Annotated in this window: 115 protein-coding genes and 1 tRNA gene (1 of these 116 running past the window's edge); 64 read left to right on the top strand and 52 right to left on the bottom strand. The window is 73.4% G+C overall.

Features of this window, described 5'->3' with window-relative positions:
* Nucleotides 1–83 precede the first annotated feature (83 nt).
* Nucleotides 84–431, top strand: coding sequence for a YrdB family protein (locus GGQ55_RS07285; protein WP_179715784.1), 348 nt, complete (start codon nt 84–86; stop codon nt 429–431).
* On the opposite strand, the gene GGQ55_RS07280 is transcribed toward GGQ55_RS07285, so the two are convergent.
* The gene (locus GGQ55_RS07280; protein ID WP_179715783.1) at nt 409–975 is read right to left on the bottom strand and encodes a hypothetical protein; all 567 of its coding nucleotides are present in this window, start codon (nt 973–975) and stop codon (nt 409–411) included. The genes GGQ55_RS07285 and GGQ55_RS07280 overlap by 23 nt on opposite strands.
* A 6-nt stretch (nt 976–981) precedes the next feature.
* Between GGQ55_RS07280 and GGQ55_RS07275 the strand changes: the two genes are divergently transcribed.
* Nucleotides 982–1,557 (top strand): ASCH domain-containing protein, encoded by a 576-nt coding sequence (locus tag GGQ55_RS07275; protein WP_179715782.1) that lies wholly within the window; start codon nt 982–984, stop codon nt 1,555–1,557.
* Between the two features lie 24 nt (nt 1,558–1,581).
* Nucleotides 1,582–2,904 (top strand): serine hydrolase domain-containing protein, encoded by a 1,323-nt coding sequence (locus tag GGQ55_RS07270; RefSeq protein WP_179715781.1) that lies wholly within the window; start codon nt 1,582–1,584, stop codon nt 2,902–2,904.
* Nucleotides 2,905–2,982: 78 nt separating this feature from the next.
* On the opposite strand, the gene GGQ55_RS07265 is transcribed toward GGQ55_RS07270, so the two are convergent.
* A complete protein-coding gene (locus tag GGQ55_RS07265; protein WP_179715780.1) occupies nt 2,983–3,603 on the bottom strand; it encodes a pyridoxamine 5'-phosphate oxidase family protein in 621 nt (206 codons plus the stop codon).
* Between the two features lie 13 nt (nt 3,604–3,616).
* Nucleotides 3,617–4,084, bottom strand: a complete 468-nt coding sequence (locus tag GGQ55_RS07260; protein ID WP_179715779.1) for a hypothetical protein — start codon at nt 4,082–4,084, stop codon at nt 3,617–3,619.
* 102 nt (nt 4,085–4,186) lie between these two features.
* On the opposite strand from GGQ55_RS07260, the gene GGQ55_RS26800 reads away from it, so the two are divergent.
* Nucleotides 4,187–4,393: a DUF3253 domain-containing protein gene (locus tag GGQ55_RS26800; protein ID WP_366488919.1), complete on the top strand. Its 207-nt coding sequence runs from the start codon at nt 4,187–4,189 to the stop codon at nt 4,391–4,393.
* Here GGQ55_RS26800 and GGQ55_RS07250 read toward each other — a convergent pair.
* Nucleotides 4,390–4,878: an Lrp/AsnC family transcriptional regulator gene (locus GGQ55_RS07250; protein ID WP_366488917.1), complete on the bottom strand. Its 489-nt coding sequence runs from the start codon at nt 4,876–4,878 to the stop codon at nt 4,390–4,392. The genes GGQ55_RS26800 and GGQ55_RS07250 overlap by 4 nt on opposite strands.
* 216 nt (nt 4,879–5,094) lie before the next feature.
* Between GGQ55_RS07250 and pdhA the strand changes: the two genes are divergently transcribed.
* From pdhA to GGQ55_RS07230, 4 genes are all read left to right on the top strand, one after another.
* Nucleotides 5,095–6,279 carry a pyruvate dehydrogenase (acetyl-transferring) E1 component subunit alpha gene (gene pdhA / locus GGQ55_RS07245; protein ID WP_366488915.1) on the top strand — a complete coding sequence of 395 codons (1,185 nt, stop codon included), beginning with the start codon at nt 5,095–5,097 and terminating at the stop codon, nt 6,277–6,279.
* Nucleotides 6,279–7,259 (top strand): alpha-ketoacid dehydrogenase subunit beta, encoded by a 981-nt coding sequence (locus GGQ55_RS07240; RefSeq protein WP_179715776.1) that lies wholly within the window; start codon nt 6,279–6,281, stop codon nt 7,257–7,259. The genes pdhA and GGQ55_RS07240 overlap by 1 nt, the downstream gene beginning before the upstream one ends.
* 2 nt (nt 7,260–7,261) lie before the next feature.
* On the top strand, nt 7,262–8,794 hold the full coding sequence (locus GGQ55_RS07235) for a dihydrolipoamide acetyltransferase family protein (protein ID WP_179715775.1): 1,533 nt from the start codon (nt 7,262–7,264) through the stop codon (nt 8,792–8,794).
* A 77-nt stretch (nt 8,795–8,871) separates the two neighbouring features.
* Entirely contained in the window at nt 8,872–10,056 is a 1,185-nt protein-coding gene (locus GGQ55_RS07230) for an AGE family epimerase/isomerase (protein WP_179715774.1), read from the top strand.
* Here the strand turns inward: GGQ55_RS07230 and GGQ55_RS07225 are convergent.
* Nucleotides 10,046–10,762, bottom strand: coding sequence for a hypothetical protein (locus GGQ55_RS07225; RefSeq protein ID WP_179715773.1), 717 nt, complete (start codon nt 10,760–10,762; stop codon nt 10,046–10,048). The genes GGQ55_RS07230 and GGQ55_RS07225 overlap by 11 nt on opposite strands.
* A 119-nt stretch (nt 10,763–10,881) precedes the next feature.
* On the opposite strand from GGQ55_RS07225, the gene GGQ55_RS07220 reads away from it, so the two are divergent.
* Genes GGQ55_RS07220 through GGQ55_RS07210 form a run of 3 tightly spaced genes read left to right on the top strand, consistent with a single transcriptional unit; the run spans nt 10,882 to nt 13,288 of the window.
* Entirely contained in the window at nt 10,882–11,544 is a 663-nt protein-coding gene (locus GGQ55_RS07220) for a response regulator transcription factor (RefSeq protein WP_179715772.1), read from the top strand.
* Nucleotides 11,541–12,782, top strand: a complete 1,242-nt coding sequence (locus GGQ55_RS07215; protein WP_179715771.1) for a sensor histidine kinase — start codon at nt 11,541–11,543, stop codon at nt 12,780–12,782. Before GGQ55_RS07220 ends, GGQ55_RS07215 begins: the two co-directional genes overlap by 4 nt.
* A gap of 44 nt (nt 12,783–12,826) precedes the next feature.
* A complete protein-coding gene (locus GGQ55_RS07210; RefSeq protein ID WP_179715770.1) occupies nt 12,827–13,288 on the top strand; it encodes an SRPBCC family protein in 462 nt (153 codons plus the stop codon).
* A gap of 63 nt (nt 13,289–13,351) precedes the next feature.
* On the opposite strand, the gene GGQ55_RS07205 is transcribed toward GGQ55_RS07210, so the two are convergent.
* The 4 genes from GGQ55_RS07205 to GGQ55_RS07190 all read right to left on the bottom strand — a co-directional run bounded on the left by GGQ55_RS07205 (nt 13,352) and on the right by GGQ55_RS07190 (nt 17,582).
* Nucleotides 13,352–13,612 carry an HPr family phosphocarrier protein gene (locus GGQ55_RS07205; RefSeq protein WP_179715769.1) on the bottom strand — a complete coding sequence of 87 codons (261 nt, stop codon included), beginning with the start codon at nt 13,610–13,612 and terminating at the stop codon, nt 13,352–13,354.
* Between the two features lie 62 nt (nt 13,613–13,674).
* Nucleotides 13,675–15,792 (bottom strand): PTS fructose transporter subunit IIABC, encoded by a 2,118-nt coding sequence (locus tag GGQ55_RS07200; RefSeq protein ID WP_179715768.1) that lies wholly within the window; start codon nt 15,790–15,792, stop codon nt 13,675–13,677.
* Between the two features lie 18 nt (nt 15,793–15,810).
* Nucleotides 15,811–16,818, bottom strand: coding sequence for a 1-phosphofructokinase family hexose kinase (locus GGQ55_RS07195; RefSeq protein WP_179715767.1), 1,008 nt, complete (start codon nt 16,816–16,818; stop codon nt 15,811–15,813).
* Nucleotides 16,815–17,582, bottom strand: a complete 768-nt coding sequence (locus tag GGQ55_RS07190) for a DeoR/GlpR family DNA-binding transcription regulator (protein WP_179715766.1) — start codon at nt 17,580–17,582, stop codon at nt 16,815–16,817. Before GGQ55_RS07190 ends, GGQ55_RS07195 begins: the two co-directional genes overlap by 4 nt.
* A 181-nt stretch (nt 17,583–17,763) precedes the next feature.
* Between GGQ55_RS07190 and ptsP the strand changes: the two genes are divergently transcribed.
* The 4 genes from ptsP (at nt 17,764) to GGQ55_RS07170 (ending at nt 22,284) form a co-directional block, all read left to right on the top strand.
* Complete coding sequence (gene ptsP / locus GGQ55_RS07185; protein ID WP_179715765.1) at nt 17,764–19,452, top strand: phosphoenolpyruvate--protein phosphotransferase; 1,689 nt, start codon at nt 17,764–17,766, stop codon at nt 19,450–19,452.
* A gap of 130 nt (nt 19,453–19,582) precedes the next feature.
* Nucleotides 19,583–20,344, top strand: a complete 762-nt coding sequence (locus GGQ55_RS07180; RefSeq protein WP_179715764.1) for a hypothetical protein — start codon at nt 19,583–19,585, stop codon at nt 20,342–20,344.
* A gap of 761 nt (nt 20,345–21,105) precedes the next feature.
* Nucleotides 21,106–21,861 (top strand): SDH family Clp fold serine proteinase, encoded by a 756-nt coding sequence (locus GGQ55_RS07175; protein WP_179715763.1) that lies wholly within the window; start codon nt 21,106–21,108, stop codon nt 21,859–21,861.
* Between the two features lie 267 nt (nt 21,862–22,128).
* Nucleotides 22,129–22,284 carry a hypothetical protein gene (locus GGQ55_RS07170; protein ID WP_179715762.1) on the top strand — a complete coding sequence of 52 codons (156 nt, stop codon included), beginning with the start codon at nt 22,129–22,131 and terminating at the stop codon, nt 22,282–22,284.
* A 79-nt stretch (nt 22,285–22,363) separates the two neighbouring features.
* Here GGQ55_RS07170 and GGQ55_RS07165 read toward each other — a convergent pair whose 3' ends face one another.
* Nucleotides 22,364–22,831 (bottom strand): DUF4396 domain-containing protein, encoded by a 468-nt coding sequence (locus tag GGQ55_RS07165; protein WP_179715761.1) that lies wholly within the window; start codon nt 22,829–22,831, stop codon nt 22,364–22,366.
* Nucleotides 22,832–22,981: 150 nt separating this feature from the next.
* On the opposite strand from GGQ55_RS07165, the gene GGQ55_RS07160 reads away from it, so the two are divergent.
* Nucleotides 22,982–25,039, top strand: coding sequence for a diguanylate cyclase domain-containing protein (locus GGQ55_RS07160; RefSeq protein ID WP_366488913.1), 2,058 nt, complete (start codon nt 22,982–22,984; stop codon nt 25,037–25,039).
* Here GGQ55_RS07160 and GGQ55_RS07155 read toward each other — a convergent pair.
* From GGQ55_RS07155 to GGQ55_RS07095, 13 genes are all read right to left on the bottom strand, one after another.
* Nucleotides 25,036–25,866 carry a tyrosine-protein phosphatase gene (locus GGQ55_RS07155; protein WP_179715760.1) on the bottom strand — a complete coding sequence of 277 codons (831 nt, stop codon included), beginning with the start codon at nt 25,864–25,866 and terminating at the stop codon, nt 25,036–25,038. The genes GGQ55_RS07160 and GGQ55_RS07155 overlap by 4 nt on opposite strands.
* On the bottom strand, nt 25,863–26,765 hold the full coding sequence (locus GGQ55_RS07150; RefSeq protein WP_179715759.1) for a 3-methyladenine DNA glycosylase: 903 nt from the start codon (nt 26,763–26,765) through the stop codon (nt 25,863–25,865). The genes GGQ55_RS07155 and GGQ55_RS07150 overlap by 4 nt, the downstream gene beginning before the upstream one ends.
* 7 nt (nt 26,766–26,772) lie before the next feature.
* Entirely contained in the window at nt 26,773–27,525 is a 753-nt protein-coding gene (locus GGQ55_RS07145; protein ID WP_179715758.1) for a 3-hydroxybutyrate dehydrogenase, read from the bottom strand.
* Nucleotides 27,525–27,713: a hypothetical protein gene (locus GGQ55_RS07140; RefSeq protein ID WP_179715757.1), complete on the bottom strand. Its 189-nt coding sequence runs from the start codon at nt 27,711–27,713 to the stop codon at nt 27,525–27,527. The genes GGQ55_RS07145 and GGQ55_RS07140 overlap by 1 nt, the downstream gene beginning before the upstream one ends.
* 41 nt (nt 27,714–27,754) lie before the next feature.
* Nucleotides 27,755–29,599, bottom strand: coding sequence for an acyl-CoA dehydrogenase (locus GGQ55_RS07135; protein WP_179715756.1), 1,845 nt, complete (start codon nt 29,597–29,599; stop codon nt 27,755–27,757).
* Between the two features lie 170 nt (nt 29,600–29,769).
* Nucleotides 29,770–30,108, bottom strand: coding sequence for a lipopolysaccharide assembly protein LapA domain-containing protein (locus tag GGQ55_RS28245; RefSeq protein WP_366488910.1), 339 nt, complete (start codon nt 30,106–30,108; stop codon nt 29,770–29,772).
* Between the two features lie 190 nt (nt 30,109–30,298).
* Complete coding sequence (locus GGQ55_RS07125) at nt 30,299–30,724, bottom strand: hypothetical protein (RefSeq protein ID WP_179715755.1); 426 nt, start codon at nt 30,722–30,724, stop codon at nt 30,299–30,301.
* A gap of 25 nt (nt 30,725–30,749) precedes the next feature.
* Nucleotides 30,750–31,400, bottom strand: a complete 651-nt coding sequence (locus GGQ55_RS07120) for a TetR/AcrR family transcriptional regulator (RefSeq protein ID WP_246323778.1) — start codon at nt 31,398–31,400, stop codon at nt 30,750–30,752.
* A gap of 155 nt (nt 31,401–31,555) precedes the next feature.
* A complete protein-coding gene (locus GGQ55_RS07115; RefSeq protein ID WP_179715753.1) occupies nt 31,556–31,693 on the bottom strand; it encodes a hypothetical protein in 138 nt (45 codons plus the stop codon).
* Between the two features lie 79 nt (nt 31,694–31,772).
* Nucleotides 31,773–32,681 (bottom strand): metal ABC transporter permease, encoded by a 909-nt coding sequence (locus GGQ55_RS07110; RefSeq protein ID WP_179715752.1) that lies wholly within the window; start codon nt 32,679–32,681, stop codon nt 31,773–31,775.
* Entirely contained in the window at nt 32,678–33,469 is a 792-nt protein-coding gene (locus GGQ55_RS07105) for a metal ABC transporter ATP-binding protein (RefSeq protein WP_179715751.1), read from the bottom strand. The genes GGQ55_RS07110 and GGQ55_RS07105 overlap by 4 nt, the downstream gene beginning before the upstream one ends.
* Nucleotides 33,466–34,401: a metal ABC transporter solute-binding protein, Zn/Mn family gene (locus GGQ55_RS07100; RefSeq protein WP_218859195.1), complete on the bottom strand. Its 936-nt coding sequence runs from the start codon at nt 34,399–34,401 to the stop codon at nt 33,466–33,468. Before GGQ55_RS07100 ends, GGQ55_RS07105 begins: the two co-directional genes overlap by 4 nt.
* Before the next feature lie 70 nt (nt 34,402–34,471).
* Nucleotides 34,472–35,488 (bottom strand): TIGR03617 family F420-dependent LLM class oxidoreductase, encoded by a 1,017-nt coding sequence (locus GGQ55_RS07095; protein ID WP_218859194.1) that lies wholly within the window; start codon nt 35,486–35,488, stop codon nt 34,472–34,474.
* A 107-nt stretch (nt 35,489–35,595) separates the two neighbouring features.
* Between GGQ55_RS07095 and GGQ55_RS07090 the strand changes: the two genes are divergently transcribed.
* Complete coding sequence (locus tag GGQ55_RS07090) at nt 35,596–36,753, top strand: acyl-CoA dehydrogenase family protein (protein ID WP_366488907.1); 1,158 nt, start codon at nt 35,596–35,598, stop codon at nt 36,751–36,753.
* A 65-nt stretch (nt 36,754–36,818) separates the two neighbouring features.
* Nucleotides 36,819–38,402, top strand: a complete 1,584-nt coding sequence (locus GGQ55_RS07085; RefSeq protein WP_179715750.1) for a 4-coumarate--CoA ligase family protein — start codon at nt 36,819–36,821, stop codon at nt 38,400–38,402.
* A 1-nt stretch (nt 38,403) separates the two neighbouring features.
* Here GGQ55_RS07085 and GGQ55_RS07080 read toward each other — a convergent pair whose 3' ends face one another.
* From GGQ55_RS07080 to GGQ55_RS07070, 3 genes are all read right to left on the bottom strand, one after another.
* Nucleotides 38,404–38,553: a hypothetical protein gene (locus GGQ55_RS07080; protein WP_179715749.1), complete on the bottom strand. Its 150-nt coding sequence runs from the start codon at nt 38,551–38,553 to the stop codon at nt 38,404–38,406.
* A 44-nt stretch (nt 38,554–38,597) separates the two neighbouring features.
* Nucleotides 38,598–39,524: a ribokinase gene (locus GGQ55_RS07075; RefSeq protein ID WP_179715748.1), complete on the bottom strand. Its 927-nt coding sequence runs from the start codon at nt 39,522–39,524 to the stop codon at nt 38,598–38,600.
* Nucleotides 39,525–39,600: 76 nt separating this feature from the next.
* Nucleotides 39,601–40,206, bottom strand: a complete 606-nt coding sequence (locus GGQ55_RS07070; RefSeq protein WP_366488904.1) for a DUF6328 family protein — start codon at nt 40,204–40,206, stop codon at nt 39,601–39,603.
* Between the two features lie 12 nt (nt 40,207–40,218).
* Between GGQ55_RS07070 and GGQ55_RS07065 the strand changes: the two genes are divergently transcribed.
* From GGQ55_RS07065 to GGQ55_RS07050, 4 genes are all read left to right on the top strand, one after another.
* The gene (locus tag GGQ55_RS07065) at nt 40,219–40,410 is read left to right on the top strand and encodes a DUF3140 domain-containing protein (RefSeq protein WP_246323777.1); all 192 of its coding nucleotides are present in this window, start codon (nt 40,219–40,221) and stop codon (nt 40,408–40,410) included.
* Nucleotides 40,407–41,165 carry a methyltransferase domain-containing protein gene (locus GGQ55_RS07060; RefSeq protein WP_179715747.1) on the top strand — a complete coding sequence of 253 codons (759 nt, stop codon included), beginning with the start codon at nt 40,407–40,409 and terminating at the stop codon, nt 41,163–41,165. Before GGQ55_RS07065 ends, GGQ55_RS07060 begins: the two co-directional genes overlap by 4 nt.
* Nucleotides 41,162–42,190: a type III polyketide synthase gene (locus GGQ55_RS07055; protein ID WP_179715746.1), complete on the top strand. Its 1,029-nt coding sequence runs from the start codon at nt 41,162–41,164 to the stop codon at nt 42,188–42,190. The genes GGQ55_RS07060 and GGQ55_RS07055 overlap by 4 nt, the downstream gene beginning before the upstream one ends.
* Nucleotides 42,191–42,276: 86 nt before the next feature.
* Complete coding sequence (locus tag GGQ55_RS07050; RefSeq protein WP_179715745.1) at nt 42,277–42,933, top strand: response regulator; 657 nt, start codon at nt 42,277–42,279, stop codon at nt 42,931–42,933.
* Nucleotides 42,934–42,942: 9 nt separating this feature from the next.
* Here the strand turns inward: GGQ55_RS07050 and GGQ55_RS07045 are convergent, their stop codons facing one another.
* Nucleotides 42,943–44,592: a GAF domain-containing protein gene (locus GGQ55_RS07045; protein ID WP_366488901.1), complete on the bottom strand. Its 1,650-nt coding sequence runs from the start codon at nt 44,590–44,592 to the stop codon at nt 42,943–42,945.
* A 40-nt stretch (nt 44,593–44,632) separates the two neighbouring features.
* Nucleotides 44,633–45,148 carry a universal stress protein gene (locus GGQ55_RS07040; protein WP_179715744.1) on the bottom strand — a complete coding sequence of 172 codons (516 nt, stop codon included), beginning with the start codon at nt 45,146–45,148 and terminating at the stop codon, nt 44,633–44,635.
* Nucleotides 45,149–45,360: 212 nt separating this feature from the next.
* Between GGQ55_RS07040 and GGQ55_RS07035 the strand changes: the two genes are divergently transcribed.
* From GGQ55_RS07035 to GGQ55_RS07015, 5 genes are all read left to right on the top strand, one after another.
* Complete coding sequence (locus GGQ55_RS07035) at nt 45,361–47,409, top strand: putative bifunctional diguanylate cyclase/phosphodiesterase (protein ID WP_179715743.1); 2,049 nt, start codon at nt 45,361–45,363, stop codon at nt 47,407–47,409.
* A gap of 97 nt (nt 47,410–47,506) precedes the next feature.
* The gene (locus GGQ55_RS07030; protein WP_179715742.1) at nt 47,507–47,758 is read left to right on the top strand and encodes an acyl carrier protein; all 252 of its coding nucleotides are present in this window, start codon (nt 47,507–47,509) and stop codon (nt 47,756–47,758) included.
* On the top strand, nt 47,755–49,587 hold the full coding sequence (locus GGQ55_RS07025) for a class I SAM-dependent methyltransferase (protein WP_179715741.1): 1,833 nt from the start codon (nt 47,755–47,757) through the stop codon (nt 49,585–49,587). Before GGQ55_RS07030 ends, GGQ55_RS07025 begins: the two co-directional genes overlap by 4 nt.
* Before the next feature lie 47 nt (nt 49,588–49,634).
* The gene (locus GGQ55_RS07020) at nt 49,635–50,327 is read left to right on the top strand and encodes a hypothetical protein (protein WP_179715740.1); all 693 of its coding nucleotides are present in this window, start codon (nt 49,635–49,637) and stop codon (nt 50,325–50,327) included.
* A 6-nt stretch (nt 50,328–50,333) separates the two neighbouring features.
* Nucleotides 50,334–51,563: a beta-ketoacyl-[acyl-carrier-protein] synthase family protein gene (locus GGQ55_RS07015; RefSeq protein ID WP_179715739.1), complete on the top strand. Its 1,230-nt coding sequence runs from the start codon at nt 50,334–50,336 to the stop codon at nt 51,561–51,563.
* Here the strand turns inward: GGQ55_RS07015 and GGQ55_RS07010 are convergent.
* The 3 genes from GGQ55_RS07010 to GGQ55_RS27610 form a co-directional block, all read right to left on the bottom strand.
* The gene (locus GGQ55_RS07010; RefSeq protein ID WP_179715738.1) at nt 51,494–52,192 is read right to left on the bottom strand and encodes a hypothetical protein; all 699 of its coding nucleotides are present in this window, start codon (nt 52,190–52,192) and stop codon (nt 51,494–51,496) included. The genes GGQ55_RS07015 and GGQ55_RS07010 overlap by 70 nt on opposite strands.
* Before the next feature lie 18 nt (nt 52,193–52,210).
* Nucleotides 52,211–52,284, bottom strand: a tRNA-Gly gene (locus GGQ55_RS07005).
* Nucleotides 52,285–52,343: 59 nt separating this feature from the next.
* A complete protein-coding gene (locus GGQ55_RS27610; protein ID WP_179715737.1) occupies nt 52,344–55,085 on the bottom strand; it encodes a S8 family serine peptidase in 2,742 nt (913 codons plus the stop codon).
* 150 nt (nt 55,086–55,235) lie between these two features.
* On the opposite strand from GGQ55_RS27610, the gene dcd reads away from it, so the two are divergent.
* Nucleotides 55,236–55,826 carry a dCTP deaminase gene (gene dcd, locus GGQ55_RS06995; protein WP_179715736.1) on the top strand — a complete coding sequence of 197 codons (591 nt, stop codon included), beginning with the start codon at nt 55,236–55,238 and terminating at the stop codon, nt 55,824–55,826.
* Here dcd and GGQ55_RS06990 read toward each other — a convergent pair.
* From GGQ55_RS06990 to GGQ55_RS06970, 5 genes are all read right to left on the bottom strand, one after another.
* The gene (locus GGQ55_RS06990; protein ID WP_179715735.1) at nt 55,792–57,111 is read right to left on the bottom strand and encodes a CynX/NimT family MFS transporter; all 1,320 of its coding nucleotides are present in this window, start codon (nt 57,109–57,111) and stop codon (nt 55,792–55,794) included. The two genes, dcd and GGQ55_RS06990, sit on opposite strands and share 35 nt — an antisense overlap.
* 22 nt (nt 57,112–57,133) lie before the next feature.
* Nucleotides 57,134–58,099 carry a DUF389 domain-containing protein gene (locus GGQ55_RS06985; protein WP_179715734.1) on the bottom strand — a complete coding sequence of 322 codons (966 nt, stop codon included), beginning with the start codon at nt 58,097–58,099 and terminating at the stop codon, nt 57,134–57,136.
* A gap of 9 nt (nt 58,100–58,108) precedes the next feature.
* Nucleotides 58,109–58,675, bottom strand: a complete 567-nt coding sequence (locus GGQ55_RS06980) for a hypothetical protein (protein ID WP_179715733.1) — start codon at nt 58,673–58,675, stop codon at nt 58,109–58,111.
* A 46-nt stretch (nt 58,676–58,721) separates the two neighbouring features.
* Entirely contained in the window at nt 58,722–61,025 is a 2,304-nt protein-coding gene (locus GGQ55_RS06975; protein WP_179715732.1) for a (Fe-S)-binding protein, read from the bottom strand.
* Nucleotides 61,026–61,234: 209 nt separating this feature from the next.
* A complete protein-coding gene (locus tag GGQ55_RS06970; protein ID WP_179715731.1) occupies nt 61,235–62,233 on the bottom strand; it encodes a type IV toxin-antitoxin system AbiEi family antitoxin domain-containing protein in 999 nt (332 codons plus the stop codon).
* Nucleotides 62,234–62,544: 311 nt separating this feature from the next.
* Between GGQ55_RS06970 and dnaK the strand changes: the two genes are divergently transcribed.
* The 7 genes from dnaK to GGQ55_RS06935 all read left to right on the top strand — a co-directional run bounded on the left by dnaK (nt 62,545) and on the right by GGQ55_RS06935 (nt 69,554).
* Nucleotides 62,545–64,416 (top strand): molecular chaperone DnaK, encoded by a 1,872-nt coding sequence (gene dnaK, locus GGQ55_RS06965; RefSeq protein ID WP_179715730.1) that lies wholly within the window; start codon nt 62,545–62,547, stop codon nt 64,414–64,416.
* The gene (grpE, locus tag GGQ55_RS06960) at nt 64,413–65,063 is read left to right on the top strand and encodes a nucleotide exchange factor GrpE (RefSeq protein WP_179715729.1); all 651 of its coding nucleotides are present in this window, start codon (nt 64,413–64,415) and stop codon (nt 65,061–65,063) included. Before dnaK ends, grpE begins: the two co-directional genes overlap by 4 nt.
* 18 nt (nt 65,064–65,081) lie before the next feature.
* Nucleotides 65,082–66,302, top strand: a complete 1,221-nt coding sequence (dnaJ, locus tag GGQ55_RS06955; protein WP_179715728.1) for a molecular chaperone DnaJ — start codon at nt 65,082–65,084, stop codon at nt 66,300–66,302.
* Nucleotides 66,299–66,751, top strand: a complete 453-nt coding sequence (locus tag GGQ55_RS06950) for a heat shock protein transcriptional repressor HspR (RefSeq protein WP_179715727.1) — start codon at nt 66,299–66,301, stop codon at nt 66,749–66,751. The genes dnaJ and GGQ55_RS06950 overlap by 4 nt, the downstream gene beginning before the upstream one ends.
* Nucleotides 66,748–67,236, top strand: coding sequence for a MarR family winged helix-turn-helix transcriptional regulator (locus GGQ55_RS06945; RefSeq protein WP_179715726.1), 489 nt, complete (start codon nt 66,748–66,750; stop codon nt 67,234–67,236). Before GGQ55_RS06950 ends, GGQ55_RS06945 begins: the two co-directional genes overlap by 4 nt.
* A gap of 163 nt (nt 67,237–67,399) precedes the next feature.
* Nucleotides 67,400–67,861: a MarR family winged helix-turn-helix transcriptional regulator gene (locus GGQ55_RS06940; protein WP_179715725.1), complete on the top strand. Its 462-nt coding sequence runs from the start codon at nt 67,400–67,402 to the stop codon at nt 67,859–67,861.
* Nucleotides 67,862–67,907: 46 nt separating this feature from the next.
* Nucleotides 67,908–69,554 (top strand): MDR family MFS transporter, encoded by a 1,647-nt coding sequence (locus GGQ55_RS06935; protein ID WP_246323776.1) that lies wholly within the window; start codon nt 67,908–67,910, stop codon nt 69,552–69,554.
* Nucleotides 69,555–69,608: 54 nt separating this feature from the next.
* Here GGQ55_RS06935 and GGQ55_RS06930 read toward each other — a convergent pair whose 3' ends face one another.
* Both GGQ55_RS06930 and GGQ55_RS06925 read right to left on the bottom strand, forming a co-directional pair.
* Nucleotides 69,609–70,046: an OsmC family peroxiredoxin gene (locus GGQ55_RS06930; RefSeq protein WP_179715724.1), complete on the bottom strand. Its 438-nt coding sequence runs from the start codon at nt 70,044–70,046 to the stop codon at nt 69,609–69,611.
* Between the two features lie 23 nt (nt 70,047–70,069).
* The gene (locus tag GGQ55_RS06925; RefSeq protein WP_179715723.1) at nt 70,070–70,525 is read right to left on the bottom strand and encodes a MarR family winged helix-turn-helix transcriptional regulator; all 456 of its coding nucleotides are present in this window, start codon (nt 70,523–70,525) and stop codon (nt 70,070–70,072) included.
* 141 nt (nt 70,526–70,666) lie between these two features.
* Between GGQ55_RS06925 and clpB the strand changes: the two genes are divergently transcribed.
* From clpB to pyrE, 5 genes are all read left to right on the top strand, one after another.
* Nucleotides 70,667–73,255: an ATP-dependent chaperone ClpB gene (gene clpB / locus GGQ55_RS06920; RefSeq protein WP_179715722.1), complete on the top strand. Its 2,589-nt coding sequence runs from the start codon at nt 70,667–70,669 to the stop codon at nt 73,253–73,255.
* Between the two features lie 142 nt (nt 73,256–73,397).
* On the top strand, nt 73,398–74,096 hold the full coding sequence (locus GGQ55_RS06915) for a DUF6264 family protein (RefSeq protein ID WP_179715721.1): 699 nt from the start codon (nt 73,398–73,400) through the stop codon (nt 74,094–74,096).
* 34 nt (nt 74,097–74,130) lie between these two features.
* Nucleotides 74,131–75,789 (top strand): molybdopterin-dependent oxidoreductase, encoded by a 1,659-nt coding sequence (locus GGQ55_RS26780; protein ID WP_218859193.1) that lies wholly within the window; start codon nt 74,131–74,133, stop codon nt 75,787–75,789.
* Nucleotides 75,790–75,821: 32 nt separating this feature from the next.
* Complete coding sequence (locus tag GGQ55_RS06905; RefSeq protein WP_179715720.1) at nt 75,822–76,454, top strand: fasciclin domain-containing protein; 633 nt, start codon at nt 75,822–75,824, stop codon at nt 76,452–76,454.
* 24 nt (nt 76,455–76,478) lie between these two features.
* Nucleotides 76,479–77,027, top strand: coding sequence for an orotate phosphoribosyltransferase (pyrE, locus tag GGQ55_RS06900; protein WP_179715719.1), 549 nt, complete (start codon nt 76,479–76,481; stop codon nt 77,025–77,027).
* Here the strand turns inward: pyrE and GGQ55_RS06895 are convergent.
* Nucleotides 77,024–77,665, bottom strand: coding sequence for a DedA family protein (locus tag GGQ55_RS06895; RefSeq protein ID WP_179715718.1), 642 nt, complete (start codon nt 77,663–77,665; stop codon nt 77,024–77,026). The genes pyrE and GGQ55_RS06895 overlap by 4 nt on opposite strands.
* Before the next feature lie 74 nt (nt 77,666–77,739).
* On the opposite strand from GGQ55_RS06895, the gene GGQ55_RS06890 reads away from it, so the two are divergent.
* From GGQ55_RS06890 to GGQ55_RS06870, 5 genes are all read left to right on the top strand, one after another.
* Entirely contained in the window at nt 77,740–79,176 is a 1,437-nt protein-coding gene (locus GGQ55_RS06890) for an FAD-binding oxidoreductase (RefSeq protein ID WP_366488895.1), read from the top strand.
* Nucleotides 79,173–79,754: a pentapeptide repeat-containing protein gene (locus tag GGQ55_RS06885; RefSeq protein ID WP_179715716.1), complete on the top strand. Its 582-nt coding sequence runs from the start codon at nt 79,173–79,175 to the stop codon at nt 79,752–79,754. Before GGQ55_RS06890 ends, GGQ55_RS06885 begins: the two co-directional genes overlap by 4 nt.
* Nucleotides 79,755–79,835: 81 nt before the next feature.
* Nucleotides 79,836–80,870: a class II fructose-bisphosphate aldolase gene (fbaA, locus tag GGQ55_RS06880; protein ID WP_179715715.1), complete on the top strand. Its 1,035-nt coding sequence runs from the start codon at nt 79,836–79,838 to the stop codon at nt 80,868–80,870.
* Nucleotides 80,870–81,292, top strand: a complete 423-nt coding sequence (locus GGQ55_RS06875) for a DUF3151 domain-containing protein (protein ID WP_179715714.1) — start codon at nt 80,870–80,872, stop codon at nt 81,290–81,292. The genes fbaA and GGQ55_RS06875 overlap by 1 nt, the downstream gene beginning before the upstream one ends.
* Nucleotides 81,293–81,384: 92 nt before the next feature.
* The gene (locus tag GGQ55_RS06870) at nt 81,385–81,528 is read left to right on the top strand and encodes a GPGG-motif small membrane protein (RefSeq protein WP_179715713.1); all 144 of its coding nucleotides are present in this window, start codon (nt 81,385–81,387) and stop codon (nt 81,526–81,528) included.
* Here the strand turns inward: GGQ55_RS06870 and GGQ55_RS06865 are convergent, their stop codons facing one another.
* The 3 genes from GGQ55_RS06865 to GGQ55_RS06855 all read right to left on the bottom strand — a co-directional run bounded on the left by GGQ55_RS06865 (nt 81,529) and on the right by GGQ55_RS06855 (nt 84,108).
* Nucleotides 81,529–82,329 (bottom strand): ATP-binding cassette domain-containing protein, encoded by an 801-nt coding sequence (locus GGQ55_RS06865; RefSeq protein ID WP_366488892.1) that lies wholly within the window; start codon nt 82,327–82,329, stop codon nt 81,529–81,531.
* On the bottom strand, nt 82,326–83,384 hold the full coding sequence (locus GGQ55_RS06860; protein WP_366488891.1) for an ABC transporter permease: 1,059 nt from the start codon (nt 83,382–83,384) through the stop codon (nt 82,326–82,328). The genes GGQ55_RS06865 and GGQ55_RS06860 overlap by 4 nt, the downstream gene beginning before the upstream one ends.
* Nucleotides 83,385–83,490: 106 nt before the next feature.
* A complete protein-coding gene (locus GGQ55_RS06855) occupies nt 83,491–84,108 on the bottom strand; it encodes a hypothetical protein (protein ID WP_179715712.1) in 618 nt (205 codons plus the stop codon).
* 67 nt (nt 84,109–84,175) lie between these two features.
* Here GGQ55_RS06855 and GGQ55_RS06850 point away from each other — a divergent pair, with 67 nt between their 5' ends.
* Complete coding sequence (locus GGQ55_RS06850; RefSeq protein WP_179715711.1) at nt 84,176–85,465, top strand: adenylosuccinate synthase; 1,290 nt, start codon at nt 84,176–84,178, stop codon at nt 85,463–85,465.
* Between the two features lie 45 nt (nt 85,466–85,510).
* Here the strand turns inward: GGQ55_RS06850 and GGQ55_RS06845 are convergent, their stop codons facing one another.
* Entirely contained in the window at nt 85,511–86,530 is a 1,020-nt protein-coding gene (locus GGQ55_RS06845; protein WP_179715710.1) for a glycerophosphodiester phosphodiesterase family protein, read from the bottom strand.
* A 107-nt stretch (nt 86,531–86,637) separates the two neighbouring features.
* On the opposite strand from GGQ55_RS06845, the gene rsgA reads away from it, so the two are divergent.
* Nucleotides 86,638–87,672 (top strand): ribosome small subunit-dependent GTPase A, encoded by a 1,035-nt coding sequence (rsgA, locus tag GGQ55_RS06840; RefSeq protein ID WP_179715709.1) that lies wholly within the window; start codon nt 86,638–86,640, stop codon nt 87,670–87,672.
* 49 nt (nt 87,673–87,721) lie between these two features.
* The gene (gene purD, locus GGQ55_RS06835; RefSeq protein ID WP_179715708.1) at nt 87,722–88,990 is read left to right on the top strand and encodes a phosphoribosylamine--glycine ligase; all 1,269 of its coding nucleotides are present in this window, start codon (nt 87,722–87,724) and stop codon (nt 88,988–88,990) included.
* On the opposite strand, the gene GGQ55_RS06830 is transcribed toward purD, so the two are convergent.
* Nucleotides 88,977–90,422, bottom strand: coding sequence for an AI-2E family transporter (locus tag GGQ55_RS06830; RefSeq protein ID WP_179715707.1), 1,446 nt, complete (start codon nt 90,420–90,422; stop codon nt 88,977–88,979). The genes purD and GGQ55_RS06830 overlap by 14 nt on opposite strands.
* Nucleotides 90,423–90,525: 103 nt before the next feature.
* Between GGQ55_RS06830 and purB the strand changes: the two genes are divergently transcribed.
* From purB to GGQ55_RS06795, 7 genes are all read left to right on the top strand, one after another.
* Nucleotides 90,526–91,833 (top strand): adenylosuccinate lyase, encoded by a 1,308-nt coding sequence (gene purB, locus GGQ55_RS06825; protein ID WP_179715706.1) that lies wholly within the window; start codon nt 90,526–90,528, stop codon nt 91,831–91,833.
* On the top strand, nt 91,830–92,705 hold the full coding sequence (locus GGQ55_RS06820; protein ID WP_179715705.1) for a phosphoribosylaminoimidazolesuccinocarboxamide synthase: 876 nt from the start codon (nt 91,830–91,832) through the stop codon (nt 92,703–92,705). The genes purB and GGQ55_RS06820 overlap by 4 nt, the downstream gene beginning before the upstream one ends.
* A gap of 68 nt (nt 92,706–92,773) precedes the next feature.
* Nucleotides 92,774–93,196 (top strand): hypothetical protein, encoded by a 423-nt coding sequence (locus tag GGQ55_RS06815; protein ID WP_179715704.1) that lies wholly within the window; start codon nt 92,774–92,776, stop codon nt 93,194–93,196.
* Between the two features lie 49 nt (nt 93,197–93,245).
* Nucleotides 93,246–93,485 (top strand): phosphoribosylformylglycinamidine synthase subunit PurS, encoded by a 240-nt coding sequence (gene purS / locus GGQ55_RS06810; protein WP_179715703.1) that lies wholly within the window; start codon nt 93,246–93,248, stop codon nt 93,483–93,485.
* An 11-nt stretch (nt 93,486–93,496) separates the two neighbouring features.
* Complete coding sequence (gene purQ / locus GGQ55_RS06805) at nt 93,497–94,168, top strand: phosphoribosylformylglycinamidine synthase subunit PurQ (RefSeq protein ID WP_366488887.1); 672 nt, start codon at nt 93,497–93,499, stop codon at nt 94,166–94,168.
* On the top strand, nt 94,165–96,423 hold the full coding sequence (purL, locus tag GGQ55_RS06800; protein ID WP_179715702.1) for a phosphoribosylformylglycinamidine synthase subunit PurL: 2,259 nt from the start codon (nt 94,165–94,167) through the stop codon (nt 96,421–96,423). Before purQ ends, purL begins: the two co-directional genes overlap by 4 nt.
* Nucleotides 96,423–96,806 carry a sterol carrier family protein gene (locus GGQ55_RS06795; protein WP_179715701.1) on the top strand — a complete coding sequence of 128 codons (384 nt, stop codon included), beginning with the start codon at nt 96,423–96,425 and terminating at the stop codon, nt 96,804–96,806. Before purL ends, GGQ55_RS06795 begins: the two co-directional genes overlap by 1 nt.
* Here the strand turns inward: GGQ55_RS06795 and GGQ55_RS27605 are convergent.
* Together GGQ55_RS27605 and GGQ55_RS06790 are read right to left on the bottom strand one after the other, a co-directional pair.
* On the bottom strand, nt 96,796–96,930 hold the full coding sequence (locus GGQ55_RS27605) for an MFS transporter small subunit (RefSeq protein ID WP_281371291.1): 135 nt from the start codon (nt 96,928–96,930) through the stop codon (nt 96,796–96,798). The two genes, GGQ55_RS06795 and GGQ55_RS27605, sit on opposite strands and share 11 nt — an antisense overlap.
* A complete protein-coding gene (locus GGQ55_RS06790) occupies nt 96,927–98,336 on the bottom strand; it encodes an L-lactate MFS transporter (protein ID WP_179715700.1) in 1,410 nt (469 codons plus the stop codon). The genes GGQ55_RS27605 and GGQ55_RS06790 overlap by 4 nt, the downstream gene beginning before the upstream one ends.
* 149 nt (nt 98,337–98,485) lie before the next feature.
* Between GGQ55_RS06790 and GGQ55_RS06785 the strand changes: the two genes are divergently transcribed.
* Both GGQ55_RS06785 and GGQ55_RS06780 read left to right on the top strand, forming a co-directional pair.
* Nucleotides 98,486–99,571, top strand: a complete 1,086-nt coding sequence (locus tag GGQ55_RS06785) for an S-(hydroxymethyl)mycothiol dehydrogenase (protein ID WP_179715699.1) — start codon at nt 98,486–98,488, stop codon at nt 99,569–99,571.
* The gene (locus tag GGQ55_RS06780; protein WP_179715698.1) at nt 99,571–100,179 is read left to right on the top strand and encodes an MBL fold metallo-hydrolase; all 609 of its coding nucleotides are present in this window, start codon (nt 99,571–99,573) and stop codon (nt 100,177–100,179) included. Before GGQ55_RS06785 ends, GGQ55_RS06780 begins: the two co-directional genes overlap by 1 nt.
* 6 nt (nt 100,180–100,185) lie before the next feature.
* Here GGQ55_RS06780 and GGQ55_RS06775 read toward each other — a convergent pair whose 3' ends face one another.
* From GGQ55_RS06775 to GGQ55_RS06765, 3 genes are all read right to left on the bottom strand, one after another.
* Nucleotides 100,186–101,391 carry an HNH endonuclease gene (locus GGQ55_RS06775; RefSeq protein WP_179715697.1) on the bottom strand — a complete coding sequence of 402 codons (1,206 nt, stop codon included), beginning with the start codon at nt 101,389–101,391 and terminating at the stop codon, nt 100,186–100,188.
* Between the two features lie 94 nt (nt 101,392–101,485).
* The gene (locus GGQ55_RS06770) at nt 101,486–102,052 is read right to left on the bottom strand and encodes a GNAT family N-acetyltransferase (protein WP_179715696.1); all 567 of its coding nucleotides are present in this window, start codon (nt 102,050–102,052) and stop codon (nt 101,486–101,488) included.
* An 18-nt stretch (nt 102,053–102,070) separates the two neighbouring features.
* On the bottom strand, nt 102,071–102,388 hold the full coding sequence (locus tag GGQ55_RS06765) for a hypothetical protein (protein ID WP_179715695.1): 318 nt from the start codon (nt 102,386–102,388) through the stop codon (nt 102,071–102,073).
* Nucleotides 102,389–102,509: 121 nt separating this feature from the next.
* Between GGQ55_RS06765 and purF the strand changes: the two genes are divergently transcribed.
* Nucleotides 102,510–104,051, top strand: coding sequence for an amidophosphoribosyltransferase (gene purF, locus GGQ55_RS06760; protein ID WP_179715694.1), 1,542 nt, complete (start codon nt 102,510–102,512; stop codon nt 104,049–104,051).
* Nucleotides 104,048–105,094 carry a phosphoribosylformylglycinamidine cyclo-ligase gene (gene purM, locus GGQ55_RS06755; RefSeq protein ID WP_179715693.1) on the top strand — a complete coding sequence of 349 codons (1,047 nt, stop codon included), beginning with the start codon at nt 104,048–104,050 and terminating at the stop codon, nt 105,092–105,094. The genes purF and purM overlap by 4 nt, the downstream gene beginning before the upstream one ends.
* A 75-nt stretch (nt 105,095–105,169) precedes the next feature.
* Here the strand turns inward: purM and GGQ55_RS06750 are convergent, their stop codons facing one another.
* The gene (locus GGQ55_RS06750; RefSeq protein WP_179715692.1) at nt 105,170–105,391 is read right to left on the bottom strand and encodes a DUF3073 domain-containing protein; all 222 of its coding nucleotides are present in this window, start codon (nt 105,389–105,391) and stop codon (nt 105,170–105,172) included.
* Nucleotides 105,392–105,552: 161 nt separating this feature from the next.
* Nucleotides 105,553–106,617: a Glu/Leu/Phe/Val family dehydrogenase gene (locus GGQ55_RS06745; protein WP_179715691.1), complete on the bottom strand. Its 1,065-nt coding sequence runs from the start codon at nt 106,615–106,617 to the stop codon at nt 105,553–105,555.
* A gap of 152 nt (nt 106,618–106,769) precedes the next feature.
* On the opposite strand from GGQ55_RS06745, the gene GGQ55_RS06740 reads away from it, so the two are divergent.
* The 4 genes from GGQ55_RS06740 to GGQ55_RS06725 all read left to right on the top strand — a co-directional run bounded on the left by GGQ55_RS06740 (nt 106,770) and on the right by GGQ55_RS06725 (nt 110,971).
* Entirely contained in the window at nt 106,770–107,735 is a 966-nt protein-coding gene (locus tag GGQ55_RS06740) for a sugar ABC transporter substrate-binding protein (protein WP_179715690.1), read from the top strand.
* Nucleotides 107,736–107,839: 104 nt separating this feature from the next.
* Complete coding sequence (locus tag GGQ55_RS06735; protein WP_366488881.1) at nt 107,840–108,781, top strand: ABC transporter permease; 942 nt, start codon at nt 107,840–107,842, stop codon at nt 108,779–108,781.
* Nucleotides 108,778–109,560, top strand: coding sequence for an ATP-binding cassette domain-containing protein (locus GGQ55_RS06730; protein ID WP_179715689.1), 783 nt, complete (start codon nt 108,778–108,780; stop codon nt 109,558–109,560). The genes GGQ55_RS06735 and GGQ55_RS06730 overlap by 4 nt, the downstream gene beginning before the upstream one ends.
* Before the next feature lie 109 nt (nt 109,561–109,669).
* Nucleotides 109,670–110,971: a M23 family metallopeptidase gene (locus GGQ55_RS06725; RefSeq protein ID WP_366488879.1), complete on the top strand. Its 1,302-nt coding sequence runs from the start codon at nt 109,670–109,672 to the stop codon at nt 110,969–110,971.
* A 59-nt stretch (nt 110,972–111,030) separates the two neighbouring features.
* Here GGQ55_RS06725 and GGQ55_RS06720 read toward each other — a convergent pair whose 3' ends face one another.
* A complete protein-coding gene (locus GGQ55_RS06720; RefSeq protein WP_179715688.1) occupies nt 111,031–111,540 on the bottom strand; it encodes a hypothetical protein in 510 nt (169 codons plus the stop codon).
* A gap of 70 nt (nt 111,541–111,610) precedes the next feature.
* Here GGQ55_RS06720 and GGQ55_RS06715 point away from each other — a divergent pair, with 70 nt between their 5' ends.
* Nucleotides 111,611–111,722, top strand: partial view of an MBL fold metallo-hydrolase gene (locus GGQ55_RS06715; RefSeq protein ID WP_179715687.1) — the beginning only. 755 nt of this gene lie beyond the right edge of the window; the window shows 112 of its 867 coding nt (coding positions 1–112); it begins with the start codon at nt 111,611–111,613; its stop codon lies beyond the right edge, outside the window.

The following is a 111,722-nucleotide window of genomic DNA, read 5'->3' as shown; positions in this document are numbered from 1 at the left end:
GTTGTCGGGGGCTTGACGGCGAGGTTCTTTGCGTGAACACTGCTCTCGAAACAGATCAGCGCTCACGAAGGGCGATCGACACGATGCAGATCCGGTCCTGGCTGTGGGCGACCGTCGCGTTCGCCGCCGAGCTCGCGTCCCTGGCCGCGCTGGCCGTCGCCGGGTGGGCGCTGCCCGCCCCGACGGCGCTGCGCGTGCTCGCCGCGATCGGGTTCCCGCTGGTCGCCGCCGTCCTCTGGGGCCTGTTCGCCGCCCCGCGGTCGGTCGTCCACGTCCCGGCGCTCGCCGTCGTCACCAAGGTCGTGGTGCACGGCGCGGCCGTGCTGGCGCTCGTCCTGCTCGGGCACCCGGTGCTCGCCGTCGTCCTGGCCGTCGCCGCCCTGCTGGGGGCGACGCTGTCCCGGCCGGTCATCGTCCCGGCGGCAGGCTGACGCGCTGCAGCAGTCCCCAGACGAACTCCGTGCGCGTGCCGTCGGCGAGGTGCACCTCCCAGCGCGTGGCGACGCCGGGGTCGACGCTGACCGCGCCGGGCAGGTCGACGACGTCGTCCAGCACGTGCTCCCAGACCCGCAGCCGGCGGCCCGCCGCCGGCGGCACGATCGACCACGGTGCGCGCACCAGGTGCTCCTGGAGCACCTCGCCGCCCGGGGCGGTGAGCACCTCCCAGTAGAGCTGCGGCCACAGCGGCAGCGGCCAGCGGTGCACCTCGAGGTCGAGATCGCCGAAGCGGCGGTCCTCGATCTCGTCGGGCGGCCCGAGGACGGCGGTCCGCAGCGCCAGCCCGCGCGGGGCGCGCCGTGAGTGCTGCAGCGCCTGCCAGCGGGTGTGCGCCGCGTTCGCCTGGCCCTTCGTCGCGCGCAGCCGCGGCAGCGCCTCGGCGACCAGATCCGGGCGCAGATCGGCCATCCGACGCAGCAGCACGAGGCAGAACTCGCGGCGGGCCAGCCCCTTCACGGGAGCCGACCCTGCCAGCATGCTCCGGTGCTCATCGACCGGGCCACCGCGCAGGGCATCGCCGACGGCACGGTCACGCTCGCCTTCCGCCGCTGGGACCGGCCGCGGATGCGACCCGGGAGCCGGCAGCGCACCGGGGCCGGGGTGGTCGAGATCGTCTCCGTCGCGGAGGTCGATCCAGGCTCGCTGACCGAGGACGACGCCCGCGCGGCCGGCGTGGCATCCCTCGCGCGGCTGCACCGCCTGCTCGACCGCCGTCCCGGGCCCGCGCTGTACCGGATGCAGGTCCGGTGGGCCGGTCCCGATCCGCGGGTGGCCCTGCGCGCCGAGGCAGCGCTCTCCGCCGCCGACCGCGCGGAGATCGACCACCGCCTGGGCCGGCTGGACACCGCCCGGGACGTGCCCTGGACGCGCGAGGTGCTGCGGCTGATCGCCGAGCGTCCCGGCGTGCGGGCGCCCGACCTCGCCGCCGGGCTGGGGCGGGACACCCTGGCGTTCAAGCGGGACGTCCGCAAGCTCAAGGAGCTCGGCCTCACGCACAGCCTCGAGGTCGGCTACGAGCTCTCGCCGCGCGGGACGGCGTACCTGGACGGCGGCGGCTGAGGCCGCTCAGTACGGTCCCCTGTCATGGCCGAACCCGTGCTGCCGACCACCGCCCGCCGGCTCCTCGCCCGCCTCGCGCGCGCCCAGCGCGACGGGCGGGCGCCGAGCCTGGTCGCCGGCGTGGTCCGCGACGGGGGGCTGGCCTGGTCCGCGGGGCGTGGTGCGGTGCCCGAGCCGCACACCGACGTTCAGTACCGCCTGGGTTCGATCAGCAAGACCGTGACCGCGATCGTCGTGATGCGGCTGCGCGACGAGGGCCGCCTCCGGCTCGACGACCCGCTGGAGAAGCACCTGCCCGGCACCCCGCTGGGCGACCGCACCCTGGGCCAGCTGCTCGCGCACCTGGCCGGCGCGTCGGCCGAGTCCCCGGGCGACTGGTGGGAGCGCACGCCCGGCGGCACGCTCGCCGATCTGCAGCTCGAGGAGGACGACGTCGTCCTGGGCGCCGCCCGCCGGTTCCACTACTCCAACCTCGGCTTCGGCCTGCTCGGCGAGCTCGTCGCGCGGGTGCGCGGGGCGTCGTGGGACGACGTCGTCGACCGCGAGGTGCTGGCCCCGCTCGGCATGGCCCGGACGACGCCGCGCCCGGTGCCGCCCGCGGCCGCCGGCATCGCGGTGCACCCGTGGGCCGACGTCGTCCTGCCCGAGCCCGAGCACCACGCCGGGATCATGGCCGCGGCCGGCCAGCTCTGGGCGCCCCTGACCGATCTCGCCCGGTTCGCGGTGTTCCTGCTCGGCGACACCGGTGACGTCCTGTCCGCGGCGACGCTGGCGGAGATGGCCGAGCCGGCCGGCGTGGACTCCTCGGCACCAGGCTGGTCGGCGTACGGGCTGGGCCTGCAGGTGCTGCGGGTCGACGACCGGACGCTGATCGGCCACGGCGGCTCGATGCCCGGGTTCCTGGCCGGGGTCTTCGTCGACCGCGACGAGCAGACCGGCGGTGTCTCGCTGGCCAACACGACGGCCGGTCTCGACACGGTGATCCCGGGGATGCTGGCCGATCTGCGGGCCTCGGAGCCGCGGATCGTGGAGGCCTGGGTGCCGTCGCCGCCGCCGGTCGACCTGGACGTGCTCGGCGTCTGGTTCTGGGGGCCGGCGCCGCACCTGCTGCGCGCGGTGCCGGGTGGGCTGCTGCACCTCGGCCCGCTGCCCGGCCGCGGCGGCCGGGCCAGCCGGTTCACCCGTCGTCCGGACGGCACCTGGCTGGGCCTCGACGGCTACTACGCGGGCGAGACCCTGCGGATCGCCGACGACCACCTCGACCTGGGCACGTTCATCTTCACGCGGTCGCCGTACGACCCGGCCGCGCCCGTGCCCGGCGGCGTCGACGAGTCCGGCTGGCGCTAGGCCTGCGGACCCCCAGGCATGGGAAGCCATACATGCGTTCTGGCGCCCGAAACGCACGTATCGCTTCCCATGCCTGGGTCAGGACGACGGGTAGAGGCCGGCGGTGTAGGCCTCGCCGTAGTAGCGCTCGAGGTCGGGCAGCGACTCGCCGGCGCGCTCCTGCCGCTGGGCGATGCGCGCCCGTGACGGGACCGCGTCGGGCGCCCAGGTCTCCGGCTCCCACAGCCGCGAGCGCAGGAACGCCTTCGCGCAGTGGAAGAAGACCTCCTCCACGTCCACGACGAGCGCGAGGATCGGGCGGTGACCCTGCTCCACCATGCGGTCGAGCAGCGCCTCGTCGCGCACCAGCCGGGCGCGGCCGTTGATGCGCAGCGTGTCGCCCCGGCCGGGGAGCAGGTACACCAGGCCGACGTGCGGGTTGGTCAGGATGTTCCGGTAGCCGTCGGCCCGGCGGTTGCCGGCCCGCTCGGGCAGCGCGATCGTCCGCTCGTCCAGGACGACGGTGAAGCCCGGCGGGTCCCCCTTCGGCGAGACGTCGCAGCGCCCGTCCGCGTCGCTGGTGGCGACCAGGCAGATGGGTGCGGCGGCGAGGAACTGCCGGTCGAACTCGTCGAGCGCCGGGCGCTCCTTGGTGGCCACGCGGGGCAGCGGATGACCGAGCAGCTCGCGCAGCTCCGCCTCGCTGGTGATCTCCTGCACCGCGCCAGTCTGCTCAGCGGCGCGGGAAGGCGTCCATCGTCGTCGTCAGGACCAGCCCGTAGACCAGGTGCGGGACGACGTCGCTGAGCCAGTCCGTCGCCGACCAGGTCCGCGGATCGGTGATGCCGAGCACCGTCATCGGCCCGTTCGCCGCGACCAGCACGCCGGCCGTCGTCAGCAGCGTGCCCGACCGGAAGCCCGCCGCCCGCGCCAGCCCCGCCACCACACCGACGCCGACCCCGGCCACCAGCCCGGTCAGCGGCCCGAGGCCCTGCACGCGGTTGTGCCGGTGCTCCGCGTCGCCCGGGATCGCCACGTGCGCCTTCTCGGCCAGCTTCTCCACCGTGCGCTCCGGCGTGGAGCTGACCCCGCGCCCGCGGACGGCCATGTCGAGGTAGGTGACCGCGTTCAGCGCGGTGGTCGCCGCGGCGCCGGCCGCCGCGCCGCGCAGGGTCCAGCCGAGCGGGCCGATCGTCGCCATGCGCCCGGGGCTACCCCCGCCTGGCGGCCCGCACGCCCGGCACGCAGGCAGGTGACGTGATGGAGCGGCCCCGTCCCGAGGCTCGCCCCGAGCGTGCGAGGGGTGAGGAGGACGGGGTCCTTCGACTGCCCTTCCGACGCGGCCCGCGCGGTGGATCCCGAGGACTGGCGCCGGCTGATGCCCGCCGCGCGCGAGGCCGCCGGGCGGCTGGCCGCCGCGGGGGACGTGGAGGTCACCCAGCGGGGCGCGGTGGTCGACGTCGCGACCGCCCGCGGGCCGGTCCGCATCCGCCGGCCGAGCCGGAACTAGCCCGTCGCGGCCCCGTCGACTCCGGCCGAGCGCTCCAGCAGCGGCGCGATGCGGTGGTCGACGAACCGGCGCAGCGCCAGCGCCGTGTCGGTGCGCTGCACGCCCGGGATGGCGAGCACCTGCTCGGTGATCCGCCACAGGTCGTCGGCGTCCCGGGCCGCGACCTCGACCAGCAGGTCGACGACCCCGGACAGCCCGATCACCTCGAGCACCTCGGGGATGTGCGCGAGGGCGTCGCTCACCTCGGCCAGGCTGCGCTGCACCACCTGCACGGTGACGTAGGCGCGCAACCGGTAGCCGAGGGCCTCGGGGCGCACGCGCCGCTCGAAGGGGGCCAGGACGCCGCTCTGCTCGAGCCGGGCCAGCCGGGCCTGCACCGTGTTGCGGGCCAGCCCCAGCCGCTGGGAGAGCGCCATGACGCTGGCGCGCGGGTCCTCGTTCAGGGCCAGCAGCAACCGGGCGTCGGTGGCGTCGACGTCGGGCACGCTGCTCAGTCTGACATGCGTGGACGTCCTACTAATAGGCATCGTGCGCAATTTCCTGTGACGACCTTGCGCAGATCGCCCGTAGGTGGTGTTGTCCACGCACGGGGTTGTCGTGTCACCATGTGTGAGTGGCACCACACCCCGGTGCCACGTGACGTCCAGCACCGAGGCCGCCGGAGACCCCGGCCCCACGGCAGACGGCGAGGGAGTTCGCTTGTGACTGCGCTGCACCATGCGACCGAAGTGGTCGACCCGGTACCCGGGGCGGAGGCGCCCCATCTGCCCCAGCAGCCGGAGCTGGTGCAGCTGCTGACACCGGAGGGCGAGCGGGTCGAGCATCCCGAGTACTCGATCGACATCTCCGAGGACGAGCTGCGCTCGCTCTACCGCGACCTGACCCTGGTCCGCCGCTGGGACGTCGAGGCCACCGCGCTGCAGCGCCAGGGCGAGCTCGGCATCTGGGCGTCGCTGCTGGGCCAGGAGGCGGCGCAGGTCGGCGCCGGCCGCGCCCTCGCCGCCACCGACATGGCCTTCCCGACCTACCGCGAGCACGGCGTCGCCTGGGTCCGGGGTGTCGACCCGCTCGACGTGATCAGCCTGTTCCGCGGCGTGGACAACGGCGGCTGGGACCCGGTGGCCACCGGCTTCAACCTCTACACCGTGGTCATCGGCGCGCAGTGCCTGCACGCGACCGGCTACGCCATGGGCGTGCAGCGCGACAGCGCGGACAGCGCCGTCCTGGCCTTCCTCGGCGACGGGGCCACCAGCCAGGGCGAGGTCAACGAGTCGCTGATCTGGGCGGCGACCTTCTCCGCCCCGGTCGTCTTCTTCTGCCAGAACAACCAGTACGCGATCAGCGTGCCGATCGAGCGCCAGTCCCGCGTGCCGCTGTTCCAGCGGGCCGCCGGCTTCGGCTTCCCCGGCGTCCGGGTCGACGGCAACGACGTCCTCGCCGTCCTGGCCGTGACGAAGGCGGCGCTCGCCGCCGCCCGCGAGGGCCAGGGCCCCACCTTCATCGAGGCGTTCACCTACCGCATGGGCGCGCACACCACCTCCGACGACCCGACCCGCTACCGGCTGGCCAGCGAGCTGGAGGAGTGGAAGCTGCGCGACCCGATCGCCCGGCTCAAGGCCTACCTCTCCCGCACCGGCATCGCCGACCACGACTTCTTCGACTCCGTCGAGGCAGAGGCCGACGAGCTCGCCGCCCGGATCCGCACGGGCACCGTCGAGATGGTCGATCCGCCGGGCACCTCGATGTTCGACCACGTGTACGCCGAGCAGACCCCGGAGCTGGCCGCCCAGCGCGCGGAGTTCGCCGAGTACCACGCCTCGTTCGCCGACGGCGGGCACGACCGGCCCGACGAGGTCACCCCCGGCCCCGGAGAGGACGTCTTCTGATGAGCACCGAGACGCTCACCATCGGCAAGGCGCTCAACCTCGGCCTGCGCCGGGCCATGGAGGACGACGCCAAGGTCGTGCTCATGGGCGAGGACATCGGCAAGCTCGGCGGTGTCTTCCGCATCACCGACGGCTTGCAGAAGGACTTCGGGGACGACCGCGTGGTCGACACCCCGCTGGCCGAGGCCGGCATCCTCGGCACCGCGGTCGGCCTGGCCATGCGCGGCTACCGGCCGGTCTGCGAGATCCAGTTCGACGGCTTCGTCTTCCCGGCCTACAACCAGATCGTCACCCAGGTCGCCAAGATCCACGCCCGCTCGCGGGGCAAGCTGGCGATGCCGATCGTCATCCGGATCCCGTTCGGTGGCGGCATCGGCGCGGTCGAGCACCACAGCGAGAGCCCCGAGGCGTACTTCGCGCACACGGCCGGCCTCAAGGTGGTCGCCGTCTCCAACCCGGTCGACGCCTACTGGGGCATCCAGCAGGCCATCGCCCACCCCGACCCGATCGTCTTCCTCGAGCCCAAGCGGCGGTACTGGGAGAAGGCGCCGGTCGACACCGACGCGACCCCCGAGCCGCTGTTCGCCTCGCGCGTCGTCCGCGGCGGGGACGACCTCACCGTGCTGGCCTACGGCCCGATGGTCAAGACGGCGCTGCAGGCCGCCGAGGCCGCGGCCGAGGAGGGCCGCTCGCTCGAGGTCGTCGACCTGCGCACCCTCTCGCCGCTGGACCTCGACCCGGTGTTCGAGTCGGTGCGGCGCACCGGTCGCTGCGTCGTCGTCCACGAGGCGCCGGTGACGCTCGGGCTCGGGTCGGAGATCGCCGCGCGGATCACCGAGCAGTGCTTCTACTCCCTGGAGGCGCCGGTCCTGCGGGTCGGCGGCTACGACACGCCCTACCCGCCGTCGAAGCTCGAGGAGGAGTACCTCCCCGACCTCGACCGCGTGCTCGACGCCGTCGACCGCGCCCTGGGGTTCTGAGCATGGCGCTGCGTGAATTCCGGCTGCCCGACGTCGGCGAGGGGCTGACCGAGGGCGAGATCCTGCAGTGGCTGGTCGCCGTCGGCGACACGGTCACGATCAACCAGCCGCTGTGCGAGGTGGAGACGGCGAAGGCGGCCGTCGAGCTGCCCTCGCCGTACGCCGGCACGGTCGCCGAGCTGAAGTTCGAGCCCGGGACGACGGTCGACGTCGGCACGCCGATCATCACGATCGACACCGGCGGCGACGCAGCTCCCGCCCCCGTCGCGCCGGCCGCCCCGGCCTCGGCCCCGGCTTCGTCCTCGGCCGAGGCCGAGCCCGCCGCCGGGCTGATCGGCGGTCCGGCCCCGGGTGGGCGCACGTCGGTGCTGGTCGGCTACGGCCCGAGGAACACCGAGGCCAAGCGGCGGCCGCGGCGCACCGGCGCTGTGTCATCGGGAGGGTCATCCGCCCGCGCCACCGCCGTCCTGCCCGAGGCCGACTACGGCTCCGGGCCGGATCACCCGCCGCTGCTGGCCACCGCCCCCGATGCGACCGTGAAGCCGGTCCGGCACGGCGGGCTGGAGATCGGCCGCGCGGTCGAGGCGCACGTCGCCGTCGAGGAGGCCGCGCCGGCCCGGCCGGCCGAGCACGGGCATGGCCGGCTGCGCCCGCTGGCCAAGCCGCCGGTGCGCAAGTACGCCAAGGACCGAGGGGTCGACCTGACCCTCGTGCGCGGCAGCGGCGAGGACGGCGTCATCACCCGCGCCGACGTCGACGCCGCCCTGTCCACCCCCGTCGAGGCCCCCGAGCGCGGTCATGCACGCGAAACCGCGGGTGGTTATGCGCGCGAAACCGCGGGGGAGCAGCGGATCCCGATCAAGGGGGTGCGCAAGCACACCGCGGCGGCGATGGTGGCCAGCGCGTTCACCGCGCCGCACGTCACGGAGTTCCTGACCGTCGACGTCACGCGGATGATGAAGCTGCGCACCCGGCTGGCGGCCCGCCCCGAGCTCGCCGGGCTCAAGATCAGCCCGCTGCTGTTCGTGGCCAAGGCGCTGCTCCTGGCGGCGAAGCGGCACCCCATGGTCAACAGCTCGTGGGACGAGGCGGCGCAGGAGATCGTCGTCCACGGGCAGGTCAACCTCGGCATCGCCGCGGCCACCCCGCGCGGGCTCGTCGTCCCCAACATCAAGGACGCCGACCGGCTGTCGCTGGCCGAGCTGGCCGGGGCCCTGGCCGAGCTGACCGAGACCGCGCGCGCCGGCAAGACCTCGCCCGCGGACATGACCGGCGGCACGATCACGATCACCAACGTCGGCGTCTTCGGCGTCGACACCGGCACGCCGATCCTCAACCCCGGCGAGTCGGCGATCCTGGCCTTCGGCGCGATCCGCGAGATGCCGTGGGTGCACAAGGGCAAGCTCGCCGTACGGCAGGTGACCCAGCTCGGGCTGTCGTTCGACCACCGGATCATCGACGGCGAGCTCGGCAGCCGGTTCCTCGCCGACGTCGGCGCCCTGCTGCACGATCCGGGGACCGCGCTGGCCTTCTGACCGGCGATCATGGCGTCGCGACCACCGATTCGGTCAGGATCGGGGTCGCGACGCCATGATCACGGGAGGAGCCAGACGTGACCGAGCTGGACCGGCTGCTCGACTTCGCGGCCCGCTCGCGGCTGCCCGAGGGCGGCTTCGGCTACCTGCTGGACGACGGCTCGGTCGACCCGGCCCGCGGGCAGGAGACCTGGATCGTCGCGCGGATGACGCACGTCTTCGGCCTGGCCCACCTGCTGGGCCGGCCGGGTGCGGCGGAGCTGGCGCGGCACGGCGTCCTCGCCCTGACCGAGGGCCCGCTGCACGACGAGGAGCACGGCGGCTGGTCCGCGAGCACGGCCGACCCCACCAAGGCCGCGTACGTGCACGCCTTCGCCGTCCTCGCCGGCGCGACCGCCACCACCGCCGGGATCGAGGGCGGCCGGCCGCTGCTCGCCGAGGCGCTCGGCACCTGGCTCGGCCGGTTCTGGGACGACGACGCCGGGATGGCCGTCGAGGAGTGGGACGCCGCCTGGACGACGCTGTCGGACTACCGCGGCGTCAACGCGAACATGCACGGGGTCGAGGCGGTGCTCGCCGCCGCGGATGCGCTGGACGCCGTCGCCGACGACGCCGTCGGCGCGGCGACCGAGCTGCGCGCGCACGCCCTCCGGACGACGGAGCGCGTGGTCCACGGCTGGGCCCGCGAGCGCGACTGGCGGCTGCCCGAGCACTACTCGACCGACTGGGTGCCCCTGCCCGAGTACAACCGCGACCGCCCGGCCGACCCCTTCCGGCCGTACGGCGTCACCGTGGGCCACCAGTTCGAGTGGTCGCGGCTGGCGCTGCACCTGCGCGCGGCGCTCGACGACCCGCCCACCTGGCTCCTCGACGACGCCATCGGGCTGTTCGAGGCGGCGGCACGACGCGGCTGGGCCGCCGACGCGCACGACGGCTTCCCGTACACGCTGGACTGGGACGACCGGCCGGTCGTCGTCGCCCGGATGCACTGGGTGCTCTGCGAGGCGGTGGCCGCCGCGGCCGCGCTGGCGGAGGTCACCGGGCAGGACCGCTACCGGCGGCTGGCCGAGCGCTGGCGGGCGCACGGCGAGGAACGCTTCGCCGACCCGGCCACCGGCAACTGGCACCACGAGCTCACCCCGACCGGCGAGGTCGGCACCGGCACCTGGGTCGGCCAGCCCGACGCCTACCACCTGGCCCAGATGCTGCTGCTCGACGGCCGGCCGGTCCGCGGCAGCCTGGCCGCCGCGCTCAGCCGCTGACCGCGGTCAGCGCCTCCCGCTCGCTGCCGCCCGAGGTCTGCAGGCTGAGCACCTGCCCCACGCCGGGCACGTAGAACTTCAGCTCCGCGACGTCGGGCTCGAGCGGCGTGGTCTCCCGCGTGAGCAGCGCGCCGGTGTACGTCCCGGTCGGGGTCTGCACCTTCTCGTCGGTGGAGAGCACCACGGCCCGGTCCTCGGCCTCGCCCTTCCGGTACTCCTGGCGGTAGGCCAGCCCCGGCCGGGGGTCGGCCGGGACGGCGATGCCGGGCTGGGCGCCGTCGACCCCGGCCTCCCACGAGCCCTCCGTGGACTGCGGCTCACCCGGCGGGTACTCCGTGGTCTGCTCGCCCATGTACCAGACGTTCCCGTCGGCGTCCTGCGCGTAGTAGTCGCGGGTGTCCTCGGCGACCGCGCCGTCCTGGGTGACCACGTCGTGGACCACGCGAGCCGTGATCCCGGCGGCCACCCGGTAGGTCTCGTCGAGGACGGTGACCTCCACGTGCTGCGCCGTCCCGTCCGCGTCGACCGACTCGTAGACCCACCGCGTCCCCGGGCGCAGCGGCCAGTACCTGTTGTCGACGTCGGCCGTGAACGTCGCCGGGTCGAGGTGCACCGGCTCGCCCCCGCGGGGCAATGCGGCCCGAGCCGATCCGCACCCGGCCAGCCCCACGACGGCCAGGACGACGAGCGCCGGTCGGACCCGCATCGGAACCCCTCCTCGCGCCGGCGATCTGCGATCACGATCGTGCGCGGGGCGGTTGACGGGGAGCTGACCGGTTCAGCTCCGCGTCAGGTCCGGGGTGCGACCCTGCGCGTGGAGGACGCATGAAGCTGCTGCTGGTCGACGACGACGCCGTCCTCACCACGGCGCTGCGCCGGGGGCTGACCGCTGAGGGGTTCACGGTGGAGGTCGCCGCCGACGGCCGGGAGGGGCTGTGGCGCGGGCGCGAGGGCGGCCACGACCTGATCGTGCTGGACCTCCTGCTACCGGGCCTCAACGGCTACCGGGTCTGCGCGCAGCTGCGGCGCGACGGCGTCCGGACGCCGATCCTCATGCTCACCGCCAAGGACGGCGACCTCGACGAGGCCGAGGGGCTCGACACCGGCGCCGACGACTACCTGCGCAAGCCGTTCTCCTTCGCGGTGCTGGTCGCCCGGCTGCACGCCCTGCTGCGCCGCGCCGCGCTCGGCGATCCGCCGCCGCTCGAGGTCGGACGGCTGCGGCTCGACCTCCCGGCCCGCCGCGCGGAGCTGGCCGGCGCCGAGCTGCCCCTCACCGCGCGCGAGTTCGACCTGCTCACCTACCTGGTCCGGCGGCCCGGGCGGGTCCTCTCCAAGCAGGACCTGCTCGCCGGGGTGTGGGACGACGCGTTCGAGGGCGATCCCAACGTGGTCGAGGTCTACGTGGCCCGGCTGCGCCGCAAGCTGGGGCAGGGCGGCCCGCGGATCGACACGCTCCGCGGGGCGGGCTACCGGTTCGGGCCGTGAGCCTGCGGCTGCGGGTGACCGCCGTGGCCGCCGCGGCGGTGCTCGCCGTGCTGACGATCGCGGGGATCGCGCTCGGCCTCGCGCAGCGCGCCACCCTGACCGACCAGCTGGACGAGACGCTGCTCGACCGGGCCGCCGCGGTCGCCCTCCAGGTCCAGACCGGCCAGCCGGCCGACGGGATCGCGTCCGAGGACGTCACCGTCCAGGTGGTGTCCGGGGACGGGACCGGCACGCCCTCCGTCAGGGACGGGACGACGCCGGCCGGGGCGCCCGCGCGCGTCGCCTCCCGGCCCGTGGACGGCCGCACGGTGGTCGTCACCGGCAGCCTGGAGGACGTCGAGGACAGCGTCCGCGCGCTGCGGGACGGGCTGCTGCTCGCCGTCCCGGGAACGACCGCCGTCCTGGCCGGGCTGGTCTGGCTGCTCGCCGGCCGGGTGCTGCGCCCGGTCGACCGCATGCGCGCCGAGGTGGACCGCATCTCCGCCCAGCGGCTTGACCGGCGCGTGCCCGAGCCGGCCACGGACGACGAGATCGCCCGGCTGGCCCGCACGATGAACGCGATGCTCGACCGGCTCTCCGACGGGGCCGAGCGGCAGCGGCGGTTCGTCGCCGACGCGGCGCACGAGCTGCGGACGCCGCTGGCCCGCATCCGCACCCAGCTGGAGGTGGACCGCGCCCACCCCGGGACGGCGGATGCCGCGGTCACCTCCGCCTCGGTGCTGGCGGAGACCGAGCGGATGCAACGGCTGGTCGACGACCTGCTGCTGCTCGCCCGCAGCGACGCGGGGGCCGGCGGCCTGCGTGCGGCGGGCCCGGTGGACCTCGACGAGGTCGTGGCGGAGCAGGCCCGCGGCCGGCCGTTGGTCGACTGCAGCCGCGTCGTCCCGGTCCAGGTCGCCGGCGACCCGGTCGAGCTCGAGCGGGCGGTGGCGAACCTCCTCGACAACGCCGTCCGGCACGCGCGGACGCGGGTGACCGTCACGCTGGCCGAGGCGGACGACGCCGCCGTCCTCACCGTGGCCGACGACGGCCCCGGGATCCCGGAGGCCGCCCGCGAGCTGGTGTTCGAGCGGTTCACGCGGCTCGACGAGGCCCGCGCGGTCGACGACGGCGGCGCCGGGCTCGGGCTGGCCATCGCCCGCGACATCGCCGAGCGGCACGGCGGGCGGCTCGCCCTGACGGGCGGTTCGGACTTCGTCCTGACGTTTCCGCTGCATAGGGGCGCGCCGGCTGGGTAGGTCGTGCACGACCGAATGACCCCGAAGCCCGAGGAGGATCCCCCGTGGCCAGCGTGCAGGAAGCCATCGACGTCGACGTCCCGATCCGCGTCGCCTACGACCAGTGGACGCAGTTCGAGTCGTTCCCCGAGTTCATGGGCGGCGTCGAGCGGATCACGCAGACCGACGCGCGGCACACCCACTGGGTGACGAACATCGACGGCGTCAAGCGGGAGTTCGACACCGAGATCACCGAGCAGAACCCCGACGAGCGGGTGGCGTGGACCTCGACCGGCGGTGAGGCCAAGCACGCCGGTGTCGTCACGTTCCACAAGCTCGACGACGCCAAGACCCGCGTGATGATCCAGATCGACTGGGAGCCCGAGGGCCTGGTGGAGAAGGCGGGCGCCGCGCTCGGCTTCGACGACCGTCAGGTCAAGGCCGACGCCCAGCGGTTCAAGGAGTTCATCGAGAGCCGCGGCACCGAGACCGGGGCCTGGCGCGGCGAGGTCCCGCGCGAGGGCTGAGCCACCGCACGACCGACGCCCCGCCCCCTGCGCTCAGGGGGCGGGGCGTCGGCTGTTGTCCGGCTATTCGGCGTCGAGGTCCTGCTGGACCATGCCGGCGATCTGCTCCAGCACGGCCGGGTCGTCGCTGCTCACGATGACCTCGGCGCCCTGCTTCGCGCCGAGGGTCATGATCATCAGCGGTGAGCCGGCGTCGATGGCGTTGCCACCGGGCGTGGCCAGGGTGACGGGGACGCCGGCCTTGCCGACGGCCTCGGCGATCAGGGCGGCAGGCCGGGCGTGCAGGCCGACGCGGGACCCGACGGTGACGGTCTGACTGGGCATCGATGCCTCTTCCTCGTTCGCGAACGGTGTGGTCGGGACGGTAACGGGGACGACGCGGCCTGTCAGGCCGTCGCCGTCTGCGGGGACGGGGGCGCGGCGTGCACCGGGCTGTGCGCGTGCTCGAGGTCGACGGCGTCCTCGGGGACCTCCGCCGCCTTCGTGCGCCCGATGTTCTTGGCGACGATCACGGCGGCGGCGCCCACGACGGACCCGATCGCGATGGCGAGCAGCCACACGAAGAACCCGGTGATCGCGAAGAACACGACGACGCCGCCGTGCGGGGCCTTCGCCTCGACCCCGCTGGCCGCGATGATCGCCCCGGTCGTCGCCGAGCCGAGCATGATCGAGGGGATCACGCGGATCGGGTCGGCCGCGGCGAACGGGATCGCGCCCTCCGTGATGAACACCAGGCCCAGCAGCCAGGAGGCCTTGCCCTGCTCGCGCTCGGCCGGGGTGAACACCTTGGGACGGGCGAAGGTGGCCAGCGACAGCGCGATCGGCGGCACCATGCCGGCACCCATGACCGTGGCCATGATCACCAGCGGACCGGTGTTGGTGGTCGGGTTGGAGATCCAGCTGGCCAGGCCCGCGGTGGCGAAGGCGTAGGCGGCCTTGTTGACCGGGCCGCCCATGTCGAAGGCCATCATCAGGCCGAGCAGGATGCCGAGCAGCACCGCGGAGGCACCGGACAGGCCGTTGAGCCAGTTCGTCAGGCCGCTGATGGCGGCGGCGAGCGGGCGGCCGAGGAAGAGCACCATGAGGCCGCTGGCGATCAGCGTGGCGAACAGCGGGATGATCACGACCGGCATCAGCCCGCGGAGCACGCGGCCGACCTTGATCCGGGAGACCCAGAGGGCCGCGAAGCCGGCGATCACGCCGCCGACCAGGCCGCCGAGGAAGCCCGCGTTGACCGTGACGGCGACCAGGCCCGTGATGAACCCGGGGGCGAGTCCGGGCCGGTCGGCGATCGCGTACGCGATGTAGCCGGCCAGTGCCGGGACGAACAGCGAGAAGGCCAGCGAGCCGATGAAGAAGCACATCGCGCCGAGGTAGCCGGCGAGCCCGCCGTGCAGGTCGGCGACGTTGCTGGTGGGCAGATCCCACAGCGCGTTGTTGAGCACCCACTCCTTGGCGTAGGAGTTCCCGGCCTTGGAGGCGGGGTCGGTGAGCGCGACGGGGTAGCCGGCCAGCAGAAAGCCCAGTGCGATGAGCAGGCCACCCGCCGCGATGAACGGGATCATGTAGCTGACGCCGGTGAGCAGCCAGCGGCGGATCTCCGCACCGGTGCTCGGCTTGCCGGCGCCCGACGACGGGGCGGCCGCGGCGGCACCCGAGCCCGGCACCCGGCGGGCGTTCGGGTCGTCGGCGGCGGCGAGGGCCTCGGCGACCATCTTGTCTGGCTCGTTGATCGCCCGCTTGGTGCCGGACTGGATGACCGGCTTGCCGGCGAACCGGTCCTGGTCCCGCACGCCGACGTCGACGGCGAAGATCACCGCGTCGGCCGCGCGGATCACCGCCGGGTCGAGCGGGGTAGCCCCCGAGGAGCCCTGCGTCTCGACGTGGACGTCGACCCCCGCCGCCTTCGCGGCGGCGGAGAGCTTGTCGGCGGCCATGTAGGTGTGCGCGATGCCGGTCGGGCAGGCGCTGACGACGACGAGGCTGCGCGTCGCCGCCTCGGGAGCAGGCGCGGCGGCCGGCGCGGCCGGGGGAGCGGCGACCGGAGCCGGCTCGGGCGCGACGACCTCCTGCACCAGCGCGACGATCTCGTCGGCGGTGCCGGCGGCGCGCAGCGACTCGACGAACTCCGGCCGGACCAGCGCCCGGGCCAGGGCGGTGAGCAGCGTCAGGTGGTCGGCGTCGCCGTGCGCGGGGGCGGCGATGAGGAAGACCAGCGAGGCCGGGCCGTCCGGCGCGCCGAAGTCGACGGCGGGGGAGAGCCGGGCGAAGCCGAGCGAGGCCTGGGTGACGGCCTCCGAGCGGCAGTGCGGGATGGCGATCCCGCCGGGCAGCCCGGTGGCGGCCTGCGCCTCGCGGGCCATGGCGTCGGCGTGCAGCGCGTCGGCGCTGGTGGCGCGACCGGCATCGGCGACCAGAGCGGCCAGCCGGCGCACGACGGCGTCCTTGTCGGGACCGAGGTCGGCGTCGAGCGCCACCAGGTCGCGGGTGATCAGTTCGGGCATGAGGAGGTTCCCCCTGGCTCAACGGGCGTCCCGGCCGGCGGCCGGGACGGGGTGGGCGGCGGTGCTGGCGCCGGCGATCCCGGCGGTGACCCGAACTGCTGGACCGTCCACCTGGGCCGGGGTGGGAACGGCGGATCCGGGGAGCGACGCGCTGGCCGCCCCGTAGGCGACCGCGGCGCGCAGCCGCTCGGCGGGCGGCTGCCCGTCCAGGTCAGCGAGCAGGTAGCCGGCGAGGCTGCAGTCGCCGGCGCCGACGGTGCTGCGGACGGTGATCCGCGGCGGCTGCGCCGACCACACGCCCTCGGCCGTGGAGAGCACCGCACCGTCGGCGCCGAGGGTCAGCAGCACCTCGGCGACCCCGCGCTCGTGCAGCGTGCGGACGGCGGCCAGCGCGGCGTCCGGGTCGGCGAGCACCTCGGCCTCGGCGACGCCGGCCAGCTGGGCCAGCTCCTCGGCGTTGGGCTTGGCCAGGTCGGGCGCGGCGTCGGGGCCCGCGGCGAGCAGGGCCAGCAGCGGCGCCTCGGAGGTGTCGACGGCGATCCGCGCGCCGGTGCCGCGCAGCGAGCGGACCAGCGTCGCGTACCAGTCGACCGGCGTGCCGGGCGGCAGCGAGCCGGAGAGCACCACCCAGCGGGCGCCGGTGGCGTGCTCGTGCAGGGTGGCCTCGAGCGCGGCGCGGGTGGCGTCGTCGAGGGCGACACCGGGCTCGTTGAGCTTGGTCGTCGTCCCGTCGGGCTCGGCGAGGGTGTAGTTGGTGCGCACCGGCGCGGTCACCGGCACCGTGGCCAGCGGGAGGCCGCGGTGGCGCAGCTCGGTGACGATCGGGTCGTCGTCCGCGGCGGGCAGCACCGAGACGACGTCGGCGCCGGCTGCGGCGAGCGCGCGCGAGACGTTGACGCCCTTGCCTCCGGGCTCGGTCGAGCTGGCGCCGAGGCGGACGACGCCGCCCCGGTCGACCGGCCCGGGGAGGGCGAGCGTGCGGTCGAGGCTGGGGTTCGCGGTCAGGGTCACGACGCGGCCGGTCACGCCACCACCACCTCGATGCCCGCCTGCTCCAGCTCGCTGACGTCGGCCGGGTCGGCCTCGGCGTCGGTGACCAGCACGTCGACGTCCTCCAGGGCGGCGAACCGGACCAGGTGCTCCCGGCCGAGCTTGCTGGAGTCGGCGAGCACGACCGACCGCTGCGCCGCGCGCACCATCGCCCGCTTGGTCGCCGCCTCCGCCTCGTCGGGCGTGGAGAAGCCGTGCGCGACGCTGATCCCGTTGGTGCCCAGGAAGACGACGTCGACCCGCAGGTCGGCCAGCGCGCGGACCGTCGAGTCGCCGACGGCGGTCTGCGTGATGCCGCGGACCCGGCCGCCGAGCACGTGGAGGGTGACGCCGGTGGGAACCGACAGCCGGGTGGCGATGGGCACGGAGTTGGTCGCGACGTACAACCGCCGGTCGACGGGCAGGACGTCGGCCAGCGCCGCGGTGGTGCTGCCGCCGTCGAGGATCAGGCTGCCGTCGGTACCGGGCAGCAGGTCCAGGGCCGCGGCGGCGATCTTGCGCTTCTGCTCCGTGCGGGTGCCGTGCCGCTCGCCGAGGCCGGGCTCGACGAGGGCGAGCGCGCCGGCGGGGACGGCGCCGCCGTGCACCCGGCGCAGCGTGCCCGCCCGCTCGAGCAGGGCGAGGTCGCGGCGGACGGTCTCCGTGGTCACGCCGAACTCCTCGGCGACCGCCGCGACTTGCACCCGGCCGCGCTCGGCGACCAGCGTGGCGATCGCGTGCTGGCGTTCCTCGGGGTACACGGCCCTCACCTCCTCCGTGGGCGGCACCACACCGGCTGTCCGATTGTGTGGTTTTCGCGTTGTGATGGTGTTGTTCTATGCCCGATTGGGTTGACAAGTCAAGACCTGTTCGTGACTCTGGTCACCGACGGACGACGGAGTCCGCCGGCCGCCCTCCCGCCGCCCAGCCCTCGGAGCGAACATGTCCACCACCGCTTCCGGCACCACCGCCGTCCTCACCGGCACCCCCGTCGTGCCCGGTGTCGCCCTCGGCCCGGTCATCCGCCCCTCCGGCGCCGTCCGCCTGCCGTCGGAGGACCAGCCCGCGGTCCCCGAGGAGCGCCGGGCCATGGAGAAGGCGCGCTTCACCGCCGCGGCGGAGAAGGTCGCCGAGCGCCTGGAGCACCGCGCCGGCGCCGCGACCGGTGTCAGCGCCGAGGTGCTGACCGCGACCGCCGGCCTGGCGCGCGACCGCGGTCTGCTGTCGGCCGTCGAGCAGCGCATCGACGGCGGGGCGGCGGCCGAGGTGGCCACCCTGCAGGCCGCGCAGCAGTTCGTCGACCTGTTCACCTCGCTCGGTGGTGTCATGGCCGAGCGGGCCACCGACGTCCGCGACGTCCGCGACCGGATCGTCGCCGAGCTGACCGGCCAGGGCGAGCCCGGCGTCCCGGTGCCGGACGAGCCCTCGATCCTGCTGGCCGACGACCTCGCCCCGGCCGACACGGCCGGGCTCGACCCGGCACGCGTCGTGGGGCTGGCCACGCGGCTGGGCGGCACGACCAGCCACACCGCGATCATCGCCCGCCAGCTCGGGCTGCCCTGCGTCGTCGCGGTGGGCGGGCTCGACGACGTCCCCGCGGGCGTGACCGTGCTGCTCGACGGCGAGCAGGGCACCGTCACCGTCGACCCCGATCCGGACGAGGCGCGCGGCCGCGTGGCGGCGGCGCGGATCGCCGCCGAGGCGCTGGCCGGCTACGAGGGCCCGGCGACCACCCGCGACGGCCACGCCGTGCAGGTGCTCGCCAACGTCCAGGACGGCGCCGGCGCCCGCGCCGCGGTGGCCGCGCATGCCGAGGGAGTCGGGCTGCTGCGCACCGAGCTGGCCTTCCTCGGGCACGCCGACGAGCCGTCGGTCGAGGAGCAGGCGAAGGGCTACGCCGAGGTCTTCGAGGCCTTCGCCGGCCGTAAGGTCGTGCTGCGCACGCTCGACGCCGGTTCGGACAAGCCCCTGGCCTTCGCCACCCTGCCCGACGAGGCGAACCCCGCCCTCGGCGTCCGCGGGCTGCGCATCGCCCGCCAGGACGACGGCATCCTGGAACGCCAGCTCGACGCGGTCGCGCAGGCGGCACGCGAGACGGCGTCGACCCCCTGGGTGATGGCGCCGATGGTCGCCACCGAGGCCGAGGCGGCGGACTTCGCCGCCCGGGTGCGCGGCCGCGGCCTGGTGCCCGGCGTGATGATCGAGGTGCCGTCGGCGGCGCTGCTGGCCGGCCGGCTGCTCGACCACGTCGACTTCCTGTCGATCGGCACCAACGACCTGTCGCAGTACACCCTCGCCGCCGACCGGCTCTCCGCCGACCTGGCCGACCTCACCGATCCGTGGCAGCCGGCGCTGCTCGAGCTCGTCCGCATCACGGCCGAGGCGGGGCAGCGCAAGGGCAAGCCGGTCGGGGTCTGCGGCGAGGCGGCCGCCGATCCGCTGCTGGCGATCGTGCTGGTGGGGCTGGGGATCACCTCGCTGTCCTGCGCGGCCTCCGCCGTGCCGGCCGTCGGGGCCCGGCTGGGCACCGTCGATCTGGCCACCTGCCGGGCCGCGGCGGCCGCCGCGCTGGCCGCCGCCGACCCCCAGGAGGCGCGCTCCGCCGTCCGGGAGCTGCTCGACGCTGGATAAGCTGGCGCCTGCAAGCGATACGAAAGTCTGGCCGACTATCGCGCCCTTGCTTCTCTCCCCTGGACAGACCTCATTGTTCCGGTACCGTCCGTCCGGCGTTGTGTACGTGGACGGCAGACGGGGAGAGTTTGTGAAGCGCGGCCCCCGGTTGATCACCAAGGTCGCTGGAGCTGTCGTTGCTGCCGGCGGCAGCACGCTCCTGGCACTGAACGGTGCCCATGTCGTCACGCTCACGCCTACAGCGGTCGTGGCAGCTGCAGCGGCCACTGGGGTGGTTGCTGTGGGTACGGCGGGTACGTCGGCGTTCGGGCAGTACCGGGGAGACCGTCGCCAAGCAGCTGAGCAGAGCGCCGCCTACATCGTTCGGCCAGCGCTTCTCGAACTTAGCGTCAAGGCCAACCTGGACCTCCGGAAGCTCGGTATCAGCGTCTGGCTGGTGAGACACCGCATGTGGCGCACGGATGTGCTGGATCGCCTGCTCCGTGAGCGGCCGTCCTTCTCGCCGGCCGCAAGCAAGATCAAGTGGACGGTTGGTAAAGGGATCATTGGACGGTGCGTCCAGGACGGGGCGGACTTCGGCGATGATGTCGCACAGAGTCACGGACCGTTCATGAACGCGACAGAGGCTGAGTGGTTGGCGGCGCCTGAGGGTGTGCGTCTCGGGCTGTCCTTCGCAGACTTCCGAGCTTTACGTGGCAAGTACGGGGCCGTCGTAGCGACTCCGCTTGTCGACGACACGAAGAACCCTGCCAAGGTCGTCGGCTGCCTGGCCCTAGATGGCCCCGCGGGCAGCTTTGATCAGCTGTGGCAAGATGAGATCAGGAGTTTCCTGGCCGCCGCCGGCGTTGGAGTCATACGCCAGCTACGTAGTGCTGGGTATCTCCCCAACTAGGAGGTGATCCGCGTGAGACGTGCGGACGAGGCTGTGAACGGGCCGACGAAGGCTGCTCACGGCGGCGCGTCGGTGCGGACGGCCCCGCGTATCTGGAGCGGGACCATGCCGGCGCCGCTATTGCGCTCGATGGCTGAGCTCGGCGTGCCGGGTGACGTGGTTGCGCGGGTGGCAGGAGACAACAACAGAGCCGCAGTGAAGCGGACGGGACATCACGGTAGGTAACGACCGGAGAGTCTGCGGGGTCCTGTCGTACCCCGGGAACATGCTCCGTGCATGAGCGACTTGACGTCGTGGGTACTGCCGAGAACAGTCCTGCTCAGCTCTACGGATCTTGTCCTTGCGCAATCGACGTACGGGGAGCGCGATCAATGCCGGATAGGCAAGTCATCGAGGGGCATCTCGAGGACTCCGCGGATGTGGACGTGAGTCCCAAGCGGGCACGGGGGACAGTTACCGTTAGCGACCGCAAGATGACTCGGGGCAGCCGAGAGCGTCGTGGATTGACCACCGAGATCAGTCAGTCACGGCTCGCCAAGCGTGCGGCCACGGGGCAGCCGTTGGTGCGAGGAACTTTCTCAGGGACGTCGTTCAGCAAGCGTCGGGGCTAGCCTATGTCTGGGGCGCCTGATGAAGGCATCGCTCCCCTTCGGTCCGACGGGTCGCCCCTTACCCCTCTCTACGGGGCGCAACATGCCGGTCGATACGAGCGGCAGCGTCTGATTCGGGAGTACGAGGCAGCCTTCGACTGTCGGCTCATCGTGGTTATCGGGCCCTTCACCGACGCCTTCCCCACCTACTTCGAAGAGTTGGTTCACGATGCCAACCCGGACGAAGACCTGCACCTGTTACTTGATAGTCCTGGGGGCAGCGCGGACGTGGCCTTGAGGCTGCTCCGCTCCGCCCAGGCCCGGTGCCGTGAGCTGACAGTCATCGTGCCGGACCAAGCCAAGAGCGCGGCCACCCTCATCTGCTTGGGGGCGCACCAACTGCTCCTCGGCCCCACAAGTGACCTCGGGCCGGTCGATCCCCAGTTCCAGGCAGCAGACGGCTCCTTGATCAGTGCCAAGAACATCATCGCCGCCTGGGACTCGGCCCTGGAGTATGTGCGAGGTGAGGCCGCAGCAAGTTCGCTGGTCGAGCACATGCTCCGGGGCTACGACCTTCTTGATGTCCAGACCGCTAAGTCAGCGCTCAACGACACCGAGAGGCAGATGCGAACCGCCCTTGCGGCCTGCTCGGGGCGTGATGCGGCGCAGGTGGACGAGCTGTTCCGTAACCTGGTTGGTCCTCTGAAGGACGCCCCAGACAGTCACGCAGCCGTCTTCACCGCCGAGGAAGCCCAGGCCTGTGGGTTACCAGTCACGTTCGCTACTGCGGGTGACCGCAGATGGTCCTACGCGTGGCAGTTGTGGGCCAGGTATTTCGAGCTTGAAGCTTTCGTCGTCTTCGAGGGCAGGATCGCGTCTCAGGTCATCCCCCGGGCGCCGAGCTTCAGTCAGGACGACGACTCGTAGCCGCCTGCCGGCGGTCGGGGCCCGGCTGGGCACCGTCGATCTGGCCACCTGCCGGGCCGCGGCGGCCGCCGCGCTGGCCGCCGCCGACCCCCAGGAGGGGCGCTCCGCCGTCCGGGAGCTCTTGGGCGGGTGAGGGAACTCACCCGAAGGGGTGACGTATCCACGGCGATTCTTCAGTCTCACCTAGGTTTCTTCGGAATATCCTCTAGTACGCCTGCATTAGAGTGGGTGTCACAACGGGAGAACTTCCAGAAGGAGCACAGAGAGATGAGCAGCGTGAGGTCCAGCTGGCGTGAGCGTCGCCTCGTGGCGCGGACGCGGCGGGCGATCGACCGCGCCCTCGCCCAGAACTACAGCCCCGCGATGCGGGAGGAGCTGCTGACGCTGGCCAACAGCGCGCAGTTCCGCAACCTCCCGCGCTGAGAGCGGCGCCGTCCACGACGGCGCGCCTCGGCAGTTCCACGGCCCCCGGCTCCTTTCGGAGCCGGGGGCCGTGTCGCGTTCAGTGGTGGCCGGGGACCACCGCGTGGCCCTTGCCGCGAGCGATCAGCCAGCGGTTCACCGGCGTGGTGACGACGAAGGCGACCGCCAGCGAACCGGCCAGCGAGCCCCAGAACAGGACCGACGTGAGGCCGGCGGCCATCGCCCCGGGGACGGCCAGCACCACGGCGTTGTCCACGACCTCCATGACGGCGATCGAGACGGTGTCCGCCGCCAGGGCGACCTTGAGCGCCTGGGCGAACGGCAGGCCGCCGCGCAGGACGCCGCGCATGGTCAGCGCGTAGCCGAAGACGAAGGCCAGCGCGATCGACAGGGCCACGGTGGTCCCGTTCGACAGGCCGGCCGCGGTGCCGATCACCATGCCGAGGACCTCGCCGATCGCGCAGCCGGTCAGGCAGTGCAGCGTCGCCTGGGCGGCCATCCGCCAGCTCGCTCCGGAGCGGGTCGCCGAACCGTCGTGGGTGTGCATCGGAACCTCCTGTGTAGATACCCCCGGGGGGTATAACGCGGTTCTACTCCCACCCCGAGCGACCGGCAAGCGTGAGCTGCGCCTCAGCAGCTCCCCCGAACGGGTTGCCGGGGCTCAACGATCAGGCCGTTCGTGCCGATGAGATCCCACGTGACGACCACCGTGCCCGAGCCCCGGGAGACCTCCGGGGCGACGACGGCGCTGGTGCTCGCCTACGTCCGCGAGCACGGCGGCGACGCGGCGGTGGCGGAGACGCTCCGCCGGGCCGCCGTCCCCTTCACCGCCGAGGAGCTCGGCCGGCCGGACCACTGGGTCGGCTACGACACCCGGGTCCGCCTGTTCACCGCCGCGACCGAGGTCCTCGGCGACCCGGAGACCATGTGGCGGGTGGGCAGCGAGGCCCTGTCCAACGGCCTGAGCCCCGCGCTCGTGCTGATCGTCCGCGCGATCGGGTCGCCGCGGCAGGTCTACCGGCAGCTGCCGCGGGCGGTGGCGAAGTTCTCCACGACCTCGACGATGACGGTCCTCGAGGCCGGTGCCACGCACGCGACCATCCACTACCGGCTGCACGACGGCTACCGGCACTCGCGGCTGGACTGCGACTACGCGCGGGGCCTCATCGGCATGGTGCCGGTCGTCTTCGGGCTCCCCCGGGCAGAGGTGCGGCACGACGAGTGCGAGTCGGACGGCCACCCGGCCTGCATCTACCACCTGACCTGGGAGAGCCGCTCCCGGCTGGGCCGGCGCCGCCGCCGCTCGGCCGAGGCGTCCGCGGAGGCCGAGCTGGTCGCCCTGCGCGGCCAGCTGCGCACCCTGCAGTCGGCAGCCTCCGACCTGGTGGCCAGCGACGACCTCGACGCGATCCTGCACACGATCGTCGCCCGCGCCGCGCAGGCGGTGCTGGCCCCGGCGTACGTGCTGGCCGTGACGCCGCCCGCCGGCGGTGCGCCGCTGGTGCACAGCGCCGGCCTGCCCGACGACGCGATCACCGGCACCGCGCGCACCCTGCTGGCCACCGGCGACCTGGGCCCGCACGCGGTGGTCGTCGACGTCGCATCCGCGCGCCGCCGGCACGGCCGGCTGGCCGCGGTCTACCCGGAGGGCCACGGCGCCATCGGCGACGAGCGCTCGATGCTCGCCGCCTACGCCGGCCACGCCGCCGCGGCGCTCGACCTGCTGATGGCCCTCGAGGACGCCCGGCTGGAGGCCGACCGGGCCGGCGCGCTGCTCGCGCTGGCGCACGAGCTCGCGGCCGCGCCCGACGCCGACGCCGTCTGCGACGTCGTGGCCAGGGCGCTGCCCCGGGTCGTCGGCTGCAGCCGAGCCACGATCATGCTGTGGGACCCGGCCTCCGGCCGGCTGCGCACCCGGGCCTCCGAAGGGCTGGACGCCGGGGCCGCCGCGTTCGCCGCCCGCACCGACCTGGCCGCCGAGGACACCCCGGAGCTGGTCGGCATGCTCACCGACCGCGAGCCGCGCGTCCTGCGCGACGCCACGAGCAGCCCGGCCCTGCGGGGGCTGCTCGAGGGGCTCGGCAGCACCGACGCCGTAGCCGTCCCGCTCCTCGCCGGCACCTCGTTCCTCGGGGTCGCCGCCGCGGGCTGGCGGCAGGGCGAGGCGCCGAGCGTCCTGGACGGCGACGTCCTCGTGCGGCTGCGCGGTGTCGGCGACCAGGCCTCGACCGCGCTGCAGAAGGCGCGGCTGCTGGAGACGGTGCGCCACCAGGCCGCGCACGACGCGCTCACCGGCCTGCCCAACCGGGTGCTGTTCCTGGAGCGCCTCACCGCGGCGCTGGAGCGCCCCGAGGCCGAGGAGCAGATCGCCGTCCTGTTCTGCGACCTGGACAGGTTCAAGGCGGTCAACGACTCCCTCGGGCACGCCGCCGGGGACGAGCTGCTCCGCCAGGTCGCCGCCCGGCTGCTCTCCGCGGTGCGCCCCGGCGACACGGTCGGCCGGCTCAGCGGTGACGAGTTCGCCGTCGTCCTGCGCGGGCTCTCCTCACCGGAGGGCGCGCACTCCCTCGCCCGGCGCGTGCTGGCCTGCTTCGACGAGCCGTTCCGGCTCGAGGGACGCGAGGTGCGGATCGGCACCAGCGTGGGCGTGGCCGTCCACGCGAACGGGGACGGCGGCCCGGAACTGCTGCTGCGCCGGGCCGACGCGGCGATGTACGCCGACAAGCACCGCGACCGGGAAGCCCCCGCGCGTTAGTTCCGCAGTCGGGAACGCAGCGCCGCCTGGTCCGCTGCGCCGAACCCGTGCGCCTCCAGCCAGCCGAGAGGGCCACCGTGGCGCTCGTCGAGGAGGGTCAGCACGCGGTCCATCGTCTCCGCCCGGGGGGTGTGGGTCGCCACGTCGCGGCTCTCCATGTCCTCGGCGTAGGTGGGGGAGGCCGCCAGCCGCGCGACGACGCCCTCGATGACCTCGGCGGTCAGCGCGTAGTCGGCGACGATCTCCTCGTGCGGGACGCCGGCGACGGCCAGGCTCAGCGCGCAGACGACGCCGGTGCGGTCCTTGCCGGCGGCGCAGTGCACGATCGCCGCGCCGGGACCGCCGTGCGCCAGGGCGCGCAGCGCGTCGACCACCGCGTCGCTGCGGTCGTTCAGGTAGCCGAGGTAGGACCGGACCGCCGGCGGCTCGTGCTCGTCGCCCTCGGCCACCTGCCGCGGCAGGACGGCCTCCTGCCAGCCGCCCGGGAGTTCGGGGATCTCCTCCTCCTCGACGGCGAACACGTCGGTGTGGTGGCCGCGCTCGGGGATCAGGCTGAAGTGCCGGTGGGTCACCGCCTCGACGTCGCGCAGCGGGCCGCGGCCCTCGAGGAGGACCTCGGCGGTGGTGCGCAGGTCGATGACGTCGCGCAGCCCCAGCTCGTCGACCAGCCGGTGCACGTCCGCCTCGGAGAGCGTCTGCAGGTTGTCGCTGCGCAGGATCCTCCCGGGCACCGTCCGGCCGCCGTCGGTGGTGGGCAGCCCGCCCAGGTCACGGGTGTTCGCCGTTCCGTCGAGGTGCAGCCAGCGATCGGTGCGCAGGGAGGTCACGCCCCGACGGTACGGCGGGGATCTGACACCGCGGCAACACGGTGGCGAACGGGAAGCAGTTCCTCGCACACCGCGATCAGCCGGGCGCGCAGCTCTCCGGCCCGCGCGGCGAGGTCCCGCTGCCGGCGGACGTACTCGGCCTTGCCCTCCGGCGTCTCGATCGCGACAGCCGGCTGCCCGTAGGACGACAGGTCGTACGGCGCGGCCTGCATGTCGAGCAGCCGGACGTCGCGGGCCAGCTCGAAGCAGTCCAGCGCCAGCTCGCCCGGGACCGCCGGTCCCAGCTTGCCGGCCCACTTGTGCACGTCCATCGAGGCGTGCAGGCAGCCGGGCTGCTCCAGGTCGACCTGCGTCGCGCGGGTGGGCTGCAGCCGGTTGCGCCCGACGGCGGCCGGGGTGAAGAACCGGAAGGCGTCGAAGTGGCTGCACCGGATCGGGTGCGCCTCGACGACGGCGTCCGTGCCGGCCTGCCCCAGGCGCAGCGGCAGCGGGTGCCGGTGCTCCTGCTGGCGGTAGACCATGGCCCACTCGTGCAGCCCGAAGCAGCCGGTGAACAGCGACCGGGAGGCGGTCGCGGTCAGCAGTCGGTGCACGAAGCGCACGGTGTCGCCGCGGTCGGCCAGGAACGTCGCGAGGTCCAGGGTCACCGCGCCGTCGGCGTCCGTCCGGTACCAGCGCCAGCCGGCGTGCGGGGCCGGGGCCGACCCCGGCTCGAGGACGACGCCCGGGCCGGGGTGCCAGCGGCGCAGCAGCGACGGGCGGGTGTTGTAGTACTCGAAGAGGAAGTCCTCGATGGCGTGCCGTTCGCCGGCGGCCTTGCGGGCGCGGTGCCCGGCGGTCAGCGCGTCGGCGCGGTCGGCGTGCGCACGGGCCCTCTCCTGCCAGATCTCCGCGCGCACCGGTCCATCATCGCGCGGTCCAGCCGCCGTCCATCGGGAAGGTGGCGCCGGTGACCGAGGTGGCGACGGGCGAGCAGAGCCACGCCACCATCTCGGCGACCTCCTCGGGCTCGAGCAGCCGCTTGACGGCTGCGGGGGCCAGCATGATCTGCGCGACGACGTCGTCCTCGGAGATGCCGTTCGCGCGCGCCTGGTCGGCGATCTGGCCCTCGACCAGAGGAGTGCGGACGTAGGCAGGGGCGATGCAGTTCGACGTCACCCCGTGCTCCGCGCCCTCCAGCGCGATCGTCTTCGACAGCCCCTCCAGGCCGTGCTTGGCCGTGACGTACGCGCCCTTGAACGGTGAGGCGACCAGCCCGTGGATGGAGCTGATGTTCACGATCCGGCCCCACCCGCGCCCGTACATGTGCGGCAGCGCCCCGCGGGCCAGGCGGAACGGCGCTTCGAGCATCAGCCGGAGGATGTAGGAGAACCGGTCGGGCGGGAACTCGTGGATCGGCGCCACGTGCTGCAGGCCGGCGTTGTTCACCAGGACGTCGACGTCCAGGTCCAGCCGGTCGATCCCGTCCAGATCGGAGAGGTCGGCGGTCACCGCGGTGCCGTCGACCTTGCCGGCCACGGCGGCGGCCGCGTCGGCGTCCCGGTCGACGACCAGCACGTGCGCGCCCGCTTCGGCCAGCCGGATCGCCGCCGCCCGGCCGATGCCCGAGCCCCCGCCGGTGACCAGGGCCCGCCGTCCGGACAGGAAGTCGCCGGTCATCAGTCGGCGGAGTTGCCCGGCCGCGCGACGGCGTCGTCCTCCTGGGCGTCGTCGTCCGTGGTGAGGGTGGTGTCCTTCTCGCCGCGGTCGCTCGCCTCGTTGCCGGGTGTGCCGTCGACCAGGTTCGCCGGCGAGTTGGCGTCGGTGGTCTCGTTCTCGTTGTAGCCGGTGGGCTGGGACTCGGTCACGGTCGCAACCATGCCCCGCCCACCGGCCCGGAAACGACGCCTCAGAAGGCGGACTCGTCGAGCTCCATGAGCGCGTTGTCGGTGTTCTCCACGATGACCCGCTCGGCGGAGAGCTTCGGCAGCACCTGGGTGCAGAAGAAGCGGGTGGCGGCGAGCTTGCCCTCGTAGAAGAACCGGTCCCTCTCCGAGACCTCCCCGCCGAGCGCGGACAGCGCGACCTCGGACTGGCGGATCAGCAGCCACGCGGTGATCAGATCGCCGGCGGCCAGCAGCAGCCGCGAGGTGTTCTGCGCGACCTTGTAGAGGCTGCTCATGTCCTCCTGGGCGGCCGTCAGCTGGCCGAACATCGCGGTGAGCATGCCCTGGACGTCGGAGAGCGCCGTCTGCAGCAGCGCCCGCTCCTCCTTGAGCCGGCCGTTGCCGACCTCGGCGTCGATCGTCGCCTGGATCTGCGAGGCCAGCCAGGTCAGCGCGACGCCGCCGTCCTTGACGATCTTGCGGAAGAAGAAGTCCTGGCCCTGGATCGCGGTCGTGCCCTCGTAGAGGGTGTCGATCTTGGAATCGCGGATGTACTGCTCGATCGGGTAGTCCTGCAGGTAGCCCGACCCGCCGAGGGTCTGCAGCGACTCGGCGGTGAGCAGCTGGGTGGCCCGCTCGGAGCCGAAGCCCTTCACGATCGGCAGCAGCAGGTCGTTGACCTTGGCCGCGAGCACGGCCTCCTCGCTGTCGGCGGAGCCCTCGGCCTCGGCCTGGATCACCTGGTCGCGGAACGTCGCGGCGTACAGGTAGAGCGCGCGCATGCCCTCGGCGTAGGACTTCTGCAGCATGAGCGAGCGGCGCACGTCGGGGTGGTGGGTGATGGTCACCCGCGGGGCGTCCTTCGACGTCGCGGTCAGGTCGGCGCCCTGCACCCGCTCCTTGGCGAAGGCCAGCGCCTGCTGGTAGCCGGCCGAGAGGGTGGCGATCGCCTTGGCGCCCACGAACATCCGGGCGTGCTCGATCACCTTGAACATCTGCGCGATGCCGTCGTGCACGTCGCCGACCAGCCAGCCCTTCGCGGGCACGGGGCCGTCGCCGAAGGTGAGCTCGCAGGTCGTGGAGACCTTGAGGCCCACCTTCTTCTCGACGTTGGTCACGTAGACGCCGTTGCGCTCGCCGAGCTCACCGGTCTCGAGGTCGACGTGGACCTTGGGGACGACGAACAGCGACAGGCCCTTCGTGCCGGCCTTCGCGCCCTCGGGGCGGGCCAGCACGAGGTGGACGATGTTGTCCGAGAGGTCGTGCTCGGCGGAGGTGATGAACCGCTTCACGCCGGTGATGTGCCAGGAGCCGTCGTCCTGCTGCACCGCCTTGGTCCGGCCGGCGCCGACGTCGGAGCCGGCGTCGGGCTCGGTGAGCACCATCGTGGCGCCCCACTTGTGCTCGACCATGAGCTCGGCGAGCCGCTTCTGGTCGGGCGTGCCCAGCTCGTGCAGGACCCCGGCGAAGGCGGCCCAGGCGCCGTACATGAAGACGGCGGGGTTGGCGCCCAGGATCATCTCGAAGGTGGCCCACGAGAACGTCTGCGGGGCGCCGAAGCCGCCGAGCTCCTCGGGCAGGTCGAGGCGGTACCACTCGCCGTCCTCGAGGGCGCGCACCGACTTCTTGAACGACTCGGGCAGCGTGACCGAGTGGGTGGCGGGGTCGAAGACCGGCGGGTTGCGGTCGGCGTCGGCGAAGGACTCGGCGATCGGCCCCTCGGCCAGCTTGCGGATCTCCGCGAGCACGCCGCGCGCCGTCTCGGCGTCCATCTGCTCGAACGGGCCGGTGCCGAACCGGTCCTTGGTGTCGAGGAACTCGAACAGGTTGAACTCGAGGTCCCGCAGGTTCGCGGTGTAGTGACCCATGCCGGTGGCTCCCGTGGCTCGGTACGTGTGACGGCGATCCCTTACTCGCCAGTAACAAACGTTATTACCGACGAGTAGCAACGGCAAGCGCACCGCCGTCCGACACGCCCCTCGGGGTGTGGTCGCGACCCTCGCGGTGCAGGACGCGGGGGGCGACCACACCGCGCGGGTCAGGACTTGCGGTTGCGGCGGGCGCGCCGGGTCAGGCCGGCCAGCCACACGAGCAGGCCGCCGAGCGCGGCCGCGATCACCAGCGCCAGCACCAGCGGCGCCTCGACGTTCCCGAAGACCAGGCTGACCTCGACGGTCTGGGTGTTGAAGACGACGAACAGCACCAGCAGGACGGTCACGAACAGCAGCAGCGCGAGGGCGAGCGTGCGACCGGCGGTGCGGCCGCGGGACCGCGTCGGGGCGGGCTGCGGGGTGGTCGGCGTCAGCGGCGTTCCCGGCGGCGGACCGGCGGGACCGGGGATCCCGGTCGGGACGACGGGCGGCTCGGGTGCGGTCACCCCGCCAGTGTCCTGCGCCGTCGCCGTCCGCAGGGCCCGATCCGCCCTGACCGAGACCGACTCGTCACCGTCGGGCGTCGGTTCCGTCGTCCTGGCTCACGGCAAGGGTTCCTGGCTCACGTCCCACGGTGAGCCAGGAACCGGGGGATCAGCTGAGCTGATCGTGGCCGGGCCCGGCCGGGCCGAGCGGTCAGTCGTCCAGCGCCGGGCCGGCCTCGTGCCGCGGGTGGCCGGACGTGCGCTCGCGCTGCTTCATCCGTGCCTCGAACACGTGCCGGTCCCCGTCGGAGAGCTCGGTGCGGGCGCGCTCGTCGAAGGCGCGGAACGTCGTCCAGTAGCCGGCGTCGTAGTCCTCGATGATCTGGAACGTCCAGCGGTCGGCGATCACGTTGCGCCCCACGAGGTCGCGCTCGAGGTCGTCGGCCAGTTCCGCGTGCCCGCCCTTGCGGAACAGCTCGACCGCCTCCTGCACGGCGAGGTCGGCGGTGCCGGTCAGCCGGTGGAAGCCGTACAGCAGGCCCCGGGCGTGCTCGACGACCTCGAGGGCCTCGGACAGCTTGCCGAGCGCCTCGACGGTCGTGTCGTCCAGGTCAGGGCGGGTGCGATCGGTGCTCACCCGCTCATCCTGCGGACAGGAGGCGTCAGACGCGCGCGGTGACCGCGAGCGCGTCGGCGTGGGCGATGAGCTTCTCGGCGAGCGCACGACCGTGCGAGGCCGGGCCGTCGGGGCCGAGCAGGCCGCCGGAGAGGTACATGCCGTCGATGATCAGGTGGATCTGCGCGGCCAGGTCGTCGCCCCGGCCGGGCAGCAGCTCGTCGGCCTGCCGCTCCAGCCGCGCGTGCAGCTCGAACTTGTAGTCGGCGGCGGCGCTGCGGGCCGGGTGCTGCGGGTCGTCGTACTCGCTGCTGACGTTGGTGAACGGGCAGCCGCGGAAGCCGGGGCGGGTGACCTCGCGCTCGACGTGGTCGACGACGGCGAGCAGCGCGGCCCGCGGGTCGCCGTCGCAGCGGGCCAGTTCGGCGTCGATGAAGGCGAGGACCGTCGCGGCCTTGCGGGCCAGGTACGCGCCGACCAGCTCGTCCTTGCTCTTGAACAGCCGGTAGACCGTCATCTTGCCCAGACCCGTCTCGCGGACGAGCTCGTCCATGCCGACGCTGCGCGAGCTGCGGGTCGCGAAGAGGCGCTCAGCGGTGTCGAGGACGATCGCCTGCCGCTCGGCGCGGCTGCGGCGAACCGGGGCCGAGGCGTCGTCGGCGGCGGCGAGTTTCAGGGCGGCGGTCACGGCACGCATGCTGCCCGAGAACGTGACGGAAGAGTTCGCGGCACGCCGAGCCATGTAGCTCTGTGTAACCAGGGGTGGGGGAGTTGTGCGAGGCGCCGGGGATCGATGTGGTCGCTGTGGTTACTCGCAGTCACACCGCAGCAGGGCGATCCCCGGCGACGCCCTCAGTTGACGCGGATGCGGCGCGGGTTGGCCAGCAGGCGGGCGGTCAGGACGACGGACGTCTCCTGCTCGCGGGACTCGTCGGTCCGCACCGCCGCGGCGTCGTCGGCTACTCGGATCTCGCGGGTGTTCTCCTCCATGCCTTCCAGCCTGCCCTCGCCCTCGCCGGAGGAAACAGACCCGAACCGGTGATCCGCGTCGCACCCGGCGAGAGATCGGTCACGCTCCGACGACCGGGGCCGCCGCGTGGTGGTGGCTGTCGACGTCGGCCGGCGTGCGCTGGCGGACCTCGCGACGCCGGCCGGTCAGCGCCAGCACCACGAGCCAGACGGCGACCGCGACCGCAACGACGAAGAAGCTCGGCGGCAGGTTGACCATCGCCGAGAGCACCAGTCCGAGCCAGACCGAGCCGAGGGCGATGGCCACGGCGATGCCCGCGACCGCGACCGGACGGGCGGTCAGCCGCAGCGCCGTGGCGGCCGGCGTCACCACGAGGGCGAACAGCAGCAGCGTGCCGACGACCTGCACCGCCATCGTGATCGTCAGCGCGAGCAGGACGACGAACGCCAGCCCGAGCGCGCGCACCGGCACGCCGCGCGCCTCGGCGACGGCCGGGTCGACGGAGGCGAACAGCAGCGGCCGCGCGATCAGCGCCAGGACCAGCACGACGGCGAGGGTGAACAGGCCGAAGACGACGAGCTGGTCGGCGGAGATGGCCAGCAGGTTGCCGAACAGCACCGACGTCGTCGCGCTGGCGTTCGCGCCGGCCAGCGAGGCGAACAGCACGCCCAGCCCCGTGGCCAGCGCCAGGATCGTGCCGGTGGCGATCTCCCGCTCGGCCACGCGCTTGCCGAACAGGCCGATGAGCAGTCCGCCGCCGATGCAGAAGACCGCGAGCCCGAGCGTGACCGGGGCGCCGATCAGGATCGCGCCGGTCGCGCCCGGGAAGCCGATGTGCGCCAGCGCGTGCGCGGCGAAGGCGTTCTGGCGGGTGATGACGAAGTAGCCCAGCAGCCCGGCGGCGACGGCGACCAGGGAGCCGCCGATCAACGCGTGGCGCATGAACGTCGTCCCGAGGATGTCCAGCCAGTCGGACTGGAAGCCGATGTCGGCGAGGAACCCGCTCATCGCTCGCTACCCGCGGGGTCGGGGTCGCTCCACGCGGCCCGGGTGAACAGGTCGCCCTGCGGGGTGCGGACGACGCCCACCGGCGTCCCGTAGAGGTGGGTCAGCAGGTCCTCCTGGACGACGTCGCCGATCGAGGCGTGGTGCGGGTGGCCGTCGAGCAGGTAGACGGCGTCGGTGAGCACGGGGAGCAGCGGGTTCAGGTCGTGCGCCACGACCAGGACGGTGGCGCCGCGCTCGCGCTGCAGGTCGCCGAGCAGCCGCACGATCTCGTGCTGGTTGCGCAGGTCGAGGTTGGCCAGCGGCTCGTCGAGCAGCAGCAGCTCGGCGTCGTCCACGATCGCCTGGGCGATGGCCACGCGCTGCTGCTGGCCGCCGGAGAGCTCCGACATGCGCCGGTCGGCGTAGCCGGCCGCGCCGACCCGCTCGAGGGCGGCGTCGACCCGGGCGCGCTCGCCGGCGCTGGTCGGGCGCAGGCCGAACCGGCCGCCGTTGAGGCCGAGGGTGACCAGGTCGCGGGCGCGGACCGCCTCGCCGATCGCGGCGGTGTAGTTCTGGGGCACGTAGCCGATCCGCCGGTTGCCCCGGCGCGGTGGGCCGCCGAGCACGCGCACCTGCCCCTCGGCGACCGGCAGCAGGCCCAGCAGCACCTGGAACAGCGTCGTCTTGCCCGCGCCGTTGGGGCCGATGACGCCGACGACGGCGCCGGCGGGGACGCTCAGGTCGCCCTCCGACCAGACGGTCCGGCCGCCGCGGACGACCCGGACGCCTTCCAGCTCGAGGGCGTTCACGAGGTCTCCAGCGCGGTCGAGAGCCTCCGGAGCTGTGCGAGTTGCCACGCGACGAACGAACCGCCCGGGTGCGGCGGCGATTCCGTCACCTCGACCACAGGCACACCGGCGTGCTCGGCGGTGGCGCGCAGCTGGTCGGGCAGCTCGCCCTCGGTCTGGGTGTTCACGACGAGGACGTCGACCTCGCCGGTGCGCAGCGCCTTCTCGAACGCGGCGATGTCGCCGGGCGCCGGGTCGCCCTCGTTGCTCACCGCGGAGCGGTAGCCCTCGGGCGTGACGTCGCGCAGCCCGATGGCTCGGGCGGTCGGGTCGAAGACGGTCTCGGTGGCCGCGTACGTCTTCCCGGCGGCCGCCGTCCGCAGTGCGGCGAGCTCGTCGGTCCAGGGCTGCCGGTCCCGTTCCTCGGCGGTGGCCCGGGCCGTGAAGACGTCGGCGTCGTGCGGGGCGAGCGTCGTGAGCTCGGCGGTGACGCGCGCGGCCATCCGCGGCACCAGGTCCGGGTCGTACCAGAGGTGCGGGTTGTCGCCGGTGCGCCAGCCGGCGACCTGGGCGGCGGTGACGACGGCCGGCCGTGGGTCGAGGTTGCGGACGGCGTCGGCGGCCCAGGTGTCGTACCCCGCGCCGTTGAGGACGACGAGGTCGGCCTTCTCGAACGCGGCGATGTCGGCCGGCTTGGGCTCGTAGTCGTGCGGGTCGACGGCGGAGGACGCGAGCACCGTGGTCACGGTCGTGCAGTCACCGCCCAGCGTGCGGGCCAGGTCGCTCCACTGGCTCACCGAGACGACCACGTCGACCAGGTCACCCGGGCAGCGCGCCGCATCGCCCGACGTCGTCACCGGGCGGCTGCCGGCGCCGCTCGCGGCGGTGCAGGCGGTCAGCACCAGCCCGGCCAGCACGGCCAGGACGGCGACGACCCCTCGGGCGCGGCCCACGTCCCCTCCCTAGATGGGAATGATTCTCACTTCCAGTATGCCGGAGGCAGGGGCGGCGGCGCGAGGGGGTTCAGGCGAGGTCGGCGACCAGCGGGTCCCAGAGGTCCAGCGAGGAGGGGTAGGAGGCGTAGACGCTGAACCGGTCGACCAGGTCGCCGAACCGGGCGCAGATCAGTCCGCCGAGCTCCTCCGGCGCTCCGATGACCGCGAACTCGGCCAGGACGTCGTCGCCGACCAGGTCGCGCATCGCCGTCCACTTGTCCTCGCGACGGCTCACCGACAGCTGGTGCAACTCCTCGCCCAGGGCCTCCCAGCCGTGCAGCTCCAGCACGGGGCGGTAGGCCGGGGTGCTGCCGTAGAAGGCGATCGTGGCCTCGACCGCCTGCGCCGCCTCGGCCAGCTCGTCGTCGGTGCGCCCGGTGACGACCAGGCCGGGGAGGTTCACGGTCACGTCGGCGCGCTCGCGACCGGACACGGCCAGCCCCTCGTCCAGGGCCGGCAGCGTGCGCTCGCGGAGGTAGCGGGCGGTGGTGAAGCCGTGCACCAGCAGGCCGTCGGCCACCTCGCCGACCAGCCGCGTCATCGCCGGGCCCACGGCCGCGAGGTGCACGGGCGGTGCGCCCCACTCGTGCGCGGGCGGCGAGAACATCGGCGTCATCAGCGTGTGCCGGTAGTACTCGCCCTGGAAGCGCAGCGGCTCGCCGTCCTGCCACGAGCCCCAGATCGCGCGCAGCGCGCCGATGTACTCGCGCATCTGCGCGACCGGCTTGCCCCACGGCATCGAGAACCGCCGCTCGACGTGCGCCTTGATCTGGGTGCCGAGCCCGAGGACGAACCGCCCCCTCGTGTAGCGCTGCAGGTCGTGGGCGGTCAGGGCCAGCGTCATCGGGGAGCGGGCGAAGGCGACCGCGATCGCGGTGCCGATCGTCACCCGCTCCGTGGCCAGCCCGGCCGAGTGCAGCTGCAGGAACGGGTCGTGGTTCACCTCCGAGGCCCAGATGCCGGCGTACCCGCGGGCCTCCAGCTCCCGGGCGGTGGCGGGGACGTCATCCATCCCGGTGGACAGCAGCGCGGCGTCGAGGAGCACGGTTGGCGAGCCTGCCGGACGGATGCCGCGCTGACCAGCGCGGGGGACCGGTCCGTCCGTCGAGCAGGCGGTTGTGGCCGGAGCCGCAGCCGTGGTGGGCTCGCCCCGTGACGCTGGACTTCGACGAGGGCGACGAGCTGCGAGCGCTGCGGGCGGCCGTCGCCGACCTCGGCTCCCGCTACGGGCAGGAGTACTTCCTCGCGCAGGCGCGCTCGGGCGGGCGCACCGACGCGCTGTGGTCGGAGGTCGGCAAGGCCGGGTTCCTCGGCGTGAACATCCCCGAGGAGCACGGCGGGGGAGGCCGCGGGCTGCTGGAGCTCTCGATCGTGCTGGAGGAGCTCGGCGCCGCCGGTTGCCCGCTGCTGATGATGGTCGTGTCGCCGGCGATCTGCGGCACCGTGATCACCCGCTACGGCACGCCGGAGCAGAAGGACCGCTGGCTGCCGGGGATCGCCGACGGCTCGGTGACGATGGCCTTCGCCATCACCGAGCCCGATGCCGGCTCGAACTCCCACGAGATCAGCACCATCGCCCGCCGGGACGGCGAGGAGTGGGTGCTGTCCGGCCGCAAGGTGTGGATCAGCGGCGTCGACCAGGCCGACGCGCTGCTCGTGGTCGGGCGGCTCGCCGACGGGCCGCCCGGGACGCTGCGGCCGGCGCTGTTCGTCGTCCCGACCGGTGCCCCCGGGCTGACCGCGCACCCGATCCCGATGGAGATCGTGAGCCCGGAGCGGCAGTTCTCGCTGTTCCTGGACGACGTCCGGCTGCCCGCCGACGCGCTGGTCGGCCACCCCGACCAGGGCATCGCGCAGCTGTTCGCCGGCCTGAACCCCGAGCGTGTGATGGCCGCGGCCTACTCCCTCGGCGTCGCGCGGCTGGCGATGCGCAAGGCGACCGCCTACGCCCGCGAGCGGGAGGTGTGGGGGACGCCGATCGGCGCGCACCAGGGCCTGGCGCACCCGCTGGCCGCCTGCCAGGTGGAGATCGAGCTGGCCCGGCTGATGACGCAGAAGGCTGCGTGGCTGATCGACACCGGCCGGGAGGCCGGCAGCGCCGCGAACAGCGCGAAGTACGCCGCCGCCGAGGCCGCGGCGCGCACCGTCGACCAGGCGATCCAGACCCACGGCGGCAACGGCCTGTCCCAGGAGTACGGCGTCGCCGCGCTCCTGGCGATGTCCCGCGTCAGCCGGATCGCGCCGGTCAGCCGCGAGATGATCCTCAGCTTCGTGGCCCAGCACGACCTGCAACTCCCCCGCTCCTACTAGGTGGTTTCGCGCGCTTAACCGCGCGCGGTTAAGCGCGCGAAACCACAGAAGACCCGGAGGACGACGTGGCCGAGCCGCGCATCTACAGCAGTGAGTACCCGGCGGTCGAGACGCCGACGACGCCGATCTGGCAGTTCGTGCTCGCCGACGCCGCCGCCCGCGGGGACGCCCCGGCACTGGTCGACGGCATCACCGGCCAGACGATCAGCTACGCGCAGCTGGCGCACATGGTCGAGCGCATGGCGGCCGGGTTCGCCGGGATCGGCGTCAAGCCCGGCGACGTCGTCGCGCTGCACAGCCCGAACACCGTGCTCTACCCGGTGGTCTTCTACGCCGCCAGCCGCGCCGGGGCCACGGTGACGACGCTGTCCGCCCTGGCCACCGCCAAGGACATGGCCGGCCAGCTCGCCGACTCCGGCGCCACGCTGGTCGTCACGGTCGGCGCGCTGCTGCCGGTCGCGCTGGAGGCCGCCGGCGAGCGGCCGGTCTGGACCTGCGACCGGGTCGAGGGGCACCCGAGCGTGCAGGACCTGCTCGCCGCCGACGGCCCGGCCCCCGACGTCGCGGTCGACCCGGCCGAGGACGTCGCCGTCCTCCCCTACTCCTCCGGCACGACTGCGCTGCCTAAGGGCGTGATGCTCACCCACGCCAGCATCGGGGTGAACCTGGCGCAGATCGACGTGCTGCACACGATGGGGCCGGAGGACCGGATCGTCGCCGTCCTGCCGTTCTTCCACATCTACGGCATGACCGTGCTGATGAACGTCGCGCTGCGCAAGGGCGCCACGGTCGTCGTCCTGCCGCGCTTCGACCTGCTGCAGTTCCTCGACGTCCTCGAGCAGCACCGGATCACGCGGGCCTACGTCGCGCCGCCGGTCGTGCTGGCCCTGGCCAAGCACCCGGCCGTCGACGGGCGCGACTTCTCCGCGCTCAGCTTCATCCTGTCCGCCGCCGCGCCGCTGGACGCCGAGCTCGCGCAGGTCTGCGCCGACCGGCTGGGCGTCGAGATCGGCCAGGCCTACGGCATGACCGAGCTCTCCCCCGGCACGCACCTCGTCCCCGACGGCACCGCCCGCTCGGCGCCTCCCGGGACCGTCGGCAAGCTGTTCCCCTCCACCGAGGCCCGGCTGGTGTCGGTCGAGACCGGCGAGGACGCCGGCCCGGGCGAGGAGGGCGAGATCTGGATCCGCGGCCCGCAGCGGATGAAGGGCTACTTCGGCCGGCCCGAGGAGACCGACACCCTGATCGACGCCGACGGGTGGCTGCACACCGGCGACATCGGCACGGTCGACGACGACGGCTGGTGGTTCGTCGTCGACCGGGTCAAGGAGCTGATCAAGTACAAGGGCTACCAGGTCGCCCCCGCCGAGCTGGAGGCCGTGCTCCTGGGCAGCCCGGACGTCGCCGACGCCGCGGTCATCGGTGTCTACGACGAGAGGGGCGACGAGGTGCCCAAGGCGTTCGTCGTCCGCGCGCCGGGCAGCGCCGCGACCGAGGACGACGTCCTGGCCTACGTCGCCGAGCACACGGCGCCCTACAAGCGGGTCCGCCGCGTGGAGTTCATCGACGCGGTGCCCAAGGCGGCCAGCGGCAAGATCCTGCGCCGCGAGCTGCGGGCGAAGGAGCGGGAGGCCGCCGGCCAGGCGTGACTCAGTCGCTGTCCGGCTGGTCGGCGCCCTCGTCGTCGGGGCCCTCGGCCGGCTGCTGCGGGTGCGGGGTGCGGGAGTCGACCTGACGGCCAGGGGCCTCGTCGCCCTCGGCCGGCTCGCTGCTGTGCGGGGTGCGTCCGGGCTCGCTCATGCGCGCTCTCCTGCCCCCCTTGTCCCACGTGAAACAGCCACGATTCAGCCGACGGGGACCGCCTCCGGGACACGGGCCAGGGCCGCGCGGACGGCGTCGTCGTCGGGCAGCGCACCGCGGGCACCCGGCCCGGTCGTCGACAGCGCGGCCGCGGCGACCGCGTAGCGGACCGCCCCGGCCAGCGGCGTGCCGGCGGCGAGCGCGGCGGCGAGCGCGCCGCAGAAGCAGTCCCCGGCGCCGGTGGTGTCGACCGGGGTCACCGGCAGGGGCGGCTGCAGCAGCGCCGGACCGTCGCCGTCCGGCACCAGGAGCGCGCCGCGGGAGCCCAGGGTGACGACGACGGCCGAGGCGGTCACCGCCCGCGCCAGCCGCACCAGCTCGGCCGGCTCCCGCTCGCCCGGCCCGGCACCGGCCAGCGCGGCGAGCTCGTGCTCGTTGGGGACCAGGACGTCGACCCGCTCGAGCAGCTCGGCCGGCAGCGGCCGGGGCGGTGCCGGGGTGAGGACGACGGTGCCGCCGGCTGCCTCCGCGGCGGCGCGCACGGTCGCCAGGGGCACCTCGAGCTGCAGCAGCACGACGTCGGCGCGGCGGACCGGGTCGGCGACGGCGTCGTCCGGGGTGAGCTCGGCGTTCGCCCCCGGGACGACGACGATCAGGTTCTCCCCGCTGCCCTGCTCGACCGGGATCGTGGCGCTGCCGGTCGGCACGCCGGGCGTGCGGTGCACCCGGCTGACGTTGACCCGCGAATCGGCGAGCGCGGCCAGCTGCCGGTCGCCCGCCGGGTCGTCGCCCACCCGCCCGATCATGTGCACGCCGGGGGCGAGCCGGCCCGCGGCGGCAGCCTGGTTGGCGCCCTTGCCGCCCGGCGCCAGCGTTGTCCCCTCGCCGATCACCGTCTCGCCGCGGCCGGGCAGGCGGCCGACGCGCACGAGCACGTCCTCGTTCAGGCTGCCGACGACGGTGACGGACACGCGGGGACCTCCGGGCTCGGGAGCGGAGGCTCACGGGCGAGGTTTCCTCGCACGTCAGCCTCCGGTACGGGCCCGGTCATCCTTGCTGGTCGTCGTCCTCGTCCGGATCGGGGGCCACGCCCAGCCCCTCCCGGCGGACCCACACCGGCAGCACGTACCAGGTGAGCAGTCCGGCGAGGGCGATGAACCCGCCGCCGACCAGGCCCTGCCACAGACCGAGCGCGACGTCCAGGATGAGCAGGACCGAGCTGGTGATGGCGACGACGAGCAGCCCCAGCCCGATGAGCAGCAACCGGTCGGCGACGGCGACCAGGGCGGCCTTCTGCCGCCGCCGGAACACCAGCCGGTGGAAGGAGACCGGGGCGATGAGCACCAGCGTGGCCAGCGCGGTGGCCAGGACCGCGACGGTGTACACCGTCAGCTTGAACGCGTCCAGCTCGCGGAAGCGCTGGGTGAAGGCCAGCGCGAGCAGGAAGGCGAACAGGACCTGCACGCCGGTGATCGCGACCCGCACCTCCTGCAGCAGCTCGGCGAGGTTCCGGTCGAGCACCTGCTGCACCGACTCGCCGCGGCTGCGCGCCGTCTGCTGCGCGGCCGCGGCGTCGTAGCGACCCACCCCCGTGTGGGCCAGCGGTTTCCCACCCACGCCGCAGAGGTACCCGCCGAGGGCCGCCGTCGACACCCGGGAGTCCTCATGGCGCAGAACGACGCCGACGGCCGTCGGGCAGAAGGACGGCTCGGGCGAGTCGACCTGGCGCACATGCGGAAGGTCCACGGGTACGTTCAGGGCCACCTCGCCCAGGAGCCGGGCAAGGAGGACGTCGAGACGTCGAAGTGGCGGTACTCGTTGATGAACTGGGGCCACGATCCGTTGAAGGGGGCGTGACCCCGCTCCGCCGGAACGACCCGGCCCAGTACGACGAGCTGGCCGACCAGTGGTGGCGGCCCTCCGGCATGTTCGCCGCGCTGCACTGGCTGGCCGCGTCGCGGGCCGAGCACATCCCGCCGGCGCCCGGTCCCGGCGCGCTGCTGGTCGACCTGGCCTGCGGGGGCGGCCTGATGGCGCCGCACGTCGCACGGCTCGGCTACCGGCACGTCGGCGTCGACATCGGGCTCCCGGGTCTCGAGCTCGCGCGCGGGCACGGCGTCCTGCCGGTCCGCGGCTCGGTGCTCGAGGTCCCGCTGGCCGACGGGTGCGCCGACGTCGTCGTCGCCGGTGAGGTGCTCGAGCACGTGGACGACGACGTCGCCGTCCTGGCCGAGTGCGCCCGCCTGCTGCGCCCGGGCGGCACCCTCGTACTCGACGCCCTGGCCGACACCGCGCTCAGCCGGTTCGTGATGGTGCGGCTGCTCGAGCACGTGCCCGGCGGCCCGCCCCCGGGGCTGCACGACCCCGCCCTCTTCGTCGATCGATCGCGTCTGCTCGCGGCGGCCGACGAGCTGGGTCTGGAGCTGAGGCTCGTGGGCCTGCGGCCGTCGTTCCGGGACGCGATCGCGTGGCGGCTCGGGCGCCGGGAGGGCGTCCGGTTCCGCCCCATCCGGTCGACCGCCGTCGTCTTCGCAGGTTACGGACGCAAACGGGCTGAGGCGGCGCCGGGAAACCGCACGTACCGTCGGGGCATGACCGGAGGCCAGGGGTGACCGCGGCGGTGCTGACCGGCGCCGGCTCGGCACTGCCGGCCACGTTCGACCAGGACGCGGTCTGGGAGGGCTTCTTCGCCCAGCACTACGCCGGCGTCCGGGCCGCCCGCCGGATCTTCACCGGCTCCGGCGTGCGCACCCGGCACGCGGTCGCCAACCCGGCCGACGAGGACCTCACCGGCTGGGGGACCGGCGCGCGGATGGCCCGATACATCGAGGAAGCGCTGCCCCTGGGCAAGCAGGCCGTCGCCGGTGCGCTCGACGCGGCCGGTCTCGCGCCCGGGGACGTCGGGTTGTTCGCCGTCGCCACCTGCACCGGCTACGCCACCCCCGGGCTGGACATCCGGCTGGCCAGCGACCTCGGCATGCCGGCCGGGCTGGAGCGGCTGCTCGTCGGGCACATGGGCTGCTACGCCGCGATCCCGGGGCTGTCTGCCGCGGGGGACTACGTGGCCGCCCGCGGCCGGCCCGCCGTCCTGCTCTGCTGCGAGCTGACCAGCCTGCACGTCCAGCCGGCGCGGACCGCGCTGGACCAGGTGGTCGCGCACGCGCTGTTCTCCGACGCCGCCGCTGCCGTGGTCCTCGAGCCCGGCGCCGGCCGCGGCCGCCGGCTGGCCGGCGTCGTGGCGCGCACCGACCCGTCCACCGCCGACCACATGACCTGGGACGTCACCGATCTCGGTTTCCGGATGGGCCTGTCGCCGCGGGTGCCCGACGTCCTCGCCCGGCACGTCGGCGGCGTGGTCGACGAGCTGCTCACCGGGGCGGGCCTGCGGGTCGAGGACGTCGCCGGCTGGGCGGTGCACCCCGGCGGCCCCCGCATCCTCGACGTGGTCCGCGACCAGCTCGGCCTCGCCGAGAGCGACATGGCCGCCTCGCGGCAGGTGCTCGCCGAGCACGGCAACTGCTCCTCGGCCACGGTGCTGCTCGTGCTCGACGAGCTGGCAGACGTCGACGGCCCGGTCGTCGCGATGGCGTTCGGGCCCGGCCTCACGCTCTACGCCGCGCTGCTTCTCCCCGCCTGAGGCGGGTCGAAAGGCCCCATTCGCCCGGCTCTCGCCCTACGCTTCAACCCTGAAGTTCCCGTCTCGGCCGGAGGGGGGCGGGGCACGTGCAACGGAGCGCGACCCCGGTGCGGGTCTTCCTCGTCGACGATCACGAGATCGTCCGGCGCGGTGTGGCAGAGGTGCTCGAGGAGGACCCCGGGATCACCGTCGCCGGCGAGGCCGGCTCGGTGGCGGAGGCGATGGCCAGGGTGCCCGCCGTCCGCCCGGACGTCGTCGTCGTGGACATGCGGCTGCCCGACGGCAACGGCGCGGAGGTCTGCCGGCAGCTGCGCGCCCGGGTGCCGGGCGTGCGGACCCTGGTGCTGACCAGCTACGCCGATCCCGACGCCGTGGCCGCCGCGGTCCGGGCCGGAGCCTCCGGGTACGTGCTCAAGCAGGTCCGCGGTCCGGCGCTGGTCTCGGCCGTGCGCACCGTCGCGGCGGGCGGCACGCTCTTCGACCCCGAGGCCGGCCCGCGCCCCTCGGCCGGCCGCCGGCCGGTCAACGGGGACAACCGGCTGGCCCAGCTCACCGACCAGGAGCGCACCGTCCTGCGGCTCATCGGCGAGGGGCTGACCAACCGGCAGATCGGCGGGCGGATGGGCCTGGCCGAGAAGACGGTCAAGAACTACACCAGCCACCTGCTGGCCAAGCTGGGGCTGGAGCGGCGGACCCAGGCGGCGATCCTCGCCACGGAGCTCCGCGACCGGCCGCCGGGCTGACCCGTCGCGTCAGCGGCGCGGGCGGGGCACCGTCCAGCGCACCTCCGTGCCGTCCGGGCCCGAGGAGACCACCAGCCGGCCGCCGCGGCGCTCGGCCCGGTCGGCCAGGTTGGCCAGGCCGCTGCGGGCGTGCACCTCGGGCAGCCCGGTGCCGTCGTCGGTCACGGTCACCCGCACCTCGTCGTCCACGTCGACCGACACGGTCACCCGCTTCGCGGCCGCGTGCCGCACCACGTTGCTCACCAGCTCGCGCACCACGGCCACGAGATCGGGCACGATCTCGCGCGGCAGGTCGTCGAGCGCGCCGCGCAGCCGCAGGTCGCGGCGCAGCGGGGAGCCCTCGGTCACCATCCGGACGACGTCGGAGAGCCGGCCGCGCACCGAGGGGGCGGTGACGTCGTCCTCGTGCAGCTCGAAGATCGCCGACCGGATCTCGGCGATGGTCGCCTCGAGCTCGTCGATGGTGCGGCCGAGCCGGGAGGCGATGCTGGGCTGGCCGGCCTCGAGCGAGCGGCTGAGCCGGTCCAGCGAGAGCACGGTGGCGAAGATCCGCTGGACGACGTGGTCGTGCAGGTCGCGGGCGATGCGGTCGCGGTCGGCCTGCCGTTGCAGCCGCCGCTCCCGGGCCTGGCTGCGGGCGAGCTCCAGGGCCAGCGCCGTCCTGGTGACGAAGGCGACCAGCGGGTGGTGCGGGCCCACCTCGAACGGCTCCCGGCCGCGGCGGCGCATCGCCACGACCATGCCCTTCGTCGGGGGCTGCTCGAACGGGATCATCAGCCCGGGCCCGAGGTGGCGGGTGATCTCCACCGCCACCTCGGCGTGCCGGCCGAGCACCGGGTCGGCGCCGACGTCGTCGATCACCGTCGGGCGGCGCGAGCGGTGGACGTTGCCCACGTGCGTGGCCTCCAGCGGGATGCGGACGCCCTCGATGTCGGCCGCGTCCTCGCCCGCCGCGGCGGCGACGACCAGGACGCCGTCGTCGTCGGTCGGGCACAGCACCCCGGCGAGATCGGCCTCGGCGAGTTCGAGGACGCGGTCGGCCATGGCCCGCATCACGTCCTCCTCGCCGGCGCCCGAGAGCAGGCTGGTGACGATCTCGGTCCCGGCCTGGAACTGCCGGCGGCCCCGCTCCGCCTGCTCGGCCGCTCGCGCGTTGCCGATGGCGAGCCCGGCCACGCCGGCCAGCGCCTGGACCACCTCCACGTCGGCCGAGGTGAACGGCTGCGCGGCGTCCTTCTGGGTCAGGTACAGGTTGCCGAACAGCGCCCCGCCGACCCGGACGGGGACGGCGAGGAACGGCCCGCGTGCCGGGTGCCCCGGCGGGAAGCCGAACCGCTCGGGGTCGATGTCCATCTGGTCCCAGCGCAGCACGGCCGGCGCGGACACGAACTGGTGCACGGTCTGCCGGTCCGCCAGGGCCGAGATCCGTGCGGCCTCGGCCGCGTCGGCGCCGACGACGACCAGCCGGTCGAGCCGGCGGCCGCCGTCGCTGAGCACGCCGAGCGCGCCGAACACAGCGCCCACCTGGTCGACCGCGGCGCGCACGACCTCGTGCAGCGTCGTCTCGAGGTGCCCGGACGTCGCGGTGGTGACGACGGCGGCCGGCAGCACCGGGGCGTCCGACCCGGGGCGGGGTTCCGGGACGTCGGGCGGGGTCACGGCCCGACGGTAGGAGTCCCAGGCGGTATCGGGAAGCGGGTCAGGCGCCTCGGGCCAGGCGGCGACCGGGTGGACGGGGGACGGCGGGGCGCAGCAGCGTCTTGCCCTCGGGGCCGACGACGACGAGGTCGGCCCCGTGGGAGGCGGCCGACAGCGCCTCGAACACGGCGCGGTCGAGGACGCAGGTGCGGGTCCGGCCGTGCACGCCGGTCTCGGCGATGGCGCGCAGCACCTGGGCCTCCACCCGCTCGAGCAGGGCGTTGGCGTCGCGGAGGGTGGGTCGCGCACCGAGCGGGACGTCGTCCGGGTCGTCGAGGACGGCGATGGCGACCACGGTGCCCTCGCGGCGCGCGGCCTCGCGCAGCGCCCAGACCAGCGCGCCGGAACCGGCCGCCGAACCGTCGACCTCCACGAGCAGGTGGGGAGCGGGGCGGCGGGGGACGAGCGGGCGCAGCCGCAGCGGCTCGACGGCACCGCGGGGGGCCTGGGTCGGGGCGGCGTCGGATGCGGAGGGTGTCGGTGTGTGGTCGGCCGGGAGCGGACCGTCCTCGCTCATGCCCATGATCGTCGCGGCGCGAATGCGCAGGTGACAGGGACCAAGGGCCCAGCAGGGGCGGAGGTCCCTGTCACCGGAACGGATTGGACCCTTTCAGTGGCGCGTCCTCACCCTTCGTGACGGTCCCGGCCCCGCCGCCGCCATCTCCCCCGAAGGGGGCATCGGCCCCGGTCGCGCTTCAGAAAGAGCGTGCACCACCCGATCGACCCGGCATGGAGAGGATCCGCCGTATCCGCGGCAGCGGGCTGCTCGCCCGCTTCGCGGTGATCAGCGCCGTGCTGACGGTCGCGGTGGGTCTCGTCGTGTCCCAGGTGCTCAGCCACGCGATCGCGCAGCGCGCCCGTGAGCAGGCCGAGTGGACGGCCACGGTGACGCTGCGCCTGGGCGTGCAGTCCCAGCTCTCCCGCGCCGACCTGGCCAACGGCTTCGACCCGACCCGGCTGGCGACCGTCGAGGCGGCCGTGCGGTCCGCGCAGAGCGAGCTGCAGCACCGCTCCTCCGCGGTCAGCGACCTCGACCCGGTGCGGCTGAACATCATGAACCTGGCCGGCACGATCGTGTACTCCGACGACCACGACCTGATCGGCACGCACTCGAGCTCCGACGAGCTCCCGGAGGCGCTGCGCGGCCACGTCGTCTCGGGCTTCGCGTCCTCGGCCGACGACTCGGGCCGGGACGACGGCCGGCGGCGGCTGCTCGAGGTCTACGTGCCGATGCAGTTCTCCGACGCCGATGCGCCCGAGGGCGTCATGGAGCTCTACCTGCCCTACGCGCCGGTGGCCGCGGAGATCGCCGACGGCGTCCGGACGCTGGTCATCACGCTGGCGATCAGCCTCGCGGTCTTCTGGGCGGTGATGTTCCGCTTCATGGCCGGCGTGGCCCGACGGATGCGCCGGCAGAACGAGGACCTGCGGTCCTCGGTCGAGAGCAACCGGCACCAGGCGACCCACGACTCGCTCACCGGGCTGGCCAACCGCGTGCAGCTGCGCGACCGGATGGAGCACGCGCTCGCGACGTCGGCCACCACCGGCGACCTGGTCGCGGTGCTGCTCATCGACCTGGACCGGTTCAAGGAGATCAACGACAGCCTCGGCCACAGCTACGGCGACGCGCTGCTGCGCCAGGTCGGCCCCCGGCTGCGCTCGATCCTGCGGGAGCAGGACGTCGTCGCCCGGCTCGGCGGCGACGAGTTCGCCGTCCTGCTGCCGGCCGTCGACGGCGTCGCCGAGGCGCGGATCGTGGCCGAGCGGCTGCGGGAGGCGCTGCACCACCGCTTCGACGTCGACGGGGTCGCGCTGGACGTCGAGGTCAGCGTCGGCATCGCGGTCTCGCCGATGCACGGGGCGGACGCCGAGGAGCTGCTGCGCAACGCCGACATCGCCATGTACGTGGCGAAGGAGGTCAAGGCCGGCGCCGTCGTCTTCGAGCCCACGGAGCACGTGACCGCGCCGTCCCGGCTCAACGTGCTCGGTGACCTGCGCCGTGCGCTGGACACCGACGGCGAGCTGCTCCTGCACTACCAGCCGAAGTTCACCCTCGACGGCCGGCACATCGAGGGGCTGGAGGCGCTGCTGCGCTGGCGGCACCCCGAGCGCGGCATGGTCCCGCCGGCCGAGTTCATCCCGGTCGCCGAGGGCACCGGCATCATCCTGCGGCTGACCGAGCGCGTGCTCGGCCTGGCGCTGACCCAGATGCGCCGCTGGCTGGACACGGGCCACCCCGTGCCCGTGGCGGTCAACCTCTCCACGCGCTGCCTCATGGACGACGACCTCCCCGAGCTGGTCGCCACCCTGCTGGCCCAGCACGGCGTGCCGGCCCGCCTGCTGCGCCTGGAGGTCACCGAGAGCGCCGTCATGGGCGACGCCGCACGCTGCCTGGACGTGCTCCAGCGGCTGCACGACCTGGGCGTGCACCTGTCGATCGACGACTTCGGCACCGGCTACAGCTCGATGGCCTACCTGCGGCAGCTGCCGGTCGACGAGCTGAAGATCGACCGCTCGTTCGTCATGGGCATGACCGACACCCAGCAGGACGCCGTCCTGGTGCGCACCGCGATCGACCTGGGCCACAACCTGGGCCTGACCGTGGTGGCGGAGGGCGTCGAGGGTGCCGAGCACGTGGCCGCGCTGCAGGACCTCGGCTGCGACATCGCGCAGGGCTTCCACTTCGCCCGGCCGATGCCGAGCGACGAGATCGGCCCGCTGCTGGACCGCGTGGCGATCCTGCCCGTGCCCGCCGCCGGGATGCCGACCGCGCGCTGAGCCACCCGAGGCGCGGTCGGTTCCATTGACCGGGCTCCCGGCGAGGCTGGAAGATCCCGCCGATCTCTTCCCCCGGGTGCGTCGGCGGTGAGGCGAGATGGACGTGGCGGCGGAGCTGCGGACTTCGATCAGCCGGATCTGCGACGTGCCCGCGGAGTCCATCACGGACGAGGCGACCCTCGACTCGCTCGGCTTCGACTCCCTCGCCGCGGCGGAGGTGCTCACCGACCTCGAGATCCGCCTGGGCAGGGAGCTGCCCGTCGACGGCCTGCGGCGGCTGACCGTCTCCCGCACCGTGGGCGACGTCGTGGCGCTGCTGCAGGACGAGCTGGCCCGGTCCCCCGGATGACGACCACGGCGGACGTCCGGCGGGCGGGCACGTCCGCCGCGGCGATCGCGCATCACTACGACCTCTCGGACGACTTCTTCCGGTGCTGGCTCGGGGAGGAGCTGGTCTACTCCTGCGCGCTGTGGCTGCCGGACGGGCAGCACGACAGCCTGGCCTCCGCCCAGCACCGCAAGATCGACTGGTTCGCCGAGTGGTTGCAGGTGGACGGGGCGGACGTCCTCGACGTGGGATGCGGCTGGGGAGCCCTGCTGGACCGGATGCGCTCCCGGCACGGCACCCGGTCGGGGGTGGGCCTGACGCTGAGCGCGAACCAGGTCCGGTCCGCAGCCGCGCGGGACGTGCCCGGGACCTCCTACCTGCTGCAGAGCTGGGCGGACCACCGTCCGGCCCGTCCGTACGACGTCCTCACGGCGATCGAGTCGACCGAGCACTTCGCCTCGGACACCTGCGACTCCGACACGAAGGTCGACGTCTACCGCGAGTTCTTCGCGGCTGCCGCCTCCTGGCTGCGCCCGGGCGGCCGCGTGGGGCTGCAGCTGATCTGCCTGGACGGCGTCGGCGAGCAGACGAGCCGGCTGGGCCGGACCGCGGTCGGCGATCTGATCGGTCGCGAGGTCTTCCCGGAGTCGATGCCCGCGTCGCTCGCGGAGATGGTGCTGGGCTGGGAGACCGACTTCCGGCTGACCCGGTTCTGCGACGCCACCGCCGACTACGTGCGCACCTTCCGCGCCTGGGCGCTGGCCTACCGCCGTCGCCGGGACGAGGCCGAGCGGCTGGTGGGCCCGGAGGTGGCCCGGCGGTTCGACCGGTACCTGGCGGCGGGGGAGGTCTGCTTCCGGCTGCGCGAGCACGCGCTGTACCGGGTGGTCCTCACCAAGCGGCCGGAGCCGAAGAGGTGGGCGGTGCGGGTGCGGCCGAGCGACCTCGCGACCGCTGGTCGGCCGTCCGCGACGGGACCCGGCGCCTCGGCGGCCGCGGTCCGGGCCCACTACGACCTCTCCGACGACTTCTACGCCACGTGGCTCGGTCCCACGATGATGTACACCTCGGGCCTGTGGAAGGCGGGGGACCCGCCGGACCTGGAGGCGGCCCTCGACCGCAAGAACGACTTCTTCGCCGAGCGCATCCGCGCCGGCCCGGGCAGCCGCGTGCTGGACGTCGGCTGCGGCTGGGGCGGCACGCTGTCCCGACTCCTGCAGCACCACGGTGCCGGGACGGCGGTGGGGCTCACGGTCAGCGAGGCCCAGCACCGCTGGGCGCGCGCCCGGCCGCTGCCGGGACGCGACGTCCGGCTGGAGAGCTGGGCCGAGCACGCGCCGGACCGGCCGTACGACGCGATCACCTCCTTCGGTGCCTTCGAGCACTTCGCCCGCGACGGGACGACGGGGCCGGAGCGGATCGCCACCTACCGGTCCTTCTTCGCGCGCTGCTTCGACTGGACGGCCGACGGGGCGCGCCTCGGCCTCGAGACCATCGCGCACGACGACGCCCCGGACACCGCCGCGGCGAAGGGCCGGGGCCCGCTCGGCGACTGCGTCCTCGAGCTCTTCCCCGAATCGATCTGCCCGCACCTGAGCGAGCTCGTGCTCGGCTTCGAGCCGTGGTTCGAGGTCGAGCTGCTGCGGTCGGACGCCGGGGACTTCGCCAGGACGTTCCGGCACTGGCAGCTGCGGCTCCGGGCCGCGGACGAGGCAGCCGCGCGGGCGACCGATCCCGCGACGGTCCGGCGGTTCCGCCGCTACCTCGCCGCCTCGGAGTGGCAGTTCCGCGACGGCACCCTGACCAACTACCGGCTCGTGCTCCGTCGCCGAGCACGCGTCAAGCGCTGACCTCCCGCACCCGTCCACCGCTCGACACTCGTCAGAGGGGTACCGAGATGACAGGCTCCGAGCCCTACCGCCCCACCCGCCGCGGCGTGCTCACCGGCGCGGGACTGGCCATCGCCGGAGGAGTCGCCGCGACCGTCGCGGGCGCACCAGGGGTTGCCGAGGCGACCGGGTCGGGGGTCGCCCGCGCCCCGCAGGGGGCGACGGCGGTGGAGTTCCGCGGCCGCATCACGCAATCGGGCTCGACGGGGCAGGACTTCGCGGCCCTCGGGATCCTGACCGCCCTGGCCGGCGCGCAGCTCTCCGACCTGTTCGAAGGACCGGGCACCACGATCGGGAACGCGCTGTTCACGGTGACGGCCGACGGCTCGCTGGTGCGGCGCGTCCTCGACCAGTCCGTGCACGCGCTGGACATCGGCGGCGAGCTGTCGGTGTACCAGCGGCCGCACGGTGGCGCGCGATTCGACCGTCCCGCGTCCTTCTCCCAGGGCACGCGCGTCGCCCGGTTCGACCTGGCCCTCCAGGACGTGCTGACCGTCTTCGCGGCCGCGCAGGGACTGCCGACGCTCACCGGCGACATGACGCAGACCCAGGCCGGCGTGCTGCACGGGGGCCTGGCGGGTCAGCGCTTCGGCATCGGGGGGCAGCGGCTGCGCATGCTGGCCACGGGCATCGGTCAGCTGGTCGACCCGGTGACGCTCAACGCCCAGCTGGAGGTCGCCGGCAACTGGTCGGTCGAGTAGCCGCCGATGACCTCCCCCGACCCCGTGGTCGTCGTCGGCGCCGGGGTCAAGGCGCCGGGCGGGCTGACCGCCGACGAGCTCTGGGCCTCGCTGTGCGACGCGCGGTCGTTCGCCGAGCCGTACGACGATCCCCGCCTGCCGCCGGAGGTCCGGGTCGTGGTCGCGCGCGTGACCGGCCTGGACCCCGGCGGCTACCTCCCGCCCGTGCAGGTCCGACGGTTCGACCGCTGCCACCATCTCGCCGTCGCGGCCGCCCACGACGCGCTCAGCGGGCTGGCCGGCCCGCTGCCTCCCCCGGAACGCTGCGCCGTCGTCTGCGGCGTCGGGCTCGGTGCCAACGGGTACCACGAGCAGCAGCACGAGGAGCTGCTGGCGAACGGCCTGCGCCGGCTGAACCCGCTGACCATCCCCGTCGTCATGCCCAGCAGCCCGGCCGCGCTCCTCTCCCTGCAGTTCGGATTCCGCGGGCCGGTGCTGACCCTGTCCACGGCGTGCGCCTCCGGGGCCGACGCCATCGGCGAAGGCGCCGCGCTGCTCCGCCGCGGGGCCGCGGACCTGGTGCTGGCCGGCGGGGTCGATGCACTGCTGACCTACAGCGTCGTCTGCTCGTTCCTGCGGCTCGACGCGATGACCCGCACGGTCACCGACCCGGAGCTCGCCTCGCGGCCCTTCGACGCGGACCGGGACGGCTTCCTGCTCGCCGAGGGAGCCGGCTTCGTCGTCCTCCGGCGGCTGTCCGACGCCCCGGACGCCGGGGAGGTGCTCGGCACGGTCGCCGGCTACGGCTCCTGCGCGGACGCGCACCACCTCGTCGCACCGGATCCGGAGGGCGCCGGCGCGCTGCGCTGCATGCGGCTGGCGCTCGCCGACGCCGGACTGGGCCCCGCGGACGTGCAGCACGTGAACGCGCACGGCACGAGCACGCCGGCGGGGGACCGGGCCGAGGCGATCGCGCTCTCGGCCCTGTTCCCGGGAGGTTCGCCGCCCGTGACGGCGGTGAAGGGGACGACGGGGCACATGATCGGCGGTTCAGGCGCCGTCGAGGCGATCATGACGCTGCGCGCGGTGCGCTCGCGGATCGTCCCGCCGGTGGCCGGCACCCGGCGGGTCGACCCCGAGCTCGACCTGGACGTCGTCCTCGGCCGCCCCCGCCCGGTCGACGCCGGCTACGGGCTGTCGAACTCCTTCGGGTTCGGCGGCGTCAACGCCTGCCTGGTGCTGGGGCCGCCGCCCTGATCCCGGCCGCCGTGATCCGCGCCGCCCCACCGGTCCACGAGCGGCGCGACGTTCGACGCGAGGACGAAGCGCACCGGCGCCCGGAGCTGGCCGTGGTGCACCCGCTCGGGCCCCAGCTGCTCCAGCCGCAGGCCGAGCCGGTCGACCAGCGAGCGGGCAGGGGGCGCCATCATGCCGCAGGCGAACTCGAAGCCGGCCGCCCGCGCCTCGCGGTAGAGCCGGCACAGCAGGACGAGGAAGACCCCGTGGCCGAACGTCTGGTGGGAGCGCAGCACCGCCATCCGGCCCACGTCGACGACCCGCCCCTGCGGCTCCACGACCAGCCCGGTCGCCACCTCGGTCGGCAGCGGACCGGGCGGCAGGACCAGGCGCCCGGTGCAGACCGGGTCGGCGCCGTCCCAGCCCAGGACGTGGACGGCGGCGGCGTCGAACCCGTCGCGTTCCATCCCGTCCGGGAACGCGTCCGGTGCCGCCCAGCCGGCCTCGATGCTCGCGGTCGCACGGATCCGGTACGCCGTCGAGCGGTCGTCCGGGCCGTCCGCGACGGTGAACCGGTAGGGCGAGGCGGCCAGCAACCGTGCGGCCAGACCGTCGAGGAGACCGGCGCCGGGGTCCGCTGGTGAGGGCATGGCCACGAGCGTGGCGTGTGGAGCGGGTGAGGGGAATCGAACCCCCACTGTCAGCTTGGGAAGCTGATGTTCTGCCATTGAACTACACCCGCGGGTGCCGCTGAGACTACCTGGTGGTGGCCGGGCGACGGCAGCCGCCCGGCCACCGTGCCTAGATCGCGACGCCGGCGCAGGCGGCCGAGCAGTCCAGCGACCAGATGGACGACAGCCCCGCGAAGTGGGCCGACTGCACCAGGCGCTCGCCGTGCGGGCCGCGCCGGACCACCGGATCGGTCGTGCCGCCCGAGCCGCCCGACCCGCCGGAACCGGCCGAGCCGCTGCCGCCGGACCCACCGGCGCCGCCGGCGTCGGATCCACCGGTGCCCGATCCGCCGGGCGCCGTGCCGTCGGAGCCGCCGGCGCCGCCGGACCCACCGGACCCGGCCGAACCGCTGCCGCCCGATCCCGCGCCGCCGGAGGCGGTGGCGTCGACGTACTCGAGCGCGCTGTCGAGCGCGGTGCTGCGGCCGTCCGGCGCGAAGACCGTCACCGTGTAGGTCCCGGCGACGCGGGCCGGTGCCCGGAACACCACCTCGGTGGCGCTGGACCGGGTCACCGTCGCGGACGCCGACGTGCCCACCAGGACCCTGGCGCCGCTGGGCAGCGCCTCACCGACGATGATCACCAGCGTGCCGCCGTCGGTGCTGACCCGCGCGGGGCTCAGCGAGGTGATCCGGAAGCTGCCGACGGCGGGGAACTCGACCGTGCCGCCCTCCTCGGGCACCGGCCCGGCGCCCGGAGCCGCCGAACCGCCGTCGCCGGATCCGGCCGACCCCGGGCCGGAGCCGGAGCTGCCGGACCCCGAGCTGCCCGTGCCCGAGCCGATGGGGGACCCGCCGCCGGCCGGAGGCGTCGAGCCGCCGGTGGCATCCGGGGCGGAACCGGTCGGCTCCTCGGGCACCGACCCGCTGCCGGACGGGCTGTCCCCGGGCGTGCTGCCGCCGGAGCTGCCGGGCGCCGGACCCGCGCCCGGGTCACCCGTGGAGCCGCCGGAGCCGCCGGACCCGGCCGGGCCAGAGCCTGAGCCCGAGCCCGCCGAGCCCGGATCCGCGCCACCCGTGGTCGAGTCGCCGGTCGGGGAGCCGCCGGAGGCGGAGTCACCGGAGGAACCGGTCGAGTCGCCCGTCGAGCCGCCCGGCGCAGAGCCGCCCGAGCCCGAGCCGCCCGTCGTCCCGCCCGGGGTGACGACCGACGAGCCGACCAGCAGCGGGGCGGCGTGCGCCCGGCCCAGCGGTGAGCCGTCGCGGTAGACCTGCGCGGTCAGCACGTACCGGCCGTCCTCCAGGTCGACCGAGGGCGCGATGTCGACGCCGTCCAGACCGGACAGCGAGCCGAGGTCGAAGTGGACCAGGCCGTCGTCGTCCGTGGTGGCGGACGTGCCGCCGAGGGTGACGACGGCGCCGGAGAGCGCCATGACCTCGCGGCCGTACTCCATGCCGATGCCGAGCTCGACTGAGTAGGCGCCGACCCCGGCGTCCGGGTCGGTGGCGGCCACGTGCGGCGACACCGTGCCGGCGGGCGACGTCATGGACGTGAAGGCGTACCTCACGGCGTCGTTGCTGTCGCCGAGGTGGGTCAGGGACAGGCGCCCGCCGGTCACCGACTTGCCGACGAACGCCGGCACCGGGTCGACGTCGGCCAGCAGCCGGTCGCGCAGCTGCGCGGTGGTCGCCGAGGGGTCGACCGCGCGGTAGAGCGCCAGCGCCGCGGCGACCTGCGGCGCGGCGATCGAGGTGCCCGAGACCAGGCGGTAGCCGCCGTCGTTCCAGGTGGTGAAGACCAGCGTGCCCGGCGCGAACAGGTCGACCGAGGACGCGCCGTAGGCGCTGAAGTCGCTCACCGTGTCGCCGGCGGTGGCGGCGCCCACGGTGATCAGGTTCGGGTCGGTCAGGCTCGCCGGGTAGACGATCGAGGTGTCGCGGTTGGCCGAGTCGTTGCCGGCGGCCGCGACGACCAGCACGCCCTTGGCGGCCGCGTAGGCGACCGCCGACTTCAGCGTGTCGAGCGCCGGGCCGCTGAACGCGCCGCCCCACGAGGCGTTGATCACCGACGCGCCGTGGTCGGCGGCGTAGCGGATCGCCTCGGCGCCCAGGTAGACGTCGACGCTCTCCCCGCTGCCGACGACCAGCGGCATGATCTGCACGCCCGGCGCGACGCCGGCCGAGCCCTCACCGTTGCCCGCCCGCGCGGCGATCACGCCCGCGACGCTGGTCCCGTGGGTGCCGTAGCTGCCGTTGTCGACGTCGGGGGAGTCGGTGGTGAAGTTCCAGCCGTGGCAGTCGCCGACCCGCCCGCCGCCGTCGGCGTCGGTGGCGCAGTCGGGGTTGGTCCACAGCGCGCCCTGCAGGTCGGGGTGGGCGGTGTAGTAGCCGGTGTCGACGACGGCGACGACCACGGGGGAGCCGGTGCTGGTCGGCCACGCGTCGGGCGCGTCGGTGTCGGCGTCGGCGACGGCGGTCTGCGAGTAGGCGTTCGTGCCGGTGTTGTCGAGGTTCCAGCCGTAGTTCGGCCAGTACGGGTCCGTCACGGAGGCCATGACCGGCACGGACGGCGACACCTCGACGGCCGAGACGCCGGGGACGCGCTGCAGCTCCGCGGGGGTGAGCCCGTCGGTGGCGACCAGCGTGCGGCCGTCGGAGAGCCGCTGGGAGTTGACGACGCCGGGCAGCCCATCGAGGCCGGTCACCGCGTCGGCGGAGGCCGTGACGACGTAGCGGGTCAGGCCGTCGCCCGGGCCGTAGTCCGAGGCGATCTCGACCGACGGCAGCGCCAGGGCCGAGAACGCCGCGGCTCCGGCGTACCCCGCCACCGCCGCCGCCACGAGGACGACGGCCTTGCCGCGCGTGCCGAACATCGAGCTCCCTCCCGGACGCGCGCCGTCCGCACGTCAACGAGGTCGCAACGGCAGCCGCAAGCCCCTGGTTGAGGACCTGACGTGCCGATTCGCCCCTTCAGGTGAGACGGCCGGGAAGGGCTCCGGTGGGCTCGTGACAGACTCCGCGCCATGCTGCTGTCCGACCGCGACATCACCGCCGCGATCGCCGAGGGCCGGCTCGGCATCGATCCCTACGACGAGGCGATGGTGCAGCCGTCGAGCATCGACGTCCGGCTGGACCGCTTCTTCCGGGTGTTCAACAACGCCCGCTACACCCACATCGACCCGGCGCTGCAGCAGGACGACCTGACCACGCCGGTCGAGCCGGAGGGCGACGAGCCGTTCGTGCTGCACCCGGGCGAGTTCGTGCTGGGGTCCACGCTCGAGGTCGTGAGCATCCCCGACGACCTCGCAGCGAGGCTGGAGGGCAAGAGCTCGCTGGGCCGGCTCGGGCTGCTCACCCATTCGACGGCGGGCTTCGTCGACCCCGGGTTCTCCGGGCACATCACGCTCGAGCTGTCGAACGTGGCGAACCTGCCGATCACGCTCTGGCCGGGCATGAAGATCGGCCAGCTGTGCCTGTTCCGGCTCACCACGCCGGCCACGCACCCCTACGGGTCGCCGATCTACGGCTCCCGCTACCAGGACCAGCGCGGGCCCACGCCGTCCCGGTCGTTCCGCAACTTCACCCGCGCGGAGACACGTCGTCCGACTCCTTGAGGTGCACCGCGACCGGGGCGTCGGCGCCGGCCACCTCGATGAGGTCCTCCGCGTCCCGGTGGGCGGGCGCGGTGAGGTGCAGCTCGTCGTCCACGAACCGGTCGCGGGTGATCAGCCAGCCGCTGACCGCGAGGCCGGCCACGCCGGCCAGCACGAGGACGAACATCGCGTCGTAGCCGCCGGTCGCCCCGTGCAGGACGCCGACCAGCAGCGGCCCGGCCGCCGCGAGCAGGTAGCCCCAGCCCTGGGCCACGGTGGACAGCCCCGCCGTCGTCTCGGGCGTGCGGGCCCGCATGCCGATCAGGGCCAGCACCATCGGGAAGCTGCCCATCCCCACGGCCAGGAGCACCATCCACAGCCACGGCACGGTGGTCGGCGCGAACCACAGGCCCAGCCAGCCGGCGACGTAGCAGACGACGAACGCGACCAGCAGCGGGCGCTGTGCGCGCGGCCGCACGGTCAGCGGCGCGATGACGGCGTTGAGCGGGATGACGCCGAACGAGTTGATCGCCAGCAGCAGGCCGGCGGTGGCCGCCGACAGGCCGGAGTCGCGCAGGTACTGCGCCGACCAGCCGATGACGACGTACGCCTCGAGCGACTGCAGGCCGAAGAACACCGCCAGCGCGATCGCGAGCGAGCTGCGGGCGTAGGTGCGCAGCCTCACGCCGGGCCGGGTGCCGGGCTGCGCGGTCGAGAACGCCGGGACGCCGAGCCAGGGCAGCGCCGAGACCAGGGCGAGGACCGCCCACACGCCGAGCGCCCACCGCCAGCCGTCGTCCCCGCCCACTGCGGCCTCGATGGGTGCCGCCGACGCGGCCGCGACCGCGCCGCCCAGGCTCAGCGCGGCGCTGTAGGCGCCGACCAGCAGGCCGGTGCGCCGCGGGAACCACTTCTTGACCAGCGACGGCAGCATCACGTTGCCCAGCGCGCCGCCCACCATCGCCACCGCGGTGCCGACCAGGAACAGCCAGAAGGAGCCGGCCAGCGCCCGTCCGACGAGCCCGACGGCCATCGCCAGCAGCGCGCCGGCCAGGACGTGCCCGTCGCGGAACCGGGCCGTCAGCGGCGTGGCGGCGAAGCCGATCAGCGCGAAGCAGATGACCGGCATGGTGGTGACCAGGCCCGCCTGGCCGCTCGAGAGCCCGAGCCCGGCCTGCAGCTCCTCCAGCACCGGCCCGACGCTGGTCACCGCCGTCCGCAGGTTGAGCGCGGTGAGGACGATGGCGACCCCGACCAGCAGCAGCTTGCGGGGCTGGTCGGCGGGGGACGGTGCTTGAGCGCTCACTGAACCGATTGTCCTCCGGGGATCAGCCCTGCCCGCGGACCACCCGTGCGAGATTCGGCACGGAGCGCGGCACCTGCCGCCACAGCGTCTTCTGCACGAGCAGCGTGGCGAGCGCGGCGACGAGGATGCCGGCCAGGTTGATGCCCAGCTGCGTCGCGGCCTCGCCGATCTCGGAGGGCTCCCCGAGGGCCAGGCCCAGCGAGATCGCGCCGGCGGCCGGCACCGTCGTCACCGAGATGAAGACGCCGACCAGCGCGCCGCTCTTGGCGCTGGTCAGGGAGAGGACGCCGGCGATCCCGGCCAGCACCGCCACCACCAGCGACCAGCGGTCCGGCGCGGTGATGAAGCCGGTCTGCGGCCGGTCGCCGGTCAGCGCCTCGGGCCCGAACCAGTCGAGCGCCCGGCCCACCAGCGCGGCCAGGGCGGTGAGCGCGATCGCGACGACGAAGCCGACCACGAGCGTGATCGCCGCCGCCCGCCCGACGGCGCGCCGGCCGTGCACGATCGCGACGGCCAGGGCCGCGAGCGGGCCGAACTCGGGGCCGAGCACCATCGCGCCGACCGTGAGGATCGCCGAGTCGTTGATGATCGCGATGGCGGCCAGCATCGTGGCGATGGTCAGGAAGGCCAGGAACGAGATCGAGAGGGTCGAGTCCGCGGCGGTCGTGCGGACCACCTGCTCCCAGACCACGGCGTCCGAGCCGTCGCCGGGTGCGGCCGCCTCGGCCTCCTCCGCGGCACGGGAGACCGCCGCGTCGACGGACTCCATGCTGATGCCGCCGTCCCGGTCGACCTCCAGCTCGCGCAGCGCGGCGACGATCGCGTCGGCGGACTCGCGGGCGACGTCGGCGAGGACCAGGTCACCGATCGGGTGCTGGCACGCCCCGGGGAGGACGGCGACGTGCGCCGTCCCGGGGGATCGCGCGAAGACCTCGCGGACGGCGTCGGTGCGGTCCGGCGGAACGGTGACGCGCAGATGCAGGAGCACCCAGGCTTTCTACCGGGTGCCGCTCACCGTCAGCGTGACGGCGGCGACCTGCCGCGCGGTGCCGTCGTCGGCGAGCTGCAGGAGCGCGAGCTCGTGCTGCCCGTCGCCGGCAGGCGCCGCGACCACCAGGGTCGGCGAGACGCACTGCTGCAGCTCGAGCGCCGGTCCCGCGGGCGTCTGGGTGTAGCTCACCGTGCCGCCGGCGTCGCCCTGGACCGGGTCGCCGTCCACGGTGACGACGTAGCGGACGTCGTCCGGGCCGGTGAGCTTGTACTGCAGGGGCTGGCCTGCCTCGACCTGGCTGGAGGCCACCGCGATGTCCGGCGTCGCGCAGCTGGCGGTGATCGGCACGTCCTCCCCGCGGCCGCCCACGAAGGCGAGCACGCCGAGCACCGCCGCGACGATCGCGAGCAGCAGCCAGTGCCGGCCGCGCTTGCGGCGGGGGACGCCGGCGTCGGGGTCGTTGAGCGTCCGGACGTCGTTGATGTCCCGGGCCATCCGGAGGCGGTGACGGCGGTTGGCCGCCTCCAGTTCCGGGTCCGTCCGGCCACGGACGCCGCCGAAGATGAAGCTCATCGCGCGGCGGCGTCCGGGCGGGTCATGCGCTCATTGTGCCCGCGGCTCAGGCCTGCGGGCCGCCGTGCGCCGTCCCGGCCGACTGCGTGCCGGCGACGTCGTCGGCCGCGTCGCCCGGCTCGGCGCCCTCCTCGGTGCCCGGCGCGCCGACCTTCGCCATCGAGCGCAGCAGGATCTGGCTGACGTCGAGCACCTCGACGTGCTCGCCGGCCTCGCCGTCCTGCTTCTTGGTGTTCAGCGCGTCGGACAGCATCGTGATGCAGAACGGGCAGGCGGTGGAGATGACGTCGGGATCCAGCGCGAGCGCCTCCTCGGTGCGCTCGGCGTTGATCCGCTTGCCGATCTTCTCCTCCATCCACATGCGCGCCCCGCCGGCGCCGCAGCAGAAGCCGCGGTCCTTGCAGCGGTGCATCTCCTGGGTGGACAGGCCCTCCACGGCGCCGAGGATCTCCCGCGGCGGCGTGTAGACCTTGTTGTGCCGGCCGAGGAAGCACGGGTCGTGGTAGGTGACCTTGCGGTCGACCGGCGTGACCGGCACGAGCCGGCCCTCCTCCACCAGCTGGTTGAGCAGCTGCGTGTGGTGCACGACCTCGTACTCGCCGCCGACCTGCGGGTACTCGCGGCCCAGCGCGTTGAAGCAGTGCGGGCAGGTCGTGACGATCTTGCGCATGCCCGGGACGCGGCCCTCGAAGACGCCGTTGAGGGTCTCGACGTTCTCCTGGGCGAGCATCTGGAAGACGAACTCGTTGCCCATGCGGCGGGCCGGGTCACCCGAGCAGGTCTCGCCGTCACCGAGGACGGCGAACTCCACGCCGGCGATGTGCAGCAGCTCGGCGACCGCCTTCGTCGTCCGCTTGGCGCGGTCGTCGATCGCACCGGCGCACCCGACCCAGAACAGGTACTCGATGTCGTAGTCCAGCGGGCCGTCGGCGACGGTGACCTCGAAGTCGAGCTCCTTCATCCAGTCGTTGCGGACGCTGGCCTGCACGCCCCACGGGTTGCCGCGGTTCTCGAGGTTGCGCAGCATCACGCCGGCCTCGGACGGGAAGCTGGACTCGATGAGCACCTGGTAGCGGCGCATGTCGTCGATGTGGTCGATGTGCTCGATGTCGACCGGGCACTGCTCGACGCAGGCGCCGCAGTTGGTGCAGCTCCACAGGACGTCGGGGTCGATGACCCCGCCCTCCTCGAAGGTGCCGACCAGCGGGCGGTGGAACTGGGCGTCGTTGGTGCCGGGGATCCGGGCGTAGCCGGAGGTCCAGACCTGCTCGTCGCTGGGCTCGAGGACCGAGTACTCGGAGAAGTCGGGGGCGTCGTCGGACGCCTTCTTCACGCCGGTCAGGTACGGGGCCTTCGCGTAGAGGTGATCGCGGAGGTCCATGATCACCATCTTCGGGCTGAGCGGCTTGCCCGTGTTCCAGGCCGGGCACTGGCTCTGGCACCGCCCGCACTCGGTGCAGGTGGTGAAGTCGAGCATCCCCTTCCAGGTGAAGTCCTCGATCTTGCCGCGGCCGAAGACGTCGTCCTCGCCGGGATCCTCGAAGTCGATCGGCTCGCCGTTGCTCATCATCGGCTGCAGCGGGCCCAGCGCCGGGGCGTCGTTGCGCGGGTCGCGCTTGAAGTAGATGTTGAAGAACGCGCTGAACCGGTGCCAGGCGACGCCCATGTTGAGGATCCGGGCGATGACCACGAGCCAGATCAGCGAGACGACCACCTTGACGAAGGCGATGACGCTGACCAGGTCGGGGTTGCTCGGGAAGAGGTGGGACAGCCCGCTGGAGATCGGGTGGTACCAGGCCGGGTTCTCGTCCAGCCCGCTGGCGATCGCCGCGGCCCGGATGCTCAGGATGCAGATGCCGATGATGAGGACGACGGCCTCGACGAAGTAGCCGCGGCCCTCGTTGGAGCCGGCGAAGCGGCTGCTGCGCCCGCCCCGGCGGTCCTTCTGGCGGCGGTAGATCAGGTAGAGGATGCCGACCACGGTCAGCGCGCCGATGAGGTCGACGAACCAGTTCCACAGGAAGAAGTTGCCGAGGATCGGCAGCTCGTAGCCGGGGTTCCAGATCTCGCCGAACGCCTGGACCAGCGTGAGGAACAGGCCGTAGAAGCCGACGAAGACGAACCAGTGCGCGACGCCGATCGTCGACCACTTGAGCATCCGCGTGTGGCCGAGGCTCTCGATGAGCATGGCCTTGATCCGCTCGGCGAACGGGCCCCTGCGCGAGCCGTCCGGCTGGCCGGTCCGGATGATCCTGATCATCGCCCGCACGGCGCGCGTGGCGAGCACGACCGCCACGATCAGGAAGACGACGCTGATCGTCCCGAGGACGACCTGCAGCGGGCCGGTCATGGTTCTCCCTACTCCCCCGCGAATGCGGGGCGGACTCCCCTGTCCGCCCCCAGCCGCACGATAGCTGGCCGCCGGTGACGCTACTCGCCGGTAACTTGGCGGGCCTCCCGAGCACGCTCTCGCCGCCGTCGGCGGGTCGCCCTCGCGGCGTCGTCGTGACCCTCGCGCTGTGCCGCGAGGGTCACGACCACAGCCTGAGGCCGACGCGCTCAGGCCGCTCGCTGGACGCCGCGCAGGCGAGGAACGGCGCGGAACAGGCGCTGCGTCGGCCCCGGTTCCGCGAGCAGTCGGCGCAGCCGCTCCTCGATCACCGGCCAACGGCGGAGATCGGCATCGACCACCCGCAGGAAGCGGATGCCGAGTGCCCGCATCTCGTCCTCGCGCAGCTTCTCGTCCCAGAGCACCCGTTCCGGGGTGCGTCCGCGCCAGGGCGCCGTGTACTTCACCTGCCCGTCGAACTCGACCGCGACCGCCGCCTCGTCGAACCAGGCATCGACGACGCCGAGCATGCCGGCGCCGGCGTGGATCTCGACCTGCAGTGCCGGGACGTCGAAGCCGGAGCCGGCGATGCGCAGTCGGCCGCGGGTCTCCAGCGGGGACTCGGCCCGGCCGTCGGCGAGCTGGGCTGCGCGCGCCGCCCGGCGCGCGCCGGGCCATCCGGTGGCCGCGCTCGCGGCGGAGCGCAGCTCCCTGGACGTGGTCCGCTCGGCGAGCAGTGCGGCGTCCATCGCGATCACGGCGTCGTCGAGCGGCCACTCCCTGGCGCAGTCGGTCAACGTCCGGGCGGCCGACGTGATCGGGACGGGGCCCGATCGGCAGCGCTCGTCCGGCCCGAGCGGCGCCGGGACGACGACGAAACCGTTCCCCTTGCGCCACTGCCCCGCGTCCGTCAGCCGGACCACGCGCGGGGCGTCGCGGTGAACGGGGAGGCCCCACAGCCGGGCAGCCGAGGTGTGGCTGACGACGGCGGACGGCCGACGAAGTGCCAGGAGTGCCGCCATGCAGTCGAGGCGGTGCCGCTGAGCCGGGGTGGCCGACGCCGTCGTCAGGTCGTCGGCCGTCACGTAGATGCCGCGGCGCAGCCGCACCCATCGGCCGGACGAGAGGAGGTGGCGGATCTCAGGATGCCCGTAGCCGGCGCGCTGGGCGTCCACCGCGGAGAAGGCGCCCAATTGCCGATCGGCCAGTGCTCGCAACGAGGGGTGCATCCGGTCAGGCTGCGGGCCGACCGCGGCACGAGAGCCGGTCTCCGGTCATCTGTGGACTCGCGGGGCGGGTGTGGACGGGCAGCGACCCTCGTCCCGTCGTCGCCGCCCTCGCGCCGTACCGCGCGGGTGGCGACGACACCGCGAGGGTGACGGAGACCCCTCGGAGAAATTCATGGCGGGGTGGGGAACACGGGGCGCGGGGGTGCCGTTAGGCTGGGCAGGAAAGTTGAGCGGACCCGACGCAAGATCGCGGACGCCGGCTACCGGACCTGCACAGCACCACCCCGTACACGGAAAGTGAGGCCAGCTCCATGGCTCGAGCGGTCGGTATCGACCTCGGCACCACCAACTCCGTCGTCACCGTCCTCGAAGGCGGAGAGCCGACGGTCATCGCGAACTCCGAGGGATCGCGCACCACTCCCTCGGTCGTGGCCTTCGCCAAGAACGGCGAGGTCCTCGTCGGCCAGTCGGCCAAGAACCAGGCGGTCACCAACGTCGACCGCACCATCCGCAGCGTCAAGCGGCACATGGGCACCGACTGGAAGACCCCCGAGATCGACGGCAAGCGGTACACCCCGCAGGAGATCTCCGCCCGCATCCTGCAGAAGCTGAAGCGGGACGCCGAGACCTACCTGGGCGAGACCGTCACCGACGCCGTCATCACCGTCCCCGCCTACTTCGAGGACGCCCAGCGCCAGGCCACCAAGGAGGCCGGTGAGATCGCGGGCCTCAACGTCCTGCGCATCGTCAACGAGCCCACCGCGGCCGCGCTGGCCTACGGCCTGGACAAGGGCGAGACCGAGCAGACGATCCTCGTCTTCGACCTCGGCGGCGGCACCTTCGACGTCTCCCTGCTGGAGATCGGCGAGGGCGTCATCGAGGTCAAGGCCACCGCCGGTGACAACCACCTCGGTGGCGACGACTGGGACGAGCGGATCGTCACCCACCTGGTGAAGACGTTCAACGCCGCCAACGGCATTGACCTGTCCAAGGACAAGCTGGCCATGCAGCGCCTGCGCGAGTCCGCGGAGAAGGCCAAGATCGAGCTGTCCGGCGCGCAGTCGACCAACGTCAACCTGCCCTACATCACCGCCGGCGCCGAGGGTCCGCTGCACCTCGACGTGACCATCACGCGCGCCGAGTTCCAGCGGCTGACCCAGGACCTGCTCGAGCGCACCCGTGCGCCGTTCAACCAGGTCATCCGCGACGCCGGCATCTCCGTCGGCCAGATCGACCACGTCGTCCTCGTGGGCGGCTCGACCCGCATGCCCGCCGTCACCGACCTGGTGCGCGAGCTGACCGGGGGCAAGGAGCCCAACAAGGGCGTCAACCCCGACGAGGTCGTCGCCGTCGGCGCCGCGCTGCAGGCCGGCGTCCTCAAGGGCGAGGTCAAGGACGTCCTGCTGCTCGACGTCACCCCGCTGTCCCTCGGCATCGAGACCAAGGGCGGGATCATGACCAAGCTCATCGAGCGCAACACCACGATCCCGACCAAGCGGTCGGAGATCTTCACGACGGCCGACGACAACCAGCCGTCCGTGCAGATCCAGGTGTTCCAGGGCGAGCGCGAGATGGCGGCCTACAACAAGAAGCTCGGCATGTTCGAGCTGACCGGTCTGCCGCCGGCGCCGCGCGGCGTCCCGCAGATCGAGGTCGCCTTCGACATCGACGCCAACGGCATCGTGCACGTCACCGCCAAGGACCTCGGGACGGGCAAGGAGCAGTCGATGACCATCACCGGCGGCTCGGCCCTGCCCAAGGACGACATCGAGCGGATGATGAAGGACGCCGAGGCCCACGCCGAGGAGGACCGCAAGCGGCGCGAGGAGGCGGAGACCCGCAACCTGGCCGAGTCGCTGCAGTACCAGACCGAGAAGTTCCTCGCGGAGAACGGCGAGAAGATCCCCGCCGACAAGAAGGAGGAGCTCGGCGAGGCGCTGACCGAGCTGCGCTCGGCCCTCGGTGGCTCGGACATCGACGCCATCAAGGCCGCGCAGGAGAAGGTCGCGCGGGTCTCGCAGGAGGTCGGCGGGGCGCTCTACGCCCAGCAGGCCGAGGCGAGCGCCCCGGGTCCCGACGCGGGAACCCCCGGTGCCGACAGCACGTCGGGTACCACGACGAGCAGTGACGACGACGTCGTCGACGCCGAGATCGTGGACGACGAGGACACCGATCGCCGATGACCGGACCGCAGGGAGGCGAAGAGCCCCGCGTCGTCATCCGTGACAAGCGGCGCATCGACCCGACCAGCGGCGAGGTGCGGGCGCCGGCCGGCGAGCAGCCGGCCGGCGCCCCGCCGGGCGAACGAGGGGAGCAGATGACCGAGCAGCAGACCACCCAGGCCCCCACGGGGACCGGCGACGGCGACCTCGCCAGGCAGCTGGCCGAGCGCACCGAGGACCTCCAGCGGGTCAGCGCGGAGTACGCCAACTACCGGCGCCGCGTCGACCGCGACCGGTCGCTGGTGGCCGACCAGGCAGCCGAGCGCTTCGCCGCCCAGCTGTTCCCGATCGTCGACGACATCGAGCGGGCCCGCGACCACGGCGACCTGACCGGCGCGTTCAAGGTCGTCGCCGACCGCGTGCTCGGCCTGCTGGAGGGCCTCGGCGCGGCGGCGTTCGGCACGAACGGCGACCCGTTCGACCCGTCGCTGCACGAGGCCGTCATGCACGACACCTCGCCCGAGGTCGACTACCCGATGGTGACCACCGTGCTGCGCCAGGGCTACCGGCGCGGCGACCGCGTCCTGCGGACGGCGATGGTCGCCGTGACCGACCCTGCAGGACCAGCCGCGCCGACCGGCGAGGCGGACGCTCCTGCATCCGAGTAACCAGAGAGGGGGCGTCCGATGAGCACCCGGGACTTCATCGAGAAGGACTACTACGCCGAGCTGGGCGTCCCGAAGGACGCCGACGCCGCGGCGATCAAGAAGGCTTACCGCAAGCTCGCCCGCGACCTGCACCCGGACAAGAACCCGAACAACGCCGAGGCCGAGGAGCGCTTCAAGGAGGTCTCCGAGGCCTACGACGTGCTCTCCGACGAGAAGCGCCGGTCGGAGTACGACGAGGCGCGCCGGCTCTTCGGGGCCGGCGGCCGGACCGGGGGTTTCCCCGGCGGCTTCGGCGGCGGGGGCGGGTTCCCCGGCGGAGGTGGCACCAGCACCTTCGACCTGGGCGACCTGCTCGGCCAGACCGGCGCGGGTGGCGGGCGGGCCGGCGGCCTCGGCGACCTGTTCGGCGGGCTGTTCGGCGGCGGCGGTGGGGGAGCGGGCAGCGCCCGCGCCCGCAGCCAGGCGGCGTCCGGTCCCGCCCGGGGGCAGGACGTCGAGACCGAGGCGACGCTCTCCTTCGAGGAGGCCGTCCTCGGGGTGACCGTGCCGCTGCGCATGCAGAGCCCGGGCGCCTGCCCGACCTGCTCGGGCACCGGCGCCAGGCCCGGCACGTCCGCGCACACCTGCCCGGTGTGCCAGGGCGCCGGGGTGACCAGCCGCAGCCAGGGCGCGTTCGCGTTCTCCGAGCCGTGCCGCAACTGCCGCGGCACCGGCCAGGTGATCGACGACCCGTGCCCCACCTGCGCCGGCAGCGGGATCACCAACCAGACGCGCACCATCACCGTCCGGATCCCGGCCGGGGTCAAGGACGGCCAGCGCATCCGGCTGGCCGGCAAGGGCGCACCGGGTCGCCGCGGCGGCCCGGCGGGCGACCTGTTCGTCGTCGTCCACGTGACCGACCACCAGCTGTTCGGGCGCAAGGGCAACGACCTGACCCTGACCGTGCCGGTCAGCTTCCCCGAGGCGGCGCTGGGCACCACGCTCACCGTGCCGACCCTCGACGGCAGCGTCTCGCTCAAGGTGCCGGCCGGCACCACGAGCGGCCGGACGCTGCGGGTCCGCGGCCGCGGCGTTCCCTCGAAGGGGCGTCATGGTGACCTCCTGGTCACCGTCGAGGTGGCAGTTCCGGCCACACTGACCTCGGCACAGCGCACCGCGCTCGAGTCGCTGGCCGCCGAACTCGACGAGGACCCGCGACCGCAGATCACCGCCGCGGTCAAGAACGGAGGTGCCCGGTGAGCTCCCCGTCCGAGGTGCCCGACGCCACCCGAGCGGTGGCCGACGACGCCCCCGTCTTCGTGATCTCGGTGGCCGCCGAGCTCGCGGGGATGCACGCGCAGACGCTGCGCCAGTACGACCGGCTCGGCCTGGTCCGCCCCGGGCGCACGCCCGGCGGCGGCCGCCGGTACAGCCCGCGGGACGTCGCCCTGCTCCGCGAGGTGCAGCGGCTCTCGCAGGAGGACGGCGTCAACCTCGCCGGGATCAAGCGGATCATCGACCTCGAGTCGCGGGTGGAGGCGCTGCAGGCCCGCGTGCACGAACTGCTCGAGGACCTCGAGATCGCCGAGCAGCGCCGGATGGCGGCCGAGTCCGCCCTCGCGGCCGGCTACGGCTACGGCGGCGACCTCGTCCCGCTGCGGCCGTCGACGTCGGCGCTCGTGGTCTGGCGTCCGAGGAGTGAGCGGTGAGCACCGAGTCGCACGAGGCCTACGTCCGGCTGGAACGAGAGATCGGGCTGCTGCTGCGCCGCTCCCGCGCGATCCAGACCCGGCTGGCCGGTGAGCTGCACCCCGAGCTGGACGGCGCCTCCTACGGGCTGCTCGCGCTGCTCCAGGACGCCGGTCCTCTGCGGGCCAGTGACCTCGTCGGCCGGCTGGGGCTGGACAAGAGCACGGTGAGCCGGCAGGTCGCCAGCCTCGCCGCGCTGGGTCTCATCGATCGCGCAGCCGACCCCGAGGACGGTCGCGCGCAGGTGCTGACGCCGTCCGCCGAGGGCGCCGCCCGGCTGGCCCGCATCCGCGAGGCCCGCCGCGCCCGCTGGGAGGAGGACCTCTCCGACTGGCCGGCCAGCGACGTCGCGACGCTGGGCGAACTGCTCGGCCGGCTCAACCGGCTCGGCGAGGCCCGCGAGGCGCAACGACAGACACAAGGGCAGGTACAGCCCCAACCCTGACCGGAGGCACACCACCCCGACGCCCGGACCGCACCCGCGGTCCGGGCGTCGTCGTCTGCGGCGTCACATCTGTGGGGGAACACACCGGGCCGAGATCTGGTTGCTTAGGACAACAAAAGCGTATGGTTGCCCAGAGCAAACATCTCCCCCGAGGACGCCCGCCATGCCCGTGACCCCCGAGACCTGTGTCCGGATCACCTCGACCCTGTCGCGGTTGGTCCGTGCCGGCCGGCACATCAGCGCCCGGGCGGCCGCGCAGATCTACGGCGACCTGCCGTCCTTCGGGTGGACCCTCCTCCTGCCGCTCGAGCGCGACGGCGAGCAGCGCTGCAGCGCCCTCGCCGCCCGCGCCGGCGTCGACGTGTCCGTGGCGAGCCGCCAGGTCGCGGCCCTGGAGCGGGCCGGTTACGTCGCGCGCCGCCCCGACCCCAGCGACGGGCGCGCCAGCCTCTTCTCCCTCACCGCGGCCGGTTCGGCGGCGCTGGCCGCGACCCGCGCCGAGCGCGCGCACTGGGCCGCCGCCGCCCTCGCCGACTGGGACGAGCAGGACGCCGAGCGGCTCGGCGAGCTGCTCGACCGGCTCCTCGCCGACCTCGAGGCGACGCCCGTGAGCGCCGCCGGCTGACCTGCGACACCGCACGCACGAACCCACCGAAGAAACTGGAGAACACTTGAGCACCACCGTGGCCGCGGAGGCGCCCGTCGAGCAGCAGGGGCGCATGACGCACCGCCAGATCCTGGAGGCACTCTCCGGGATGATGCTGGCGATGTTCGTGGCGTTCCTGTCCTCGACCGTCGTCTCGAACGCCCTTCCCACCATCATCACCGACCTGCACGGCACTCAAAGCCAGTACACGTGGGTGGTCGCCGCCACGCTGCTGGCCTCGACCGTCTCGACCCCGATCTGGGGCAAGTTCGCCGACCTGTTCAGCAAGAAGCTGCTGCTGCAGCTGGCGATCGTCGTCTTCATCGTCGGCTCGATGCTCGCCGGCCAGGCGCACTCGCCGAACGGCCTGATCATGTTCCGCGTCCTGCAGGGGCTCGGCCTCGGCGGGTTGCAGGCCCTCGTCCAGATCGCGATGGCCGCGATGATCAGCCCCCGCGAGCGCGGCCGGTACTCCGGCTTCCTCGGCAGCACCATGGCCGTGGCCACGGTCGGCGGCCCGCTGATCGGTGGCCTGCTGGTCGACACCAGCTGGCTCGGCTGGCGCTGGTGCTTCTACGTCGGCGTCCCGTTCGCCGCGATCGCCCTGGTCCTGCTGCAGCGCACGCTGCACCTGCCGGTCACCAAGCGGAAGGTCTCCATCGACTACCTCGGCGCCTCCTTCCTCACCGCCGGTGTCACCGGCCTGCTCATCTGGGTCACCCTGGCCGGCAGCAGCTTCGGCTGGGTCTCGGCCGAGACCCTCTGGTTCGTCGGCGGCAGCGTGCTCGCCCTGATCGCCTTCGTGATCACCGAGACGCGCGCGGCCGAGCCGATCGTCCCGCTGCGGCTGTTCCGCGAACGGACGACGACCCTCGCCGTGATCGCCAGCGTCGCGGTCGGTGTCGCGATGTTCGGCTCGTCGGTCTTCCTCGGGCAGTACCTGCAGATCTCCCGCGGCTACTCGCCCACGGCGGCCGGTCTGCTGACCGTCCCGATGGTCGGCGGGATGCTGGTCTCCTCGACGATCTCCGGCATCCTCATCTCGCGCTACGGGCGGTGGAAGCGGTACCTGCTGTCCGGGTCGATCCTGGTCGTCGGCGGCTTCGCGCTGCTCTCGGCGCTCGACCACCGCACCCCGATGGTGCTGCTGGGCGTCTTCCTGTTCATCCTGGGCGTCGGCATCGGCATGACCATGCAGAACCTGGTGCTCGCCGTGCAGAACACCGTCGCGGCGGCCGACCTGGGGGCGGCGAGCTCGGCGGTCGCCTTCTTCCGGAGCCTGGGCGGCACGATCGGCGTCTCGGTGCTCGGCGCGGTGCTGTCCAGCCACGTCACCGAGCTGATCCGGGAGGGCCTGGCCGGCACCCCGTACGCCGCCGCGGCGTCGTCCGGCTCGGGCAGCGTGGGGCTGGCCGACTTCAACGAGGCGCCCCCGGCGCTGCGGGCGCTGATCCAGGTCTCCTACGGCGACGCCACCGGCCGGATCTTCCTGATCTCGTCGCTGGTCGCGGTGGTCGCCGTCGTCGCGGTCGTCTTCATCCGCGAGGTGGCGCTGCGCACCCAGAGCGGCGAGCAGCGGCTGCAGACCGAGCGCACGCCGGCCGACGACGTCGACGCCGAGCTGGCCGCCCTGGAGGCCGAGGTCGCCGAGGTCGCCCCGACCCGCGCCTGACACAGCAGAAAGCGCGACTCCTGCCCGGCAGGAGTCGCGCTTTCTGCTGTTCGGTCAGCTCTCGAGGGCCGCGTCGAGGGTGATGGGGACGGCGGCCAGCGCCTTGCTCACCGGGCAGCCGTCCTTGGCCGTCCGGGCCGCCTGCTGGAAGGCGTCGGCGTCCATGCCCTCGACCTCGGCGCGCACGGTCAGCGCGATGCGGGTGATGGACAAGCCGGTGTCGTTCTGGCCGAGGGTGACCTCGGCGCTGACGTCGAGCGCCTGCGGGGTGCCACCGGCCTTGCCGATCTCGTTGGACAGCGACATCGCGAAGCAGGCGGAGTGCGCGGCGGCGATGAGCTCTTCGGGGCTGGTCGTGCCGCCGGCCTCGTCGGCGGCACGCTTCGGGAAGTTCACCTCGAACGTGCCGACCTTCGAGCTGGTCAGCTCGACCTGGCCGGATCCCTCCTGCAGCGTGCCGTTCCAGGCGGTGCGAGCGGTGCGGGTAGGCATGGGTGCCTCCTAGTGACGTCGGGTCAGCAGACCGCTTCGCCGCCGTTGACCCGGTCGACCAGCAGCCGCAGCCGCTGCTTCAGGTCGTCGAACTCGGCGGTGTCGAAGCCGATCGCCCCGATCATCGTCTCGGAGATGGGCAGCGCGCGATCGTGCAGCGCCCGGCCCTCGTCGGTGAGCGAGATGCTCACCGAGCGCTCGTCCTCGATCCGCCGGTGCCGGGTGACCAGGCCCGCCGCGGTGAGCCGCTTGAGCAGCGGCGAGAGCGTGCCGCTGTCGAGGGCCAGCTTCGTGCCGAGCTGGCCGACGGTCTGGTTGTCCTCTTCCCAGAGCAGCATCATGACCAGGTACTGCGGATAGGTGAGTCCCAGCTCGTCGAGCATCGGCCGGTAGCGGGCGGTCACCGCACGGGAGGCGGCGTAGAGCGCGAAGCACAGCTGGTCGTCGAGGACCACGCTCGGGGCCGGCAGCCGGTTCATGCCGCCGATGGTACGGCCCGGTCCGTGGTGCGTTATCACCTCGCATGCCAGAGACCTAGACTTGAGTGGAACAGACTCAACCTTGCCGTCGTTGGAAAGCGTGACAGTCCCGCCGTCCTGGAGAGGACACAGCCAGAGGCCATGGCACAGAGCAAGCTCACCACCCGTTCGCAGGAGGCCGTCACCGCCGCCCAGCGGCTCGCCGTCGAGCGCGGCCAGGCAGACCTGCAGCCCCTGCACCTGCTGTCGGCGCTGCTGGAGCAGTCCGACGGCATCGCCGCCCCGCTGCTCAAGGCCGTCGGGGCCGAGCCGGCCGACGTCCGCGCCAAGACCGAGGCGGCGCTCAAGCGCCTGCCCAGCGTCACCGGCGCGACCGTGCCGGCGCCATCGCCGTCCCGCGAACTGCTCCGCGTGCTGAACCTGGCCTCGGAGCAGGCCGGCGCGCTGGGCGACGAGTACGTCTCCACCGAGCACCTCCTGGTCGGCCTGGCCGACTCCGAGGGCGAGGCCGGCACGGTGCTGAAGAGCTCGGGGGCCACCCGCGACGGGCTCCTCGCCGCCTTCCGCACCGTGCGCGGCACCCGCAAGGTCACCAGCCCCGACCCGGAGAGCACCTTCCAGGCGCTGGAGAAGTACGCCGTCGACCTGACCGAGCGCGCCCGCGAGGGCAAGATCGACCCGGTCATCGGCCGCGACACCGAGATCCGCCGCGTGGTGCAGGTGCTGTCGCGCCGCACCAAGAACAACCCGGTGCTCATCGGCGAGCCCGGCGTCGGCAAGACGGCGATCGTCGAGGGCCTGGCCCAGCGGATCGTCGCCGGCGACGTGCCGGAGAGCCTCAAGGGCAAGCGGCTGATGGCGCTCGACCTCGGCGCGATGGTCGCCGGGGCCAAGTACCGCGGTGAGTTCGAGGAGCGGCTCAAGGCCGTGCTCCAGGAGATCACCGAGGCCGAGGGGCAGGTCATCACCTTCATCGACGAGCTGCACACGATCGTCGGTGCCGGTGCGGCCGGTGACTCCGCGATGGACGCCGGCAACATGATCAAGCCGATGCTGGCCCGCGGTGAGCTGCGGATGGTCGGCGCGACCACGCTCGACGAGTACCGCGAGCGGATCGAGAAGGACCCGGCCCTGGAGCGCCGCTTCCAGCAGGTCTTCGTGGGCGAGCCGAGCGTCGAGGACACCATCGGCATCCTGCGCGGGCTCAAGGAGCGCTACGAGGTGCACCACGGCGTCCGGATCACCGACGCCGCGATCGTCGCCGCCGCGACGCTCTCCGACCGCTACGTGACCGCGCGGTTCCTGCCCGACAAGGCGATCGACCTGGTCGACGAGGCCGCCAGCCGGCTGCGCATGGAGATCGACAGCCGCCCGGTCGAGGTCGACGAGATCGAGCGCGCCGTCCGCCGGATGGAGATCGAGGAGATGGCGCTGGCCAAGGAGGACGACCCGTCCTCCCTCGAGCGGCTGGCCGCCCTCCGCAGCGACCTCGCCGACCGGCGCCAGCAGCTCGACGAGCTGACCGCCCGCTGGCAGCAGGACAAGAGCGCGATCACCCGCATCCAGCAGATCAAGGAGGAGCTGGAGCGGATCCGCTCCGAGGCCGAGCGGGCCGAGCGCGACGGCGACCTCGCCCACGTGGCCGAGCTCCGCTACGGCCGCCTGCCGCAGCTGGAGAAGGCGCTCACCGAGGCGGAGTCGGCCGCTGAGCAGGCCTCCATGCTCAAGGAGGAGGTCGGCCCGGACGACATCGCCGACGTCGTGCAGGCCTGGACCGGCATCCCGGCCGGCCGGCTGCTCGAGGGCGAGACGCAGAAGCTGCTGCGGATGGAGGAGGAGCTCGGCAAGCGGGTCGTCGGCCAGCCCGACGCCGTCCGCGCCGTCTCCGATGCCGTGCGCCGGGCGCGCTCCGGTGTCGCCGACCCCGACCGGCCCACCGGCTCGTTCCTGTTCCTCGGCCCGACCGGTGTCGGCAAGACCGAGCTGGCCAAGGCGCTGGCGGAGTTCCTGTTCGACGACGAGCGGGCGATGGTCCGCATCGACATGAGCGAGTACTCCGAGAAGCACTCGGTGGCCCGGCTGGTCGGCGCCCCTCCGGGTTACGTCGGCTACGAGGCCGGCGGCCAGCTCACCGAGGCGGTGCGGCGCCGTCCGTACACCGTCGTCCTGCTCGACGAGGTCGAGAAGGCGCACCCGGACGTGTTCGACGTGCTGCTCCAGGTGCTCGACGACGGCCGGCTCACCGACGGTCAGGGGCGGACGGTGGACTTCCGCAACACCATCCTGATCCTGACGTCGAACCTGGGCTCGCAGCTGATCGCCGACCAGTCGGTGCCGGAGGACAAGCGCCGGCAGGCGGTGCTCGAGGTCGTCCGGTCGCACTTCAAGCCGGAGTTCCTCAACCGGCTCGACGACGTCGTGGTGTTCTCCGCGCTGGGCAGCGACGAGCTGGCCGGGATCGTCGACATCCAGATCGGCGTCCTGGGCCGTCGCCTGGCCGCCCGCCGGCTGACCCTCACGGTCACCGACGCCGCCCGCGAGTGGCTCGCGCTCAACGGGTTCGACCCCGTCTACGGCGCCCGCCCGCTGCGCCGGCTGGTGCAGTCGGCGATCGGTGACCAGCTGGCGAAGGCGCTGCTGGCCGGTGAGATCCGGGACGGCGACGAGGTGCTCGTCGACGCCGCGGAGGACTTCACCGGCGAGCCGGGCCTGACCGTCCGCCGCGCCTGAGCACCCACCGGGGCCGCCGGATCCTGACGAGGATCCGGCGGCCTCGTCGCGTCTGCCCCCGCCGACACGCAGGGGGCGGTGTGGCCCACGGCCGCGCGGGTCCACCATGATCCCGGGCTAGGAACGGACCAGGGGAGTGGACATGACTTCAGGGCAGGGTGGCTCCGAGCAGGAGCCGACGGGGCCCGGCCAGCAGGGGCAGGACGGCGGTCAGGGCTGGAATGAGCCCCCGTCGCAGCAGCCGCCGTCGTACCCGGCCGCCCCGCCGGCGTACCCCGCGGCTCCTCCGGCCGCGCCGCCGTCCTATCCGCCGGCTCCCGGCGCCGCGCAGTGGGGTGGCGCCGCGCCGCGGCCGGTCGACCGGCCGGTCACCGTCCGCGCGGGGATCGGCGCGTTCATGGCGAACCTCATCCTGGGCGTCATCGGCGCGATCGTCACCTTCACGCAGCTCGACGACCTCATCAACCAGGCGCTGGCGGCGGCCCGGGCCCAGGGGCAGACCGTCCCCGACACCCTCACGCACGACACCGTCCGCGCCGTGATCCTGGTCGGTTCGATCGTCGGTCTGGTGATCCTCGGCCTGGAGGCCATGTTCGTCTGGTTCGCCTGGAACGGCCGCAACTGGGCGCGGATCGTGCTCTGGGTGATCGGCGGCTTCGGGATCATCAGCGGGCTGTTCACCGTCTTCGGCGGCGGCGCGACCTCATCGGGCTTCCTCGAGGCGCTGAGCATCATCCAGTTCCTGCTGGTCCTGGGCGGGGTGATCCTGCTGGCCCTGGCGCCGTCCAACGAGTGGTACCGCTACCGGCGGTGGCTGCGGGACACGGGGCAGACCCACTGAGCATCCGAATGCGCGTGACGCGCGAATCTCCGACGTGACCACCACCGAGCAGACCCCGGCGGCGCCGGCCGGGGTCCCGGCTCCGGCCGGCCCGACCCGGCGGTGGCAGCGGCGGCTGCTCGCGGCGCTCGCCGGGCTGCTCGCGGCCGCGGTCGGCCTCGGCGTGGGCCAGCTCGTCTCGGGCTTCATCCGCCCGGCGGCCGGTCCGGTGGTCGCCGTCGGCGACGCCGTCATCACCATGACGCCGGAGCCGGTGAAGAGCTTCGCCATCCGGACGTTCGGCCAGAACGACAAGAACGCCCTGGTCATCGGCACGCTGATCCTGCTCGCGCTGTACTCGCTGCTGGTCGGCCTCGTCGGGCTGCGCTCGCGGCGGCTCGGGGTCCTGGGGGTCGTGCTCTTCGGGGCGGTCGGGGTCGTCGCGGCGCTGACCCGGCCGGCCGGAAGCGCCTGGGACGCCCTGCCCTCGGTCGTCGGGGCGGTCGCGGCGGCCGTCACGCTGCTCGCCCTGCTCCGGCCCCTCACCCCGGCCGCCGCCCCGGCCGAGCCCACCGACGACGAGGCCGTGATGGAGCGGCTGCGCGGCGTCCTCACCTCGACCGACCGCAAGGGCGCGGGGCTCGACCGCCGCCGGTTCTTCGTGCTCGGCGGGGTGGCGCTCGGCGTCGCCGCGGTGACCGCGGGCGGTGGGCAGCTGCTGCGCCGGCGCTTCGACGTCGCCGACGCCCGCGGGGAGATCCGGCTGCCCACGCCGTCGTCCCCGGCGCCCCGGCTGCCGCAGGGCGCCGACCTCTCCACGCAGGTCGACGGCCTGACCCCGCTGTTCACCCCCAACCGCGACTTCTACCGCGTCGACACCGCGATCACGGTGCCGCAGTTGCGGCCGGCGCAGTACCGGCTGTCGCTGACCGGCATGTTCGACGCCCCGCACACCTACACGCTCGACGACCTGTTCAACCGCGGCGACCTCATCGAGCGCGACGTCACCCTCACCTGCGTGTCCAACGAGGTGGGTGGCAACCTCGCCGGCACCGCCCGCTGGCTCGGCGTGCCGCTGGGCGCCTTCCTGCGCGAGAACGGCGTCCGGTCGGGCTCCTCGCAGCTGATCTGCCGCTCGTCGGACGGCATGACCATCGGCACGCCCACCCGGGCGGCGCTCGAGACCCCCGACGCCATGCTGGCCTTCGGCATGAACGGCGAGCCGCTGCCGGTGGAGCACGGCTTCCCGGTGCGGATGGTCGTCCCCGGTCTCTACGGCTACGTCTCCGCCTGCAAGTGGCTGACCCAGATCGAGGCGAGCACCTTCGACGCCTTCGACGCCTACTGGGTCCAGCGCGGCTGGGCCCCCCAGGGCCCGATCAAGACGGCGGCGCGGATCGACACCCCGGCCGCGCTTCGGCCGGTCAAGGCCGGGCGCCGCGCGGTCGCCGGCGTCGCGTGGGCCCAGGGCCGCGGCATCTCCAAGGTCGAGGTGCAGGTGGACGGCGGGGAGTGGCAGGAGGCCCAGCTCTCCCCGGAGTCCGAGGCCGACATCTGGCGGCAGTGGATGCTGCCGGTGGACCTGCAGCGCGGCATGCACCGGATCACCGTCCGGGCCACCGACGGCACCGGGCAGCTGCAGACCCAGGACCGCGTCGACCCCTATCCCGACGGCGCCAGCGGCTGGCACTCGCTGCAGGTGCTGGTCAGCTGATCGCCCGGACCCGACAAGGAGCACACCCGACCGTGAAGCGCATCCCCCGCGCCGTCCTGCCGGTGGCGGTCGCCGCGGCGCTGACCGCCTGCACCTCGGACAACGGCTCGAGCAGCGCCTCCGGATCGAGCACCAGCTCGGCGGCCGACGGCTCCGCCTCCTCGACCAGCGCGGCCTCGGACCAGCCGTTCGGCGCGGGGTGCGCGCAGATCCCCGCCGAGAGCTTCGCGGGCATGGCCACCGCGCCGGTCGCGACCGCGGCCGCGAGCAACCCCGTGCTGACGACGCTGGTCCGGGCGGTCACCACCGCCAACCTCGTCGACTCGCTCAACAGCCAGCAGGACATCACCGTTCTCGCACCCGCGGACGCGGCGTTCCAGGCGGTGCCGGCCGACACGCTCAACGCCGTCCTGGCCGACGTCCCCCAGCTGACCTCGATCCTGACCCACCACGTCATCCAGGGCCGGCTCGCGCCCGACCAGCTCGCCGGCCAGCAGACGACGCTGAACAACGACACGGTGACGATCGAGGGCTCGGGGGAGAACTTCACGATCTCCGGCGACCAGACCGTGACCGGGCAGCCGGCGACGGTCATCTGCGGCAACGTGCCGACGGCCAACGCGACGGTCTACGTCATCGACCAGGTGCTCAAGCCGCAGAGCTGAGCGGGCTCAGTAGGGTCGGGAGCCATGGCCCCCTTCGCACCCGACCGTGACCGCCTGCTCGAGCTGATCGTCGAGCTGGCAGTGGTGCACGGGAAGGTGACGCTGTCCTCCGGGCGCGAGGCCGACTGGTACATCGACATGCGCCGGCTGACCCTGCACCACGAGGGCGCGCCGCTGGTCGGCCGCGTGATGCGGCAGCTCACCCGTGACCTGCGCTACGACGTCGTCGGTGGGCTGACCCTCGGGGCCGACCCCGTCGCCACGGCGATGCTGCACGCCGCCGCCGACGGGGAGGGCTTCCTCGATGCCTGCGTCGTCCGCAAGGCGGGCAAGGCGCACGGCTTGCAGCGGCGGATCGAGGGCCCGGACGTCGAGGGCCGCGCCGTCCTGGTCGTCGAGGACGTCTCGACCACCGGCGGCAGCCCGCTGACCGCCGCCGAGGCGCTCCAGGAGGCCGGCGCCGAGGTCATCGGCGTGGCCGTGATCGTCGACCGCGGCGGGCGGGCCGCCGTCGAGCAGGCCGGCTTCGAGTACCGGGCCGCCTACGAGCTGGCCGATCTGGGCCTGAGCTAGGCGCGGTCGGCGGTCGTCTGCGCGCGGGCGGCGCGGCGCCGGCCACGGAGCAGCTCGATCGCGATCGGGACGACGGAGACCACGACGATCCCGATCGCGAGCAGCTCGATGTTGTTCTTGATCCACTCGACCTGGCCCAGCCAGTAGCCGAGGGCCACGACGCCGGCGCCCCACAGGATGCCGCCGATCACCGAGTAGAAGGCGTAGACGCGGAAGTTCATCTTCGAGGCGCCGGCCATGACCGTGGCGAACGTGCGCACGATGGGCACGAACCGGGCCAGCACGATCGTGCGAGCGCCGTACTTGTCGAAGAAGCCGTGGGCCTTCTCCACGTACTCGGCCTTGAACAGCCGCGAGTCCGGCTTGTTGAAGATCGCCGGCCCGGCGCGGAAGCCGATCCAGTAGCCGACCAGGTTGCCCGCGATGGCGAACACCGGGACGAGGGCCAGCAGCACCCACAGCGGCACGAACGACACGTTGGCCAGGCCGCCGGCGGCCACCAGGCCCGCCACGAACAGCAGCGAGTCACCGGGCAGGAAGAAGCCGATCAGCAGCCCGCACTCGGCGAAGATGATCGCGAGCAGGCCGATCAGCCCGAAGGTGGTGATCAGGTGCTGCGGATCGAGGAAAGAGCCCACGAGGACCCACGGTACGGACCGATCCTGTCCATGGCCTGAGACGAATCGCCCGTCCTGAGTCGTACGGTATGGCTGTGACCACGACGACGTCGACGTGGGCCGCCGAGTTGTCGGCGGCGCTGGGCGAGCAGAACGTCCTCACCGATCCGGACGTGACCGCGTCCTACGCCCGGGACCAGGCGATGCTGGCCGAGGCCGGCACGCCGGCCACGGTCGTGTTCGCCCGCTCCACCGCCGACGTGGTGGCGGTGATGCAGATCGCCTCCCGGCACGGGGTGCCGGTGGTCCCGCGTGGCGCGGGGTCGGGCCTGGCCGGGGCGAGCAACGCCGTCGACGGCGCGATCACGCTGGTGATGACCCGCATGGACGCCGTCCTCGAGGTCTCCCCCGCCGACCGGCTGGCCGTCGTCCAGCCCGGCGTGGTGAACAAGGCGTTGCGCGACGCCGTCGCCGGTGCCGGGCTGTTCTACCCGCCGGACCCCTCCAGCTACGACTGGTGCACCATCGGCGGCAACCTCTCGCAGAACTCCGGCGGGCTGTGCTGCGTCAAGTACGGCGTCACCACCGACTACGTGCTCGGCCTGGAGGTCGTGCTCGCCGACGGGCGGGTGCTGCGGACCGGACGCCGCACGGTCAAGGGCGTGGCCGGCTACGACCTGGCCCGGCTGTTCGTCGGCTCGGAGGGCACGCTCGGGATCATCACCGAGGCGACGCTCGCGCTGCGCCCGGCCCCGCAGCCGCCGGTCACCCTGGTCGCCACGTTCGCCACCACTGCGCAGACCGGCCAGGTCGTCGAGAACGTGGTCACCGGTGGCCTCGTGCCCAGCCTGCTCGAGGTCATGGACAACACCTGCATCTGCGTGGTCGACGACCTGCTGCACGCCGACCTCGACCGCGATGCGCACGCGCTGCTGGTGGCGCAGTCCGACGCCGGCGGGGAGGCGGCCGTCCGCGAGATCGAGGCGCTCGCCGAGCTGTGCCGCGCGGCCGGCGCCGACCTGGTGCACACCACCGACGACCCCGCGGAGGGCGACCTCCTGCTGGCCGCCCGGCGGATGGCCCTACCGGCGTTGGAGCAGCTGGGCAGCACGCTCATCGACGACGTCGCCGTCCCCCGCTCGCGGATCGCCGCCTTCCTCGACGGGTGCGATGCCATCTCCGCTGCGCGCGAGCTGACGATCGGCGTGGTCGGGCACGCCGGCGACGGCAACATGCACCCGACCATCTGCTTCGACCCCACCGATCCCGACCAGCGGACGCGTGCGTTCGGCGCCTTCGACGACATCCTCGAGCTCGGCCTCTCGCTGGGCGGCACGGTCACCGGCGAGCACGGCATCGGCTCGATCAAGGTCGACTGGCTGGAGCGCGAGGTCGGCCCGGTCTCGCTGTCGGTGCACCGCGCGATCAAGGACGCGCTGGACCCGCAGGGCCTGCTCAACCCGGGCAAGGTGCTGCGCCGGGCGCACGTCGGCGACCTGGCCGTCGCCGACGCCCTGGTCGGCCGCGCGTGACGGACGACGTCCGGGGCGCCGACTGGTACGGGGAGGACCTCTCCGGCCGCGAGTACACCGGGACGGCGTTCAGCGGGGTCGACCTGTCCGAGACCACCGACGAGGGCGCCGTCTTCACCGACTGCACGTTCCACGACTGCCGGTTCAACGGCTCCCGGCACACCGAGGCCGCCTTCCTCAACTGCACGTTCACCGGCTGCTCGTTCTTCGAGGCCGCGTTCGACAACTGCAAGCTGGTCGGCAGCCGGTTCGAGCGGTGCTCCTTCGGGCTGCTGACCGTCACCGGCGGGGACTGGTCGTTCGTCGGCCTGGCCGGGGCGGACCTGTCGAAGGTCAGGTTCCGGGGCGTGCGCCTGCGCGAGGCCGACCTGGCCGGCGCCCGCTGCGCCGAGGCGGTGCTCCGCGACGCCGACCTCTCCGGCGCGGAACTGCACCAGGCCGACCTCTCCGGCGCGGACCTCCGCGGCAGCGACCTGTCCACGCTCGACCCGGGCGACGTGACGCTGCGCGGGGCGACCGTCGACATCGCGCAGGCCGTCGTCCTGGTGACCGCGCTGGGGCTGAAGGTCGAGAGCTGATCAGGGGAGTGCCACGGCGCTCACCCCGCGCGGGATACTGACCGCGAGTTCCCGGATTCCGCCGAGCGAGGAGTGCCCCGGATGCCCATCGCGACCCCTGAGGTCTACGCCGACATGATCCGCCGCGCGAAGGAGGGCGGGTTCGCCTACCCGGCGATCAACTGCACCTCGTCGGAGACGGTGAACGCCGCCCTGCGCGGGTTCGCCGACGCCGGCAGCGACGGGATCATCCAGTTCTCCACCGGCGGGGCCGAGTTCGCCTCGGGCACCAAGGTGAAGGACATGGTCACCGGCGCGGTCGCGCTGGCCGAGTTCGCGCACGTCGTGGCCGAGAAGTACCCGGTCAACGTCGCGCTGCACACCGACCACTGCCCCAAGGACAAGCTCGACGGCTACGTCCGGCCGCTCATCGCGCTGTCCAAGGACCGGGTCGACGCCGGCCAGGAGCCGCTGTTCCAGTCGCACATGTGGGACGGCTCGGCGATCGACCTGCAGGAGAACCTGCAGATCGCCGAGGAGCTGATCGACAAGTGCGCGGCCGCCAAGATCGTGCTGGAGCTCGAGATCGGCGTCGTCGGCGGCGAGGAGGACGGCGTCGCGCACGAGATCAACGAGAAGCTCTACACCGCCCCCGGCGACTTCGTGGCCACCGCCAAGTCGCTGGGCCTCGGCGAGCGGGGCATCTACCTCCTGGCCGCGACCTTCGGCAACGTGCACGGCGTCTACAAGCCGGGCAACGTCAAGCTGCGCCCGGAGGTGCTCAAGACCGGTCAGGAGGTCGTCGCCCAGGAGTTCGGTCTGGGGGACGGCGCCAAGCCGTTCAACTTCGTCTTCCACGGCGGCTCGGGCTCGGCGCAGTCGGAGATCCGCGAGGCGCTGTCCTACGGCGTGGTGAAGATGAACGTCGACACCGACACCCAGTACGCCTTCACCCGCCCGGTCGCCGGGCACATGTTCAGCAACTACGACGGCGTGCTGAAGATCGACGGCGAGGTCGGCAACAAGAAGGCCTACGACCCCCGCAGCTACCTCAAGGCCGCCGAGACCGGCATGGCCGCGCGCGTGGTCGAGGCATGCGAGGACCTGCTGTCGGCCGGCCAGTCGCAGGGGGCCTGATGACCCACTCGCACGGCAACCTGCTCGGCGAGCCGCCGGCCACGCTGCTGCCGGCCAACGAGGAGGCCGACCGGGAGCTCGCCCAGGGCATCCCGGCGGCCGAGGTCGCGGCGCACCACCCGACCTCCAGCGCGGCCTGGGCGGCGCTGGCCGAGGCCGCGATCGACCACCCCGAGCGGCAGCTGGGCGACGTCATCCAGGCCTACGCCTACGCCCGCACCGGCTACCACCGCGGCCTCGACGCGCTGCGCCGCAACGGCTGGAAGGGCTACGGCCCGGTGCCGTGGTCGCACGCGCCCAACCGGGGGTTCCTGCGCTGCGTCACGGTGCTGGCGCGGGCGGCGGAGGCCATCGAGGAGACCGACGAGCAGGAGCGCTGCACCCAGTTGCTGCGCGACTGCGACCCGTCGCTGGCGCCCTGACAGGGTCCGCAAAGGTTTGACCAGCGCTTTCCTGGGAAAGTAGCCCGTCGTCAGGAGCGGGGGCACCGGGCACACCTCACCAGGGAGCGAGCATGGTCACCCTTCTGTGGATCATCGCGGTCATCCTCGTCATCGCGGGGATCTTCGCGATCATCCGAGGTCAGCTGCTGTGGGGCATCGTCCTCATCGTCGTCGGCCTGCTCGTCGGCCCGGGCGGGGTCAGCATCTTCACGTAGTCACCGTTGGCCCAGCTCCGGGTGGAGGGCGGTCAGTGCCGCGGTGAGCGAGCTCAGCTCCTCGCCGCCGGCCATCAGCCGGGTCAGGTCGTCGGCGTCGACGTCGTCCCGGGTGAGGCTGCCCGCCACCTGGCCGCGGGCCAGCAGCAGGAAGCGGTCGCCCACGAGGTGCGCGTAGCGCGGGTTGTGGGTCACGAAGACCACGGCCATGCCCTGCGCGCGGGCGGTCACCACCGACTGCAGCACCAGGGTGTTCTGCGCGACGGTCATCGGTGCCGTCGGTTCGTCGATGACCAGCGCCCGGGCGCCGAAGTGCATCGCCCGGGCGACCGCGAGGCTCTGCCGCTCGCCGGCCTGCAGCGCGCTGGCCGGCTGGTCGGGGTCCAGACCGGTGACGCCGACCCGCGCCATGGCCCGCACCGTGGTCGCGCGGGCCTCGTCGAGGTCCAGCCGGCGCAGCGGCCCCACGCCCCGGGTCGGCTCGGCGCCCAGGAAGAAGTTGCGCCAGACCGACAGCAGCGGCGCCACCGCGAGGTCCTGCCACACCGTGGCGATGCCGGCCGCGCGCGCCTGGCGCGGTGACCGGAAGCGGACCGGCCGGCCGGCCACGAGCAGCCGGCCCTCGTCGTGCCGCCGCAGGCCCGACAGGACGGCGACCAGCGTCGACTTGCCCGAGCCGTTCTCCCCCATGACGCAGGTGATCTCGCCGGCGCGCAGCGCCAGGCTCAGCCGCGCCAGCGCCGGCACGTTGCCGTAGCGGACGGTCAGCGACTGCAGCTCGACCACCGGGGGATCGGTCACGACCTGGGCACCGCCTTGAGCCGCCGCCGGACGACGCCGCTGGCCAGCAGGGCGACCAGCAGCAGGACGCCGAGGAAGGCCTGGAACCAGCGCTGGTCCCAGCCGGCCAGCGCGATGCCCTGGCGCACCACGGCGTAGAGCAGTGCCCCGATCGCGGCGCCGATCGCCGACCCGTAGCCGCCGGTGAGCAGGCAGCCGCCGATCACGGCCACGACGATGAACTCGATCTCGCTGCCCAGCCCCGGCGCGACTTGGACGCCGGCCAGCCGGACCAGACCCAGCGTGCCGAGCAGCCAGCCGGCCGTCGCGGTGGCGCAGAACAGCGTCACCGTCGTCCACCCCACCGGGACGCCGAGCTCCCGGGCGGCGCGGCGGGCGCCGCCGGTGGCGAAGATCGCGTTGCCGAACCGCGTCCGCCACAGCACCCAGACGGCGAGCGCGGTCACCGCGACCCACCACAGCACCGAGACCCGGAACCGCCCGGCGCCCAGCTGCACCGTCGAGCCGAAGACGGCGACGGCGGAGTCCCAGCCGCTCGCCGCGTCGAGGCCCTCGATCCGCGCCGACCCCGCCACGAGGTGCGTGCCGGCGAGCGTGGTGCCCTCCAGCACGAGGAAGGTCGCCAGGGTCACGAGGAAGCTGGGCAGCCCCGTGGACACGACCAGCAGGCCGTTGAACACACCCACCACCAGCGCGCAGAGCAGCGAGACGGCCAGCGCCGGCCAGATGCCCCACCCGGCCTCCCCGACGAGCAGCGCGGTGACCAGCGAGCTGGCCACCGCCACGACGCCGACCGAGAGGTCGAACTGCCCGGCGATGAGCAGCAGCGCCACGGGCACGGCGCCGATCCCGATGAGCGCGGCGATGTCGAGGATGCTGGCCAGTCCCCCGGCGCTGAGCAGCCCGGGTGCCTGCACGCCGAAGAACACCAGCACGACGACGAGGCCGACGAGGGCGGCGAGGCTGGGGCGGGCCAGCGCGCGGGCGAGCAGTCGCCGGCCGGGCGGGACGGTCGCGCGGGCGGGGCCGAACGCGGGCAGGTGGTCGGCCGTCACCGGCGTGGTGAGCAGGTCGGGGGAGAGGGCAGCGGGACCTCCATGCTGAAGTCTCGGGAGGGCTCCAGTGTCCACGAACCCGCTGTGCCCGGCGGCGAGGGGCGCGTCAGGGGGTGAGGCACCAGCGGACGAGGTCGTCGGCGAACCACGTCCAGCGGGTCACCGCGCGCGGGAACGGCACGCCGTCGCGGGTGATCCGTGCGGGATCGCTGGCCACCTGCAGCCCGCGGCCCTTCGTCCGGCGGACCGGCCGCAGCGGGATGGTCATCACCGAGACGCCGATCGTGTCCACCGCCGTCCACTCGGGGCGCACGTCGATCCGGGTGATCGGGCCGTCGGCCACCTTCATGTCGTCGTGGTAGGCCTGCAGCCCCAGCCGGCGGCCCAGCCCGCGGCGGGGATCCTCGCTCCACGGCTCCAGCCGGCCGTGGTGCAGCAGCACCCCGCCGTGGTCGTCGCGCACCAGGCTCAGCGATCGCTGCTTGCCCGTGCCGATCTCCAGGGCGCGGGCGAGCGCCCCGGAGGCGGTGTCGTCGGCGGGTTCCCAGGCGACCGGGACGTCGGCGGTCCGGCCGGCCTTGAGCAGGGCCGTGAGGACGCCGGCGAGCGCGGGGACCGGACCGCGGACCAGCACCGATCCCGCGTCGACGACCCCCGCGACGTCGTCCTTCTCGGGTGCTGTCCCGGGCGCCAGACCGCGCAGGTCGAGCTCGACGCGGGGCATGCGGCTACCCTGCCACCTGCCAGCCGGGACCGGCCGGGAAGCTCGCGCGAGGAGATGACAGGAGCCGATGCCGGCAGTCGTGCTGATCGGTGCCCAGTGGGGCGACGAGGGCAAGGGGAAGGCCACCGACCTGCTCGGGGGCCGGGTGCCCTACGTCGTCCGCTACCAGGGCGGCAACAACGCCGGGCACACCGTGATCACCCCCGACGGTGAGCGCTACGCGCTGCACCTCATCCCCTCCGGGATCCTGACGCCGGGCTGCACCCCGGTGATCGGCAACGGGGTGGTCGTCGACCCGGAGGTCCTCATCGGCGAGCTCGCCGGCCTGGAGGAGCGCGGGGTCGACACCTCGCGGCTGGTCATCTCGGCCGACGCGCACCTGATCATGCCGCACCACCGGGCGCTGGACCGGGTCACCGAGCGGTTCCTCGGCAAGGCCAAGATCGGCACGACCGGCCGCGGGATCGGGCCGGCGTACGGGGACAAGGTCGCCCGCGTCGGCATCCGCGCCGCCGACCTGCTCGACCTCGGCATCCTCCGGCAGAAGCTCGAGGCGGTGCTGCGCGAGAAGAACCAGGTGCTGGTCAAGGTCTACAACCGCCGCGCCATCGACCTCGACGAGGTCGTGGAGGAGTACACCGGCTTCGCCGAGGCGCTCAAGGAGCGCATCGTCGACACCCGGCTGATGCTCGGGCGGGCGCTCGACGCCGGCGAGTGGGTGCTGCTGGAGGGCTCGCAGGGGACGCTGCTCGACGTCGACCACGGCACGTATCCGTTCGTGACGTCGTCCAACCCGACCGCCGGCGGCGCGGCCGTGGGCTCGGGCATCGGTCCCACGCGCATCCAGCGCGTGGTCGGGATCCTCAAGGCGTACACGACCCGCGTCGGGTCCGGCCCGTTCCCGACCGAGCTGTTCGACGCCAACGGCGAGTACCTGCGCAAGCAGGGTGGTGAGGTCGGCGTCACGACCGGCCGCGACCGGCGCTGCGGCTGGTTCGACTCGGTCGTGGCCCGCTACGCCAGCCGGGTCAACGGGATCACCGACTTCTTCCTCACCAAGCTCGACGTGCTCTCCGGGCTGCCGACGGTGCCGATCTGCGTGGCCTACGACGTCGACGGCGTCCGGCACGACGAGATGCCGATGACGCAGACCGAGTTCCACCACGCCACCCCGGTGTACGAGGAGCTACCGGGCTGGTTCGAGGACATCCGGCACTGCCGGAGCTTCGAGGAGCTGCCCGCCAACGCGCAGGCCTACGTGCGGCGTCTCGAGGAGCTGTCCGGGGCGCGGATCAGCGTGATCGGCGTCGGCCCCGGCCGCGACGAGAACGTCGTCGTCCACGACCTGCTCGACTGAAGCGGAGGCTGAGCGCGCAGGTTTCCTGCGCGCTCAGCCTCCGCATCAGGCGGCGACGAGCTCTTCTCGGGCGCGGAGCGCGATGTCGGGCTGGTCGGTGATCACGCCGTCGACGCCGAGGGCCAGCAGCAGGCGCGCCTCGCCCTCGCCGTCCCCGAGCGCCGCCGGGTCGGTGCCGCGGCGCAGGTGGCGGGGCAGGTAGGCGTTCTCGGCGCGCAGCGTCCACGGCAGCACCGAGAGACCCGCGCGGTGCGCCTCGTGCACCAGCCCGGAGATGCCCACGAGCGTCTGGTCGGCGTCGCGCCGCAGGATGCGGTGCCGGCTGGGGGCGATCCCCTGGGCGTACGTGGAGATCTCGCGCAGGCCGGCGGGGGAGACCAGGACGTCGTCGTCGGGGACGTCGTCGACCAGCTGCAGCATCTGCGGGCCGTCGTCGCCGAGGTCCTCCCGGAGGCGGCGCAGCGCCGGTGCGTCGAACGACTGCAGCACGACCGGGCCCTCGGCGCCGGCGGCGTCGAGCCGGCGCAGCTCGGCGGCGACCAGGTCGGTCATCGGCAGGCCGTGCTCGGCGGCCCAGGTCGGCTTCTTCAGCTCGGCCAGCACGCGCACCTGGCGGTCGGCGGTCGAGCGGTCGCGGACCAGGGCCACGACGTCGGCCAGGGTCAGGATCCCGAACTGCCCGTCGTAGGCGGTGTTCAGCGGTCGCAGGGCCGGCATCCGCTCCACGGCGCGCAGCGTGCGCAGCTCGTCGAGGTCGAAGTCCTCGGTGAACCACCCGGTGCGCTCGACGCGGCCCACCCGGCGGGTGGTGCGGCGCTCGGCGAACTCGGGGCGCTCGGCGACGTCGGTCGACCGGGACAGCTCGTTCTCGTGCCGCACGACGAGGGCGCCGTCACGGCTGACGACGACGTCGGGCTCGACGAGATCGGCGCCGAGGTCGAGCGCGAGCTCGAAGCTGGCGAGCGTGTGCTCCGGGCGGTACGCGCAGGCGCCCCGGTGACCGACGACGAGGGCGCGGGGGAGACCTGTTCCCGAGCTCGTACTCGGAACCGCGGGCGCGGACATGACTGTCAGAACACCTGACCAACCTGAATGGACGGCGAATTGCGGGCGGTGTTTTCCCGTCCTAATTCGGACGACAACGTCATGACCTGCAGGGCAGAGTCCTTTCCGTGATCTTTCTCTCATCGCTCGGCTGGACGCCGGACCGCGAGGCGCAGCTGCCGGCCGGCACCGAGGCAGCCCGCGTCGCGCGGGTCGACCGCGGCCGGCTGACGGTGCTCACCGCCGACGGCGAGCGCCGGGTGCACCCCGCGGCGGCTCTCCACGACGAGGCGGGGGTCGAGTCCCCGGCGGTCGGGGACTGGGTGGCGCTGCGCGGGGAGCTCGCCGTCGCCGTCCTGCCGCGCCGGTCGGCGTTCACCCGCACGGTCTCCGGGCGGACGTCGACGGCGCAGGTGGTCGCCGCCAACCTCGACGCGGTGCTCGTCGTCGACGCGCTCGCCGGGGAGACCCGGCTGCGCCGCGTCGAGCGCTACCTGGCCGTCGCCTGGAGCAGCGGCGCGACGCCGGTCGTCGTCCTGACCAAGGCCGACCTGTGCGACGACGTCGCCTCCGCCGTGGCCGAGGTCGCCGAGGACGCGCTCGGCGTCGAGGTGCTCGCGGTCAGCTCGGTCACCGGGGAGGGGTTGGACGCCGTGCACGCCGTGCTCGGCCCCGGCCGAACGGCGGCGATGGTCGGCCCCTCCGGCGTCGGGAAGTCCAGCCTGGCGAACGCCCTCGCCGGCCGGGCGGTGGCGCCGACCCGGCAGGTTCGCGAGAGCGACGGCCGCGGCCGGCACACCACCACCGCGCGCGAGCTGCACCTGCTGCCCGGCGGCGGCCTGCTCGTCGACACCCCGGGGATGCGCGAGCTGGCGCTCTACGACGACCTCGACGGGGTCGACACCGCCTACGCCGACATCGTCGGGCTCGCGGCGCAGTGCAGGTTCCGCGACTGCGAGCACCGCACCGAGCCCGGCTGCGCGGTGGCCGCCGCGATCGACGACGGCACGCTCGACCCCGGGCGGCTGCTGGCCTGGCGCAAGCTGCAGCGGGAGGCGCACCGGCAGCTGCTGCGGGTCGACGCCCGCGCCCGGGCCGAGGAGCGGGCCAGGACCCGGGCGTTCTTCCGTGCGATCCGCGACCAGCCCAACCGGGTGCGCTAGTCGTCCGCCCACCCCGTCGCCCCCGCGACCTGCTCGGTAGGTTCCTCCCGTGCGCGTGCTCGTGATCGGCTCCGGCGCCCGGGAGCACGCCCTGTGCGTCGCTCTGTCCTCCGACCCGGACGTCGAGGCGCTGGCCTGCGCGCCCGGCAACGCCGGCACCCGTGCGATCGCCGAGCCGCTGCCGGTGGACGTGGCCGATCCGGTCGCGGTGGCCGCCGTCGCCCGCGAGTGGGGAGCGGACCTCGTCGTCGTCGGGCCCGAGGTGCCGCTGGTCGCCGGTGCCGCCGACGCCGTCCGGGAGGCCGGTATCGCCTGCTTCGGGCCGTCGGCCCAGGCCGCGCAGCTGGAGGGCAGCAAGTCCTTCGCCAAGCACGTGATGGCCGCGGCCGGCGTCCCGACGGCGCGCGCGTGGCCGGTCGGGGGCGTCGCCGAGCTGGCGACCGCGCTGGACGAGGTCGCCGTCGTCTCCGCGGGCATGCCGTACGTGGTCAAGGACGACGGGCTGGCCGCCGGCAAGGGCGTGCTGGTGACCCCCGACCGGGACGCCGCGCTGGCCCACGGCCGGGCCGTGCTCGACGCCGGGCACTCGGTGCTGATCGAGGAGTACCTCGACGGCCCCGAGGTCTCGCTGTTCGCCGTCACCGACGGGACGACGGTGCTCCCGCTGCTGCCCGCGCAGGACTTCAAGCGCCGCGACGACGGCGACGGCGGCCCGAACACCGGCGGCATGGGCGCCTACGCCCCGCTGCCGTGGGCGCCGTCCGGGCTGGTCGACGAGGTCCTGGCCACCGTCCTGCAGCCGACCGTCGACGAGATGCGCCGCCGCGGCGAGCCGTTCTCGGGGCTGCTCTACGCCGGCCTCGCGCTCACCTCCCGCGGCGTGCGCGTGGTCGAGTTCAACGCCCGCTTCGGCGACCCCGAGACCCAGGTCGTGCTGCCGCTGCTGGAGACGCCGCTGGGCGGGCTGCTGCACGCGGCCGCGACCGGCCGGCTCGCCGAGCACCCGCCGCTGCGCTGGCGGGACGGCGCCGCGGTGACCGTCGTCGTCGCCGCCGAGGGCTACCCCGAGCGGCCGCGCACCAGCGACCGGATCAGCGGTGCCGACGGCGAGGGCGTGCTGCACGCCGGCACGGCGCCCGCGGCCGACGGCGGCGTGGTCTCGGCGGGCGGACGGGTGCTCGCCGTCACCGCGGTCGGTCCCGACCTGGCGGCGGCCCGGCAGCGCGCCTACGAGCGGGTGGCCGGCGTCCGGCTGGCCGGAGCGCACTGGCGCACCGACATCGCGCTGGCCGCGGTCGAGGGCGCTATGTCGCGCTGACCACCGGTTTCGCGCGCTCGGGGCGCGGCTCGGGTGGTCGTGGTCCTTCGAGCCGGCGGGACAGGTACGTGCCGGCGACGTTCGCGCACGCCACCGTCGGGACGGCGATCAGCGCACCGAAGATGCCGCCGATGAGCAGGCCGGCGGCGATCGACAGCACCACCGCCAGCGGGTGCACCCGCACCGCGCGGCCGAGCAGCAGCGGCTGCAGCACGTGCCCCTCCAGCTGCATGACCAGCAGCACGACCCCCAGCGTGAGCAGCGCGATGATCGGGCCCCGGGACACGAGTGCGACCAGCACGGCGACCGAGCCGGCGAGGAACGAGCCGAGGATCGGGATGAACGCGCCGAGGAACACCAGTGCGGCCAGCGGGATCACCAGCGGTACCCGCAGGATCGCCAGGCCGATGCCGATGCCGATCGCGTCGACCAGGGCGACGACGACCGTCGCGCGCACGTAGGAGATCAGCGTGCGCCAGGCCCGGCGGGCGGCCTCGTCGAGGTAGGCGCGCGAGTCCTTGGGAAACAGGCCGACCAGCCACAGCCAGATCGAGCGGCCGTCCTTGAGGAAGAAGAACAGGGTCAGCAGCGAGAGCAGGAAGCCGGTGACCACCTCGCCCACCGTCGCCGCGGTGGTCAGGGCCCCGGTGGCGAGCTCGCCCTTGTTGGCGACGAGGGTGTCCTGCAGCTGCGAGACGGCGTTCTCCAGCTGGTTCTTGGTGACCGGGAACGTGCGGACGATGAAGTCCTGCACCTGGCCGATGCCCTGGCTGACCTGCGCGGCCAGGTCGGAGAAGCCGGCGGTGAACCGCTCGACCACCAGCGTGATGATCCCGGCGACGACGGCGAGCCCGACGAGGAGCATCGCCAGCGCGGCCAGCGAGCGCGGCCACCGGCGCTTGACCAGCCCGGCGGCGCCGGGCTGGAGCAGCGCGGCCAGCAGCAGGGCCACGATCACCGGGACGACGACGACGGCGATGGTCGCCAGCGCGCGCAGCAGCACGTACACCCCGACCACCACGACGATGAGCCGCCACGACCAGGCGGCCGCGGTGCGCAGCCCGGTCGGGACGGCGCCGCCGTCGGGGGAGGCCGCCGACCGGCCGGGCAGCAGGCGGCTGGTGCGCTCGCCGGGCCGGTGCGGCCGGCCGCCGTTGCGGGGCGGACCGCTCACCCCACCCGGCGCGAGGGGGCCGTCGAGGTCGGGCGCGCCCGGCTCGGGGCTGCCCAGGGGCGGCTGGGTCGCCCCCTCGGCGTCCAGGTCGTCGTCCGTCGCCTCGGGAGGTCCGGCGTGGGGCTCGGTCCCGTCCTCGTCGTGGACGAGGACGGCCCCGTCGTCGTGGCGCTCGGGCCAGGCGTGCGGATCGTGCTCGGCGGCGGCGCGGATGCGCTCCCTCGCCCTCTCGACCAGCGGTTTGGCCCGGCGCAGCATTCGGTACCTCCGGCTGGCTGTAGGGGCCGTCAACGATCACGGTAGCCCTGCGGAAGACTGTTGACGTGGTGCGACGAGCTGAGCGGCCCGAGGCGGTACCCGAATGATCGACAGGTACACCCGTCCGGAGATGGGACGGGTCTGGAGCGACGAGCACAAGTACGAGCTCTGGTGCCGGGTGGAGACCCTCGTCCTGGAGGCGCACGCCGCCGCCGGCCGGGTGCCCGCGGACGTCGTCGAGCCGGTGCGCAACGCGCCGCCGCCGACCCCGGAGCGGGTGGCCGAGATCGAGGAGACGACGCAGCACGACGTCATCGCCTTCCTCACCGCGTGGGCCGACAACACCGAGCCCCGGTCGGCCGCCGCGTACGTGCACCACGGGATGACGTCGTCCGACCTGCTCGACACCGCGCTCGCGGTCCAGCTCACCGAGGCGACCGACCTGCTGCTGGCCAAGGCCGACCGGCTGGTCGCCGCCCTGCGCGACCACGCGCTGGCGCACCGGAACACCATCAAGGTGGGGCGCACGCACGGCGTGCACGCCGAGCCCGACGTCTGGGGCCACCGGGTCGCCGACATCGCGTTCGCGATGGCCCGCTCGCGGGACCGGCTGCGGGCCGCCCGCGACCGCGTCGGCGTCGTCGCGATCTCCGGTGCGGTCGGCACGTACTCGCTGATCGACCCGTCGGTCGAGGTCGAGGTGGCGCGCGCCCTGGACCTGCGGCCGGCCGACGCGTCCACCCAGGTGGTGCTGCGCGACTCGATCAGCGAGTGGGTGTCCGCGCTGGCCATCATCGCCACCGTCTGCGAGACGGTCGCGCTCGAGGTGCGGCACGGGCAGCGGACCGAGGTGCGGGAGCTGTCGGAGGCGTTCGGCTCGGGCCAGAAGGGCTCCAGCGCGATGCCGCACAAGAAGAACCCCATCCGCTCCGAGCGCATCGCCGGGCTGGCGCGGGTCGTCCGGGCGGCGATCGTGCCGGTGATGGAGGGCATCCCGCTGTGGCACGAGCGGGACATCTCGCACTCCTCGACCGAGCGCGTGTTCCTGCCCGACGCGGCGATCACCACCGACTACCTGCTGCACCTGACCACCGGTCTGGTGGAGAACCTGGTCGTCGACGCCGACCGGATGCGGGTCAACCTGGAGTCGACCGGCGGCCTGATCTACACCTCGTCGGTGCTGCTGGAGCTGGTCGAGGGCGGGCTGTCCCGCGAGGAGGCCTACGCGCTGGTGCAGTCGGCGGCGATGGAGACGTGGAACACCGGGACGCCGTTCCGCGCCACGCTGCGCTCGCGCGCCAAGGCGGACGGCGTCGAGCTCGACGAGGCGCGGCTGGACGAGATCTGCCGGCCGGAGCGGTACGTGCAGAACCTCGGCCCGCTGTTCGAGCGCGTCGCGGCCCTGCGGTGAGCGTCGAGCTGCCCCTCCTCGCGCGGGGCAAGGTGCGCGAGATCTACGACGCCTCCACCCCGGCCGCCCCCGACCGCCTGCTGCTCGTGGCCTCCGACCGCATCTCCGCCTACGACCACGTCCTGCCGACCCCGATCCCCGACAAGGGGCGGGTGCTGACCCAGCTGTCGGTGTGGTGGTTCGAGCAGCTCACGCCGGTGCTGGAGTCCTTCGGCGCCTCGCACCACCTGATCTCGGCGACGGACGTGCCCGACGACGTGGCCGGCCGGGCGATGCTGGTGCGGCGGCTGGAGATGCTGCCGGTCGAGTGCGTGGCCCGCGGCTACCTGTCCGGCTCGGGCACCAAGGAGTACGCGCGGACCGGCTCGATCCGCGACGTCGCGCTGCCGGCCGGGCTGGTCGAGGGCTCACGGCTGCCGGCACCGGTGTTCACGCCGTCGACCAAGGCGGAGGTGGGGGAGCACGACGAGGCGATCGACTTCGCCGCCGTCGTGTCCGCCGTGGGCGCCGGCCGCGCGGAGGAGCTGCGCGAGCTCACGCTGGCGCTGTACTCGCGGGGGGCCGAGATCGCCGAGGCGGCCGGGATCGTCCTGGCCGACACGAAGTTCGAGTTCGGTCTGGACGGCGACGAGCTCGTGCTCGCCGACGAGGTGCTGACGCCCGACTCCTCCCGCTTCTGGCCGGCCTCCTCCTGGTCGCCCGGTGCGGCGCAGCCCTCGTACGACAAGCAGTACGTCCGCGACTGGCTGACGAACGAGTCGGGCTGGGACCGCACCTCGACCCCGCCGGAGCTCCCGGACGACGTCGTCGCCGCGACCCGCGAGCGCTACGTCACGGCCTACGAGCAGCTGACCGGCCGGTCCTTCGCGTAGGAGGTTCTTGCGGATCCCTTGCGCCGCCCGTGCGGGGACCTCGCGCGTCGGCCACCAGAGTGGCCACCGTGTCCACCGCCCGCCGCGCCGTCCTGGTGCTCGTGCTGGCGGTCAGCACGGTCCTGGCCGGCGGCCTCGCGGCCGAGGCGTCGTTCTCCGAATCGGTGGGCGGCAGCACCTCGATCACCACCAATGCGATCACGGCCCCGACCGGTGTCACCGCCGTGAAGAACTCCTGCTCGAACGCCCGCTGGATCGACGTCACGATCTCCTGGCAGCCCAGCCCCTCCGCGCGGATCAACGGGTATGCCGTCACCGCCTACCGCAGCGACGGTCAGGTGACCATGGTGGGCACGACCGGGACCGGTAGCACCGCCCTGAGGACCACGGTCGACAAGCTGACCGGCGCGTCCACGGTCTTCACCGTCACCACCACCACGTCCTACGGCTGGACCGCCGAGTCGCTCTCCAGCGCGTCCATCACCTGCTGACCCCGGTGAGATCTCGGGGCCCTCGAGGACGCCAGGTAGTCTCGTCGGCGTGCCGCGGGTGGTCGTCGACGTCGTCCTGAAGCCGGAGATCTCCGACCCCCAGGGTCAGGCGGTGCTCGGCGCACTCGGCCGGCTCGGCCACGACGGCGTGCGCAGCGTGCGCCAGGGCAAGCACTTCGTCCTCGACGTCGAGGGCACGCCCGACGAGGCGGAGCTGAAGCAGATCGCCGAGACCCTGCTGGCCAACCCCGTCATCGAGGACGTCGAGCTGCACCTCCCGACCGACTGAAGGACCTGCTTGTGCGCATCGGGGTCATCACCTTCCCGGGCTCTCTGGACGACGTCGACGCCGCGCGTGCGGTGCGCCTGGCCGGCGGTGAACCCGTCGCCCTCTGGCACGCCGACCACGACCTGAAGGACGTCGACGCCGTCGTCCTGCCCGGCGGCTTCTCCTACGGCGACTACCTGCGGGCCGGCGCGATCGCCGCCCGCGCGCCGTTGATGCAGGACGTCGTCACCAGGGCGCGGCAGGGGCTGCCGGTGCTCGGCATCTGCAACGGCTTCCAGGTGCTCTGCGAGGCGGGGCTGCTGCCCGGCGCGCTGACCCGCAACAGCCACCTGCACTTCCGCAACCGCGACCAGGTGCTCCGCGTCGAGCGCGACGACACGTCGTGGACCGGTGACTACGCGCAGGGCCAGCGGATCGTGATCCCGGTCAAGAACGGCGAGGGCCGCTACGTCGCCGCCCCGGCCGACCTCGACCGGCTCGAAGCGGAGAACCGCGTCGTCTTCCGCTACGTCGACGGCAACCCCAACGGCAGCCTCCGCGACATCGCCGGGGTGACCAGCGAGAACGGCCGCGTCGTCGGGCTCATGCCGCACCCCGAGCACGCGATCGAGGACCTCACCGGGCCCTCGACCGACGGGCTCGGGTTCTTCACCTCCGTGCTGAAGGCGGTCGTCACCGCATGATCGACACCGTCGAGCTCGCCGCGAAGTCGCCGGACGACGAGCAGCCCTGGGCCGAGCTCGGGCTGAAGTCCGACGAGTACCTGCGCATCCGCGACATCCTGGGCCGCCGGCCGACCACCGCCGAGCTCGCGATGTACAGCGTCATGTGGAGCGAGCACTGCTCCTACAAGTCCTCGAAGGTGCACCTGCGCCGCTTCGGCGACCTGCCGCGCAGCGAGGCCCTCCTCGTCGGCATCGGCGAGAACGCCGGGGTGGTCGACGTCGGCGACGGCTACGCGGTCACCTTCAAGGTCGAGTCGCACAACCACCCGAGCTACGTCGAGCCCTACCAGGGCGCCGCGACCGGCGTCGGCGGCATCGTGCGCGACATCCTCACGATGGGCGCCCGCCCGGTCGCCGTCATGGACTCGCTGCGCTTCGGTCGCGCCGACGCCCCCGACACCGCGCGCGTGCTGCCCGGCGTGGTCGCCGGCGTCGGCGGCTACGGCAACTGCCTGGGCCTGCCCAACATCGGCGGCGAGCTGCTCTTCGACGACTGCTACGCCGGCAACCCGCTGGTCAACGCGCTGTGCGTCGGCGTGATGAAGCACGAGGACGTCCGGCTGGCCAAGGCCGAGGGCGTCGGCAACAAGGTGATCCTGTTCGGGGCGCGCACCGGCGGCGACGGCATCGGCGGGGTGTCCGTGCTCGCGAGCGAGACCTTCGACGCCGAGGGCCCGGCCAAGCGGCCCAGCGTGCAGGTCGGCGACCCGTTCACCGAGAAGCTGCTCATCGAGGCGTGCCTGGAGATCTTCGCCGCCGACCTCGTCACCGGCATCCAGGACCTCGGCGGCGCCGGGCTGTCCTGCGCGACGTCGGAGCTGGCCAGCGCCGGCACCGGCGGCATGCACGTCGACCTCGACACCGTCCCGCTGCGCGACTCCACGCTCACCCCGGCCGAGATCCTGATGAGCGAGTCGCAGGAGCGCATGTGCGCGATCGTCGAGCCGGCCAAGGTCGAGCAGTTCCTCGCCGTCTGCGCGAAGTGGGACGTGCTGGCCACGGTCATCGGTGAGGTGACCGACGGCGACCGGCTCACCGTCGACTGGCACGGCGAGCGGATCGTCGACGTCCCGCCACGCACCGTCGCCCACGAGGGCCCGGTCTACGACCGGCCGATGACCCGCCCGCAGGACCTCGACGACCTGCAGGCCGACGACGCCGGGCGGCTGCCGCGGCCGTCGACCCCGGCGGAGCTGCAGGCGCACTGGCTGGCGGTGCTGGCCAGCCCGGACGGCGCCGACAAGACCTGGGTCACCGAGCAGTACGACCGCTACGTCCGCGGCAACACGGTGCTCGCCCAGCCCGAGGACGCCGGTGTCGTGCGGATCGACGAGGAGAGCCACCGCGGCATCGCGCTGGCCCTCGACGGCAACGCCCGGTTCTCCCGGCTCGACCCGTACGCCGGGGCGCAGCTGAACCTGGCCGAGGCCTACCGCAACGTCGCGGTGAGCGGGGCGCGCCCGCTCGCGGTCACCAACTGCCTGAACTTCGGCTCCCCGGAGGAGCCCGAGGTCATGTGGCAGTTCGCCGAGGCGGTGCGCGGCCTGGCCGACGCCTGCCGGGTGCTCGGCCTGCCGGTGACCGGCGGCAACGTGAGCCTCTACAACCAGACCGGCGATGTCGCGATCAACCCGACGCCGGTGATCGGCGTGCTCGGCGTGCACGACGACGTCCGGCAGCGGGTGCCGTCCGGTTGGCGCAAGCCCGGCGAGACCGTGCTCCTGCTGGGCGCGACGAAGCCGGAGCTCGGCGGCTCGGCGTGGGCCTCGGTCGTGCACGGCCACCTGGGCGGCCGGCCGCCCGCGCTCGACCTCGAGGCGGAGCGGAGGCTGGCCGACCTGCTCGGCGCCCTGTCCCGCGAGGGGCAGCTGAGCTCCGCGCACGACCTGTCCGACGGGGGCCTGGCGCAGGCGCTGGCCGAGTCGGCCCTGCGTTACGGCGTGGGTGCGCGGCTGAGCCTGGGTGGCGATCCGTTCGTCGCGCTGTTCAGCGAGTCCACCGGCCGCGTCGTCGTCACCACGACCGAGCCGGGTGCGGTGAAGGCGACGGCCGACTGGGCCGGCGTGCCGGTCACCGAGCTCGGGACGACGGGCGGCGACTCGCTGGCCGTCGACGGCGGAGCCGAGCTGCCGCTGGCCGAGCTGCGGGCGGTCTGGGCGGCGACGCTCCCGGCACTGTTCGGGACCCCGGAAGCGACCGTCCAGGCGAGCTGATGGCGGCCTCGCAGCCGATCCCCGCCGAGGAGCTGGTCGCCGCCGTCGCGCCGGTGCGGGCGTGGCTGGCCGGGGAGGACGAGCAGCCGGCGCGCGCCGTCGTCGGTGCCGCGGTGAAGACGACGGCCCGCTGGCTGGCCCAGCAGGTGCCGGGGCGCTCGGTGGAGCTGCGCGTGCCGCCGCACGTCGCCGTCCAGCTGGTGCCCGGACCCCGGCACACGCGCGGGACCCCGCCGAACGTGGTCGAGACCGACGCGGCGACCTGGCTGCGACTGGCCACCGGCGCCCTCACCTGGGACGACGCCGTGGCCGGCGGGAAGGTGAGCGCCAGCGGCAACCGCGCCGACCTGAGCGCTCACCTCCCCCTGCGGCCTATCCGGTGAACAGCGTGCTCGCGGCCCGGATGGTCTGGATCAGGCCGTAGAGCAGCGGGATGCCGACCAGGGCCCAGGCCAGCACGATCATCGCGACCGGGGTGTGCGTCTGCTCCGGGTTGGGCGTGGTCATCGGGCGGCGCTCCGTTCGTGGGTCTGGGCGGCGACGGCGTCGCGCCGGGGCTCGTGCCACTTCGCCGCCACCGGGCGGATCAGCAGGTTGGCGATGAAGCCGATGGCCAGCAGGCCGACCATGATGAAAAGCGCCGGCCGGTAGTCGCCGGCGACCAGCTCACCCGGGGTGCCCTGCGTGTCCAGGACGCCGTTGACGATCAGCGGACCGGCGATCCCCGCTGCCGACCAGGCGGTGAGCAACCGGCCGTGGATGGCGCCGACCTGGAACGTGCCGAACAGGTCACGCAGGTAGGCCGGGACCGTCGCGAAGCCGCCGCCGTAGAACGAGATGATCAGCGCGGCGAGCAGGACGAACAACCAGGTCGCGCTGCTGCCCACGGTGGCCAGCAGGACGTAGAGCACCAGGCCGACGCCGAGGTAGATCATGTACATCGGCTTGCGGCCGATGTAGTCCGACGTCGTCGACCAGGCGAACCGGCCGCCCATGTTGAACAGGGAGAGCAGCCCGACGAACCCGGCGGCGGCCGCCGCGGCCACGGTCGAGGTGGTGCCGTCGCGGAAGAAGTCCTGGATCATCGGGCTGGCCTGCTCGAGGATCCCGATGCCGGCCGTGACGTTGCAGAACAGCACGACCCACAGCAGCCAGAACTGCGGCGTCTTGATCGCGTTGCCGGCCGAGACGCTCTCGGTGGTGACCAGGGACTTCTGCTTGACCGACGAGGGGTCCCAGCCGGCGGGCTTCCAGTCGTCGGCGGGCACCCGGATGATGAACGCGCCGAACATCATGTAGACCAGGTAGATCAGGCCCAGGGTCAGGAACAGCAGCGCGACCGCGGAGCCGGCGGGCACCTGGTCGGCGGCGCCGGTGTAGTCGGGGTCGTACCAGTCCATGAGCTGCTTGGACAGCGGCGAGGCGATGAGCGCACCACCGCCGAAGCCCATGATCGCCAGGCCGGTGGCCAGCCCCGGCCGGTCGGGGAACCACTTGATCAGCGTGCTGACCGGCGAGATGTAGCCGATGCCCAGCCCGATCCCGCCGATGACGCCGTAGCCGAGGTAGAGCAGCCACAGCTGCCCGGTGGCGATGCCGAGCGAGCCGACCAGGAAGCCGACCGACCAGCAGATCGCCGCGACGAACATCGCCGCGCGGGGCCCGTTGCGGTCTACCCACGTGCCGAAGACCGCGGCGGAGAGCCCGAGCATGACGATGGCGATCGAGAAGATGATCCCGATCGCGGTCAGACTGGTGTCGAAGTGCTGGACCAGCGCCGTCTTGTAGACGCTGGTGGCGTACGCCTGGCCGATGCACAGGTGGACGGCCAGGGCGGCCGGTGGGATGAGCCAGCGGTTGAAGCCGGGTTTGGCGATGATGCGCTCACGTGCGAGAAATCCGGGCACTGCCACGAAAGGACCTCCGCTCGGCGGCGACCGGACGCCTGTGTCCGGCCTGAGAGATGCCTGGAAGCGGGGAAACGGTACGTCCGCTTCCGGATCCTTGCTCGTTGAACGAGACGGCCCCGTGACGTCGGGACGGCCCGCTCTAGGCTCGGGCCATGCCGTACGAGGTTCGGGGCGTCGTCGCCCGCGCGAAGGGTCAGCCGGTCAGCATCGAGACGATCGTGGTGCCCGACCCGGGTCCGGGTGAGGCCGTCGTCGACGTCCAGGCCTGCGGGGTCTGCCACACCGACCTGCACTACCGCGAGGGTGGGATCAACGACGACTTCCCGTTCCTGCTCGGGCACGAGGCCGCGGGCGTCGTCTCGGCGGTCGGCGAGGGCGTCACCAACGTGGCGGTCGGCGACTACGTGATCCTCAACTGGCGCGCGGTGTGCGGGCAGTGCCGGGCCTGTCTCAAGGGCGAGCCGCAGTACTGCTTCAACACCCACAACGCCGCGCAGAAGATGACGCTGCTGGACGGCACCGTCCTGTCCCCGGCCCTCGGGATCGGCGCGTTCGTGGAGAAGACCCTGGTGCACTCGGGCCAGTGCACGAAGGTCGACCCGGCCGCGCCGCCGACCGCCGCGGGGCTGCTGGGCTGCGGTGTGATGGCCGGCGTCGGCGCGGCGATCAACACCGGCGCGGTCAAGCGTGGCGAGAGCGTCGCCGTCTTCGGTTGCGGCGGCGTGGGTGACGCGGCCATCGCGGGCGCCAAGCTCGCGGGCGCGACGACGATCGTCGCCGTCGACATCGACGACCGGAAGCTGGAGTGGGCCCGGAAGCTCGGCGCCACCCACACGGTCAACTCGACGAACGAGGACGCGGTCGAGGCGGTCAAGGCGCTCACCGGCGGGTTCGGCGCCGATGTCGCGATCGACGCGGTCGGCCACCCCAAGGTCTTCGAGCAGGCCTTCTACGCCCGCGACCTGGCCGGCCGGGTGGTGATGGTCGGCGTCCCGACGCCGGACATGAAGGTCGAGCTCCCGGCGATCGAGATCTTCGGTCGGGGTGGGGCGATCAAGTCCTCCTGGTACGGCGACTGCCTGCCCAGCCGCGACTTCCCGATGCTCATCGACCTGTACCTGCAGGGCCGCTTCCCGCTCGACGAGTTCGTCTCCGAGACGATCGCGCTCAAGGACGTCGAGGAGGCGTTCGAGAAGATGCACCGCGGCGAGGTGCTGCGGTCGGTGGTCGTCTTCTGATGACTCCCCGGATCGAGAAGGTCGTCGTCTCCGGGGTCTTCAGCCTCGACGGGCAGGACTTCGACGTCGACAACAACGTCTGGCTGGTCGGGGACGACGACGAGGTGCTCGTGATCGACGCCCCGCACGACGCGGCGCCGATCGTGGCGGCGATCGGCGGCCGCCGGGTGACCGCGATCGTGCTGACCCACGGGCACAACGACCACATCACGGCGGCGCCGGCCCTGCGCGGGGCGACCGGCGCGCCGATCTGGTTCAACCCCGCCGACCGGATGCTGTGGGACATGACCCACGACGGGGTCGACCCGGACGAGGAGCTCGGCGAGGGGACGACGTTCCGCGTCGCCGGGGTGACCCTCATGGCGCTGTCCACGCCGGGTCACTCGCCGGGCAGCACCTGCCTGCACGCGCCGGACCTCGGCGCCGTGTTCACGGGGGACACCCTCTTCCACGGCGGCCCGGGCGCGACCGGCCGGAGCTTCAGCGACAAGCCCACGATCCTGGACTCGATCCGGTCGAAGCTGCTGACCCTGCCCGGCGACACCGTCGTGCACACCGGGCACGGCGACGACACGCGGATCTCCGCGGAGACCGGCAACGTGCAGTGAGGCCCGTCAGCTCGCGCTGACGAGTTCTCCGTCGCCGGCCGGTGCGGTTCGGACCGTGAGGATCTCGGTGCCGTCGGGTCGGTAGGTGTGCCATCGCCCCGCGGTATCTCGCTCGACGCGGAAGCCGTGGTGGACCTGGGTGTGGTGGCGTTCGCACAGCAACCCGGAGTTGGCCAGGCTGGTCTCGCCGCCCTGTGTCCAGTGGATGAGGTGGTGGACCTCCGACCACCAGTGCGGTGCACCGCACCCGGCGAAGACGCACGTCCGGTCGCGGGCGATGACGGCTCTCCGCAACGCCGGGGTCACCAGGCGGTGGGTGCGGCCGAGGTCGAGCGGCTCACCGTGCGGGCCCAGCACGATCCGGGTGATGTCGGCGTCGCAGGCCAGCCACCGGGCGCGGGCGGCGGAGATGACCGCGCCGAAGCCCGTCGCGGCGACGCCCTGACCGGTGGCGGGGTCGAGCAGGTCCTGCAGGTCGACGTTCACCGCGACCTGGGGCTTGCTCCGCCGCAGCAGCGGCGCGGTGCCGGCGGCCAGTGTGTTGTCGGCCCACTGCACCCACGCGTCGGCGTGATGCTGGCCGAGGGTGCGCTCGTCCCCGGCGGGCCGGTCGGTCTGCCGGTGGGCCTCGAGTGCGGCCTGGACCTTCTCGGCGCCGGCAGGGTCGAGGTGGAACCGGCCGGTGATCGACCCGTCGGCGTGCCGGGTGAACGTGAGCGTGCGCTGCTCGGTGGGATCGGGTTCGGGTCCGTCGGTGTCGAGCATCGCCAGGAAGGTGTGCACGGCCTTCGTCAGGTCCTCGTGCGGCGCGGTGGCGGCCAGGCGAGTCAGGATGCGTGCGGTCTCGGCGAGGTCCACGCCCTGGGCGGCGGCCAGCGCGACCGCCTTGGGGGCGACGATCTTGCCGATCTCGGTCACCTGCTCGGCGGTGATCGCACCGGCCGCGTGGGCGGCGGCGACCGCGGGCAGCAGCTCGAGCGCGCGGCCGTTGCGCACCACCTGCGCTGCCGCGCCGGGTGCGAGCCGGCAGTGGCCCTTCAGCCACGACTTCGCGCTCTTCATGCCGTCGCCGGCGAACGCCTGCTTGCTGTCGGCGACCCGCACGGTGCGGGCGAGGTCGGCGTCGATCCGGTTGCGCTCGGCGACCAGGTCACGCGTGCGATCGAGCAGCGCGGGGCCGCTCAGCGCGTGGAGCTCGTCGTCCGAACACATGTGCGAAGAATACCGGATCCGCCGACTTCCCACACGGCGAATCCCCAGGTCAGAAGCCTGTCCACAGACCCGCCGGGGCGCTTGCGCAGCGGCCTCAGAACTCGTAGCGGACGATCGCCCGGCGCAGCGACGGTACGTGCACGATCTCGAACCCGGCGGCCAGGAACGCGCTGAGCGCCCCGACGGACATCTCGCCCCAGGGGACCTCCTTGCCCGGCGCGGGCTTCATCGGATAGGCCTCGAGCGCCGTGGCGCCGCGGTCGCGTGCCAGGTCGATGGTGCCGGCGGCGAGGGCCCGGCTCACGCCCTGATGGCGATGACCGGCGCGGGTCACGAAGCAGGTGACCGCCCAGACGCCCGGGTCGTCCTTGTCCTCGGTCCGGCCCTTCCACGTCGTCTGGCGCAGGTAGGTGTAGTCGCGGCGCGGTGCCACCGAGCACCACCCGACCGGCTCGCCGTCGAGGTGCGCCACGAGCCCGTGCCCCTCGATCACCTGGTCGCGGAGCAGCTCTCGGCGTCCGGCCACGTCGTCGGTGTGCCGCGCGTGCCAGCCCATCCGGTAGCCCTGGCACTGGCAGCGAGCCGCCTGACCTCTGGTTCCGAGGACGGTCTGGACGTCGTCGAACAGCGACTCGTCCACCGGCTCGACGCTCAGCACCATGGCGCGCAGCGTCCCAGATCACCCGTCCGGGCGCCGCTCCTGCTTCTCGTCCTGGCGCTCCAGCCGCTGACGGACCGCCGCGAGGTTGAGCGCGATGTCCTCGAGCGCCTCGACGGCACGCGTGGCGAGCGCGAACGTGAGGTTCTCCCGCTGCTCCTGGGCGCTGGGCTCGCGGTGACGCTCCCGCGTGCCGGACTCCAGCGGGCGCCGGGTCGCCTCCGCCCACGGCTCCTCGTCGCCGCCCGGCGGATCGCCCCGCAGCTCGCCGAACAACTCGCGGAGCATGCGCTGCGCCAGTTCGAGGAAATCGCCCGGTTCGGGCCGGTCGGTGGCCATCGGCTTCTCCTCCCACCAGATGACCGCGATCAACGCGCACGGCGGCGGCGCGGTTCCCCCACAGGTCACGGTTCCCACACGGGACCCGGGAGCTGTCGGGGGCGCCGGTACCCTCGCAGTTGTGCCTCGCGGTGATGGACGGCTGACGCACGACCTCGACCCCTCGTCTCCCGGACCCCAGGACGCCTGTGGCGTCTTCGGTGTCTGGGCGCCGGGTGAGGAGGTCGCGAAGCTGACCTATTTCGGTCTGTACGCCCTCCAGCACCGCGGTCAGGAGGCAGCAGGCATCGCCGTCTCCGACGGCTCGTCGGTCGTCGTCTACAAGGACCTCGGGCTGGTCAGCCAGGTGTTCGACGAGCCGACGCTGGGCAGCCTGCGCGGCCACCTCGCCGTCGGCCACACCCGGTACTCGACCACCGGCGCCTCCACCTGGGAGAACGCGCAGCCGACCTTCCGGACGACGGAGGCCGGCACCGGCCTGGCGCTGTGCCACAACGGCAACCTGGTCAACACCGCCGAGCTGGCGAGCAAGGCCGCTGACGCCGGAGTGCCGGGGGCGTTCAGCGCGAGCACCGACTCCGACCTGGTCACCTCGCTGATCGCGGCCCACCCCGACCTCTCGGTCGAGGAGGCGGCCATGCAGGTGCTGCCGCAGCTGCGCGGAGCCTTCAGCCTCACCTTCATGGACGAGGACACCCTCTACGCCGCCCGCGACCCGCAGGGCGTGCGGCCACTGGTCCTCGGCCGGCTCGAGCGCGGCTGGGTGGTCGCCAGCGAGACCGCCGCCCTCGACATCGTCGGCGCCTCCATCGTCCGCGAGGTGGAGCCCGGCGAGCTGATCGCGATCGACGAGAACGGCCTGCGCAGCCAGCACTTCGCTCCCGCCGAGCCCAAGGGCTGCGTCTTCGAGTACGTCTACCTGGCCCGGCCGGACACCACGATCAGCGGCCGCAGCGTGCACGCCGCGCGCGTCGAGATCGGCCGCCGGCTGGCCAAGGAGCAGCCGGCCGACGCCGACCTGGTCATCCCGGTGCCGGAGTCGGGGACGCCGGCCGCCGTCGGTTACGCGGAGGCCAGCGGCATCCCCTACGGCCTGGGCCTGGTCAAGAACTCCTACGTCGGGCGCACGTTCATCCAGCCGAGCCAGACGATCCGGCAGCTGGGCATCCGGCTGAAGCTCAACCCGCTGCGCGACGTCATCCGCGGCAAGCGGCTGGTCGTCGTCGACGACTCGATCGTGCGCGGCAACACGCAGCGGGCGCTGATCCGCATGCTGCGCGAGGCCGGTGCGGTCGAGGTGCACGTGCGCATCTCCTCGCCGCCGGTGAAGTGGCCCTGCTTCTACGGCATCGACTTCGCCAGCCGCGCCGAGCTGATCGCCAACGGCCTCGACGTCGACGGCGTCCGGGCCTCGATCAACGCCGACTCCCTCGGCTACGTCTCCGAGCAGGGGCTCATCGCGGCCACCGAGCAGCCGGTCAACCGGCTGTGCACCGCCTGCTTCACCGGGCAGTACCCGATCCCGCTCGGCGAGTCCGACGTGCTGGGCAAGCACGTGCTCGAGGGCATCGAGCGGCGGGCGGCGGTGACCGGCTGGACCGGTCAGCAGGCGGGCAGCGCCACGGTGCCGGGCGGCGCCGAGGACGCGCTCTCGCGCCCATGAGCTCGGATTTCACGTACGCGGCGGCGGGCGTCGACATCGACGCCGGCGAGCGGGCGGTGACGCTGATGCGCGCCGCGGTCGAGAAGACCAACCGGCCCGAGGTGGTCGGCGGGCTCGGTGGGTTCGCCGGCCTGTTCGCCCTGGACACGCAGAAGTACCGTCGTCCGCTCCTGGCCTCCTCCACCGACGGCGTGGGCACGAAGATCGCCCTCGCCCGCCAGCTCGACCGGCACGACACCGTCGGGATCGACCTGGTCGCCATGGTCGTCGACGACCTCGTCGCCTGCGGCGCCGAGCCGCTGTTCCTCCAGGACTACGTCGCCTGCGGGCGGGTCGTCCCGGAGAAGATCGCGGCGATCGTCACCGGCATCGCGACCGGCTGCACCCAGGCGGGTGCGGCGCTCGTCGGCGGCGAGACCGCCGAGCACGGCGACCTCATGGACGACGACGAGTACGACCTCGCCGCGACCGCGGTGGGCGTGGTCGAGGCCGACGCCGTCCTCGGCCCCGAGCGGGTGCGCGAGGGGGACGTCGTCGTCGCGATGGCGTCGTCCGGCTTCCACTCCAACGGCTACTCGCTGGTGCGCAAGGTCGTCGCCGCTGCGGGCCTGGACCTCGCCGCGACGCACGGTCTGGACCGCCCGCTCGGCGACGTGCTGCTCGAGCCGACCCGCATCTACGCGCGCGACTGCCTGGCGCTGGTCGAGGAGCTCGGCGTCGAGGGCGTGCACGCCTATGCGCACATCACCGGTGGCGGGCTGGCCGGCAACACCGCGCGCGTCGTCCCCGAGGGACTCGCCGCGGTGCTCGACCGCGGTACGTGGGCGCTGCCGCCCGCCGTGCGGCTGCTCGAGGAGCACGGCGTCCCGCGCGAGGAGTCCGAGCGCGCGTTCAACTGCGGCGTCGGCATGGTCGCCGCGGTCGCCGCCGACGTCGCCGACCGCGCGGTGGCGACGCTGACCGCCCGCGGCGTCCCGGCCTGGGTGGCGGGCACGGTGCAGCGGTCCACGGAGCCGACCCACCTGGTGGGCACCTACCGGTAAGCGCACGACGACACCGCGCACCCCGAGGGGTGGCGCGGTGCCGTGGTGGATCAGGTACGGCTCAGTCGCCGAAGCTCAGCGACTGGCCGCCCAGTCGTCGTCCTCGTCGTCCTCGCTCGCCCAGCGATCGGCGTACTCGTCGTCGTCATCGTCGTCCGTCGTCGCCCGGTGCGCCGGGTACGTCGACGGTGAACCAGCGAGCTCCCGCTGCAGCGCGGAGAGATCGGTGTTCGGTGAGCTGTACTTGAGCTCACGGGCCACGCGCGTCTGCTTGGCCTTCGCTCGGCCGCGCCCCATCGGCTCGACCCCCTCATTACGGAGTACGGGAGTCCAGCCAGCGGCTGGAACGGCCCGCGTGGCGACCCCGACTGAGTGACTGTGTCCCCAGCGAGCTTACGACACGGAACAAGGACGAGCACGGGTCCTCCCCCTCGCGGGGAGGAACGTCACCCCCACGGTCACCGAGGCAGGCGGATCGTGGCCAGGCGGCCGACCGAGCGCATCCGCTCCTCGGCGAGCCGGTCGGCCGCGACAGCGGGGGAGACGCCTTGCTCGTCGGCCGTGCGGAACACCCGCAGGGCGACGTCGTAGATGCCGGTGGCCTTGCTCTGGGCACGGGCGAACGAGAACCCGTGGCGCTCGTCCTCGACCTGGATCACGCCGCCGGCGTTGACCAGGTAGTCGGGGCCGTAGAGGATCCCGCGCTCGACCAGCCGGTCGGCGATGTCGGGGGTGGCCAGCTGGTTGTTCGCGCCGCCGCACACGATCCGGGCGGGCAGCACGTCGACGGTCTCGGCGTCCAGCGCCCCGCCGAGCGCGCAGGGCGCGTAGACGTCGTGCGCGGTGCGCACGAGCGTCGCGGTGTCGGGCACCGTCTTCACCTGCGGGTACCGGGCCTGCACGCGGTCGAGCGCGGCCTGGTCGACGTCGGTGAGCAGGACGTCGGCGCCGTCCTCGACCAGGTGCGTCACCAGGTGCGAGCCGACCTTGCCCGCGCCCGCGATCGCGACCGTCCGGCCGGCCAGCGTCGGCGCGCCCCACACGTGCTCGGCGGCCGCGCGCATGCCCTGGTAGACGCCGAACGCGGTCAGCACCGAGGAGTCGCCGCAGCCGCCGTAGGCCTCCGAGCGGCCGTGCGCGTAGCGCGTCTCGCGGGCGACGACGTCGAGGTCGGCGTTGTAGGTGCCGACGTCGCACGCCGTGAGGTAGCGCCCGCCGAGAGCCTCGACGAACCGGCCGTAGGCGCGCAGCAGCGCCTCGGTCTTGTCGGTGCGCGGATCGCCGATGATCACGGCCTTGCCGCCGCCGAGGTCGAGCCCGGCCAGGCTGTTCTTGTAGGCCATCGCCTTCGACAGCGCGAGGACGTCGGCGAGCGCGGCCTCCTCGCTCGGGTAGGGGAAGAACCGGGTGCCGCCGAGCGCCGGACCGAGCGCGGTGGAGTACACCGCGATGATCGCCCGCAGACCCGACTCCGGATCGCTGCAGAAGACGACCTGCTCGTGACCCTGATTCAGCACGTCCACGGATCGAGCCTAGGACCCCGCCCCGGTGTGGCCTTCGTCGAGTTCGACCATTCGGGTGGGTCCATCCCGCGTCAGAGCACCGGGCCAGGCATGATCCTTCGCGGAAATGCGGCGTTTCGAGTCCGTTTCCGCGAACTTCGGAGGTACGCACGATGGCTGCACCCAAGCGTCTGCTGGCGCTCGCCCTGGCCGCACCGCTGGTGCTCGCCGCCTGCTCGGCGAACGGGGGCAGCGACAACGGGAACGACGGCGGCTCGAGCGACCTCAGCTTCTCGGTCATCACCCACGGCTCGGCCGGCGACGCGTTCTGGGACGTCGTCCAGAACGGCGCCGAGCAGGCCGGCAAGGACCTCGGCGTCACCGTGGACTACCAGAGCGACGGCGACCCGCAGAAGCAGTCGCAGCTCATCGACGCGGCGGTGAACCAGAAGGTCGACGGCATCGTCGTCTCGATGGCCAACCCCGACGCCCTGGAGGACTCGATCAAGGCCGCCGTCAAGGCCGGCATCCCGGTGGTCACGATCAACTCCGGCGGCGACCGCTCCGCGGAGTTCGGCGCGATCGGCCACGTCGGGCAGGACGAGGCGATCGCGGGTCAGGGCGCGGGCCAGCGGCTGAAGTCCGACGGCGCCCAGAAGGTGCTCTGCGTGATGCACGAGGCCGGCAACATCGGCCTCGAGCAGCGCTGCGACGGCGCCTCGCAGGGCCTCGGCACCGACGTCGTCCCGCTGCAGGTGGACATCAACGACCTGCAGGCCGCGCAGTCGACGATCACCTCGCAGCTGCAGAGCGACCCGAGCATCGACGCCGTCCTGACCCTCAACTCCGCCGTCGCGGCGGTGGCGGTGGCCGCGGTCGGCGACGCCGGGTCGAAGGCGAAGGTCGCCACGTTCGACCTCAACCAGGACGTGATCAAGGGCATCCAGGACGGCTCGATCGAGTTCGCCGTCGACCAGCAGCAGTACGAGCAGGGCTACCTGCCGATCGTGATGCTGAAGCTGTACAAGGAGAACCTGAACACCGTCGGCGGCGGCCAGCCGGTGCTCACCGGGCCCGGCATCGTCGACAAGGACAACGTCGACCAGATCGCCGACCTGGCGCAGAAGGGCACCCGCTGACCACGGAGACGGCGACGCCCGCGCGGGCCGACGAGCGGCTCACCGCGGTCGGCCCGCTCCGGCGTCTGCTGGTCAAGCCCGAACTGGGCGCGCTGGTCGGCGCCGTGCTGATCTTCACGTTCTTCGCCGTGCAGTCGCCGGTGTTCCGGTCGGTCCGCGGCGTCGCCAACTGGCTGGACCCGGCCTCGACGCTCGGCATCATGGCCGTGGCGGTCGCCCTGCTGATGATCGGCGGCCACTTCGACCTGTCCGCCGGCGTGATGACCGGGACGACGGCGCTGACCGTCGGCATCGTCTCCACCGAGTTCGGCGCCAACATCTGGCTGGCGATCGGCGTCGCGCTGGTGCTGGCGCTGGCCATCGGCTTCCTCAACGGCTGGCTGGTCACCCGCACCGGGCTGCCCAGCTTCATCATCACGCTGGGCACGTTCCTCATGCTCCAGGGCCTGAACCTGGGGCTGACCAAGTACTTCACCGGCACGGTCACCGCCAGCGGCATCGGCAGCGCCCCGGGCTACGAATCGGCCAAGGCGGTGTTCGCCTCGACGGTGACGTTCGTCGGCTCGCCGTTCCGCATCGCGATCCTCTGGTGGGTGCTGTTCACCGTGCTGGCCACCTGGGTGCTGCTGAAGACCCGGTTCGGCAACTGGGTGTTCGCCACCGGCGGCGACGAGGTCGCCGCGCGCAACGTCGGCGTCCCGGCCCGGCGCACGACGATCACGCTGTTCATGACGACGGCCGGAGCCGCCTGGTTCGTGGGGACGACGCTCGCCGTGCGGCTGACGTCGGTGCAGGCGAACGCCGGGATCGGCAACGAGCTCATCTACATCGTGGCGGCGGTGATCGGCGGCTGCCTGCTCACCGGCGGCTTCGGCTCGGCGATCGGGGCGTCGCTCGGCGCGCTGATCTTCGGCATGGCGCAACTGGGCATCGTGTACCTGGGCTGGAACTCCGACTGGTTCTACTTCTTCCTCGGGGCGATGCTGCTGCTCGCCGTCTTGGCCAACCGGCTGGTGCGCCGCTACGCCGAGGCGGCCCGGCGATGACCACCCCGCTCCTGGAGCTCCGGGACGTCGGCAAGACGTTCGGCAACGTCATCGCCCTCGACGGCATCAGCACCAGCGTGCGGGCCGGCGAGGTCACCTGCGTGCTCGGCGACAACGGCGCCGGCAAGTCGACGCTGATCAAGATCCTCTCCGGCGTGCACCGGCCCGACCGCGGCGAGCTGCTGCTCGACGGGTCGCCCGTGGAGTGGGCGGCGCCCCGGGAGGCCCTCGACGCCGGCATCGCGACCGTCTACCAGGACCTCGCGATGATCCCGCTCATGGCCGTGTGGCGGAACTTCTTCCTCGGCCGGGAGCTCACGAAGGGCTGGGGACCGCTGCGCCGGTTCGACTCGGCGCAGGCCCGCCGGGTCACCACGCAGGCGCTCGGCGACATGGGCATCGACATCCGCGATCCCGACCAGCCGGTCGGCACGCTCTCCGGCGGCGAGCGGCAGTCGGTGGCGATCGCCCGTGCCGTGCACTTCGGCGCGCGGGTGCTCATCCTCGACGAGCCGACCTCGGCCCTCGGCGTGCGGCAGGCCGGCGTCGTCCTGCGCTACATCGCGCAGGCGCGCGACCGCGGGGTCGGCGTCGTCTTCATCACCCACAACCCGCACCACGCCTTCCCGGTGGGCGACCGGTTCCTCCTGCTCGGCCGCGGCCGCAGCCTCGGCGACTTCGCCAAGGGCGAGATCACGCAGGAGGAGGTCACGCGGCTCATGGCCGGCGGGGCCGAGCTCGACCAGCTCACCCACGAGCTGCAGCGCCCACCCGTCTGACCTGCGGGTTTCCGCGCGGACGGGAACACCGGAGCAACGAATCGTTACCTGTCGACACGCAGCGTGACACTTTCGCAACACCGTGTCCCACGCGCCGCGTGGTGCACACGTGACCCGTCCTTCCCGCGGCACGGTTGTCGAGCTCAACCTCTTCCCCAGGGAGCTCGCCATGCAGAAGCGCCTCACCGCGCTCCGGACCGCCCTCGTCGGCGTCGTGACCGGAGTGGTGGTGATCGGCACCGCCGTCACCGCGTGGGCGGTGCCCGCGCCCCCACCGAACCCGACCGACACGCAGCTCAACGACGCCGCCGTGACCCAGCAGGCCGCTGCTGCCGAGGTCGGCCGCATCGCCGCGCTGGTCGCCCAGGCCGAGAGCGACCTGGAGAAGTACTCGGTGCAGGCCGAGGCCGCCGGTGCCGCCTACGACGCGGCCGTCGACGCGCTCGCGCAGGCCCAGGCGCAGGCCGACCAGGCCGCCGCCGACCTGCAGACCGCGCAGGCGAACGTCGACGCCGCGGAGGGCCGGATCGCCGAGTTCTCCCGCACGAGCTACATCAACGGGCACACGCTGAGCAGTGCCGCCGCCCTGCTGGACTCGAAGGGACCGGGGGAGCTGGTCCAGCGCGCGGCGATGATCGACTGGGTCGCCGACAACCAGGTCGACGTCCTGGGGCAGCTCGAGGCCGCGCGCGTCGAGCAGGCGAACGCCGACGCCGCCGCGCGCGCCGCCCGCGACCAGCAGCAGGCCGCCGAGGAGCAGGCGCAGCAGGCCAAGCGGACGGCCGATGCCCAGCTCGCCGCGCAGCAGTCCGCCTACGCAGAGGTGAGCGCGCAGAAGGCCCAGTACGAGCAGCAGTTGCAGGACGCGCAGATCCACCTGCTCGAGCTGCAGGGCGCCCGCAACGCCTACGACCAGTGGCTGGCGCAGAAGCAGGCGGAGGAGGCGGCCGCCGCCGCGGCGCAGCGGGCCGCGTCGTCAGCCGCGGCGAACCAGGTGCCCAGCGACCACGGCTACGTGCTGCCCGCCGCCGGCCGGACCTCCAGCTGCTTCGGCGCCCGGTGGGGGGTCCAGCACCTCGGGCAGGACATCGCGGCGCCCATCGGGACACCGATCTACGCGGCCACCAGCGGGGTGGTGAAACGGGCCGGGACGGCGACCGGCTTCGGGTTGGCCGTGTACATCCTCGGGGACGACGGCGCGGTGACCGTCTACGGCCACGTGAACCGCTACTTCGTGCAGGCCGGCGAGCGGGTCCGAGCGGGGGAGCAGATCGCCGAGGTGGGCAACCGCGGCCAGTCGACCGGGCCGCACCTGCACTTCGAGGTGCATCCCGACGGGGAGATGTACAGCGGGGCGGTGAACCCGGGGCCGTGGATGCGCGCCCGCGGGGTCGCGCTCAACGGCTGCTAGCGCGACCGCGGCCCGCCCCTCGGGGGAGGAGGCGGGCCGCGGTGCGTCGTCCGGATCGCTCAGCTGGTCGGCGAGGCCGATTCGGTCTCGGCGATCCCGCACTGGTTGGACAGGTAGTTCTCGACGTTGGTGGCCGCCGACCCGAGCTGCGTCTCCAGCTGGGCGGCCGTCTGCGCGAACGCGGTCGCCTGCTCCTGGTTGGTGAAGTCGGTCTGCGCGGCGGCCTGGGCGAGCTGGTCGATCGCGCCGACCAGGGAGTTCCAGTCCGTCTCGATCTCGGCCGGCGGGGTCAGCTGGTGCAGCCGCTGGGAGATCGCCTGCAGGGCCGGCGCGAGCTGCGAGGGGTCGGTCGAGTTGGTGAGGCCACCGAGGTCCTGGTCGAGGGTCGCGGCCTGCTGGCAGAACTCGGTGTCCGCGGCAGCCGCGCTGCTGGACGAGGAGCTGGTGGTGGCCTTCGAGGAGCTGGTCGAGGCGGAGTCGTTGCTGTTGCCGCCGCCGCAGGCGGTCAGCAGGACGGCGACGGCCGCTCCGGCCAGCGCGGTCCGGCACAGGGTCAGGGTTCGGCGCATGCGAGGCAGGCTAGCGGCCGGGTCTTCCCCGGTCCTTCCCGTTCCTTCCCTCGTCGCTAGGTTCCCTGGCGTGGAAGCACCACCTGACCCGCGCGCCACCTGGGACCTGCCCGGCTTCGGTCGCATGCCGCGCACCGCCGAGCTGGAGCCGCTGGTCACGCGGGTCCTGGCGCCCAACCCGT

It is taken from the genome of Petropleomorpha daqingensis (assembly GCF_013408985.1).
Taxonomy (GTDB): Bacteria; Actinomycetota; Actinomycetes; order Mycobacteriales; family Geodermatophilaceae; genus Petropleomorpha; species Petropleomorpha daqingensis.
The sequence above is the reverse complement of the archived record's forward strand: the minus strand, read 5'-3'. Positions and strand labels throughout refer to the sequence as shown.

Coding starts and splice junctions, on each gene's coding strand:
- GGQ55_RS07285 (WP_179715784.1), top strand. CDS start 84: ATGCAGATCCGGTCCTGGCTGTGGGCGACCGTCGCGTTCGCCGCCGAG.
- GGQ55_RS07280 (WP_179715783.1), bottom strand. CDS start 975: ATGCTGGCAGGGTCGGCTCCCGTGAAGGGGCTGGCCCGCCGCGAGTTC.
- GGQ55_RS07270 (WP_179715781.1), top strand. CDS start 1,582: ATGGCCGAACCCGTGCTGCCGACCACCGCCCGCCGGCTCCTCGCCCGC.
- GGQ55_RS07260 (WP_179715779.1), bottom strand. CDS start 4,084: ATGGCGACGATCGGCCCGCTCGGCTGGACCCTGCGCGGCGCGGCGGCC.
- GGQ55_RS07240 (WP_179715776.1), top strand. CDS start 6,279: ATGAGCACCGAGACGCTCACCATCGGCAAGGCGCTCAACCTCGGCCTG.
- GGQ55_RS07235 (WP_179715775.1), top strand. CDS start 7,262: ATGGCGCTGCGTGAATTCCGGCTGCCCGACGTCGGCGAGGGGCTGACC.
- GGQ55_RS07225 (WP_179715773.1), bottom strand. CDS start 10,762: ATGCGGGTCCGACCGGCGCTCGTCGTCCTGGCCGTCGTGGGGCTGGCC.
- GGQ55_RS07220 (WP_179715772.1), top strand. CDS start 10,882: ATGAAGCTGCTGCTGGTCGACGACGACGCCGTCCTCACCACGGCGCTG.
- GGQ55_RS07205 (WP_179715769.1), bottom strand. CDS start 13,612: ATGCCCAGTCAGACCGTCACCGTCGGGTCCCGCGTCGGCCTGCACGCC.
- GGQ55_RS07200 (WP_179715768.1), bottom strand. CDS start 15,792: ATGCCCGAACTGATCACCCGCGACCTGGTGGCGCTCGACGCCGACCTC.
- ptsP (WP_179715765.1), top strand. CDS start 17,764: ATGTCCACCACCGCTTCCGGCACCACCGCCGTCCTCACCGGCACCCCC.
- GGQ55_RS07170 (WP_179715762.1), top strand. CDS start 22,129: ATGAGCAGCGTGAGGTCCAGCTGGCGTGAGCGTCGCCTCGTGGCGCGG.
- GGQ55_RS07165 (WP_179715761.1), bottom strand. CDS start 22,831: ATGCACACCCACGACGGTTCGGCGACCCGCTCCGGAGCGAGCTGGCGG.
- GGQ55_RS07145 (WP_179715758.1), bottom strand. CDS start 27,525: ATGACCGGCGACTTCCTGTCCGGACGGCGGGCCCTGGTCACCGGCGGG.
- GGQ55_RS07135 (WP_179715756.1), bottom strand. CDS start 29,599: ATGGGTCACTACACCGCGAACCTGCGGGACCTCGAGTTCAACCTGTTC.
- GGQ55_RS07120 (WP_246323778.1), bottom strand. CDS start 31,400: ATGCGTGCCGTGACCGCCGCCCTGAAACTCGCCGCCGCCGACGACGCC.
- GGQ55_RS07115 (WP_179715753.1), bottom strand. CDS start 31,693: ATGGAGGAGAACACCCGCGAGATCCGAGTAGCCGACGACGCCGCGGCG.
- GGQ55_RS07110 (WP_179715752.1), bottom strand. CDS start 32,681: ATGAGCGGGTTCCTCGCCGACATCGGCTTCCAGTCCGACTGGCTGGAC.
- GGQ55_RS07080 (WP_179715749.1), bottom strand. CDS start 38,553: ATGAGCGAGCCCGGACGCACCCCGCACAGCAGCGAGCCGGCCGAGGGC.
- GGQ55_RS07065 (WP_246323777.1), top strand. CDS start 40,219: ATGGCGCAGAACGACGCCGACGGCCGTCGGGCAGAAGGACGGCTCGGG.
- GGQ55_RS07040 (WP_179715744.1), bottom strand. CDS start 45,148: ATGAGCGAGGACGGTCCGCTCCCGGCCGACCACACACCGACACCCTCC.
- GGQ55_RS07035 (WP_179715743.1), top strand. CDS start 45,361: ATGGAGAGGATCCGCCGTATCCGCGGCAGCGGGCTGCTCGCCCGCTTC.
- GGQ55_RS07030 (WP_179715742.1), top strand. CDS start 47,507: ATGGACGTGGCGGCGGAGCTGCGGACTTCGATCAGCCGGATCTGCGAC.
- GGQ55_RS07025 (WP_179715741.1), top strand. CDS start 47,755: ATGACGACCACGGCGGACGTCCGGCGGGCGGGCACGTCCGCCGCGGCG.
- GGQ55_RS07020 (WP_179715740.1), top strand. CDS start 49,635: ATGACAGGCTCCGAGCCCTACCGCCCCACCCGCCGCGGCGTGCTCACC.
- GGQ55_RS07015 (WP_179715739.1), top strand. CDS start 50,334: ATGACCTCCCCCGACCCCGTGGTCGTCGTCGGCGCCGGGGTCAAGGCG.
- GGQ55_RS07010 (WP_179715738.1), bottom strand. CDS start 52,192: ATGCCCTCACCAGCGGACCCCGGCGCCGGTCTCCTCGACGGTCTGGCC.
- GGQ55_RS27610 (WP_179715737.1), bottom strand. CDS start 55,085: ATGTTCGGCACGCGCGGCAAGGCCGTCGTCCTCGTGGCGGCGGCGGTG.
- dcd (WP_179715736.1), top strand. CDS start 55,236: ATGCTGCTGTCCGACCGCGACATCACCGCCGCGATCGCCGAGGGCCGG.
- GGQ55_RS06980 (WP_179715733.1), bottom strand. CDS start 58,675: ATGAGCTTCATCTTCGGCGGCGTCCGTGGCCGGACGGACCCGGAACTG.
- GGQ55_RS06975 (WP_179715732.1), bottom strand. CDS start 61,025: ATGACCGGCCCGCTGCAGGTCGTCCTCGGGACGATCAGCGTCGTCTTC.
- GGQ55_RS06970 (WP_179715731.1), bottom strand. CDS start 62,233: ATGCACCCCTCGTTGCGAGCACTGGCCGATCGGCAATTGGGCGCCTTC.
- dnaK (WP_179715730.1), top strand. CDS start 62,545: ATGGCTCGAGCGGTCGGTATCGACCTCGGCACCACCAACTCCGTCGTC.
- grpE (WP_179715729.1), top strand. CDS start 64,413: ATGACCGGACCGCAGGGAGGCGAAGAGCCCCGCGTCGTCATCCGTGAC.
- dnaJ (WP_179715728.1), top strand. CDS start 65,082: ATGAGCACCCGGGACTTCATCGAGAAGGACTACTACGCCGAGCTGGGC.
- GGQ55_RS06940 (WP_179715725.1), top strand. CDS start 67,400: ATGCCCGTGACCCCCGAGACCTGTGTCCGGATCACCTCGACCCTGTCG.
- GGQ55_RS06930 (WP_179715724.1), bottom strand. CDS start 70,046: ATGCCTACCCGCACCGCTCGCACCGCCTGGAACGGCACGCTGCAGGAG.
- GGQ55_RS06925 (WP_179715723.1), bottom strand. CDS start 70,525: ATGAACCGGCTGCCGGCCCCGAGCGTGGTCCTCGACGACCAGCTGTGC.
- clpB (WP_179715722.1), top strand. CDS start 70,667: ATGGCACAGAGCAAGCTCACCACCCGTTCGCAGGAGGCCGTCACCGCC.
- GGQ55_RS06915 (WP_179715721.1), top strand. CDS start 73,398: ATGACTTCAGGGCAGGGTGGCTCCGAGCAGGAGCCGACGGGGCCCGGC.
- pyrE (WP_179715719.1), top strand. CDS start 76,479: ATGGCCCCCTTCGCACCCGACCGTGACCGCCTGCTCGAGCTGATCGTC.
- fbaA (WP_179715715.1), top strand. CDS start 79,836: ATGCCCATCGCGACCCCTGAGGTCTACGCCGACATGATCCGCCGCGCG.
- GGQ55_RS06875 (WP_179715714.1), top strand. CDS start 80,870: ATGACCCACTCGCACGGCAACCTGCTCGGCGAGCCGCCGGCCACGCTG.
- GGQ55_RS06870 (WP_179715713.1), top strand. CDS start 81,385: ATGGTCACCCTTCTGTGGATCATCGCGGTCATCCTCGTCATCGCGGGG.
- GGQ55_RS06855 (WP_179715712.1), bottom strand. CDS start 84,108: ATGCCCCGCGTCGAGCTCGACCTGCGCGGTCTGGCGCCCGGGACAGCA.
- GGQ55_RS06850 (WP_179715711.1), top strand. CDS start 84,176: ATGCCGGCAGTCGTGCTGATCGGTGCCCAGTGGGGCGACGAGGGCAAG.
- GGQ55_RS06845 (WP_179715710.1), bottom strand. CDS start 86,530: ATGTCCGCGCCCGCGGTTCCGAGTACGAGCTCGGGAACAGGTCTCCCC.
- GGQ55_RS06830 (WP_179715707.1), bottom strand. CDS start 90,422: ATGCTGCGCCGGGCCAAACCGCTGGTCGAGAGGGCGAGGGAGCGCATC.
- purB (WP_179715706.1), top strand. CDS start 90,526: ATGATCGACAGGTACACCCGTCCGGAGATGGGACGGGTCTGGAGCGAC.
- purL (WP_179715702.1), top strand. CDS start 94,165: ATGATCGACACCGTCGAGCTCGCCGCGAAGTCGCCGGACGACGAGCAG.
- GGQ55_RS06795 (WP_179715701.1), top strand. CDS start 96,423: ATGGCGGCCTCGCAGCCGATCCCCGCCGAGGAGCTGGTCGCCGCCGTC.
- GGQ55_RS27605 (WP_281371291.1), bottom strand. CDS start 96,930: ATGACCACGCCCAACCCGGAGCAGACGCACACCCCGGTCGCGATGATC.
- GGQ55_RS06785 (WP_179715699.1), top strand. CDS start 98,486: ATGCCGTACGAGGTTCGGGGCGTCGTCGCCCGCGCGAAGGGTCAGCCG.
- GGQ55_RS06780 (WP_179715698.1), top strand. CDS start 99,571: ATGACTCCCCGGATCGAGAAGGTCGTCGTCTCCGGGGTCTTCAGCCTC.
- GGQ55_RS06775 (WP_179715697.1), bottom strand. CDS start 101,391: ATGTGTTCGGACGACGAGCTCCACGCGCTGAGCGGCCCCGCGCTGCTC.
- GGQ55_RS06770 (WP_179715696.1), bottom strand. CDS start 102,052: ATGGTGCTGAGCGTCGAGCCGGTGGACGAGTCGCTGTTCGACGACGTC.
- GGQ55_RS06765 (WP_179715695.1), bottom strand. CDS start 102,388: ATGGCCACCGACCGGCCCGAACCGGGCGATTTCCTCGAACTGGCGCAG.
- purM (WP_179715693.1), top strand. CDS start 104,048: ATGAGCTCGGATTTCACGTACGCGGCGGCGGGCGTCGACATCGACGCC.
- GGQ55_RS06750 (WP_179715692.1), bottom strand. CDS start 105,391: ATGGGGCGCGGCCGAGCGAAGGCCAAGCAGACGCGCGTGGCCCGTGAG.
- GGQ55_RS06740 (WP_179715690.1), top strand. CDS start 106,770: ATGGCTGCACCCAAGCGTCTGCTGGCGCTCGCCCTGGCCGCACCGCTG.
- GGQ55_RS06730 (WP_179715689.1), top strand. CDS start 108,778: ATGACCACCCCGCTCCTGGAGCTCCGGGACGTCGGCAAGACGTTCGGC.
- GGQ55_RS06720 (WP_179715688.1), bottom strand. CDS start 111,540: ATGCGCCGAACCCTGACCCTGTGCCGGACCGCGCTGGCCGGAGCGGCC.